The organism is Streptomyces sp. NBC_00859 (assembly GCF_045161865.1).
Lineage (GTDB): Bacteria > Actinomycetota > Actinomycetes > Streptomycetales > Streptomycetaceae > Streptomyces.
Map to the genome: position 1 here is coordinate 7,662,556 of NZ_CP108826.1, position 113,119 is coordinate 7,775,674.

Consider the following 113,119-nt stretch of genomic DNA (forward strand, 5'->3'; position numbering starts at 1 on the left):
TGTGAAGTGTCCTCGGCCGGGGGTGAGCCGGAGGCCGGACCGGAAGAGGGCGGTAGTCCCCTGGTGGAGTCCACAGCAACCCGGCAGCACGCCGGGCGCGTTCTCGGACCCTGTGCATACGTCAGTCCCGAAGAGGGCCGCAGAGGGCGTCGGTGACCGCTTGCCGGTCCACCGGGTGCCGGGCAATCCAGCTGTCGAGCAGGTGCCCGGCCTCCGCGAGGAGCAGTGTGCGGGTCGCGGGATTGGCGCGCAGAGTCCTCTCGATCAAGTCGGCCATACCCGCCGGGACTTCCTCGTCGTGACCGGGCAGGACCAGCAGGATTCGCCCCTTGAACACCGCCAGGACGTCGAGAGCAGGGCTGTCCTGCCAGATGTGTGGCGTTTCGAAAGCCAGACTCTTGAACGACGAGTCGCCGAAGGGGATGTCGCGGAGAGTCGCCGAGTAGATGCCCGGAGCGCACAGGACCAGGTGCGTAACGCGGTCACCGAACCGGCTGACCAGGTCGACTGCCGTCTGGCCGCTCATGCTGAACCCGACGAGGGTCAACGGGGTTTGCGGGGGCAGTCGGTCCTCGATCAGTGAGGCGACCTGGTCCCGGCCGGCGGTCTAGTGTCAGATCGGACCACCGTCCCGAGCTCTCACCGCTCCCGGTGAAGTCGAGGCCCAGCACCCGGTATCCGCGCGCGGCGAGAGCCTCGGCCAGGGGGAGACTCGGCTCCTTGCTGTCCGCGCTGCCTCCACCGTGCATCAGGACGGCGCACCCCTGCTCGCCCCGCTCCCCGCCCGGCGCCACCTCGAAGTAACTGAGCTGCTCTCCGTCCCAAGCGTGGGTTGACCTGCTGACTGCGGCCAGTGCTGTCATCGCGTCCTCCGAACCGAAATAAAACCAACTGCACGGAGTGACGCGCCCCGGCTCCGGCTGCCTGGCCGACACCTGAAACCCTGTCCAGGCGTGCTGCTCGTTGGGCTCACGGGCTCACGGGCTCACGGGCTCACGGGCGCGCGGAAGAAGGCTGAACGATTGGTTCCTGGCCGCGCCCGCGGTGTGTGGCCGCGCCCGGGTCAGGATGGCTGCGCGCACGCAGCGTCCTTGACCCGGTTGCGATAGGCGCGCTGTGATGCCTGCGAGCTGCAAGCGGTACTGCAGTAGAGCCCGGAGGAATTGCGGGTCTTGTCGAAGAAGCCCGAGTAGCAGTTGGTGTTCTTGCACATCTTCACGCGCATCCAGGCGCCACGTGAGTCCAGGTCGGCTGCGGCGGCAAGGAGCCCGCCGAAGGCACCGAGCACCCCGGTCTGCGAGGGCGCGAGCCGGCAGCCGTCTCCCGTGATCTTGAGGGTGAGCGGATAGCGCTCGGCGGTGCGCTGCAGATACTGCTCGGCTTCGGGGAGGATCTCCGCCCTGTTCACACAGCCGGAGTGCGTGAGGAAGATGGTGCAGAGCGCGTCCCTGAGCTCGTGCGCGGCCACGACATCGGCCTGGGTGACAGCCGCGCCGTCTTCCATGAGGCCCGCCTCGGCCAGCCATGCGGCGAGACAGGCGCTGTCACCCAGCAGCTCCACCGGCTCGCTGCCATGGGGCGTGGTGTTCACGAAACCGAGAAGCAGGTCCGAGCTGCCGCACAGGTGTGGTGGGCCCGCGTGGGGACCCTTCGATGTGTGCGTCACGTCGGCCGTGTGTTGCTGCATGCCTTTACCTCCTTGATGAGTCTACCTCACGCCTGAGGCCAACCGGAGTTGCTATTCCAAGACGTCTATAACGTTGGTCATCGATGAGTCGCCAAACGTTAGGAGTGTCAGTGCTACGGTTATCCCGCCGAGTGAGTCGATCAGCTTGGTGCCCTCTTCGTGTGCGGCTCGGCTGCTCGCCGCGCCTCCATGCAGGGTGCGCCGGCACACCAGAGACGGGGAATCATGACGCTCAATGCCTACTACACACTGGGCCGGTCGGGTCTGCGGGTCAGCCCTCTCGCACTCGGCACCATGACCTTCGGCCAGTCCGACTGGGGCGCCGATGCCTCCACCTCGGCGCAGATCTTCGACGCCTACCTCGATGCGGGCGGGAACTTCGTCGACACCGCCGACATCTACAGTGCGGGCGCCAGCGAGGAACTGGTCGGCAAGCTGATCGCTGAGCGCGGCATACGCGACCGCACCGTCCTGTCGACGAAGTTCACCCTCGGTGGACGCGAGGGCGACCCCAACGCGGGCGGCAACGGCCGCAAGGCGATGCTGCGTTCCCTGGAGGGCTCGCTGCGCCGGCTCGGGACCGACTACGTGGACCTGTACATCGTGCACGCCTGGGACGCCCTCACCCCGGCCGAAGAGGTCATGCGGGGGCTGGACGACCTGGTCTCGGCCGGGAAAGTGCGCTACGTCGCGTTCTCCGACGTTCCTGCTTGGTACGCGGCCCGTGCCCAGACACTGGCCGAGTGGCGCGGGTACGAGCCGCTGGTCGCCCTGCAGTTGGAGTACTCGCTCGCCGAACGTGGACTGGAATACGAGTTCCCCTCCCTGGCCCAGGAGTTGGGCATGGGGCTGATGACCTGGGGGCCGCTTGCCAAGGGCCTGCTGTCCGGGAAGTACTCCGCCGGCGCCTCCGCGACCGAGGATCTGCCGGAAGGGCGTATCAAGGTCGCGGCCGGCACCGCGTCTCTCGCGGACAACCGCAGCGAGCGCAACTGGCGCATCGTGTCCGAACTGGCCGAGGTGGCCCAGGAGATCGGCAGGAGCCCCGCCCAGGTCGCGCTGAACTGGGTGGCGAACCGCCCGGCCGTGGGCTCGGTGATCCTCGGCGCCAGCAAGCTGCACCAGATCCAGTCCAACCTGGGCGCGCTCGACTTCACTCTCCCCGATGACCTCCGCACTCGCCTGGACGAGGTCAGCGCGCCGCCGGCCGCCGTTCCCTACGCTTTCATGTCCTCCCTGCAGCGCCGTCTCAACGCCGAAGTCCAGGAAAAGCCCACCATGTACCGAGCCAGCGCACACTGAGGAACTGTCAACCGGCCGGCCGTGAGCCGTCCGCCGAATCGGACACCCGACCGGAGGCGGGGTGCCGCCCGGCCACGCCGGAGTGCTCCTTGGCCGCTCGCCGTACAGACAGGTCCAATGGCCTGCCACCCCCAGTCCCGGATCCGTCCCCGGCCGGACGGTCCTTGAAGTGATGAGCCCCCTGACCCCGCGGCTGGGCCGGCTGGGTGAATCGGCCGGGCACACCGTCCGACTGCGGCCCTCAGGGGTCTGGGCCCGTGCCCAGGGGGTACGGGGTCCTTTTGACGGGCCGTGTACTGCCGGTCCTCATCGCTGGTCAGAGGGAGGAACGCTATGGGTGTCTTCGGGTGGATGCGCGGCAGGACCGAGGAGAAGATGGAGGAGTCACGTGTGAAGGCGTACAACAAGGCGGTTGACCGCGGGGCCACTGAGGCAGAAGCGAATGCTGCCGGCGAGCGGGCGGCGAAGCGCCGCCGCCGTGTGCGGCGGGCCAACATGTCGTGAATATCCCTTCGGTTGCCCCCGGAGCCAGTGCGCGCGGGTGGCGAGCCGCGCCCCCGGTAGCGGTACCGGCCTGTGCGGCTGCGCTCGCCCGAGTTCGCAGCGGACGGCTATCCGTGACCGCTGCGAACTCGGGCGAGCGCAGCGGCGGTTGCTCCCACCGACCGTAGGATCGGGCCCGGCGTGGTTCGCGATGAGATGTGGGGCGCGTGCTCGGGGGCGTGGAGGGCGCGTCGCTGCTCAGCCGGAGACCGGTTGCGACGTGGCTTCGGTATGGGGTGTTTCTGCCGTGCCCATGGCGTCGAGACGCCGGGCACAGCAGAGGTGGACGGTGTCGCCGGTGGGCCAGCAGGTGCGAGGCAGGATGGCTTACGGTCGCGTTTGCGGAGATCGCCGGGCCTCTCTATCGACCGGGCGCACGAAGGGGCCGAGGAGTGGCTGTCCCTCAGCCGCTGACGTCGCGGAGACAGGCGAACGTCAGGTTCATCGTCGGAGCAGAGTCCACTGCTGCCACCACGGACGGCCTCGCCCGGCGGAACCGGTGCGGCCCGCGGCACGGGCCGGAACGCGGATCATCCCGGCGACGGGCCGCACGATCCCACCTGAGGTGCACACCTGTCGCTGAGCTCTGGCCCTGGCGGCGCTACTGGGCGCGGAGCCGATCGCATGTCCGGGCTGCCGCAACGGGGCGACCGCGTTCCCGCGCGAGACGGCACAGGTGCTCAAGGTCACGCTGAAGCGGTGACGTCCCTGCGGCAGGGCTGGGGGCGCAACCCGACCGGCAGCGGTCCGTAGTCACCACCCTCACCACGGACAGCGTGACGCCGCACGTTAGCCTTGCGGTCGTACCGGACACGGGGTGCCCCATCCAGGGGCTGAGATCACACCCGCCGAACCTGAACCAGTTAGCACTGGCGGAGGGATGTCGCTCATGTCATTGCCACCTGCTCCGAGCAGCACGTCGGCCACAGGTCCTCGATCCGTCTTCGGCGGCCGTATGCCCGCCGAGCCCGGCGATTTGCGTATCGAGGCACGCGGGATCGCGCCGGTGCCCGCGCAACATCGCTATGGCGGCCCCGGCCGGCTGTTCACCGTGTGGTTCGCACCGAATCTGACCATGACCGGGGTGTTCACCGGCACTGTCGGCATCGTGCTCGGTCTGGACTTGCCCACCGCGTTGGCGGCGGTGGTGCTGGGCACCGTCGTCGGCGCCGTCCCCACCGCGTACCTGGGAACCTGGGGCAGTCGCACCGGCGCGGGTCAGCTGCCGCTGGCCCGGCTCGCGTTCGGTCGGTCCGTCACGGTGCCTGGCCTGCTGCAGTGGCTCTCGTCGGTGGCCTGGGACGCACTCATCGGGCTGTTCGGCGGGGACGCGCTGGCCAGGCTCTGCGGCTGGCCGTTCTGGCTCGGTGTGCTGGTCATGATGCTGGGGCAGGGGTCTCTCGGCGTGCTGGGCTACGAAGCGATACACCGGCTGCAGAAGCTGATGACCTTCGTGCTCGCCGCCGCGTTCGTCGCCCTGGCCATCAGACTCCCGGACAGTGTCCACCCCGCGGCCCCCGGCGGCGCCCACGGCGCCGACCGCGCCGGCGCGTTCATGCTGACCAGCACGATCGCTCTCAGCCTCGCGCTGTCGTGGGCGCCGTACGCCAGCGACTTCAGCCGCTACCTGCCGCAGGACACCTCCCGGCCACGCATGTTCTGGTACACGCTCCTCGGCGTCACCATCTCCTTCGTGGCGGTTCAGTCGCTCGGGCTGTGGGGAGCCGCCGCCTTCACCGACCAGACCGCTCGGGGCGTCGACCGATTGCTGGGTGGCGGCGTACTCGGCGGGCTGGGACTGCTGGCCGTGGCGCTGGCTGCTCTGTGCAGCAACGCCATGAACGACTACAGCGGTTCGCTGGCTCTGCAGACCATCGGACTGCGCATCCCGCGTCCGTTCGCGGCCGCTCTCGCCGCCGCTCTGGGGTTCCCACTGGTGCTGTGGATGCACGCCGCTGACACCGCCGCACGCTTCCAGAACGTGCTGCTGTTCGTCGGCTACTGGATCCCTGGCTTCGTCGCTGTCGTCGCTGTCGACTGGTACGCGAGGGCTCGCGCCGGCGAACCGGTCGACCCGACGGCGGAGACGGGTCGCAGGCAGTCCGGCCGGTCCGCACTGGTGGCATTCTGCGCCGCGTTCGCCGCAGCGGTTCCGTTCATGAACACCGGCCTCTACACGGGGCCGGTGGCTGCGGCGCTGCACGGCGCCGACCTCGCCTACTACGCGGCCTTCCTCGCCGCGCTCGTCATCTACGCTCCCCTCAGGCTGCGTCGTCGCCCGGCAAGCCCGAGCTGAGCCGGAAGACCATGCGCTCGGCCGGCATGAGCGCGGGACCTGAGGGCCGCCCGTGGCCGACGGCGATCGGAACCGGGCATCCGTTGCCTGACGCCCGGTCAGTGCAGTGACTCGGGACGGCGGTGCCGCCGCCTGGCTGCTGGACTTGGCGTCATGTTCAACGCCGGTGACGGGCCGTGGATTTGGCGGCATCAGAACACGGCCGGGCTCCGCGCCGTGCCGCATGAGGCGCGGGTCGGGTGACAGCTGAAATGAGGACCGCCCCCCAAGAATCGCCGCCATAACGAGGAACCGTCATGACTCGTGGAACAGGTCTGCATACGCCGCGCCCCGTTGATGCCGGCCGGTGCGCTCTGCGTCGCATCGAGGCCGAATAGGCTGGTTCGGCACACGGGGGCCGACCGCAGGGAGCGCATGTGGAAGTGACGGAGCGGGAGCTGACCAGTCCGTGGGAAGGTGTTCTGTTCGCTCCCGAGACCGGCGCCGATGTCGGCGTACTGGTCCTGGCGGGATCAAGTGGACGTATCGAACGTGAGCGAGCACGCCTCCTCGCGGAGCAGGGCGTCGCTGCCCTGGCGATCCGCTGGTTCGGTGGTCCCGGACAGGCTCCCGGAATCTGCGAAATCCCCCTGGAGACCTTCATCCGCGCCGTCGATTTCCTCCGCTCGGGCGGGGCGCGCCGCATCGGCATCCTCGGTGTCTCCAAGGGGGCCGAGGCGGCGTTGCTCACCGCCGTGCGCGAACCGCGGGTGGACGTGGTGATAGCGCTGTCGCCGACCTCGCGGGTCTGGTGCAATGTCGGATCCGGCGGTGACGACGAGCGGCAGCCTTACCGGTCGTCCTGGACGTGGCGGGGACGGCCGCTGCCCTTTGTCCCCATGGATGACTCCTGGGCACCCATACCCCCGGCAAGCGGTCCGATCCCCATCCGGGGATGGTACGAACTCAGCGAGAAGACCTTCAGCCATCTGGTTCCTCCCGCTGAGATACCCGTGGAGAAGGCCCGCGCGGATCTGTTGCTCGTCGCGGGTGGCGACGACGCGATGTGGCCGTCCCTGCTCTTCGCGGAACAGCTGGCGCGACGCCGGCGTGCGGCCGGGACCACAGTGCGACTGATCGGCCGCCACGATGCCGGCCACCGACCACGTTTTCCGGGTGAGAGCCCGGCGCCGTCCTCCCCGCGCTTCCAGTACGGAGGCACACCGGAGGCCGACGCGCTCCTGGGCGCGGATGCCTGGCCACACGTTCTGGAGGTGCTCAGCAGCAGCGGCTGACGTACAGGCCTCTCACGAGTGGTGAACGCCGCGAGCACAGTCAGGCCCTGCGGTCGGTGAAGGCTGGCGTCAGCCCCTGGTGGCGGAGGTACGAGCGGTAATGGGCACTCCAGGAAGCCGGGCGGCGCGGCGTAGACCGGACGCGCGGCCGCGCCGTGATGCCGCTCGCCGGAGAGGCCACCCGATCCCACCGGCCTGACGGCCCGACCGGTTTCGTCGTCCGCCCCGACGGGTAACTCGGTTCGCGTTTCCCGCTCGTGGAGACCGCGGCAGCCTGTCCAGCTGCCTCATGGCTGTCACCGAGCCGAGGTGAACACTGGGGGAGAGGGGAGGATGCCGGGAGGGCGTGGTGGATACCCGCCCTGTGCGGCCTGGCCTGCGAGGCATGATATCGAACATGAGCAAGCCGGAGCTGAGGGAACTGCTGTCACAACTGTGGGAGAAGCACTTGCGCGCACCGTTCCCACCACACATGCGCGGTCAAGTGATCGAAGGGGAGGACATGGTGTTGCTGGACGCAGGCATCGCCGGCTGTGTGTCCTCGTCGCTGTCAGGATCACTCGAGGGAGAGCGACGCCAGATCCTCCTCAACTGCCTCGCGGATGTGGAGAATGTCCTGCCGTTGATCGATGACGGGGCCGGCGCCAAGTACTACGAACACCTGCGCCTGATGGCCATGGTCGCAGTCGAACTCGGGACCGTCGGCGCCCAGTAGCGGTGGGCAGTGCGGACGCTGGACCAGCCCACGGCTTGCTGTTCGGCGCGACTGTATGCGCGCGCGGTAGGGGGCTGGTCAGCACCGGTGACAGCGTTGGCGTCGTACGCGCGGCAGGGCCTGGCTCAGCATTCCGGCAACCACTCCCGCCAGTCCTGTGGTTGGACATGTGGCGTGAAAGGGGGCCAGCCACGCGAAGCACCGTCGGTCACGATTGCCCAGGACACGAGGAGGCCCCGCACCCGCACCGTCGGTACGGTGCGAGGCGGGGCCTCACGAGTCTCCCAGCGTCTCCGGGCGTCCCCGCGCCTATCCACGCGGACGATCAGCGCCGCCGTGCGTCGCGCGGCTGTTCTGCGGTCACGCCGCGTGCAGCGCCAGCGTGGGGGAGAGGCGGGAGGCGCGGACCGCCGGATAGAGACCGGCGACGGTCCCGATGACAAGGGTTGCTCCGAAGCCGCCCGCCACGGCCCACAGGGGGATGACCCAGGGAATGCCGCTGCTGAGCGCGTAGGCTCCCGTGGCCAGGGCGCCGAGGACGATGCCGGCTGCGCCGCCCAGTCCGGAGAGCAGGAGGGATTCGGTGACGAACTGGCCCCGTATCTGGCCGCGGGTCGCGCCGATGGAGCGGCGGAGCCCTATCTCGTAGCGCCGTTCGAGCACTGAGATGATCATGGTGTTCGCCACGCCGACTCCGCCGACGAGCAGAGCGACCGCGCCGAGTCCGAGGAGCAAGTTACTGAAAGCGCCCTCTGTGGCGGCTTTGGCCTGCAGGCCTGAGGAGGGGTCGCTGACGCTTACGTTGCGCGGCGTCTGCGGGTCGACCGCCCGTGGGATCAGCCCGTGCACTGTGTCGACCCGGCTGTCGGCGGAGCGTTCGTAGACCGATGTGGGCAGTCCGTCGAATCCGAGCCGCGCCCTGGCCACGTCCCACCCGACCAGTGCCGAGCGGGCGATCTCGGGGGCCAGCGGCAGCGCGTCGAGAATGCCCAGGACGGTGAAGTACTGATTGTCGATGTACACCTGCTGGCCGGCCGCGGTAATGCCCAGCCGTTGTGCGGCGACGTCGCCGAGTACGACCGATGGGTATTTCCCGGTGGCGCCGTTGAGCCAGCTCCCACTGCGTATCCGGGCCCGGAGCGTGACCAGCAGGTCCTCGTCGGAGCTCTGGACCGAAATGCCGCCCGTGATGGTGTCGGGGATCTTCTCCGACCGCCGGACCGTATGGGACAACTCGGCTGTGGAGCCCACGTGTTCAATACCATCGATACGGGCCACGCGCCCGGCCGCGTCCCTGGCGAGCGGGATCTTCTTCCCGGTCAGCAGATCAGTTCCGGGTGTGACGACGAGCATGTTGGTGCCGAGCTTGTCGAGCTGGTTGAGGAGCTGCTGTTTGCTGGAGGCGGAGATGCCGACCACGGAGATCATCGTGGCGATGCCGATGGCGATACCGAGGGCGGAGAGCACGACACGCATCGGGCGGCTGCGCATACCCGCCGAGCCGGTGTGCAGGATGTCCCTCGGAGTGAGCCTGGCAGGTTTGAGGGACGGGCCGCGGCGGCTCATCGGGTGTCCTGCGCCGTCTGAGCGCCCTTGGGCCGGGTCTCACGTTCTTGGTGGGTGTCGGCGACGACCAGTCCGTCGCGGAGGTTGACCTGGCGCGGCAGTATGGCGGCTATTTCGGTGTCATGGGTGATGACGGCGATGGTCGCGCCCTCCTGGTTGAGTTCGTGGATGAGCTGCATCACGGCCTCACCCGATGCGGAGTCCAGGGCCCCGGTCGGCTCGTCGGCGAGAAGGAGGTCGGGTTCGCCGACGACCGCGCGGGCGATGGCGACGCGCTGTTTCTGACCACCGGACAGCTCATGCGGTTTGTGCGTCAGGCGTTCGCCGAGACCGACACGCTCGAGCGCCCGGACCGCACGCCTGCGGCGCTCGGCACGCGGCAGCCCGGAGTAGAGCAGGCCCTCGGCCACGTTGTCCTGCGCACTGATGCCGGGCACGAGATGGAACGCCTGGAAGACGAAACCGATGTGCTGGGCCCGCAGCGCGGAGAGCCTGCGGTCGGACAGCGCGGCTGTGTCGTGGCCCGCGATGTGAACGGATCCGGCGGTGGGTAGGTCCAGGGTGCCGACAATGTGCAGCAGTGTCGATTTGCCCGACCCGGAAGGACCGACGATCGCGAGTAGCTCACCGCGCTCGACGGTCAGATCCACCCCGCCCAGTGCGGCGACTCCGCCGGGGTACTCCTTGGTGACGCCGGTCAGCTCCACCACGGGCCCGGACAGTTGGCCTGCGACGCTCATGTCCGGGGCACCCCGACCTTCGTACCGGCGCGCAGCCCCTCGCCGGAGACTTCGACGCGGCCCTGGGCGAACATGCCGAGCTTGACCTTGACCTCGCGCGCCTGACCGCCTTCCACCACTTGCACGCCGAACGACCCGTCCTCCAGGGCGAGCAGCGCTCCGACGGGAACACTCAGAACATCCCTGCGGGTCCTGCCGGTCAGTCTCACGGTGGCGGGAGACTTGTCGATGCCGCTGACCCTGGAAGGGTCGTCAAAGGTGACAGCGACACTGATCCTGGGGGTCTTGTCGTTCGGGTTGTCGCCCGTCTTCGCGGTCGTCCCGACTGATGAGACGGTGCCGGTCGTGACCGTCCCGTCGGGCAGTTCCACCTTCACCTTGCCGCCGCGTGTGACCAGTGCTGCTTCCGAGACCTTTACCTGGAGCTGCACCACACGTTCGGAACTGGTGATCGTCAGGAGCTGCTGCCCGGACACTGCCCGGTCGCCGACGGCCGCTCCCGTGCTCTGTACACGTACTGGCCCCGACGCGAACGCTATCTGCCCGGGTCCCGTCGCGCCGGTCACCTTCAGACCGTGCGCCTTCTGCCATCGACCGACAGCCTCGGCCGTTCCCTGCGTGAAGTCCTCGTCCTCAGCGATGCCGCCGCCGTACCCGAGTGCGATCAAATTCGCCTTCAGCTGCTTGACATCGGTGCCCGTTTCGCCCTTCTTCAGTGCCCGGTACATCGGTTCGGTTCCGTACATCAGACGTACGTCCTTGCCGTCGAGAGCGTAGAGACGGCCGTCACGCCTTGTCCTCGAGCCGCTGCCCGGCAGCCAGGTGAGGGTGCCCGGCGCGCCGGCGTTGACCTTCTTCCGCTGGGAGTAGCCCAGGGTGCCGTCCACGCTGGTGCTGCTGATCAGGTCGCCCTTGTCGACGGTGGCGGTGTCCGGCGGCAGAGCGCTCTGCCGATCGCCGGATTCCTGGTCGCCGTGCCCGGCCCACCCGGTGGCCGCGAAACCGCCCCCGGCCACTACCGCGAGGGCCGCGAGCGATCCGGCGATGACACGGGGCCTCATGCGGCGCACTCGTTGAGCGCCTTCATGAACTTCCCCGGGTCGGCGCCCTCGGGGACCTTGAAGCCACTGTTCGACCCGTTGGGTCCCGGCTTCGGGTCGGGCATGTCGAAGCCCTTGTCCCGCACACACTTGGCGATCTTCACCTGCTGGTCCTGGTTCTGCTGGGCGGTCCCACCGTCCCCGCCGCCACTCCCTCCGGAGGCCACACCGGAGCCGCAGCCCTCCAGCGCCTTCTGCCACTTGTCCGGTGAGACTCCTGCCGGAGCCGCGAGCGACTGCGCGTACGGGTTGCTGCCCGGCTTGAGGTCGGGGACGTCCATGCCCTTGCCCCGCAGACACGAGCGCAGCTTCTGTGCGTTGTCCATCGCCGCCGAATCGCCGCCCGAGCTGCTCGTTCCGCCGGAACTGTCCGACTTCTTCACCCCGCCGCCGTCGGAACCGGAGCAGCCGGCGGTGACCAGGGCCAGGCCGGCCATGCCGGTCGCCAGGGCCAGGGTGAACTTGTGGTTCCTCATCGTCTTCTCCCTGAGAGCTGAGAGGTGGTCTGTGACGTCAGCCTCAGCGGCGGACGAGGGAGAGGTTCACAGAACCCGCTGTTTCGTTTCCCTTACAGCTGCCACCGTGCGACTGCCACCGCCCACCGTGCCCCGCTGTAACAGCGGCGAAAGGCAGCCGTCGGGTACACAGGGAGGCATGCGTGTACTGGTGGTGGAAGATGAGGCGTTTCTGGCCGCGATGATCGCCGAGGGGCTGCGGCGCGAGGCGATCACGGCCGACGTCGCCCTGGACGGCCTCACCGGGTTGCACAAGCTGCAACTCGGTGACTACGACGTCCTCGTCCTCGACCGGGACCTGCCCGGTATGCACGGCGACGAGCTCTGCCGCCGGGTCGTCGCCGAGGGAGTGCTGACCCGGATCCTCATGCTCACGGCCTCCACCGCCGTCCCCGACCGGGTCGAGGGCCTCGGTATGGGCGCCGACGACTACCTGACCAAGCCCTTCTCGCACGACGAACTGCTCGCCCGCGTCCTCGCACTCGGCCGCCGGGCACAGCCCGCGCTGCCCCCGGTCATCGAACAGGCCGGCATCGTCCTGGACACCGCACGCCGCCAGGCCAGCCGGCACGGCCGTACGCTCGCCCTGACCCGCAAGGAGTTCGGCGTCCTGGAAACACTTCTGCGCGCCGACGGCGGAGTGGTCAGCGGTGAGGACCTCATCGAAAAGGTCTGGGACGAGCACACGGGGTACGACACGAACCCCGTACGGGTCGCACTCAGCCGGTTGCGCGCGAAGCTCGGTGAACCCCCGGCCGTGGAGACCGTGCCGGGCGCCGGATACCGGATCCCTCCGGACCGCCGCACCACAGGAGCCCCGGAAGCCGAGGAGCCGGGTGCTTCCGCCGTGCCGCAGAGGCCGGCCCGGCCGCGGGAGGGCGGCCAGTGATCCACCGGCTGATCCCCGCCACCGAGCGTGCCCGGCTCACCGCCCTGTACGGGGGACTGCTCGTCCTGGCCGGATGCATCCTGGTCGTCCTCATCTACCTGTTCGTCCAGGACGGCCTGGACAGCCGCATCGGGGATGCGTTCAGGGCCGCGCCGCCCGGCGGTCGGTCCGTGCCTTCGCCGACCGGCCCCGTGCCCGGAGACCTCATCTCCTCCGACCGTGCGGGCAAGTACGCCCGTACGCAGACCGTCGAGCTGATCACTTCTTCCACCCTCAGCCGCCTGCTCACCGTCTCCGGTATCGCCCTCGGCGTGTTCGCCGTCCTCTCGGTGTTCCTGGCCTGGTGGATGGCGGGCCGGGTGCTCCGCCCCGTCGGTGTCATCGCCGCCACGGCGCGCAAGCTCTCCGGCGACAATCTCCACCAGCGCATCGACCTGACAGGGCCGCCGGGCGAACTCAAGGACCTCGCCGACACCTTCGACCGGATGCTCGGCCGTCTGGAACACCTGGTCACCGCACAGCAGAGATTCGCCGCGAACGCCGCGCACGAGCTGCGCACCCCGCTCGCCATCCAGCGGGCAGCCGCAGAGATCGGGCTCGCCGACCCCGACCCCGAACGCGTGCAGTGGATCCGCGGCGAACTCATCCACGTCGCTGACAGGAGTGAGCACCTCATCGAGTCGCTTCTGCTGCTCGCCACCGCGCAGCAGGACCTGGAACGCCGTGATTCCGTACGTCTGGAAGAGGCCGCAGCGATCATCGCCGCTGACGTCGTCGACGAAGCCGAGCAACGGGAGATCACGGTGACCACCACGCTGGAGCCCACCACCGTCGCCGGCGACCCCGTACTGCTGAGCCTCCTGATCCGTAACCTCGTCGACAACGCCCTGCGCTACAACCACCGCGGCGGCACGGTCCGCATCGGCCTTCACGACCGCACCCTCACGATCTCCAACTCGGGCCCGCTCGTACCTGCCGACGACGCTCCACACCTCTTCGAGCCTTTCCGCCGCCTCAACGAACGCACCCACAGCGCGGGCGAAGGCGCCGGCCTCGGCCTGTCGATCGTCGCGTCCGTCGCCCACTCCCACGGGGCCGAAGCCGCAGCCGAGGCCAATCCCGACGGAGGTCTCACGGTGGCAGTGGATTTCGGCGGCACGGATCCCCTGCCGGGATGACGCGTGCCTCGCCCGCGCAGGGGCCCGCAGCCGTCCCCGGCCCACGCGACCCGGACGGGCATAGTGCAAGGACCCCTCACACCGGGGGCCGGGGCACGGGCGTGTGTTCCCCGGGCCCGGCGGCGCCGCCCAGTGGTGTGGTGAGGGCGTGGAGGTCCTCGACGTCGTCACAGGTGAGCCGGTCCAGACTGAGATGAGGGTGGAGGAACCAGACCGCGCTGACGTGGCTGATGACGGCCATACCGACCTGAGCCGCCAGTGAAGCCGCGGATCCACGGTCGCCTCGCTCGCTCAGCGGGCCCGCGAGTGCTACTCCGTTCCGCGGCGAGTCCTCAGGGCCCGTTCCCGGTTCGCGGCCCGCTGAAGGATCAAGCCGGTGACCAGTGCGAGCGGGGGCCAGTCCACGCGGCCTCGGCGGGCGACGGCGTAGGCGCGCAGTTCGACGTCCGGCGATGTGAGCGGGCAAAGCCGCACGCCGGGGAAGGTGACCGTGCCGACGGGCAGCAGTCCCACCCCGAGCCCGGCGGCGATCATGCCCTGCACCAGGTCGAGGTTGTCGGCCTGGTGTGTGACGCGCGGTGCGAAACCGGCCATCGAGGCAAGTGTGCGGATGACCGTCTCGTCCGCGGTGTTACGGGAATTGACGATCCAGTCATGCGTACGGAAGCGGGCGAAGACCTCCAGGGCCGTCGTCCCGGGAACGGCGTCGGCGCTCGCCGGTACACCCAGGCCCCACGCGGCCGTCCACAGTGCGGTGGCGAGCACCGTTGGGTCGCCGGCCGCCGGCGCCAGGTTGTAGTCGTACGTGAGCGCGAGATCGGTGTCGTCATCGGCCAGGAGCCCCAGGGCCTCGGACGGCTCGTGTTCACGGATCAGCACGTGGACCCGCGGATGACTCACTGCGAGGTGGGTGACGACGGGCAGCAGATACGAACGGACGGCAGTGGCGAATCCGGCGACACGCAAGGTGCCGCTGGGCTCCGCGCCCGGGGCCAGGTCGTGGTGCGCCACCTCCACCGCGGCGAGAATCGTAACGGCGTGTTCGGCAAGCCGACGGCCTGCCGGAGTGAGCCGGACCCGCCGGCCGTGCGGCTCGATCAGAGCGGTGCCCATCTCGGCGGCCAAGGAGGCGATCTGCTGCGAGACCGTCGACGTGGTGGTCCCCAGTACGTCGGCCACCGCGCGCATGGACCCCAGACGCGACAGTTCCACGAGCAACTGCAGTCTTCGTGTCTCCATGATTCGATTGTCCAGGATTCCCGGACGGAATGTTAATGATCGGCACGTGGACATGAACAATGAGTGGGCCCTCTACTGAGGCCATGAGCACGTTGGAACCCCGCGCGGGCCGCCCCCGCCCGCCCGCCTCCGTGACCGGGGCACTCATGGGTGTCGCTTCCATGTCCACCATCCAGCTCGGGCTGGCTCTCTCGGTGCCCATCATCGATCAGCTCGGCGCCGTGGGAACGGCAGGGCTGCGACTTGCCTGGGCCGGCGTGCTGGTGCTCGTCCTGGTTCGTCCCCGGCCCAGTGATTTCACCAGCAGGGACCTGCTGGCATGCAGCGGCCTGGGGGCGGTAAGTGCGGGAATGATGCTGTTCTTCATGCTGGCTGTGGCGCGCCTGCCGCTCGGTACCGCGAGCGCGCTGGAGTTCCTCGGACCGCTGGCGGTATCCCTGTACGGGCCGGGTGGTGGGCGCAAACGCTGGACGGCGGCTGCCGCCGCAGGCGTCGTGCTGCTGACCGAGCCGTGGCGCGGCGGCATCGACCTCGCGGGCCTGGGTTTCGCGCTGGCCGCCGCGGTCTGCTGGGCGGCGTACATCCTCATGACACAGCGTGTCGGTGACCGGGTCACCGGTCTGAACGGACTGGCCGTCTCCATGCCCGTGGCCGGGTTCCTCGGCATCCTCGTTGCCGCGCCCTCACAACTGGGCCACGCCACCTGGCCGATCCTCCTGGCCATGCTGGGGCTGGCGGCACTGAGCCCGGTGCTGCCGTTCACCCTCGAATTCCTGGCGCTGCGCCGGCTGACCGCCTCCGCCTTCGGGACTCTCATGAGCCTGGAGCCCGCCATCGCCCTGCTCGCGGGCCTGCTGGTGCTCGGCCAGACGCCCGGTCCTGTGCCGGCCACTGGCGTCGTCATCGTCGTCATGGCAGGGATGGGGGCGACCCGCACCGGTACCCGCTCGACGGAAGCGTTCAAGAGCCGTCACGAAGGGACGACTTGCCCTGAACCCTCGGCGTTCTGAACCGGTCTCCGGTACGCAGGACGCGGGCTCGGGCGCAGGGTTCGCTGCGTACGGTGGCGTGCGGCTCAGCGGGACGAGCCCGGCCGAGCAGGACCGCCCGGCGTGCGGGAGTTGGAGCGAACAGTTCACCCGCAGAGTCCACAGCGCTGAGGAAACGTGTTCCGGTGTTGTGCAGGTGGAGATCCATCGCGGGGATGTCGGGGCGGTCTGCAAGTTGGTCAGCCTGCAACTGGTCGAGGTGGAGGGCCTGGTCAAGACCGTGGTGATCGAGATGATCGATCTTCGTTCCGGGCAGCAGCTCTTGCACCATGATCACCGCGTGGCCAACTTGGGCCACTAACTCGGTAGCTGGAGCCGGGTAGCCAGCGAGCCGTAGCTTCTCTGTGACTGCAAGCGGCCCCGCCTGTATGTCCTCGACCTGGCTGTGTGGCCGCCAGGACGGACCGGTGGCCGTCGTGCCAGCGAACGTAGGCGGCACCGACCTGTCCTCCGGGGCAGGCGCCATCGAAAGCCAACCGGACATCGGCCTGCGCATGCAGGGCCTCGAGCATCCGTGTGGCATCGAGCCGCTCGGCACGCGCCCATCTCCGGGGGAAGTACTCACCGGGTCGACTACTGCGGTGCGCGTTGAATCTGTCAGGTGATCGGGGAACCTCCACCGGGTGTCTGCGCAGCTCAGTGGGCTGTCTGGTCCGTTGCATGGAGAGCAGTGTTGTGGCTTCCCCTCCGCCGCGGGGCCGGAGGGGAAGCGGATCTCACGCCGGTCGGACCAGCAGCCGCACGCCTCCATCTCAGGAAAGGCTCCGCCGGTCCACCAGCTGCCCTCGCCGTGGCAGCGCGGGCAGCCCGGCCGGGACTGGGCGGTGATCTCGATGCGGTGCCGGTCCGCGTACAGCTTCAGGTGGGCGGCCTTGGGCATGGCGGCGGCCGTCGCCGCGGTGAGCGGGACGGCAGCGGCGAGTAGTAGGACGGCGAGCTCCCAGCTACCCGTAGCGGGCGCTCCAGGGGCTTGGACTTCCCAGAAGGCTGCGCGGTCAGCGCCGGCCGCCGCCGATGCGGCGGTCGTCGGCCAGTGCGGTAAGCGGGCCGAACTCGAGGGCAAGCTGGTTCCACGTCAGAATCTCGCCACAGCGGGCCGGGAACTCCTTCGGGTTGAACTCGGGCATGGTCCAGGTGCCAGTGCCCCGGTCCCGCAGCCACAGGTCCCCGTCACCGTCGACCACAGTCGGCGGGACCGGTACGGGCTCGGCCTGATCGGTGGGCTCCCAGGTGATCCGGCCCGGGTGGGAAACTCGGCGCAGCTCGGTGGTGGCCAGCCTCGCGGCCAAGTCACGGGTGGACTCTTCGGCGTCCTTGACCGACGCGAGTCGGAATGCGTCGTCAAGTACGGGCAGGGCTGGATTCTTGCTGCGCTTTGAACTCATACGCTGACTACCTCCGGTGGGGGGCGTCACATCCGTTATGGCACCCCGTAGAGGAACACGGTATCCGAGGCGGGAGCCGCGCCGGCTACGACCACTGTCCAGGTGGAGGCGCAGGCACACCGGACGGTGGGGCTAGTGCTCTGACCGGAAACCATCACCGGGGTGTGGTCGTCGGGCGTCGCTGGGAACTCGCGTGCGGTCGTTCGTGTGTCTGCGAACATGCGTCGCTGTGGAGATCAACAACTTTGTCGTCCGCCGAGCGGTCGACGCCGATACCGTAGCGGTGGCCGAGGTGTGGCTACGTTCCTTTACGGCGGCGCTTCCGGGTGTACGCCGAGCGCACACGGACGAGCAGGTCCGGTCCTGGTTCCGAGAGGTGGTCGTGCCTGGCCAGGAGACGTGGCTGGTGAGCGCTGAGGGCTCGGTGGTCGGGGTGATGGTGTTGGACGACGACCTGGAGCAGCTCTATCTCGATCCGGCCTGGCAGGGCCGGGGCATCGGCGGCCGCCTCGTGCACCTGGCGAAGCAACGTCGTCCAGCTGGGTTCGCGCTGTGGACGTTCCAGGTCAACGAGCTGGCACGGCGCTTCTACGAGCGGCACGGCTTCGTCGCTGTTGAACGCACCGACGGTCACCGCAACGAAGAACGTGAGCCGGACATCCGGTACGTGTGGCGATCTGAGACGCAGGAGCCCTGAGGAGACTCAAGCCACCTGAGTGACCGGTCGTCCGCCCCAGCGGATGCCCTTCTCGCTGCGGATCCGGGCACGTTCGCTTCGTTGGCGGTTACTGCGCAGGAGAACTACACGGATGCTGTTCTGTGCCGTTCTCTGATCCCGTTGAGTAGTTCGGGACGGGGACCGGGGAGGTAGGCCGGTGCCAGGTAAGAATCCAGCTGGCGGTAAGCGCCGCGGCGCCGCCTGCCAGGGCGATTGCGCCGCCTGTTCCGATGCCTGCGGCCACCAACCCGAAGCAGGCCGGCCCGACGCCCTGCAGCGTCATGCCGCCGGAGCCGAGCAAACCGAAGGCATGGCCCTGACCATCCTGCGGCAGGGCCTCCAGGAACGGCCGTTGCAAGCCGAGACCATAGGCGAATCCGAAACCGCAGAGCAGCAGCAAACAGGACGAGACGCCCACTCCGGGCTCGGCGGCGAAGCCGACCAGCGGCAGTCCCATCAGCGCGATCAACGGGACCACCAGTCGCTCGCGGGTGGGCGGCCGTAGGAGTCGGCCCACCAGCAGGTCACCGACCAGCATCCCGACCGGCAGACAGCCCATCAGCACCGCGTACCAGCCGGGCGCGAAGTGGCGTCCTCCCGCGTAGGCGACGATCAGGCCCTCCGCGCCCGCCACGAACGCGGACGGTAGCCACTGGGCCAGCATCAGCCGTCGCACCGTGCGCCCGCGCAGCAGCAGGCCGGCCCCGTGCAGGCTTGCCCGGACGGCCCCGCCATCGCCCCGAGCGCTGCCGGGTGGGCCGCCGACCTCTCCCGGCTGCAGCCGGGGCAGCCGGATACGGATAGCGAGCGCGCAGCCGAGGTAGAGCGCGGCGCTCACCGCGAGCGCCCGGTGCGGGCCGAGTGCCGCCACGGCCGCACCCCCCAGCGCCAGACCGAACAATTGCGCGCCGGAGGCAGCGATGTTGTTCAGTGAACGGCCCAGTACATAGGCGTCGCCCTGCAGCCACTGCGCGACCAGCCGGCTCGATGCGCCGCTGAACACCGGTGTGGCGAGGGCGACCAGCGCCACGACACCGAGGCTCGCCGCGATCGGCATCCGCACCAGGGCGAGCAGCAGGGCGGCGGCGCACTCCAACGCGTAGCCGCCGACGATGAGCGCGCGGGGCGGCAGTCGGTCGGCCAGCGAGCCCAGCAGCAGCGAGCCGAACAACTGCAGGAGAAAGCCGATGCCGAAGGCCACCGCACTCAACAGCGCGGAGCCGGTGGACGCGAAGACCAGCACCGAGAACGTGGTGATCCGCAGCGAGTCCGCGGTGATCGCGACGGTGCGGGTCGAGAAGAGCAGCCGGAAACGCGGCTCTGCCAGCACCTCCCTGTAGGTGGCATGGTGGTTGCCCTGCACGGGTTCGGCGGTTGGGGTCATGACGAGCAGCCTCGCCGTGCGCCCACGCCGCTCACCAATGATTCGTCGCTGGACGAATCGGATCAGGCGTCCCGCGGTAGCATGGCCGGGTGCTCCGCTTCGAAGTCTCCGTCGAGGACCTGCTGCGCAGCCGCTTCGCACTGTCGCCCGCGATGGACCTCGTCCTACTGCTGCGCTCGCTCGCCGGCCAAGAGCGGCCGCTGCCACGAGCCTGGGCCGCCCGGCTCCGGCCGGTCTTTGAACGGCTGCGCCGCGAGACCGAACTGGACGCCGTCCTCGCCCTGCAGACCCCGCAAGGCGGACCGAACTTCGTCGCCCCGCCCCCGCGCGGCCTCAACCAGACCTGGGTGGACGACCTGGCCATGATCCGGGCCACACCGCTGGACGCGGCCCGCCAGGAATTCGCCACCACCGTGACCGGCCCGGTCGCCCGTGATCCCCGCGTACGCGAAGTGCTGGACTCGGCGGATGCCGTCTCCAGGATCGCCGAGGCGATGGACCAGGCGTGGCACGAGCTGCTCGCCCCGGACTGGCCGCAACTGCGCGCGATCTGTGAGCGCGATGTCGTGCACCGGGTGGGGGTGATCGGCGAACACGGCTGGGCCACGACCATCGAGAGCCTGCACCCGAGCATCGCCTGGCGCGCCGGCCGTATTGAGCTCGGCTTCTTCCCTGAAAGCGGAACGGTCCGCCTCGCCGGCGACGGGCTCCTGCTGATCCCTTCGGTCTTCGTCGGGCATATCGCCGCCCAGCTGGAAGACCCCTGGCCCAGGACCTTGGTCTACCGTGCCCGCGGCACCGCCGCCCTGTGGGACGAACAGGAGACCGTCCCCCAACCGGACGCGCTGACTGCTCTGGTCGGCCGGGCCCGAGCCCGGCTGCTGGTGGCGCTGGACGCCCCGGCCAGTACCAGCCACCTCGCCCGAAGCCTCGCCATGGCACCCGGCGCGGTAGGAGACCACCTCGCCATCCTGCGAGGCGCGGGGCTGCTCGTCCGCGCCCGGTCCGGACGGTCGGTGCTCTACCGGCGCACCCCGCTCGGCGAGGCACTGGTCGCCGGTTCGGGCTGAGGGCTCGGATCAGCACTGTTTTCTGGGGCGCCGCCAGCAGATGATTGCGCAGCCGAGGGTGAGAAAGGCCTGGTGGATGTCGGCGCGGATGTCCCAGCGGATACGCAGCCGACGCAACCAGCGTAGAAGCGCGAAGGCCGCGTGGACCATGATCAATCTCACCGATAGCCGCTGTACCGATGTACCAAGAGAACCAACCCCGTCAACTCCTGCGCCTCGGCCTTCAAGTCCTCCCGGCAAGGATGCAGGCAGCCCAGAGCTGGCGGATGGTGACGCCTCGGGTCCAGTCGCCGCCAACGAGTTAGACGGCTTCCACGCGGCACGCGCCGGGGTGCGCATCCCACGGCGGCCCTTGACGGTGACGGCATACGCGTCGGCCCCAACAAGCTGCGTGACGTCCTGGACCGAACAGCTCTCAGCTGCATCCACCAGGGCGGGAGCGAAGCCGAACAACTCACCCGGATGCAAGGCATCGTCCACTCCAAGATCAAGGTCCTCGCCACGGAGGACCGCCCGGTCTTTGACCGCGCGGTGAAATCGATGTGCGTCACCTCGTTCAACAAGTCTGCAGGGAACTGCGCATCGCCACTCTCACTGGGCCCGGTGCACCAGAGCAGGGCGAAGCCGCCGAATCCGGCCCTACGTGCGGAACCGGGGCGTCAGGGTCTTCGACGGGCGTTGTTGCGGGCCTCGGCCCTCGATGCGGCGTGTCCGACGACGAGAACGTCGTGGCGAAGGTCCTGGTTGGAGAAGACGGCGAGCTGACGGAAAAAACAGCCCAGCAGCTCGTGCTGGAAGATCTCGGCGGCATCATGGAAGTCCTCCCGCCCCTTGCCGAGCGAGATTTCATGGAGGCCGACCGTCCCGACCAGGTGGCCAAGGAGTCCGCCCAAGGAGCGCAGACGGTGTCCTATGTCGTGAGGCTGGGTAGTACTGTCCAACCTGGTTCAGGGGAAGTGGAGTTGAATTGTTCCGGACGGGCTGTGGGAGATAGCGAGGCATCTCATCCCTCCGTCGAGGGTGCGGCCGCAGGGCGGCGGGACGCAGGCCACGCCTGATGAGACATTGTTCGCGGCGATCATCTATGTGCTGGTCAGCGGGTGTTCCTGGCGGGCGCTGCCGCCGTGTTTCGGGGTGTCGAAGTCGACGGTGCACCGCTGCTTCATGATCTGGTCGAGAGCCGGCGTCTGGGGCCAGTTCCATGAAGCGGTGGTGCATCGCCTCGATGATGCCGGCCTCATCGACGTCTGCCGTGTGGTGCTCGACTCCGCGCACGTGCGGGCAAAAAAAGGGGCGCCCACACAGGCCCGAGCCCCGTGGACCGGGGCAAGCCGGGTTCCAAGATGCACATCCTGTCGGACGCGAACGGACTGCCCCTGGTCGTCGGTATCTTCGCCGCCAACGTCCACGACAGCCTCGCACTGAAGCCCGTGGTCGTTGGTCACCAAACGAGACACGACCCCCACCGCGGCCGCTACATCAAGCCCCTGCGACTGCATGCCGACAAAGCCTACGACGTGCCCCACCTGCGGAAATGGTTATGGGGCAAGCACATCGGAGTCCGCATCGCACGCAAAGGCATCGAACCCAGCGAATGGTTAGGGCGCCGAAGGTGGGTGATCGAGCGAACGATGTCATGGCTGTCCGGCTACCACTGCCTCAGCCCCCGCTACGAACGCCAACCCTCCAGCTACATGGCCTTCCTCGGCCTCGCTGCAGCCCTCTGCTGCTACAAACGACTCGTACGACTCACCACGTAGGACACCGTCAAAGGAGCGGTTTCTTTGCGAAGACGGGGCGTGGGTTCTGCCCCCGCAACGGCCTATCAACGCTCGGCCGAAAGGGAGCACGGGTCGGCCGGCCTGCGGCACAACTGTTGGGATTCTCAAGAAAGGCATTCAGTCATGGATTCAAGATACGAAATTAGAAACTATCCACCACAGCACTGGCCTCGTTCGCCAGCCCCGCGGCATCGTTTGCACCCGATTGCGATAACACTCTTCTGCATAGTGGCGTTTCTAGGCATCGTTGCGACGGGGATCTTCCTGATCGACTATCTGTTCGTGGGATCATCGGTGCAGCTGACAGCCATAAATAGGAATCAAGTCCTCGGTTCCTGGGTTGGCGACAAGGGCGAGCGCATCACATTCCATGAATCGGGAGAATTCTCATCCTCCGGCGTCGCCGTCAAGGAATTCGATGCGGATTGCCATTCCGACCCTGCCCCATTGGGTTGGAAGATATATAAATTTCCATCGACGACCTCCACTGACAAATCAATGAATAAGGGAACTGCCATTGAGCTCCGATACGCCAACTGCACAATCGATGTCATGAGCGTAAAGAACGACAGTGTTCCCAAAATTTGCATCGCGAATGACGACTCCCAATGTCAAAATGGAATTTACTTCAGGAGGACAGCGGCGGGTGGGCTGAACGCCGGCTGAGGTGATCCTCCCGACATGCCTGGCGGCTCGCTCATTGCCGTGCCTCTCACACAGCAGGTGCGAGCCCAGGTGTCGGCGCCGGCGGCGGGTCCCGCGTTGCTGCTGGTGCCGTAGGCGTCCAACCTTCTGGCGTACGGGGTGTTCCGCCGCGAAGATGTCTCTACAGGGCCCGCGCCGAGGTGAGGCGGAGCCGAGCGCTGGGCGCAACGGTTCCGATGTGTTCTTTTCTCGGTGTGGAGAGCTGGCATGGGCCAGGAGTCGAGCGACAGGCGCAGGTTCGCAGCCGTTGTCCACGTTGTCCGGGCCGGCTGCGCGGGGCTTCACAGTTCGGGTATTTGCCAGTCACCACGTGGCCGGGGCAGGCATGGTCGGAGTGGGGCCGTTCGGGTCGGCGCAGCTCGTCCCGGGGTGCCCAGAGGGGGCAGACTGAGTAGAAGCTCTCGGTTGCGGGTCCGTTTACATCGGGTGGGAAGAGGCGGGTGGGTTCATGTGGCAGACCGAGGAGTTCGGGACTTCGCATGAAGGCAGGCCGGGGGTGCTCCTGGAGGACGGAGCGAGCCGAAGCCGGTGATCTTCGATACCGGCAGCGGGCCAAGCGTGCATCAGAGCAGCGGCTGGTGGGTCTACGACGCCACACTGGGTGCGCCGCGGGCCACGGATCTGCGGGGCGCGTGCTCGGGTCGCTGGCGCGGCGCCGGCCGGTACCCGATCGACTGGGCGAGCGTGGACCGCAGATACCCCTATCGCTTTGACACCACCGGCCCGGAAGGCGACTGGGGCCAGCACATGACGAAAGTCAGGTCCCGCGCGGCCTCGTTGCCCGACGACCTTGCAGCGCTCCTCGACCATGTGGGGGAGCGCCGGTTCGCTGGGGCAGCAGATTGATCACTTCTTGGTTGGTCGCTGTGCTTGATCTGCGGCGCGGCGGCGTTCTGGAGGAGTTAACTCTCCAGAGATTCGAAGAAACTCACCAAGTCACGGGTGCCGGGTCCGGCTGGCTGGCGGCCTTCCTTGAAGTCCCGGAAGGCCCGCAGAGTCAGGGTGAGGTTGCGGCCCTGTTCTGACTCGCCGAACTGCATGCCAGCCGTGCGCTCGAACTCGGTCATGGATTCGTCCACGATGCTGAGTTGCACGTCTACCGGCCCACTCGTGGGAACAAACCGGTTGAAGTGCTCCTCGGAAAGGCACGCCGGGTACTCGGACTTCGACGCCATCCAGCTCGGCCCGATAGCCAGTACGAACTCCTCGTGTTCCCCCGCAACGCTCGCTTCGCCCTGCTTCATGTCCTGTTCCCTGGGTGGGGTGACATATAGCGCTGATGCGGACAAGGAGCACGGCGGCTGCTGGCGCTGGGCGCTCCTCGCCGTGTGGCCCCTGCTCTGAAACAGATGATGCCGTTCCGTGCCTTCGCCGGGTCGGGGCCGTTGTCCTGGGCGAACCCGGGGACTCGGGTGCGCCGGCGGAACCCAGACCCTCAGGCACGTCGAGAAGGGCGGGAGACCTCCCAGGCCGCCTCGATCATCCGGAAGACCTCCTCGACGGCGGCCGCCGGATCGGACGCCTCGCGGGCCAGTGAATAGGCGTCGATCACGAACCTCGCGATCGACCGGCAGGCCACTGTGGTCGGCGGCAGGCCTAGATCAGCGGCGATGGCCGCTGCCAGCGAATCTGCGTGGCGCAGTCGCATCGACTCCTCGTACTCCCGCAGGGCAGGCGACTTTTCGATCATGCGCCAGATCGGGGCGGCGCTGTCCGCCGTGCAGTGCTCCACCAGAGCCTGGATCTCGCGGCGCAACGCAGGGATGAGCGGCTCTTGCGGCGCCCGGCCCGTGACCGCCTGCCTGATGCGTTGCTCGAAGTCCCCGTCCTGCTCGAACACCAGGGCCTCTTTCGAGGCGAAGTGGGAGAAGAGCGTGGTGACGGCCACGTCCGCCTCAGCGGCGACGTCGCGGATGCCCACCCCGTCGTACCCGCGTTCCAGGAAGAGCCGTAGTGCGGTGTCAGCGATCTTCTGGCGGGTCGCGGCCTTCTTGCGCTCGCGGCGTCCGGGCGGCACGGTCATGTGCTGACACTATCAGCCACGAAAGAACAACCGTTTCAAAATCATAACCGTTAGTGTTATGGTCCCTCACATGAAGAGAGTGAGCTTCGCCGAATTCGGCGGTCCGGACGTCCTGCAACTCACGGACGCCGAGGAGCCCCACGCGGGCCCCGGCCAGATACGCATCGCAGTGCGGGCGGCAGGCGTGAACCCCGTCGACTGGAGGATCCGTGAAGGCCAGGTGTTGGGGGCCCATCCGATCGAGTTGCCCACCGGGGTCGGTTTGGACGCCTCCGGTGTGGTGGACGAGGTCGGCGAGGGCGTGAGGGGGATCGAAGTCGGCGACCAGGTGTTCGGCGAAGGTTCGAGCACCTATGCCGAGTTCGCCGTGCTGTCGGCCTGGGCCCGTATACCCGAGGGCCTGACGTTCGAAGAGGCGGCCGGGTACCCCTCCGTGGTGGAGACCGCGCTGCGCGTGATTCGCGAGGTCGGCGTGCAGCCCGGCCAGACGCTGCTTGCCAGCGGTGCGTCCGGGGGAGTCGGATCGGCGGTGCTGCAGATCGCCCGCGACCGCGGCATCGCAGTGATCGGTACGGCCGGGGCCGCCAACCAGGACTATCTGCGTAGCCTGGGCGCCATCGCCACGACGTACGGCGAAGGTTGGGTCGAGCGGGTACGGCAGCTCGGACCCATCGATGCGGCTCTCGATCTGGCCGGTTCGGGCGTGATCCGCGAGCTCGTCGAGCTGACGGGGGATCCGCAGAAGGTGATCTCCATCGCCGATCTCGCTGCGCCGGAGTTCGGTGTCCGGTTCTCCGGTGTGGCCGGGAGCGTGCCGGATGCGCTCGTCGAGGCCGCCGGCCTCATCTCGCGGGGGAAGCTCCGTATCCCGGTCGAGAAGTCGTACCCGCTCGCCGAGGCCGCGATGGCGCACATCGACAGTCAGGCCGGTCACACGCGCGGGCGCCGGGTGCTGCTCGTCTGAGTCCAGCCACGGAGATCACGGCCTGAGTGCGACACCATGGCCGACGCAGGCTCGGGGCAGGGCTGGGCCCGTAACGCAGAGCCGCTCTGTGAACCGGTCGCTGTTCCGGTGCGGACGGCTCTGCGGGCGGAGTCAGCCGGGCTGCCCCGCTCGTTGTGCTCACCGCTACGGGCCGGGACCGTTCTCCTGGCGCTCGCGGCATTGCGCCTGCGGAGAGCGTCGCAGAGCAGAGGCCGGGGGGAGCAGGGTCAGGCCGTTGCTCACGATGCTGCGACCTCGAGCACGAGCTTGCCTGTGGTCGTGCCCGACTCGATGAGGCGGTGGGCTTCGACTGCCTGCTCCAGCGGCAGGGTTTCGACCTGTACCCGCAGATCTCCTGTTGAGGCGGCGAGCACCGCACGGTGCAGCGCCTGGCCCGCCTCCTCGGGGAAGGCGGCGGTAAAGGCGGCCAGGTTGAAGCCGGAGACGGTCTTGTTCGTGAACCACAGTTCGTTGGCCGGAATGCCGATGTCCTCAGCGCCCGAGGCGTTACCCATCACCACCAGACGCCCCATCGGGGCCAGCCGCTCAAGGCTGGCGTGCCGGGTGGGCCCGCCCACCATGTCGACCACGACGTCGAACTCACCGGCGTCGGCGATCTCATCGCGCAGGAATACCTCGTCGTAACCGAAACGCTTCGCGGCATCGATCTTGGCCTCGCTGCCGACACTTCCGACCACACGGCCCGCGCCGAGCAGGCGAGCGACCTGGCCGAGCTGGCTGCCGACGCCACCGGCCGCGGCATGGACCAGAACGCTCTCTCCGCGCGTGATCCGGGCCACCCGGTCAAGCACCAGAAACGCGGTCGTGCTGTTGGACGGCAGCGCCGCGGCGACGCTCATGGTGATACCGAGACCGTCCAGCGGTGCGACCAGGTGCGCCGAGGTGACTACCACCTCGGCGTACCCACCACTGTCGACGATCGTCAGCGCAGCCACCGGCTGTCCGACGCTCAGGCCCTCGACGCCCTTGCCGACGGCTCGGACCCGCCCTGCAACCTCGATGCCGGGCACGAAGGGCAGCGGCACGTCCACCACGCCGCGCCGGTAGAGGACTTCGGCGAAGTTGGCGCCCGCATAAGCCACATCGATGGCGACCTGGCCCGGCCCGGGAGTGGGGGCCGGCACGGTGGCGAGGCGCAGTACCTCGGCTTCGCCGAACTCGGGGATGGTCACTGCCTTCATCGGGGTGTTGCTGTCGTTGCTCATGCCCCCATACTCCGTGCGCCGACAACCAACGGCCAGTGTCCCCTCATCCTGGGTCTGGCACCACCAGGCTGTGCGGCATCGGTTTCTCCCCACTGGGCAGGGCGACTTGGGAGACCTGAGGCCCGGACAACGCCGAACCGGTGCTGACTCTGAGGGCAGGGTTTCCGGGACGGCCGACGTGGTGGTCCGTTCCCTGGACTTCGCCGCCGATCCGTACGGGCACGCTCTGGACACCTTGCCTGCGCCGAAGGTGACTGCACTCCTTGGAACCGAGATCCTGGATACGCCCGGACGGTCCGACCGAGGCCCACGTGGTGACCAGCGCCGGCTGAAGCGCCATCGGCTCGGCGGCGATGACGGATTCTCCGGGAGTGAGCAGACGGCCCCTGTCCTCGAAGCCGCGCATGCCGCGGTTGGCCGCTTTGTCGCCGCCTGATCTCCAGTATCGAGAGGTGGCCGGAAGAGCCGGGGCCGGCGACCCGACGTCCTTCGGGGCACGGGGTGAGGAGGCGATCAACCGATCACCTCTGTATCCCTCGGGCGTTCCGGCAGAACGGCCGGCGCGAGACACCTGCGGTCAGGTCCGCCGCCGCTCGGGAGGTGTGTCCGTAGTGACGTGCTCCAGCGGAGGCGCGGTCAGCCCGCAGCTCATGCGGTGCTCGGACTCCGCACGTACAGGCGCCGGACCCGAAGGAGCCGGCCTCCGGACGGTGAGGAAGGCGATGAAGGCGCCCACGATCAGGACACCCGCGCAGATCGGCATGGCCTTGTTGAACGACCGGTCGAAGGCGGTCGCCGAGTGGTACGCCTCTGGGCCCATCCCGGTGAGGAACGGCAGAGCGGCGACCGCGATCAGGCCGGCTGCCCGAGCCGCCGCGTTGTTCACGCCGCTTGCGAGGCCCGCCCGTGCGGTCTCCACGGAGGAGAGCACCGTCGACGTCAGCGGGGCGATGAGGGTGACCAAGCCCGCGCCGAGCACCAACAGTGCGGGGAGCACATCCGTGGGATAGGAAGCATGCCTGCCGACCCTCAGCATCAGAAGCAAGCCCCCTGCGCACAGTAGGGGCCCCACGGTCAGGGGGGCCCGCGGCCCGATCCTGTCCGCGAGCTGTCCGGACCGCGCGGAGAACAGCAGCAGGAGAACCGTCGTCGGCAGCAGCGCTGTGCCGGCCGCCAACGGTGAGTAGCCCGCCACCACCTGAAGTTGCAGTGTGCCGAGGAAGAAGAAGCCGCCCAGAGCGGCGTACACGCAGAGGGTCACGATGTTGACCATGGAGAACAGGCGCGAGGAGAAGATCGACAGCGGCAGCATCGGGTCGCTTCGCCGCTTCTCCACCAGCACGAACGACACCGCGCCCGCGACGCCGAGCGCCCCGGCCCAGGGGTTCTGCGCGATGAGCGAATAGGCCAGGAGTGCCAGCGCGAACGCGCAGAGCAGGGCTCCGCCCATGTCGAACCTGCCATGGTGGCGTGGGTCCCGCGTCTCCGGTACGTGTCGCAGCGCGACCGGTACGCACAGCGCCGCGAGCGGAAGATTGATCAGGAACACCCAGCGCCAGCCTGGTCCATCGACGAGCCAGCCGCCGACGAACGGGCCGATCGCCGATCCGATACCGCCGAGGCCCGACCACATGCCGACGGCCCTGGAGCGGTCGTCGGGGTGAAAGCCGGCCTGGATGATGGCGAGGGAGCCCGGCGTCAGCAGCGCGCCGCCGATGCCCTGCAGGGCACGCGCGAAGATGAGCACTCCCGTACTGGGTGCGAGGCCGCACAGCAGCGAGCCGAACGCGAACCAGACCACCCCGATGACGAACACCCTGCGGCGTCCGTACCGGTCGCCGAGGGAGCCACCCAGGAGAATCAGTCCGGCGAGCGTGACGGTGTAGGCGTTGGTGATCCACTGCAAAGAGCTCAGCTCGGCGTGCAGGTCATCACCGATGCGCGGCAACGCGACGTTGACGACGGTGGAGTCCAGCAGCGCCATACTGGAACCGAGCACGGTCGTGAGGATGACCCAGCGGCCGCGGGCCGTGGACAGACGGATATCCATATCCGGATCATCCCCGTCCCCAGCGGGAGCGACGAGACGATCAGCACCATGTCGGCCGCCGCTCACCCCCCTCGCCCATCGTCTGCCACGACCAGCCCAGTCGGCAGGGGGTGAGGCTGGTCCCAGTTGCGGCGATGTGGACGCGGGCGCGGCCTCCAGCGCCCCATCACAGCGGGGGAACCGCATCGCCGCAGTGACCCGGTCACCGTCGATGGAGGAGCGAGATGTGAGAGCCCGTGGGCCACGCGTCGAGCACTCCCGGCCGCTTCCGCCCAGCGACGTTCGCCGAGGCGGTACCGGCGAACACCACGCGTGATCCCGATGGGTGCCCGTGAACCTCCGCCAACTTGAAGTCGCAGGTCAACATGCTGGTGTGATTGGTCCTCGGGGGCCTCATGCTGGTCGTGGGCGGAAGTCCACGGCGAAGATCATCCGTCAGCGGTCGACTTCGAGGTTCGTCAAGACGAGCAGGGCTCGCAGGAGCTGGGTGGCGCGGGCGGGGTCGGCGCGGAGCTTGGTGAGGATCCGCCAGTTCTTGAGGTGGGCGAAGCCGTGCTCGACCGGCGCGCGTCCGACGGCGAGGACGCGGTTGGCTTCCTTCTCGCCTGGGGTGAGTTTGTGTGTGCGGCTGGCGGCGTAGCCGGTGACGATCACTGGGTCGAGGATGTCGTTGTCCAGGCCGCGGAAGCCGAGGTCGGCCAGCGCTCCGAGGCCAGCGGCGCGCAGGTGGGTCAGGATGTGGTCTTGGTGGGCGGCGGTGTTGTCGTGGGTGCGGCCGGGCCGGGCGGCGGATATCCAGATCAGGCGCCGTTCTCGTCGGTCAGGGCGAGGAAGTGCAGGCCATGAGTTCGGTGCTTGCCGGAGTAGTTCCGTCGATCGGCCTTGCCGGTGCGGCGTCTGGTGCGGATGAGGGTGCCGTCGATCAGGACCACCTCCCCGCCCTGCTTGGCGACCTTCTTCAGGGCGCGGTCCAGGCGCGGCGCCTGGGTAGGAAGCCCGATCAGCTCGTCTCGCCAGCGGCGGACGGTGGACTCGGACACGCCGTTTCCGCCGGCCATGTCGGCCAGGCGCTGGTCGTGACGCAGCACGGCCAGGACGATCACCGCGATCTTCCCGGGCGGCAGGATCCGCCAGCGTGACCGTATCGTCTTCAGATGGCGGCGCAGCAGGTCGGCGAGGTGGTTGACGGTGCGCGTGGACAGTGGCAGGCGGCACTGGTAGGCAAGCGGGAAGGTGCCCTCGGGGTGCCCTTTGGTTTTCGTCACACAATGCCAACGGCCTCCTGGGCCATTGCGGTTACGGCCTTGTGTCCTCCGTACGCGTCATGCCGGAGGATGTCACAGGCGGGTGGTGAACCGGCCGTCGGGTTGTTTTCGCAGCCAGCTGCGGTCGGTGAGCCTGATCAGTTTCCCGCGCAGTGGTTCCAACTTGGATTTCACGCTGACGGCCACCCCCAGTGTCTCGCCCACTTGCCGGGCTGTGACCGGTCCGCCGGCCTGGCGCACGATGCTGAGGATGCGCTGGTAATCCGGCGGGAGCATGGCCTCCTGAATTTCCGGGCCGCGGTGCGGGACGAGCATCACCGTCCGGCCGGCCACATGGCCTGGCGCCGGGGAGACCGAAGCGCGCTCGCCTGCGATCTCTTCACTCACCCGCTCAAGGACTCTTTCGGCTTCGGAGAGTTCATCCCGCTCGGATCGCACCGCGGCCAGCTGCTTGGTCAGCTGTGCTTTGAGGTCGTCCAGCTCTGCGCGTCGCGCGGTTATCCGTTCCAGCACCTTGGAATCCAACATGCACCGGATCGTAGATAGCCATCCGGCCCCAGCAAGTAGGAATCGGTTGTACGGCCGCGCGCAGCCAAGCGGACACCTGGCAGGCTTCATCGGTGAGCAGACACGGGTCGGCGAAGGACCAGGGGGGTAACCCCACCACGGTCGGTGGTCTCAACAGCACCATCAACAGACGTGCCAGCCGGATTCTGTGGGCAGCCAGGTTCCCGAATGGTTGGACAGGTACCACAGCGCCTCAAGCCGTCGAAGGATCACTCGTGTCCCGCACCCCCCGTATGAGCCGTTCCACGTCCCGTGTTCTGTCCTCCCTCGCCTTGCTGGCTCTGGGGGCCGGTGGCATCACTGCCTGCAGCGACAACGATTCCGCCTCCAGCCCCACGGCCTCGTCGTCCGCCACCTCGTCCGCCTCCCCGGGATCCGCCAAGGCGGCCGAAACGAAGCTGCACATGGTCGACAACGGGGGGCACCGTGTGGCCTTCTACGTCACGCAGGGCAACGGCTCCACCATCGTCCTGGACTCGGGTGGCGGGGAGTACTCCACGCAGTGGAAGGACATCGTCCCCAAGCTTCACGCGGCCACCGGTGCCACCGTCATCACGTATGACCGGGCCGGTCTCGGCAAGAGCGACGTGGTGCCCGGCGCGTGGAAGGTGCAGAGCGCCGTCAGCGACCTCAAGGCGGGACTCAAGCAACTGGGCATCGCCAAGGACGTGACCTTGGTATCTCACTCCCAGGCCGGGGAGATCGCGAACTACCTCGCCCAGGACAACCCGGAGATGCTCTCCGGCGCGGTCCTGGTCGACGCCAATCTCCCGCAGTTCTTCACGGACGAGGAGATTCCCCGTCTCGTGGCCGGGACTCAGCCGGACGTCGATGCGGCGAAGAAGGACCCCGAGAAGCCGGAGAACCGCCAGCTGATCTCCACAGCAGAGGGCTTCGCCGCAGCGCACAAGGCATTCCACAAGGTGACGTGGCCGGCTTCGGTGCCGGCAACGGTCATGGTTTCGGATAAGACTCCGTTCGCCGGGTCTCCTGAAGACGCCCAGCGCTGGCGCGATGCAGCCGCCTCGTTCGCCCGGCATGCGCCGAACCGGACGCTCGTCACTGCCAAGGGCACTTCCCATGAGCTGCCGACGGACCGTCCCGACCTCGTACTCAAGGAGATCGAAGCGATGTTCGCCGCTCAACACTGATCTCTGGGACGCGATGTCCCCACCGGTCCGCAGTGGTCTCCTCTGCGAACAGGGAGCAAAGCGCCTCATGAAGCTGCTGGTCATAGTTTGGTGCTGCGGGGATTCAAGATGCGCAAACTGTGGTCGCGCCCGCATAGCTCCGGTCAAGCCCGTCGGTCGGCGAGCGGCGGCCACCTCTCGCCAGTCCTGATGGACCTGAAGTGAATCGCTGGCAGATGATCTACACGATAGACAGCCGCCCACGATCAGCATGAGTGCCCCGGAAGGCTGTCACGCCAGCCCTTTGACCAGCGGATTCAAGTTGGCTGAAGCTCCGTGATGTCCATCGGTATCACCGGACCCGGGGACGGCATCTCCAGCTCCGCCGCCCACATCAAATGCACCGCCGTCACCCAGGTCCCGAGGTTGGGTATACCTGGCCGAGCTGGCTGAACCACCGCCCTGCCTGACCGCCTGTACACATCTTCCAACGCAGCACGGAGCTGATTCGTTCCTGTGCTCCATGTGGCCTTTCCCGTGTGCGCCGCGCCTTCCCGCCCAGGTGACCGCTGCTCCATACTCCGGGATCGACAGCGGAGGCCGATCCCGGTAACTCCCCTTGGAACAAAGCCCATCCGCGCCCCGGAGGGCCCGCCCCTCTACCCGCGGACCCCCCACACAAGGAGGACCTACACGGCCCCCGACCTCATCTCCGCTACGTCATCCGGAACGTGGAAGCTGGGAGACCGGCAGGTCAACCGTCTCGGCTTCGGTGCAATGCGTCTGACGGGCAATGGGATGAGGGACATCCCCGACGGAGCCCCGATCGACACCGACCGGGCGATCAGCGTGCTGCGCCGCGCCGTCGATCTCGGTGTGAATCATGTGGACACCGCGGCGTTCTACGTGGCAGCCAACGAGCTGATCAACCGGGCGCTGGCCCCGTACCCCGACGACTTGGTCATCGTTACCAAGGTCGGCCCAGGACGTGGCCCGACGGGGGAGTGGTTGCCCCCGGCTGCGCCCGAGGAATTGCGTGACCAGGTCGAGGAGAACCTGCGCCAACTCGGCCGCGACCACCTCGACGTGGTCAATCTGCGCAGGATGGGCCAGGACTCGATCGCGGAACACTTCGGAGCCCTCGCGGAGTTGCGCGATGCCGGCCTCATCCGTCATCTCGGCATTTCCAATGTCGGACCCGAGCACCTCGACGAAGCCCAGGCCATCGCGCCGCTGATCTGCGTGCAGAACTGGTACGGCCTTGATCACAGGACCGCTGACGCCAATGGCCTGCTGGACAGATGCGGAGAGCAGGGGATCGCGTTCGTGCCTTTCTTCGCGATCGCAGGCGACCGCCAAGAGGAGAGCGCAGATGGCACGCACAACGACGAGGTCCTGGCGGTCGCGCGCGCACATGGCGTGTCACCCGCGCAGATCCGACTGGCCTGGACCCTGCACCGTGGACCGCATGTGCTGGCCATTCCGGGCACGGGAACCCCGGGCCACCTGACAGAGAACGTCGCCGCAGGCGCACTGCGGCTCTCTCAGGTCGAACTGACCCGCATCGGCGCCCTCCGCTGAGATCTACGGTCGAAGCGTGCCGGAGCTCATGTCTCGTCCACGGGCACGGCGTGGGCAGGGGTGGGAGCAACTTCGGGGGCGCGCCACTGTTCCGGGTCCGCCACCCGGGTGCGGCCCGCCAGGCGGGCTGCTCCGGCGGCCGGAAGCAGAAGCAGTGTGAACGCCATGGGTAACGCCCCGAGCCGGGAATGCCATTGCTTTTGGTCACTCCGAGGTCTGATGGCATCCCATCGGGCTCGTCGGTGGAAAAGCGCGCGCATCCGAGGACGAGAATGGCTTCGCGGCCCCGGCCCACGTTCGTCTCGACGAGGACGAAACCGGAGGACCCGTGACCCGAATCGCGCATCCTGTTGGAAAGTGAGCTCTCATGTCCGTACCGAGCCTGCTCGCCGTATTCGCCCACCCGGACGACGAGTCCCTGTCTTCGGGCGGAACGCTGGCCCGTCACGCGGCCGCAGGAGCGAGAACAGCGGTCGTCACGGTGACCTGGGCCGAAGACAGTCACCGTGCCGAGGAGTTGGCCCACGCGCTGCGCATCCTTGGTGCGGACCCACCGAGGATGCTCGGATACGCCGATGCTCGTGTCCCCCAGTCGGCCCCTGGCAGCATCCGGTTCTGTGACGCGCCGCTCGACGAGTCGGTGGGGCGTCTCGTCGCGCGCATCCGAGAGTTCCGTCCGGACGTTGTCATCACGCACGACGCGTACGGAGGTCTGACCGGACATCCGGATCACGCCCACACCCACAGAGTGACCGCACTCGCAGTCCGAGCCGCAGGATGCGACCACATGTATCCCGATGCGGGCACCCGGTGGCAGCCGAGCGCGCTGTATCTGGCCACGCATCCGCACTCTGCCGCTCGGGCGCTCGGCGGAGACCTGATCCGGGATGGCGCGGCGATGTACAGCGTCCCGGACGAGTGGATCACGACAACTGCCGATGTGCGCCCGTGGCTGGAGCAGAAGCTCGCGGCGGTGTTTGCTCACCGCTCGGAGGTGGAGCGTGGAGCCCTGCCGGGGCGGCTCGCCGTCCTTCCCCGGACCGACCAGGAGAGACTACTTGCGACTGAGTGGTACGTCCGCCACGGCCCGCTCCGCACGGGGACGGCGGAACTCCCCTTCTGGGAATGAGGGCGAAGGCACCGGGGCCCGGTGCTCTCGGCGAGGTGATTCATGGGCCGGTGAGGGCCAGTGGAACAGAGGAAGGCTGCCGACGCGCTGCGAAGCGGCGGCGCTCTCGCGACAATCACCACGGAACATGTGGCCGGTGGCAGCGAGGCGTTCTTCACCGAAGTACAGGACTGCTATGAGCGCCTCGACCCGGCGACGCCGCCGGGGCTGCGCCTTTCCACTGCCGCCGGCATTGCCCCGGACCGCGCGGAGGTGGATCGCTCCGGCCGCTTCGGGCAAGTGGCTTTCCGCCGCTATGAGCGGGATCTCGTGTACTCGGCAGCGCAGTATCTGGACGTGCTGAACACCTACTCCGGCCATCGCGCGCTGGAGCCGAAGGCGCGCGCAGATCTGTTCGACTGCATCGAGCGGCTGATCCAGGAGCGTCACGGCGGCCGGATCGCCAAGCGCTATCTGAATGACCTGCGGGTCGCGTACCGCAGCGTCCGACCCCGAAAGCCCTTCGCTTTCGCACGGTGCTTCACGCTTCGGGCCAGGGAGGTACGCCACAGCCTGCGGAAACGTTCAGGACGGCTCCGGCGCTGGGGCCCTCCCGGTCGCCCAACTGCTCCTGCACGAGGCCGGTTCCGTGTCAGGAGGAGCCTATTCCCGGTCGTGACATGATCGCAGGCGTGGAGTACTTCATACGTCCCGCCGGTTCGCCACCCGTCAACGGCTACAGCCATGCGGTCGCCTTCCACGGAGCGATGATCGCCGTCTCGGGCCAGGTCCCTGTGGACGGCGACAACCTGGTCGGCAAAGGGGACGCTGAGACCCAGGTCCGGCAGGTCTACGCGAATCTGGCCACCGCGCTGGAAGCAGCGGGCTCCAGCCTGGAGCACGTAGTCAAACTGACGGTCTACCTGACCGATCTGGACGACCTCGGCGCGTTCCGCACCGTGCGAGACGAACACCAGGACGCGGAGCGGCCGCCCGCCTGCTCCTTGGTGAGGGTCGCGGGTCTGGTCCACCCCGACTTCAGGGTCGAGATCGACGCGCTGGCAGTGACACCCGGCGCCGTGTAACGGCTGCTGTCCACGGGACGCCGGAATGCCGGGCCGGGCCGGGGTGCGCAGGAGGCGAAATGGAGGCAGCGGTGGAAACAGCCGACAGGTCACGGAGCGCGCGCCTGGCGGCTCACGGCGCCGTCGCCACCTCTCTGGCCCTGCACAGTGATCACGCCCTGCGCGACCTTGTGGACACCGCCGTACCCATCGGAACGGGCATCGGCGGGAAATCGGCACTGCTCGAGGTCGCGGGTACCCCGGTCTTCGTGAAGAGGGTGCCCCTCACCGATCCGGAGAGGCGACCGGAAAACGTCCGGTCCACCGCGAACTTGTTCGAGTTGCCGGTCTTCTGCCAGTACGGCATCGGCGGCCCCAGCTTCGGGGCCTGGAGAGAACTCGCCGTGCAGACCATGACGACGAACTGGGTTCTGGCAGGGAAACACGAAGGTTTCCCCCTCATGCACCACTGGCGGGTGCTGCCTGACTCGACGCCCCTGCCGGAGGAACTGGCCGACGTGGAAAGGGCCGTCGCATACTGGGGCGGTGGAGCGCAGGTGCGCCGCCGCATCGAGGCACTCCAGGAATCCTCGGCAAGCATCGCCCTGTTCCTGGAGTACATCCCGCGCACCCTCCACGAGTGGCTGGGCGAACAGATGGCCACCGGGGGTGAGAACGCGGACCGGGCCTGCACCATGGTGGAGCGAGAGCTGGAGGCCGGGACTTCATTCATGAACTCCCGCGGTCTGCTGCACTTCGACGCCCATTTCGAGAACATCCTGACCGACGGCAGACACCTCTACCTCGCCGACTACGGTCTTGCGCTCTCCTCCCGCTTCGATCTGTCGCGGGATGAGGTCGGCTTCTTCGACAGGCACCAGGACTATGACCGGTGCTATTCGGTCACCTACCTGGTGAATTGGCTGGTCACAGCTCTGTCCGGATACGGAAGGGATGACCGGGAGGCGCAGGTGCGCGCGTATGCCCGAGGTGAGCGCCCCACGGGAATCCCAGAGACCGCCGGGGCGATCATCGCCCGCCACGCTCCGCTTACCGCAGTGATGGCGGACTTCTTCCGCAAACTCCAGCACGAGAGCAGGGCGACTCCGTACCCGCTGGACGAGATCCGCGCGTGCATGGACCGCCGGAAGTGACGCACGGCAACCGGGTATCCCCACTCCCGCGGGCACCCGGAGATGGTGTGCCCTCAGCTCACGAACTCCTCGTCACCGTAATGGATCTCGGTTCTGTGCCGGTCCACGCCGAGCCCGGCAGCGAACTCCCTGGCCAGTCGCAGGTCGGCGAGAGGGGCGATGAGGATGAGCTGTCCGTCAGGAGTGATCGAGCCGCCTCCGAGCCTGGTACGTGCCTCGCGGCTGTTGACGAGCGCGTCGTGCAAGCGGGTCCGGCTGACGCCGGGGGCGAGGACTTCCGCCGCGTCGCTCTCCGGCGAGGTGCGCCGCAGACAGCGGAACGTGAGCACCGACTCCTGGTCGTACTGCTTGGCAATGAGGTCGGCGACATGGTGGAGCCCGCCGCGGCTGATGTTCCTGACATCGAACGCGCGTGATCGCTCGTAGGTCACCTGCTGCCGTCCGGCCGACCAGAAGACACCGTCCAGGAGGGATGAGACACCTGACGTTGCCCCATTCGAGCGGATGATCCCGTGCACTTCGTGGTCGAAGCGTGTCAGGTGCCGCGTGAGACGCGAGTCATCCGGATCCGTGATGATCGCCGTGTTGTCCGTGGCGAAGATCTCCGCCGCCGGGCAGTTGCGGGCCACCGAGTCCGACTGCGCACTCGCCGCGCCCGCAACCCCCAGCATCAGGGCGGAGACCATAACCAGGATGCGTACATGCCGCTGCATGCTTACGTTCTTCATGTCGCGCTCAACGAGCCCCGGCCAAGTCCGTTTCGCCGGCCGAGGGGGCCGCCTGCCGCACCGTCTGTCGCACTGCGCCCCCTGCCTTCAAGAGAGTGAGTCGGCCACCACCCCTGCCGCTCGCGCGATCAGCTTGTCGTCGGTGCCCGCAGTCTTCTCCGAGCGATTCGACATGACCGTCACGACCACGGGTGCGGAGCCGGGGCGCCACACCACTGCGATGTCGTTGCGGGCGCCGTAGTAGCTGCCGGTCCCGGTCTTGTCACCAACCACCCAGTCCTTGGGCACACCGGCCCTGATCAGATCAGCTCCCGTGGTGTTGGTCCGCAGCCAGTGTGTGAGCTGCGCCCGCCCGGCCTTGCCGAGAGCGTCCCCCAGAACGAAGGCGCGCAGGTCCTCGGCCATCGCCCGCGGGGTGCTCGTATCCCGCTGCTCACCCGGCACCCAGCGGTTCAGCTCGGGCTCGCGGCGCTCCATCCGCGTGACGTGGTCGCCGAGCTTCGTGAGGTCCATGCCGACCTTCCCGGGCCCACCGACCGCGTCGAAAAGGAGGTTGGCGGCGGTGTTGTCGCTGTACCGGATCGCGGCGTCACACAGAGCGCGCAGGCTCATTCCGCTCGCGACGTGTTTTCCGGTCACGGGAGAGTTGGCGATGAGATCCTTGCTGGAGTACTTCACCACCTTGTCCAGCTCACTCGTCGAGTACTTCCGCAGCACGGCGCCGACGATCAGTACCTTGGACGTTGAGGCGTAGGCGAAACGGTCGTTGTCCTTGTAGGCCACCTCGCGACCGGTGCCGGTGTCGATTGCGTAGACACCCAGGCGCGCGTCAAACCGGCCTTCCAGTTGCTTGAGTTTGCGGGCGTACGGCCTCGCGGTCAGGCTCGGCGCTGCCGATCCGGTGGTGTGGCGGGGGGCGGCGGGCTCGGTATGGGCGCATCCGGCGAGGGAGGCCAGGGCGAGCGCGGCGAGCGCACCGAATACCGTGCGGCCGGTGCGGGCGTGCTGCATGTTCAGAACCTCCGTGGAGTGGCCCCGCTCATGGGGCGTTCGGCGACAGGACGGAACCACCGCGTACCGGTGTGTGGAGGCGGGCACCAGGGCTCCGTCGCCTCCGGGCGGCCATCCGGTCCAATCCGTTGCCGTCCATAGTGTTCTTGTTCTCGCCCGTACTGTTCCATTGACCGTGCCGACCGGCTCCGGCTCAGAGGCCGAGCAGGCCCGGGTCGCTCGCCAGGGACCGGAAGCGCTCCCGTGGGCCGGTGACCAGCTTGCGCAGTTTGAGGTCGAGCAGCCCGCCGACCGACGTGAGCTCTGCCGCGAGTGTGCCGTCGGTCTTCCGGATGGTCTGTTCGATCCGGAAGGTCTTGCCATCACTCCAGACGAAGGAGCAGCTCACGTCGACCTGGTCACCTGCGACCAACTCGCGTTTGTAGCGAATGGTCGTCTCCAGGGCCACCGGGCCGATGCCCTTCTCGCGCAGATCGTTCTGCTTGATGCCCGAGTCCTGGAGGATCGCCCAGCGTGCGTGTTCCGCGTACTGCAAGTACACGCTCTGGTTGAGATGGCCCTGCGTGTCGGTTTCGTACCCGCGCACTCCGACTCGTACGGAAAATGGATCTGCCATGACTTACCTCTCGAAGGAACACGGCGCTGACAGCGTCGACGCCTCGGCTGAGCATGCTCACCCCGATTCAACCGCATCGCTCGTTTTCGGATTCCGCCGGATTCCGCCGGGCCGGCGAGTCCGCGGAGATCGCGTCTCACCGAGTCCTGCGCCGACTCCCGCCCACGGGACGAGCGGAGGTCCAACCACGCTCGGTGGTACGCGGTTTGATGTGTTCCGGAGCCCTTACGATGACGTTCATCCGATGATCGCCTCCAGGGAGTCCAGTGAAGAGCCAGCAGATCGCCCCCAGCCGTTCCGTGAAGATACCCAGGCGGCGTGCGCGTCAGTACGCGGCGGCATCCGTCACCTTGGCTGCTGCGGCAACCCTGATGGCCTGCGGCGCCTCGTCCGACGCCGCGGACTCGAAGCGGCCGGCGAGCGCGAGCCCCTCTCCCACCGGAGCGGTGACCCGTGCGCAGGCGGACAAAATCGTTGACCACTATGAAGAGGTCAACAACCGGAGCAACAAGACCCGCGACGCCAAGTTGCTCGGCACGGTGGAGGGAGGCCAGGTCTACGAGCTGAGCAAGGCGGAGTTCAAGGCGTTCCCGACATGGCCGAGCAAGAAGCGGAAGGAGTACGGCAACCCCTTCACGTACAAGCAGCGCTCCTTCGCCATGCCGGCCAACGCGGGCTGGTTCATGTTCATCGGCCACATGAACGGCTCCAAGTACCCCTCCCTGCTTGTCTTCGACAAGGTCGGCGGCGAGTGGAAGGCCGTCAGGGCGGTCCACCTGAGCGTCCCGGTCCCAGCGATCGACACGAGTCGTGGTGGCCTCGCGGCCGCGGTGTCCACCAGTGCGAAGAGCGGTGTTCTCAGCCCCGCTGAGGTGAAGAACGCGTGGGAGGACCTCTACACCAGCGGGGGGAAGCACCAGGGCAAGGAGCTGGCATCGAGTGGGTGGACCAAGGACGCTCTGAAAACGTATCGGACACGCAACGACGAGCTGGGCTCGCAGGCTCAGGTGTCCTTCTTCAGCAAGCCCGCGAAGAGCGAGAAGATCTACGCACTCCGGACGAAGGACGGCGGGGTGCTGACCGTGTCGTCGCTGGCGCACAACGAGGAGTCCATCACCAAGGCTGCTCTGCGCGGGAGTTCGTCCATGCAGATCACCCCGGGGCCGGCGGAGAAGGTATTCAACTCGACGCCACGTTCCGCCATCGTGGACGAATTCCAGGGTCAGGCTCTCGTCCACTTGACCCCGAAGGACAAGCCGAAGGTCCTCTACGCGGTGTATTCGCTGGTCGACTCGCGCTGACGGACGGCAGGTCGACCACTGTGCCACCTGGTCCGGCGAGAACCTGGGTCGGTTGCGGACCCGAGGTGATGTCGCCCGTGAGCACGATGCGATCGGCGGCGCGTACGTCGGGTTCTGCCAGCACCGCCTCCAAGGCCGGCAGGACTCCGTGGATGTCGGACAGGACGGCTACCCGGTTCAGCATGGTCACCACTCTGGGACAAGGACAGCCGAGGGCCAGGCCCCGTTCGCCGAACGCGTAGCTCGGGCGATGCGGGCTCGTCCGGCGATCCGGAAGGCGTATGTGTGCTGGATGCTGCGGCACTGTCAAGGGAATCCGCGGCGGTGCTCCGTCCCCTGATGGCCGTCGCAGCAGAGCGTTTTTGCCGAAGCAGCAACAGAACTCGCGGCGGCACCGGTGCCCGTCGCATGATCGCTACCTGAGATGTTGGCCTGCGGCCCACTTCGTACCGGGCCGGTGGCGCACTCGGCGCAAGCAGATCGATCGAAGCCCCCGGAGGACTCATGTCGCAGCCCGACCAGGTAACAGATGCCGCCCGCCTCGTTCCGTCTCCCGCAGGCAGGACCCACTTGGTGGAGCACGGCGCCGGGCCACTGGTGTTGCTGGTCCACGGCTTTCCGGAGTCCTGGTATTCCTGGCGCCGCCAGTTGCCGGTGCTCGCCGCAGCCGGGTACCGGGCGGTCGCCATTGATGTTCGTGGTTATGGGCGGTCCTCCAAGCCCGGTGAGGCGTCCGCGTACCGCATGCTCGACCTGATCGAGGACAACGTCGCCGTGGTGCGGGCGCTCGGCGAGGAGACAGCGGTGATCGTCGGGCACGACTGGGGTTCGACGATCGCCGCGCATTCCGCCCTCGTCAGGCCGGATGTCTTCCGCGCGGTCGGACTGCTCAGCGTTCCCTACGCACCGCCCGGCGGTCCTCGGCCCAGTGAGGTCTTCGCGAAGATGGGCGGGGACGAGGAGTTCTACGTCTCCTACTTCCAGGAGCCCGGCCGGGCCGAGGCCGAGATCGAACCCGACGTGCGCGGTTGGCTTGTGGGCTACTACGCCGCGCTCTCCGCCGATACGATGCCCGCACCCGGCGCCCCGGACCCACACTTCGTCACCCGCGGCGGGGGGCTGCGTGACCGGTTCCCGGCCGGCCGACTGCCCGGATGGCTCAGGGAGGACGATCTCGACGTCTACGCCGCGGAGTTCGAGCGGACGGGTATGAGCGGAGCACTCAACCGCTACCGGAACATGGACCGGGACTGGGAGGATCTCGCCGACTTCCGCGGCAAGCCGATCACTCAGCCGTCCCTCTTTCTCGGCGGGGCACTGGATGCCTCCACCACCTGGATGTCCGATGCGATCCAGGAGTACCCCTCCACCCTGCCCGGTCTGGTCTCCTCGCAGATCCTTGAGGGGTGCGGCCACTGGATCCAGCAGGAGCGCCACGAGGAGGTCAACGAGATCCTGACTGGCTGGCTTGCCTCTCTGCCCTCGTGAGGGGCCCCGAGTTGTCAGCGCCCGTTGCCGCCTTGGTCCGCGCGACCTGCACGGTCAAGAGGGCCTCCGGTGGCCGCGATGACGGGGTGTGGGGGCGAGTGCCGCATGCGATGTGCCCTCGCAAGTGCTCATATGTCAGGGGGTGACGGCCCGTGGGTCAGGTTTGTGTGTGCCGCGGTCTGCGGTGGTCCACTCCGGCCCTGCGGAGCAACAGGTCCCGTTCGGCTGTGTTGTCCGTCAGGTCTGCCGCGCGGATGTACTCCGCGCGCGCTTCCTGATCTCGCCCCAGGCGTTCCAGCAGACTACCGCGCACGCTGGGCAGCAGATGGTAGCCGGACAGCGGGGGTTCTTTCGCGAGCACGTCCACGATGGCGAGTCCGGCGGCCGGGCCTTCGGCCATCGAGACGGCGACGGCGCGGTTGAGCTCGGTCACGGGGGAGGGTGGCAGTGCCGCGTAGAGAGCGGCGATCCGGTGCCAGTCGGTTTCCTCATACGTAGGCGCCTGGGCATGGCAGGCGGCGATGGCGGCCTGCAGCGTGTACGGGCCGGGGCGGGCGTCCAGTTCGCCGGCGCGCAGCAGTGCGGCGAAGCCGCGCCGGACGAGGAGCTGGTTCCAGCGGCCTCTGTTCTGGTCGGCGAGCAGGACTGCTTCGCCGGCTGTTCCCACCCGGGCTCCGATGCGGGAGGCCTGGATCTCGAGCAGGGCCAGCAGGCCTTGTACTTCGGCTTCCTCGGGCATCAGCCCCGCCAGTACCCGTGCGAGGCGCAGCGCTTCCTCGCACAGCGCGGGGCGTACCCAGTCCTCGCCGGCGGTGGCCGAGTAGCCCTCGTTGAAGACCAGGTAGATGACCTCCAGGACGGAGGCCAGACGCTGCCCGCGCTCGGCCTCGTCGGGCACCTCGAACGGCACCGCGCGCGCCGCCAGTTTTCGTTTGGCGCGCACGATGCGCTGGGCGACGGTCGCCTCGGGGACGAGATACGCGCGGGCGATCTCGCCGGTGCTCAGCCCGCCCAGCAGCCGCAGCGTGAGCGCGGTCCTGGCTTCGGTCGCCAGGACGGGGTGGCAGGCGGTGAAGATCAGCCGCAGCAGGTCGTCGTCGATGGTGTCGGCGCTGTCGGCGCAGTCGACGGCGGTATCGGCGGTGGTGTCGGCCGGCGGGTGTGTGTCCTGCAGTTCCCGGCCGGCCTCGGCCAGCTTGCGCGCGTATGTCTCGCGGCGGCGTACGAGGTCGATCGCCCGGCGTCTGGCCGTGGTCATGAGCCAGGCGCCCGGCCTCTGCGGAACTCCTGAGGCGGGCCACTGCTCCAGCGCGGCGACCAGCGCGTCCTGGGCGATCTCCTCGGCGATGCCGATGTCCCGCACGATCCGTGCGGCCGCGGCGATGATCCGCGCCGATTCGATCCTGAATACCGCTTCGACCGCCCGGTCCGCGTCGCTCCTGGTCACGGCCACCCATCAGAGCAGCCCAGCGGCGACGCGGCAACCGGACACGGCCGTCAGTCGTCGGAGGAACCGAAGACCTGGCGGACCTCGCAGTCGAGGTCGTATTCCTCCTCGTGCAGCTGCACGAAGCGCTTTGCCCACTCGACAGCCTCGTCGAGGTCCTTGGTCTGTACCAGGCTGTACCCGCCGACGACCTCCTTGGCCTCGGTGAACGGTCCGTCCAATACGGTCGTCCTGCCCTCACTCCAGCGCACCCGCTTGGAGGAGTCGATCGGGCCGAGGCCGCCGGTGTCCAGCAGGACCCCGGCCCTGGTCATCTCCTCCATGAGCTCACCCATCCGCTCCATGAGGCCGGCACTGGGCGCGGCGGGGGCGGTCTTCTCGTCGACACGGATCAGGGAAATGAAGCGCGGCATGACGTTCTCCTCGTGATGGGGGGCGGGCCTCGTACCCGCTCTCTCATACGGACGTCGAACGGCCACAGGCGGAATCGACACACCGTGCGGGGAAACTTTCCGCTCCCCGATGGCCGCTGTCCGGGGGCCGGTCCAGGAATCCGGCCATGGAGTGGGGCGGCTGCCCCCGGCCTGCGCGCGCGGCCCTGCACGTTTGCCGCTTGCCGCCAAGACTGGTGCGCAGTGGCGGTGTTGGGGCGCCGCGGGTGGCTGGCGCTGGGGGCAGGGTGCGCGGAGGCGACTCTCTCGACGGCTTCAAATGCGTAAAGATGATCGGAAGAGCCATTGACCCATCAACTTTGAGCAAATAATGTCCGATTATCCGGCTGCGGGGCAGTGTCCCCCACCGAACGGTCCCCGTCGGCTTCACGGCCTCTCCCGCGCGGCGAGGTCAAAAGCTCCATCCCCCCAGGAAGGCTCCGCGTGCGCAGACGTTCCCTCCTCACGGCGGCCGCCGCCACGACGCTCGCGGCGGCTCCGCTCGCGGCCGGCTGCAGCCCCTCCCCGTCCCCGGCCTCCCGAGGTTCCTCGGGCGGCTCCAGGCGCGGGCATCTCACCTACGGCGTCTGGGACGTCTACCAGGTTCCCGCGATGAAACGGGCGGCGCGGGAGTTCGAGCGCACCCGTCCGGGGGTGACCGTCGATGTCCAGCTCACCCCCAACGGGACGTACTGGACCAAACTGCGCACCGCGTGCACCGGCGGCTCCGCTCCCGACGTCTTCTGGATGAACGGACCGAACTTCGGTCTCTACGCGGATGCGGGACAGCTGCTCCCGCTGGAGACCGAGGGGTCCGGTGCTGTGCTGCGCCCCGCCGACTTCCCGTCCGACCTGGTCTCCCTCTACCGCTGGAAGGGCACCCAGTACGGCGCCCCGAAGGACTTCGACACGGTCGCGCTGTGGTTCAACAAGGAGATCTTCGACCGGGCCAAGGTCGACTATCCGGACTCGTCCTGGACCTGGCAGGACCTGATCTCCAACGCCCAGCGGCTCACCGACCGCAAGCGCGGGATCTACGGCGTCGGGGCTCCGGTCCGCGCGCAGGAGAACTACTACAACTCGATACCGCAGGCCGGCGGCTGGGTCATCTCCCAGGACAAGACGCGCTCCGGCTACTCCGACGAGCACACCCGGGACGGCCTGCAGCTGTGGATCGACCTGATCCACCGCTACCAGGCATCTCCGACCCTCCAGCAGATGGCGGACACGGACCCCACCCAGATGTTCCAGTCCGGGACGCTGGCCATGACGTACGAGGCGTCCTACAACGCGGCGATGTTCTACGGCGACCCCGAACTGCGAGCCAAGATCGACGTCGCACCGATGCCCAAGGGCCGTCACCGCGCCACCGTCCTGCACGGCCTGGCGAACGTCGTCTACGCCCGCACCCCGCACCCCGAGCTGGCCAAGGAGTTCGTCCAGTTCCTCGGCGGGGAGGAGGCATCGCTGCTCCAGGGCAAGTACGGCACGGCGATCCCGGCGCGCAACGGCACCGCCGAACCGTGGGCCGACGGGATGCCCAAGTTCGACCTCCAGGTGCACCTGGACGCGCTCGACTATTCGGTGCCCTTCCCCAGCTCCGCCAACAGCGCCGCCTGGCAGCACAAGGAACAGATGTGGCTGGCCAGGGCGTGGAGCGGCGACGACAGCCTCAAGAGCGCGACCCGGTCCCTGACCGACGCGATGAACCAGCTCCTCGCGCAGGAGAGGAAGGGCCGGTCCTGATGAGCCTCGATGTGCGTGCGAAAACCGCCGTACCGGCGCAGCGCACCCGCCAGGACACCCTGGACCAGCGGGAACTGCGCCGCCGTGAGCGCCGCTTCCGCCACCGGGACAAGTGGTGGGGCTACGCGCTGATCGCACCGGCCGGGCTGGGTCTCGCAGTCTTCTATCTGTGGCCCGTCGTGCAGACGGTGTACTACAGCTTCACCGAGTGGGGCGCTTTCGGTGGGACCAGCTGGATCGGTCTCTCCAACTACCGCACCCTGGTGGGTGACCCCGAGTTCTGGCAGTCACTGGGCAACACCGGCATCTACACCGGGCTCGTGCTGCTGGGGATCCCGCTGTCGATGGTGCTGGCGGTGCTGCTCAACCTCAAGGGTCTGACCGGCACCGGCATCTACCGCACGTTGTACTTCCTGCCGGTGGTCACGATGCCCGCCGCGGTCGCGGTGGTGTGGCGCTGGCTGTACAACGGCGACGCCGGCATCCTCAACCACGCGCTGTCCGCGATCGGCATCAACGGGACCTACTGGGTTTCCGACCCGGGCACCGTCCGTATCGCGGTCGCCGTCGTCGGAGTGTGGATGACCGTCGGCTACAACATGATCCTGCTGCTGGCCGGCCTGCAGAGCATCCCGGGCGACTACTACGAGGCGGCGTCCCTCGACGGCGCGGGGCGCATCCGGCAGTTCTTCTCCGTCACTCTGCCGCTGCTGAGCCCCACGCTGTTCTTCACCACCGTGCTCTCGGTGATCCAGTCGCTGCAGGTCTTCGACCTGGTGTATCTGATCCTCGGCGCCAACACGCAGAACGCGCTGCAGAACCCGGCCTACGGCCAGGGTCAGACCGTCGTGATGCTCTTCTTCCAGAAGGCGTTCTTCGACAACCAGCGTGGCTACGGCGCGGCGATCGTCTGTGTGCTGTTCGTCCTGATCATGGCGCTGACCGCCGTCCAGTTCCGGTTGCAGAAGAGGTGGGTCCACTATGCGTGAGGCGACGCGGGGCACGCAGGGTTCCCGGCGTGCTCAGAACAGAAGCCGTCAGGGCAGGCTGTGGCCGGCCCACGTCCTGCTCGCGCTGGGCGCGGTGGTCACCGTCTTCCCGCTGGCGTGGGAGGTCCTGACCTCCTTCAAGACCTTCGGTGAGTCCGTACGGGTGCCGCCGACGATCCTGCCCGCACACTGGGACTGGTCGAACTACGGGAAGGTCTTCGACGCGATCCCTCTCGGGCGTCAGTTCGTGAACACCGCCGTGATGGCCGTGCTGCGGACCGCGGCCCAGCTGCTGCTGTGCTCGATGGCGGCATACGCCTTCGCGCGCATCCGCTTCCCCGGGCGCGGGGCCATCTTCCTCGGGTTCCTCGCCGTGCTCATGGTCCCCGGCCAGCTCTTCCTGCTGCCGCAGTACCAGATCATGCAGGACCTCGGCTGGCTGGACTCGATGCAGGCGCTGGTGGTCCCCGGGATGTTCTCGGCATTCGGCACGTTCCTGCTGCGCCAGTTCTTCATGGGACTGCCCGAGGAGCTGGAGGAGGCGGCGCGGCTGGACGGCGCCAACCCCTTCACGGTCTTCTGGCGCATCGCCCTGCCGCTGGCCCGGCCGGGGCTGCTGGCGCTGGGCGTCCTGACGTTCCTGTGGTCCTGGAACGACCTGATGTGGCCGCTGATCGTCAACACCGACCCGGCCAAGATGCCGCTGTCGGCCGGCCTGGCCTCCCTTCAGGGCGCCCACCTGACGGAGTATCCGGTGCTGATGGCCGGATCCCTGCTTGCCACGCTCCCGGTGATCGTGGTGTTCGTCGCGATGCAACGCCAGTTCATCCAGGGCATCGCCTTCTCCGGCATGAAGGGCTGAGCGCTCACACTCCTGCCACTGCCGTTCGCCTCACCCGGTGAGGCCGGGGCCGCCGCGTACCCGCCGTACGAGATCCCCGGCGGCCCCCGGCCACTGAGGGTGTTCGAAAGCGAAACCGGCCCCGAGCAGACGGCCCGGGACGACGCGGCGGCTCTTCAGCAGGAGTTCGGTGTCCGAGCGCAGCGCGAACGCGCCGATCTCCGCCATCCATCGCGTCGCGGGCAGCCCCACCGGGACACCCCACGCGGCGCGCAGCGCGCGCATGAAGGCACGCTGCGGCACAGGAACAGGCGCCGCGAGGTTCACCGGCCCGGCGAAGTCGTCCCGGTGGGCCAGGAATTCGACTGCACGGACGAAATCACGGTCGTGGATCCAGGATATGTACTGTGCGCCGCCCGCGACCGGGCCACCGAGCCCGAGCCGGGCCAGCCGCAGCAGGACATCGAAGACGCCCCCGCGGTCGGGACTCATCACCATGGCTGAGCGCAGGGCGATCTTGCGGGTGTGCGGGGTCCGGGTGCGCTCCTGCGCCCGCTCCCAGTTCCTGGCGATCTCGACGCTGTACGCCCAGTAACCCGGGACGCCGGGTTCCGTGCCGCCGAGCAGGCCGGTCGCCTCGTCGTTGGGCGCGTCGAAACGGTGAGCGTAGACGGTGGCCGTGCTCATCTGCAGCCAGACCCTGGGTGGCCGAGCGGCGGCTGCGATCGCCTCACCCACGACCTCGGCCGAGTGCACGCGGGAATCCATCATGGCCCGCAGGTTGGTCGGGGTGTAGCGGCAGCTGACGCTCCGTCCGGCCAGGTTGATCACGAGGTCGCTGCCGTCGATCACCTCGGCCCAGGGGCCCAGGGTCTCGCCGTCCCACCCCACTTCGCGCTCGCGTGCCGGCCGTCTCGTCAGGACGACGACCTCATGGCCCGCAGCGGTCAGCGCGCGGTTCAAGACGGTGCCCACCTGCCCGGTTCCCCCGGGCATCACTACCTTCACTGGTCCCCCTCAGGTTCGGGGCCAGCTTAACGCAGAAAATTGAACGTGTTTAAAAATCGGCCGGGATGGTCGGCGGGCACCCCAGCGGCATGAGTTGCGGCGAGTGATGGGGTGTCCGGCTGATGCGGGTGTTCAGCGTTGCCCGTGAGGTGTTTGCCTTTCCCGCAGTACGGCCGATGTCCGCAGGCACCAGTCCCGGTTGCCCTGCTCGAAGGCCAGGCCGCGCAGGCAGGTCAGATACGGGCCGATCCGCTCGCCGCGGCGCAGGAACTCCTCCTCGTCGGAGTCGCCGCGCATCTGCCGCAGCAGCTTGCCGAAGAGCTCGACTCTGGCCCCGGCTGCGCGCGCCCGCTCTTCGAGCTGTCCGATCACCGGGGCGGTGGCGGTGTGGTCGGCGGCCTGGACCTTGACGAGCAGGTCGTCGCGGATGAACGAGGGCTTCGAGCCGACCGCGGCGAACCTCTCCAGTTCAGCGAGACCGGCGTCGGTGACCTTGAACAGGCGCTTGTTGGGCCGGGTTTCCTGCACCACTTGCCGACCGGAGATCAGTCCGTCCTTCTCCAGTCCGGTCAGTTCGGCGTACAGCTGCTGGGGCAGTGCGTACCAGAAGTTGGCGACGCCGACGTCGAACGCCTTGGCCAGCTGGTATCCGCTGTACTCGCCGTCCAGTAGTGCCGCCAGTACGGCATGCCGCAAAGCCATCGAAGGAACCCCTTCCCTTTTTCCGTCCGCCATCGCATCATACTCAAGAAAATGACTAATCATATATTTGAGTAACAGGAGGGGTCATGGAGACCGCCGAGCGCTTCCGCGCCGCCGTGGAACAGAGCGACCTCGCAGCGCTGGAGGACCTGTTCGCAGAGGATGTCCGCCTCTACAGTCCGGTGAAGTTCACTCCCTTCGAGGGCAGGCCCATGGTGCTGGGGCTCTTCGGTGTCCTGCTGCGCACCTTCGAGGACTTCCGTTACATCGGAGACCTCGAAGGTGCGGCCGAGACCAGCGCGGGCGAAGAGGCCGCGTCGCGGATCCTCCTCTTCCGCGCCACGGTGAACGGCAGGGAGGTCCACGGCATCGACCTCCTCCAGTTCGACGAGGTGGGACGGATAAAGGAGTTCACCGTGATGGTCCGCCCGCAGTCCGCGGTGCACGCACTCGGTGAGGCGGTACTCGCCGGCCTGGTCGCCGACGGCCTCGCTCCCCGCCCCGGCGACCACTGAAGGCGGCCCGTCCACCTGCCCGTCGACAGCAACTACGCTGGTCCGAAACACCAGTTCGGAAAGGTTGAGCGATGAGACTTGCCGATGGCCCCCAGGTGGAGTGCGAGATCGGGATAAGCGCGGCACAAGAGCACGTGTGGGGCCTGGCCTCGGACATCGCCACTTCCGCCCGGCACAGCCCCGAGCTGCAGGAAGTCGAGTGGCTCGACGGGGCCAGCGGGCCGGCCGTCGGCGCGTGCTTCGCCGGCCGCAATCGCAATGCCGGCCTGGGGGAGTGGCGCACCCGCAGCCGGATCACCCGGATCGAGGAGCACCGCACCTTTCAGTGGGAGGTCGTCCATGACGATGACCGGTGCGACCACGGTCCCCTGGCCGTATGGACCTTCACACTGCAGCCGCTTCCGGACGAGAACGGCACCTGTTTGCGGCACGGTATGCGGCTGGGTGACACCCCCGGACCGCTGCAGCAGGCCGTCGCCCGCTACCCCGACAGGGAAGAGCAGATCATCGACGGCCGGCTGGCTATGCTCCGCGACGGTATCGAGGCGACGCTGGCCGGTGTGAAGGCGGACGCGGAGGGGCAAGGGCGCCGGGGGCGCTGAACACCCCGGGACGACGGTGGCCAGGAACCCCCTCGACTCGACGCGGTCGGCGAAGTCGGCCCGGTCGTTGAGGACCCAGGAGATGTGCTTGTGCTCCGAAGCAGGTGGAGGCCAGTGCGCGGGCGAGGGGGTCAGGGGCAGCCCGGCGCGTATACGCGATGCCGTCCGCATCCCGGACCTGTGGGCCGGGGTGCGGACGCGGGGGAGGTACGGGGATCGGCGGTGCTTCGCAGGACGGTTGGGCGGTGCGGACGAAGTGGGCCGCCGTACGGCCTGCTCAGGCGCCGCCGGACGCTGCTTCGCCGCGGCGGGGCAGCAGCAGTTACGTCGCCGCGGCGGTGACCAGCAGCATCACCCCGCTGATCACGAGGTTCAGATGCAGGCCGCCGAGGAATGCGGTGCGGTCGGTGATCAGGGCACCGAAGGCGGCCACTGCCAGGCAACTGCCGACCTGGCGGAAGGTGTTGAGCAGGGCGGCGGCCGTGCCGGCGCGGGCGCCGTCAATGTTCTCCAGCAGCGCCGCGGTCAGTGATGGCACCGCGAGACCGCCGCCCAGTCCGACCGGGACCAGCAGCAGAACCGGGACCCACAGGGAGGTGTGGGAGCCGGTCAGGAGCAGCAGGAGGGCGCCGGTTCCCATGAGGAGCTGGCCCACCGCCATGGGGAGACGGGCGCCGGTGCGGGCGGCGATCTTGACCCCGATCAGGTTGACGGCGGAGATCAGGGCGCACATGGGGATAAACATTGCCCCCGCACTGCTGGCCGCGCAGCTGCTGGAAGTACATGCCCAGCAGGAAGATGACTCCGTGGAGATGGCGGGCAGTGCGACGTTGACGAATGAGGCGTCGAGCGTGTCTGCCGGAGGTGGGGCCGTCGCTTGTGACGTGAGTGCGGGGTGGCCGGTCCGTGTGATCCGGAGCCTCCGGCCGGGCGCCCCCGGTTGGCGGCCGGACCATACGGCATGCCCATCGGCCGCCACCGCCGGAACGGCAACCGGACAAAGATGTCCGTTCCGATTGACTCCGCGTCCTGTCATGAGCATGGTTTCTGCGTACTCCTCGCCCCCCACCCCTGAGAGGAAGCACCCAGTGAGACGCCTGAAATCCACGGCAGCCGCGCTCGGCGCCACAACCGTTCTGATCCTGGCCTGTGGTCTCGGCAATGCCACCGCCAACGCCGCGGCGCCCGCCCGCAATCAGACCGGCGCCGCGCGGCAACAGGCCGCCGACGTCTGCACGTCCACGGCGGCGGACTCCGGCCGTACGGTCCACGGGGCGCTCTCCCGCGACCAGGTTCACCACCAGCTCTCCGCCCTGACCGGGCCCCATCGCGCGGCCCGTGGCTACCCCGCATCCGGGATAGCCGGCAAAGGCCCATTGGGGGACGGTACTTCGGGCCGCGGGCTGCTGACGGACATACACCCGGCCCAGGGCACCTCCTTCAAGGAGATCAACGGCAGTGACGGCTCCTGCGCCACCCAGTCCGTGTCCACCCAGCTGAACATCCAGGACGGCTCCACCACCATCTACACCCCCACGATGTACCCGGCCGGCGGCTCGTGCATCGAGCTGGTCACCGTATACACCTCGGCCGGCCCTTCGGTCTCGGCCTGGGACTGGTGCGACAGTGTCACCTTCGAGGCATCGGTTCCCATCGACAGTGCCTTTATGAACACCTACACGGACGGCACCTCCAGCGCGTACACCGGCCGTGTCATCAAGACCGACGCCGCCGCCAACTCCTGGACGGCGGCGCTTTACAACTACCGGACGGGCGCCTGGGACACCCTCTTCACCCAGTCCGGCCAGAACCAGTCGGGCCGCAACACCGGTTGGGACATCAACGAGCTGTACTCCCAGGTCGGCAGCTCCGGCCAGTCCTATGCCTGCGACGCCATGGCGGGGCAGACCTTCGAGTCCAGCAACATAACGGTCCGTATCAACGGAAGCTGGACCCCCGCGGCGCCGGACAACTCCGACACCACCTACGACTCCCCTGCGAGCTCCTTCTACTGCCCCGACCGCACCTACCAGATGGTCAGCGCGTACGACCACTGGAAGGCGGTCGGCTGACGGACGGCCGCACGCCGGGTCCCCTTACGAGACACCGGTTCCAGCCCGTAGGTAGTGTTCCGCTCCTCGGGCCGGACGGAATCGGTGCCGCTGGATCCGCCTTCCGCGGGGTGGGGGCATTGCCGTCAGGCCACTGCCCCGCGGTCGGAGTGCCCCGGCTGTTCGTCCGCCGCGGCCTGTTCGCGCCCTCAACGGCCAGGACCACAGCCCCTCTTCACGCCGCGCGGCAGAACTCTCCAGGCAGCATCTGTGATCAGTGCGCCTGATCGATCGTGACGGGCCCGGCGCCGGAGGTGTTCCGGCCGGGGCTGCCGACGACCAGCAGGGTGAGGAGGGCGAGCGCTGCACCGATCCACAGCACGCTGGTGGTGGCGATGCCGTCGACGGCCAGGCCGCCGAAGAGGGCACCGAGCGCGATGGACAGGTTGAAGGTGGAGACGTACAGGGACGAGGCGGCCTCGGCATCGCCGGACGCCTTGTCCAGGATCCAGGTCTGGAACGTCACCGGCACGGCCCCGTAGCCCAGGCCCCACAGCGCGAGGACCGCGGCCGCCGATCCGGTGCTGTTGTCCAGGACTGCCAGCAGTGTCATGGCCACGGTCAGGACCACAGTGATGCCCAGGACAACGGCCCGCAGCCGTCGGACGATCAGCGCCCCGGCCAGGAAATTGCCGCAGATACCGGCTACGCCGAAGGCCAGCAGCAGCACTCCGATCAGGCCGTCGTCGACGCCGTCGCCCTGCAGGACGGGCCGTACGAACGTGTAAGCCAGGAAGTGACCGGTGATCACCAGGAAGGTCATGGCGATACCGGCCCGCACACCGGCGTTGCCCTTGAAGACCCTGGGCAGGTCACCGAAGCGGATGGTCCGCTCCGCCGGGACCTTCGGCATCAGGGCGACCGTGCAGACCAGGGCAACCAGGCCAAGTGCGCCGACGGCGGCGAACGCCGTCCGCCAGCCGCTGAGATCGCCGATGAACGTACCCGCGGGCACACCCAGGACGGAGGCGGCCTGGACACCGCCGAAGACCACGGCCGTGGCGCGGGCGACATGCTTCTCCGGTACCAGCCGCAGCGCGATGCTCCCGGCGATCGACCAGAATCCGCCGACGCCGATCCCGATCAGGAACCGGGCCGTCAGCACAACGCCGAAGCCGGACGCGGAGGCCGAGACGAGATTGGCTGTGCCCACCAGGCCGATCAGCACAGCCAGCACCAGGCGCCGATCGAAGCGCGCGGTGGCCACGGTGACCACGGGAGCAAAGACGGCGGCGACCAGTCCTGGCACCGTCACCATGAGCCCCGCCGTGCCCTCGGACACATCCAGCGACGAACCGACCGGAGTGAGCAGTCCCACCGGCAGCAGCTCGGAAGTCATCAGCGAGAAGATGCCCAGGGTCACCGCCAGGACCGCGAGCCAGCCCCTGACGGGCGAGCGGGTGTCGGACACCAGTGATTCGGCGCTGGTCATGGCTCCATCAACTCTCCGTGAGAAATACGGGTACGGCACCGGTTGCCGACGGGCGGCGGCCCGTCCGGGCCGCCGCCCCGTACAGGAGTCAGTGAGGCGCACCCGTCCGGCGCCGGGTCACTTGCCGGTGGTGACGTTCATCCGGTTCCACGCGTTGGCCGTGAAGATCAGCGCGATCAGCTGCGCGAGCTCCTGCTCCCCGAAGTGCTGGGCGGCTGCCGCGTACACCTCGTCCGATACGCCCGCGGGCAGCAGGGTGACCGCCTCGGTCAGGGCAAGCGCCGCACGCTCCTCGGCGGTGAAGAGACTTGAGCCCTCCCAGGCGCCGACCTGGTGGATCCGCTCCTCGCTCTCCCCTGCCGCACGTGCATCGCGGGTGTGGTAATCGAGGCAGTACGTACAGTGGTTGATCTGCGAAGCGCGAATCTGCACCAGTTCGAGGAGCACGGAGTCAAGGCCCTCACGGGCAGCGGCGTCCAGGGCGAGGACGGCCTTGAACACTTTGGGGGCCACAGCGGAGAAGTCCATGCGGGCGGAGACCTGAGAAGTCGTCATGCCCCGACCCTAGAAGCGGAATCGGCTTCGATTATGGTGCATTTCCATGGCGAAAACATGGGTCAATCCAGGGGAGGGGCCGGAGGACCCCCAGCAGCGCGGCTCGGGCGCCGACCTCCACCTGGAACTCACCGGCGAGGGAAGTCTCCGTACGCGGCTGATGCACGCCCTGCGCGAGGCGATCCGCTCGGGCCGGCTGGCCCCCGGCACCCGGTTGCCGCCCTACCGCACCCTCGCGCACGACCTCGGCATTGCCCGCAACACCGTCTCCGGTGCGTACACAGAGCTCGTCGAGGAGGGCTGGCTGGCGGCAAGGCAGGGCTCCGGCACCCGGGTGGCACGCCGAGCCGCTCCGCTCCAGCCCGACCGTTCACGCCGCCCGCCCCGGCAGACCGGCCGCCGACCGGCCCACGACCTGCAGCCCAGTTCACCGGACGCAGCCGCCTTCCCGCGCACCGCCTGGCTCACCTCGGCCCGGCGCGCCCTGGCCGCGGCGCCCAACGACGCGTTCGGGGTGGGCGATCCGCGCGGCCGTCCGGAGCTGCGCCACGCCCTGGCCGAGTATCTGGCGCGGGCGCGCGGTGTACGTGCCCGCCCCGGACAGATCCTCATCTGCGCCGGCTTCGCCCACGGACTGCGGCTGCTGGGCGAAGTGCTGAGCGGCCGGACCGCGGTGGAGTCGTACGGGCTGGACTTCCACCGGGGGATCCTCACGGAAGCAGGGCTGCAGACCGTCCCGCTGACCGTCGACGCCCACGGAGCGCGGATCGAGGAGCTGCCCGACACCGGCGCCGGGTCCGTCCTGCTCACACCGGCGCACCAGTTCCCCACGGGCGGCCCACTGCACCCGCGGCGGCGGGCGGCGGTCATCGACTGGGCCCGCTCCACCGGCGGGCTGCTGCTGGAGGACGACTACGATGGCGAGTTCCGCTACGACCGGCAGCCGGTGGGCGCCGTCCAGGGCCTGGACCCCGAACGCGTCGTCTATCTCGGCTCGACCAGCAAGAGTCTGTCACCGGCGCTGCGGCTGGGCTGGATGGTGCTGCCCGGATGGCTCGTCGACGACGTTCTGGGGGCCAAGGGTTCCCGCGAGATGTGGTCGGGCGTGGTGGACCAGCTCACCCTCGCGGATTTCATCACCTGCGGCGCCTATGACCGCCATCTGCGACGTATGCGGCAGAACTACCGGCGCCGCAGGGATCTGCTGACGCGCATGCTCGCCGAGCGGGCCCCGCACATTCGCGTGAGCGGCATCGCGGCGGGTCTGCACGCCGTCCTCGAACTGCCCGCGCACACCGAGGACACCGCTGTGCGAGCTGCCCGCCGTCAGGGCCTGGCTCTCGAAGGACTTCGCCGCTACCGCCACCCCGACAGCACCATGCCGCCGCGCGACGGTCTGGTCCTCGGCTACGGGACACCCCCGGACCATACCTTCGCCGCGGCCCTTGAGGCGCTGTGCCCGGCGCTGCCGCAGGCGCCGTAACGCCCGGCTACCGTACGGGTCCTTGCACTGTGCCCGCCCGGGTGGCGTGGTCCGGCACCGCGTCTCGCGGCGTTGCCGGAGAGCCCAAGCAGCTCCGCTGCTTGGGCTCTCCGGCTGCTCCCACCCACGTTGAGGATCACCACCTGGAGCCACGCGCAGACTGCTCAGATTCAGTGACTCTTCGCGACCGTTCCCCAGAATTTGGGTGTTCGTGCACGGTCGCGGTGGGGCGGGAAATGGGTGAGGGGCTGGGACGGGTTCATGGATGGACCTGTTCCAGCCCCTCGCCTGGACCTGAGTCCTGCCGTTCCCGGGGGTTCGGCCGTCCCACGGACTCAGGTGGTCTGTGGGGGTGCGTGCGGGTGTGTGATGGTCCGCGTTGTCAGTAGGCGGAGTTGACGTTGTCCATCGAGCCGTATTTGTCGGCGGCGTAGTTGGCCGCGGCGACGATGTTGGCGACGGGGTCGGTGAGGCTGTCCTTGGTGCCCTTGACGTGGTAGGTGTCGAAGGTGGGCTGGATGACCTGGAGGAGTCCCTTGGAGGGGATGCCGTTCTGGGCGTTGACGTCCCAGTTGTTCTGGGCGTGGGGGTTGCCGCTGGACTCGCGCATGATGTTGCGGTGCAGGCCCTCGTAGCTGCCGGGGATGTGCTTGGCCTTCATGATGGCCAGTGATTCCTTGATCCAGCCGTCGAGGTTGTTGCCGTACTTGGTGCTCTTGACGATCTCGGCGACGGGGTCGGCGTGTATGGCGCTCGGTGCCTTCTTCGCCGTGGTGTGCTGGGCGGCCTTTTCGGCGTGGTGGGCCTGCTTGGCGACCTGGGCGGTGGTGACGGCGGCGGCCGAGACGGGCGCATTGGCGGTGGGCTCGGCGGCGTGGGCGGGGTGCGGGGCCAGGGACAGGGCGCAGGCGGCGGCGCCGGCGGCGGCGATGCCGGCCACGGAGGACTTGCGGAGACTCAGGGTGCGGCGGGTGGTGACAGTCATGGGTGTGTACCTCTCCAGTGGGGGACGTCGTGGGGAGGCCGACTGGGGGGTCGGCGACACGGGTGGGGCGCTGGGGCCGTGGTTCGTGTCGTGGGGCCGGTGTCTGGATGACGGGCGGTGTGTTCCGCCCGGTCCGGCGCTCGGCTCCCCGGTACGTCAAACACCTTGCGAGAGGGACCCGGTCGAAGGCAATTGTGTGACCTACGACGATATTTAGTTACAAACCGGACAGGCGGGATGTGAGGCCCGCAACGAGGGGGGAAAGTCCTGCCGTGGCCTACTAGGTGCCGTCCTGTGTGACGTGGCCCCTATGCCTGGGCTCACATATCACCGACTCCCGCACCCCGGATTCTCACTCCGCGTCACCCCTCGTACACAGCAGAACACTCCCGCCACCCCGCCACACAAACGGACGGAGGGACGGTGCCATGCACGGGGCGCGCCGTGGTGAGGCGGTCGTGGGCCTACCGCTGGAGGCGGTCCCGTCTGCTGTGGCGCCGCCTGCGTGCTGGTCTCACCGAGCGTTGCGACTGTTGTCGGGATACGCCGCTCGCCGGCCTTCCTCCTCCAGCCGCCGGGAGATCGCGCGGGCGGTAGCCCGCACGGCGGGCCCGTAGCCCGCGTCAGCGAAGCCTGTACTGGGCGCCACGACCGACAGGGCCGCCACCACCTCGTTCCCGTCCCGCACCGGCGCGGCGACGGTATTCAGCCGCCAGGGGTGACTCTGCCTGCCGAAAGCGTGGTCACCACGCCGTACCTCCGCGAGCATGCGGCGCAGGTCGGCAGGTGTGTGGATGTCTTCATGGCCCTTTCCGGGTTCGTAAGAGGCGATGGCCTGGTCCTGGACGGCCGACGGCGCGAAGGCGAGCAGCACCAGTCCGACGCCGGTGGACGTCAGCGGGAGGCGGCCTCCGACGCGGTACTGCACGGGGCTGGCGTCGAGTGCCGAAAGCCGTTCGACGAGTACTGCCTCGTGCTGTTCGCGTACGCCGAGCAGCACGTGCTGGCGCGTGACATGGAAGAGGTCTTCCATATAGGGCATGGCCACGGACCGTAGTCCGTGACCGCGCGGGGCCAGGGACGCGGTCTCCAGCAGTCGCAGTCCCACGACGTAGCGACCGTCGTCAAGACGCTCCAGCGCACCCACGTGGACGAGGGACCGCGCGAGCCGCAGAGCGCTGCTGCGGGGGGTGCCGCTGCGCTCCGCGAGTTCGGCGAGCGTCTGAGCGCGATGGTCGCTGTCGAACGCACTGAGCAGCGCGAACGCACGATCGATGACGGGCTGCCCCTCGGCAGGCTTCCCTCCGCGCCTTGGTGGGTCGCCGCTGTCGGGAATCCCTGTTTCATTCATTGGCATCGTGCATGCCAGCTTACGGCTCCCTTCCTACGCTCGTTCAGGTACGCATCCGCCTCGGAGGGAGCCCATATGACCCCGGCAGGTCTGATCGATGTCCACGCCCATTTCGTTACCGACAGCTATGTCGCCGCAGCTCGGTCCGCCGGGATCGAACACCCCGACGGGATGCCCGGATGGCCCGCGTGGAGCGTCGAGCGGCATCTTGATCTGATGGGGCGCTCAGGGATCGAGAAGTCCTACGTGTCCATCTCCTCGCCGGGCGTGCACTTCGGTGACGACGTCGCGGCCCGTTCCCTGGCGCGCGAGGTCAACGAATTCGGAGCCCGCGTCCGCAGCGAGTATCCGCGGCGTTTCGGCCACTTCGCGTCCCTGCCCCTGCCCGACGTCGAGGGATCGCTCACCGAAGCCGCCCACGCCATCGACGTGCTCGGTGCGGACGGGGTGACTGTGGAGACCAACCACCACGGGATCTACCTCGGCGACCCGCGGTTCGAACCGCTGTGGGAGGACCTCGATCGCCGCGGTGCCCTCGTCTTCGTCCACCCCACGTCACCGCCCCATGCCGACGAAATGTCACTGGGCCGGCCGCGGCCGATGCTGGAGTTCCTCTTCGACACCGCCCGCACAGCGAGCGACCTGCTCCTGCGCGGCGTCCTCGCCCGTCATCCGCGGATTCGCTGGGTGCTGACCCACGGTGGGGGAGCGCTGCCGCTGCTCGCCGACCGTATGGACATGTTCAGAGCAGTCGTGGGTGGCAGCCTCAGGGACGCGCCCAGCGCCGTGGAGCAGCTCGGCCGTCTCTGGTACGACATGGCCGGGACGCCCTTCCCGCGCCAGGTTCCGGCCATCGACGCCGCGTTCGGCACCGACCGGCTCCTGTACGGCAGCGACTACTGCTGGACACCTGAGGGAGTGGCGCTCGCCCAGGTCGCGTCCGTCGACTCGGCGGCGCCGCCTTCTGCCACCGACACCTGGCGGGACCTCACCACCCGTAATGCGCGACGGCTGTTCGCCGTGTGATGGCCCCGGAAGCACCGGGTGAAGGACGGGGCGCAGTGGGGCGGGTGCAGGACCCCGGCCGGTGCTCTCGCTGAATGAATCAAGCCCTGGAATGGGCAATGGGATGCAGACGAATGTGCGGTCCGCGCACAAGGGCGGACGGCGTGACTACCCACGGGAGACACATGAGCAGGTACGTCGAACCCTCTTCGGTCAGCGGACGCGTGGTGGTGCAGGACGTCACCGTGGTCGACCCGCTGAACGGAACTCGCACACCCGGCCAGGACGTGAGGGTCGAAGGGGACCGGATCATCTCCGTGACGGCGACCGGTGGCCCGGCCGCGGGCGCGCAGGTGGTGGAGGGCCGAGGACAATTCGTTGTCCCGGCATTCATGGACATGCACATGCACGCTCTGAACACCCCGGGGGACGTCGACGGAACCTATGCTCTGATGCTCGCCAACGGTGTCGTCGGTTTCCGCCAGATGTCGGGCAGCCGGGCGCTGCTGAAGTCCCGCCGCGAGGGCACGCTGCCCCGGCCGAACGGTGCGCCGGCCCTGAAAGCAACCGCTGGTGACCTGCTGACCCCGCTGAACGCCGGCACGATCGCCGGCGCGGTGCGGGCCGTGCGGGAACAACACCGGGACGGTGCCGACTTCGTCAAGGCGGGCATGACGACCCGGGAGACTTTCCTGGCTGCCCTCGAGGAGGCGAATCGGCTCGGCATCCGGCTGGGCGGCCACCTGCCGGCCGACCTCGATCCCCGGGAAGCCGCGCGCGGCGGTGCGTGGTCGATCGAGCACCTGGGTCCGGGTGTCACGGTGTTCGCCGCCGCGTCATCCCGGGAGGCCGAGGTGCGTGCCGGGAACGCAACCCGGAAGCTCCCACCGATTCCCAAGGTCAAGGTGCCCGGTGCAGACAGGCTGGTGATGAAGCTGGTCAAGCGCATGGCCGTGAACCCGGCGACCGGCACGTCCGAACTTGAAGCCCATTCCTACAACCTCGCCGACAGCTCGTACGACCAGCAGAAGGCCGAGGAACTGGCGGACTTGTTCACTGAACACACCACCTGGCAGTGCCCGACCCTGATCCGGGTCCACACCCAGCAGTTCGGCGACTCGCCCGAACACACCGAAGACCCGAGGCGCCGCTACATGGCTCCCGAGGAATTGCGCGCCTGGGACAGGTCGGCGAAGAAGTTCGCCAGGCTTCCCGACGCCACCCGCGACGCCCTGCACAGTCACTGGGCCGCGCAGTTGCGGATGACCAAGACCTTCGCAGACGCCGGAGTCCCGATGGTCGCCGGTACCGACGCGTGCGGGGCCGCAGGAATCATCCCCGGATTCTCCCTCCACGACGAGTTCGACTACCTTGCTGAGGCCGGGCTCGACCCACTGACCATCCTGCGGATGACAACGACCGAGCCGGCCCGGTTCCTGGGCGAGGAAGGGGATTTCGGCCGGGTCGCCCCCGGAATGCCCGCAGACCTGGTGCTCCTGGACGACGACCCGCTGGAGGACCACACCGCCCTGCGCAGGATCACAGGCGTGATGCGGGATGGTTCCTGGTGGTCCCGCGCCGACCTCGACGCCATCCTGGACCGCATCGCCGCCGAGCCGGGCGCCCACTGACGCACTCAGGTCAGCACGCTTCCGGCGGCGCCCTCCGGCTCTTTCCCGGCACTCGCCGGAACGGGCTCAGACTACTGGTGGGCGGGCTGTCGCGGCGCTGGGCTGCCCGCCGGCCCGGCTCCGCCCGTACGCGCGCACCCGTCGGCCGGCGAGGTACAGCAGCGAGACGGCGGCGACGGCGAGAACGACATGCCCCATCAGGTTGACGGTGCCGTCGGAGCCGGTGTCGGGGGTCTGACCGAAGCCGGTCCACACATACGTCAGGGTGGCGCCGGCGGCGAGCGCGAACACGTGCGGCAGTCCCCAACCGGGCCTCCGTGACCAGGATATCCCGAGGGCCAGAGCCGCGGCCGCAATGGCGAGCGCCGCCGCCACGCCCCACCAGCTCGGCTGCAGCACCAGCATGAAGCCGCTCGTCAGCAGGAACGCCACCGTGCTCGCGAGCAGGGGGCGGGGTGCACCGCGAGTTGCTCGGCCGGGCACCGGCCGGCGGACCCGGAACGCGACGGCTCCCAGCAGGACCACCGTCGCTGCTGTACCGGCCAGGCGTGGCCAGGGGGCCATGAAATGGCTGTCGTCGTAGCTGCCCCAGCCGGTGATGACGGCGCCGAGGGCGAAGAGCGCCACGGTCACGGACAGGCCGGCGGGGCCCAGCCAGGGCTCCCGCGCCCGGTCCGGGACCAGCGCCTCCACGAGCGCGATCGGCACCGTGATGCTCCACACGGCGTGCACGGCCAGCACCGAGAGCAGTCCGTACCCGCCGATACCCAGGACCGGCACGTGCGTCACTGAGACCATGTCGTAGTTGCCGGAGTAGTGCCCGTTGAACAGCATCTGGTCCAGGAGCCCCTCCTCCACCAGTGCGTACGCCGCGCCCAGCAGCAGGATCGAACACCAGCCCCGTCGGGCGCGCCGAACGGTTTCACGGATCAGCAGGCACCCGCCGCCGTACAGCAGCGCCTGCATGGGCAGCAGCCACAGCATGTCGACCGAGGTCGCACCGAGCAACAGCTCCCCGACCACCGGCGAAAGGAAGAACAGCCCCACGGCAGGCATCGCGTGTCTCATGCCATCCGACGCTACGAGTGGTCTGCCCGGTGACGCATCCGCCGACCGGTTGGAGTGGTGTGACGAAAGTCGGGGCCGGACAGGGTGGTGTCGGCCGACCGGCTGGAGTGGTGCGACGAAAGTTGTGGCCGGGGGCCAAGATCCGGTCGTACGAGAGCCGAGGCAATCGTCGCCGGAGTCACCGGACCGCCGCCCGGGTCAGGGAATCCGGCCTGGCGCCAGCCGGCAGTGAGCCCGCCCGCCCCGGTACGGGCCGGTGCCTGGCGGCCCGCCGCGGAGGGGCTGGGCCTGGCGGCCTGTCGCGTATGAGACGGGCCGCCAGGCTGACGGGGTGTGTCAGGTTGCCGGGGAGGGTGTCAGGAGGTCTGCGGGGATGCCGCCTTTGTCGGGCGCGTAGAAGTTTTTGATCTCGGCTTCCCAGACATCCACCCTGACCCGGTCGGTGTCGTCGGGCTCGAAGGCGTCGAAGAGGGCGTGGATGTTCGGCAGGTCGAAGCCGACGCCCCTCATCATGGCGGTGAATACCGGGCGGGTGACGGTACCACTGCCGTCCAGGTCGCCCAGGTGTGCGAAGCCGGCTGCGAACTCATCGGCTGCTGCGCTGAAGCGCTCCGGTGAGAGGACACACGCCTGGTATTCGTCGTAGGTGATCCTGCCGTCGTGGTTGGTGTCGAGTTCACGGGCCAGTGTGTTCCAGTAGCTCGTGAATCCGGCCCGCATGGCTTGCGTGCGTTTGTTGTCGGCTCCGGGCACGGCCGCGGCGACCCGGCTGCTCATCAGATGGAAGTCGTCGGATTCCAGGACGCCGTTGCCGTCGGCGTCGAACAGGGTGAACACGAGTTTGATCCGGTTGACCGCTTCGATCCGCATGGGCTCTCACCTTTCGTCCAGCACTGGAGACGGAGGGGCCGTGCGATGCAGGGCGCTCCGTACGGTGCGCGACAGCCCGGCATCGCACGGGTGGGCTGCCCGCAGTTGCGGCGGACACCCGCCCGGGGCGGAGAGCCGCTGTCTGCGTAGGGCCCGGTCGCCCGGCTGTCGCGCTGTCACTATGCGGGCTGCGGAATCCGGTGCTCCGAGGGAAGCCGGCTGTTCAGCAGAAAGAATGAATACGGTGCCGCTCCGGCATGAAATCCGCCCGGACTGCCGCCTGTCCGCCCGGCCTGGCGGCTGCCGGTCCTGTGCGCATGGACTCGTACCTGCTCCGGGTGGCTGCCGCGCAGTGCGGGAGTTGGTGAGATCCGGCGTGCACGGCGCACCGGGCACGCTGTGGCAGTACCCGTCGGGTCTCCGCACGCCCTACCGGTGTTCACGGGCCGCGGCAATGATGAGCGGACCGTGAGGGATCCAGGCGAAGCCGCGTCTGCTTGCCGGCCGGGCCGGCATGTGGTGGAAGGAGTCCACGTTGTTGCTTCTCATCTCACCGGACGGTGTCGAGGAGGCTCTCGACTGTGTGAAGGCAGCGGAGTATCTCGACATCGTCGATGTCAAGAAGCCCGACGAGGGCTCGCTCGGCGCGAACTACCCCTGGGTCATCAGGGAGATCCGTGAGGCGGTCCCGGCTGACAAGCCGGTGTCCGCCACCGTGGGAGACGTGCCGTACAAACCCGGCACGGTGGCCCAGGCGGCACTTGGTGCGGCTGTCTCAGGAGCCACATACATCAAGGTCGGTCTCTACGGGTGTACGACGCCCGGCCAGGCCGTCGAAGTGATGCGGGGGGTCGTGCGAGCGGTGAAGGAGTACCGGCCGGATGCTTTCGTCGTCGCGTCCGGTTATGCCGACGCCCACCGGATCGGCTGCGTCAACCCGCTCGCCCTGCCCGACATCGCCCTTCGCTCGGGCGCCGACGCGGCCATGCTCGACACCGCGGTCAAGGACGGGACACGGCTGTTCGACCACGTATCCCCGGAGGTCTGTGCGGAGTTCGTCGGCCGGGCTCACGAAGCCGGGCTGCTGGCCGCTCTCGCGGGCAGCGTGAAGGTGGCAGACCTTGCCGCACTCACCCGTATCGGCACGGACATCGTGGGGGTGCGCGGCGCGGTCTGCGAGGGCGGTGACCGCGACGCCGGAAGGATCCAGCCGCAGTTGGTGGCAGCCTTCCGGGCGGAGATGGACCGCCACGCCCGGGAACATACGGCTGCCGTCCCCACCGCGGGCTGACCGCCGGCATGGCGACACATCAGCCGCGCCGGGTGCCGAAACCCACTGGGGCCTCGTTCACCGTCACCGACCCGGCGACCGGCGAGGCCTTCGACGAGGCTCCCGACCAGCAGGGTGATGAGCTAGACACCGTGATCGGCCGGGCCCATGAGGCCTGGCGCGGCTGGCGGACCGACCCCGAGACCCGTACCACCGCGCTGCTCGCGGCAGGCGACGCCGTGGAGGCGGCCGGCGCGGACATGGCGGTGCTGCTCACCCGTGAACAGGGCAAACCGCTTGCCGAGTCGTACGCGGAGGTCGCCCGCACCGCGGCACGCCTGCGCTACTACGCCCAGCTGGGCGTTCCCGGGCCCCAGCCGATCACGGACGGCCGACCGGTACGAAGCGAGATCCGCTGGCGGTCGCTTGGACCCGTCGCTGCGATCGTCCCCTGGAACTTTCCCCTCCAGATCGCGTCGGCGAAGCTGGCGCCTGCGCTCGCCGCGGGCAACACGATGGTCCTCAAGCCCTCCCCGTTCACGCCCCTGGCCACACGGCTGCTGGGATCTGTCCTTTCCGCAGCTCTGCCCGAGGACGTGCTGACGGTCGTCACCGGCCATGAGAGCCTCGGTGCCCGTCTGGCATCCCATCCGGGGATCCGCCATGTGACCTTCACCGGTTCGGTTTCCACCGGGCGGGCCGTCGCGCGGGGCGCGGCGTCCTCACTTGCCCGCGTCACGCTGGAGCTGGGTGGCAACGACGCGGCCATCCTGCTTGAGGACGTGGATGTGGAGCGGATCGCGGACCGGCTGTTCTGGGCGGCGTTCCGTAACTGCGGGCAGGTCTGTATGGCGGTCAAGCGCCTCTATGCCCCGGCCCGGCTCTACGACCAGGTGGTCGAGGCACTGGCGCAGCGCGCGAAGAGCGCCGTCGTGGGGGCGGGCCTCGCACCGGGCACCGAGCTCGGGCCGGTCAGCAACGTCCCCCAGCTGGCCCGGATCGAGCGCTGCACGTCTCGCGCTCTGGCGGACGGTGCTCGTGCCGCGGCCGGTGGCCACCGGCTGGCGCGGCCGGGCTATTTCTTCGCCCCGACGATCCTGGCCGATGTCCCGCCGGCCAGTGCGGTGGTGACGCAGGAGCAGTTCGGGCCCGTCCTGCCGGTCATGGCGTACGGGAGCCTCGATGAAGCCGTCGTGGCCGCCAACGACACCGGCTTCGGGCTGGGCGGCTCGGTATGGGGGACCGACCTCGATGAGGCCGCGGCTGTGGCGGACCGGCTGGAGTGCGGGACGGCATGGGTCAACCACCACGGCGAACTGTCCCTTGCCCAGCCCTTCGCGGGCATCAAGGACAGCGGTGTCGGTGTCGCGGGCGGGCCATGGGGCCTTCAGGGGAACCTCAGACCATTTGTCGTGCACCGTCCCGAGGAGGGGAGACGATGAGGTTCGGTGCGGCGCTGCTGCGCTCCCGCGAGAGCCCGTTCACCGTCGAGGAGGTGAACCTGGAATCAGGTCCGGCCGACGGTGAGGTCCTGGTCAGGATCGCGGGGTGCGGAATGTGCCGGACCGATCTCGCCGTTCGCCGCCCGGCGGGCCGCTCACCGCTGCCGGCGGTGCTCGGCCATGAGGGTGCCGGGGTCGTGGTGGAGACGGGCGGCCCGCACACCGGTCTGAGCATCGGTGACCATGTCGTGCTGAGCTTCGACTCCTGCGGCCGCTGCCGTAACTGCCTGAATGCGGCCCCCGCCTACTGCGACTTCTTCGCCTCTCTGAACCTCTTCGCAGGGCGCGAGGAGAACAGCGGGCGGTTCACCGACGCGGCAGGCGGCGCACTGGCCCCCCGGTGGTTCGGCCAGTCCTCGTTCGCCGAGTACGCACTGGTCCCTGCCCGTAACGCCGTACGGGTCGACCCGGAGCTGCCCATCGAACTGCTGGGACCGCTGGGCTGCGGGTTCCTCACCGGCGCCGGAGCGGTCTTCAACTCGTTCGGCGCCCGGCCCGGCGAGAGCATCGCGGTCTTCGGCGCGGGAGCGGTGGGCCTGGCCGCGGTGATGGCGGCCACCTCCTGCGCGGTGGTGACCGTGGCGATCGACCGCCACCACGGGCGGCTGGCACTCGCCGAACGGTTCGGCGCGATCCCGCTGCACGCCGAGTCACCCTCCCTGCCGGCCCGTATCCGGCAACTGACCGACGGCGGCGCCCACTACGCCCTCGACACCACGGCCTGCGCCCAGCTGATCAACGACGCGCTGCGAGCCCTTCGCCCGACCGGTCACCTGGGCCTGGTGGCACGGTTGCACACCACGCTGCCCCTGCAGGCGGGGGCACTGGAAGGTGGCAGGAGAATCTCCCACATCTGTGAGGGGGACGCAGTGCCGGGACTGCTGATTCCGCGGCTGACCGGGCTGTGGCAGGCCGGGCGGTTCCCCTTCGACGAACTTGTCCGTACGTATCCGCTCGCCGACATCAACGAGGCCGAACGCGACTGCGAAGCGGGCCGCGTGGTCAAACCCGTCTTGATCCCACAAGGGAGGAGCCGATGAGCGAGGCACGCGACGCCGCACACCCGCCGGCCGCATTCCAGCCGACCGGCACCGGCCGGCCGTCACCTGACGGCGCGTCTCCGGAGACCGCCGTAGATCCGGCATGCGTGTGTGCCGCTGCAGGCGGCCCCATCTCACCCCCAGGAGGACACGTGGCCGGCACAGCGCACCGGGGCACCGGCGTGGAAGGTGTGGAGGCGGGTGTCGGACTGACCGCTCTCATGGTCGCCGCCGCACGGGCGATCGAGACCCACCGCCACGACACCCTGGCACGGGACCTCTACGCCGAGCACTTCGTGCTCGCCGCACCGGCGTCCGCCGGCTGGCCGGTCCGCATACAGCAGGTCCCGGACGGGGACGCGAACCCGCTGTGGGGACGGTTCGCACGTTACTTCGGTCTGCGCACGAGGGTCCTCGACGACTTTCTTCTGCGGTCGGTGCACACGGGAAGCGCCCGCCAAGTGGTCCTGCTCGGGGCGGGGCTGGACTCACGGGCATTCCGGCTCGGCTGGCCCGCGGGGTGTGTGGTCTTCGAGGTCGACAGGGAAAGCGTGCTGGCGTTCAAGCACACGGTCCTCGAGGGACTGTCGGCCACCCCGAAGGCAGCGCGCGTACCCGTCCCCGTCGATCTGCGTGGCGACTGGGCCACAGCGCTGGCCTGCGCAGGCTTCGATGCCGGCGCACCGAGCGTCTGGCTGGCCGAGGGGCTGCTGTTCTACCTGCCGGCTGCCGCCGAGAGGCGCCTCATGGACACGGTGGACCGGCTGAGCACGCAAGGCAGCTCTCTGGCGTTCGAGGTCAAGCTCGACAAGGACTTGCTGGAATACCGCGACAGCCCGCTGTACACCTCGACGACACAGCAGATCGGCATCGACCTGCTCAGCCTGTTCGACACAGAGCCGCGCCCGGACTCCGCGGGTGACCTGACGTGCCGGGGCTGGTCCACGTCGGTTCACACCCCCTTCGACTTCACCCGTCATCACGGGCGCGGCCCACTGCCCGAGGACAATGACGCCTTGGCCGGCAACCGATGGGTGTTCGCGGACAGGCCTCGCCCGTAACGCTGCTGCCGGGGCAGGGGCCCGATTTCGCCGGACCGGCCGGTCCGGCAGCTCCCGTGCAGGTGGGCCTGGACGGCCCGGTGATTGCACACAGCACTCCACCGGAGACCGAACCGCAGGGGGCCAACGCCCGACGCGGCGCCGGCCTCGGTACTCAACACCGGCTTGTGGAGCACGTGTTCGTTGTACTGGTTCCGCCGCCCGCGGATCCGCTGGGAGATCCGCGATGGCATCCACGAGGCCTTCCTCGCTTGGGGCCCGCGCCCTCATCTGCCGCCGACGACTGAACGTGACCCGCCGTGTTCCAGCAGCGGGCGCTGATGCAGGATCTTGAGGTCGCGATCCGGATCCGAGAGGCACCCCATCACCATCATCACGCACGAGGACCCCATCGGCCGGGGCCTCGCCAACTACATGATCCACGCTGACCTCTCGGACCGGCAGTTCGGCTGGCGCGAGCAGTTGTGGACCCGCCGGCTGGACGAGAACAGGTTCGAGGTGACCTGTTTGCCCTTCTTCACCTTAGGAATCTGCTATCTCGACGTGGTGACCATCGACAGCAACCATCTGGTGACCTCGGTGGTGCAGAAGTCCGGCCACCGGACCTTGCGCGTCGCCCTCGCAGTGGAACACCTGGACCGGGATCGGCTGCACGAACTCGTGCACGGCAAGGTCGTCGAAGCGGCTCTGCCGCACGAGTGGCTTCAGGGCACCTACCTCTCAGTGGACCTTCCACCCGGCGCTGACCCGGCAGCCCTCACGGAGGTGCTGAAAGCACCCGCCCAAACCGGAGCCCTCCACTGGGAGATCGACGCCTGACCGGGCTCGAACGTTCATTCCGGCAGGAGTTCTTAGCCCGAACAGGGGGAGTGAAGGTGGTGAAAGGCCGCGCATGTTTTCGAGCGTGCGCGCCCCGTCTGTGAGCCGTTTCCAAGATCGCGTGCTGCTACCTTCCATGCTCGTGATCAATTCCGATATTCCCGTTCCGCACGTTTCGCAGCCGCGCAACGAGCCGCGGAATCCCGCGCAGGACGACGCCCATCCGGTCCTCTTGCACCTGACGAAGACCGCCGACCGGGCCCGCTTCGAGGCACTGCTGGCCTCCGGCGCCGTGCGCGAGACGCATGACCGTATCGACGGCCAGCTGGAGGAACTGGTGCGCTGCCTGCGGCCCGGCGCCCCTCTGTCCGACGCTCAACTGGCGTCCGCCGTGGGCGAGGTGTGCGTCCCCGCGGACCGGAGCAGCTACGGCACCTGGGTCTGGTATCCGTGGTCCAGGAGGCTGGTCCACGTCCTGCCTGAGCCGGACTTCCGCCGCGTGCGCACCGACCGCAACCGCAATAAGATCAGCATCGCCGAACAGCAGCACCTCCTCGGCACCCGGATCGGTGTGATCGGCCTGTCCGTCGGCAGCAGTGCGGCGCTTACGTGCGCGATGGAAGGCGTAGGAGGATCGTTCCGCCTGGCGGATTTCGATCACCTGGGGTTGAGTAACCTCAATCGGCTGCGAGCCGGTGTCCATGACCTCGGTGTTCCCAAGACCGTGCTGTGCGCCCGGCAGATGTACGAGATCGACCCTTATCTGGATATCGAGTTGTGGAGTGAGGGCGTCACCGAGGACACCCTTGAGGGTTTTTTCGGGGATGCGCAGCATCCTCTCGATCTCCTGGTGGAGGAGTGCGATACGCCGTGGGTCAAGGCTGCGGCACGTGAACACGCCCGTTCCCGTCGTGTCCCGGTCCTGATGGACACCAACGACCGCGGGATGCTGGACGTCGAGCGTTTCGACGAAGAACCGGGCCGCGCCCTCTTCCACGGCCGTTCCGGGGAGCTCACCGCGCGGGATGTACGCGGCCTCGGCCCGGCCGCCACCATGGCGTACCTGCTCCAGGTCTGCGACGAGAGCCGGCTGAGCGCTGCGATGACCGACGCGCTGGGCCGGATCGGAGAGAGTCTCCGCAGCTGGCCGCAGCTGGCCAGTGGTGTGATGCTCGGCGGAGCGCTCGTCACCGACACCGCGCGGCGGATCCTGCTGGGCAGGCCCGTGCGCTCCGGCCGCTACTACGTCGACCTCGAAGAGCTGATCGGTACGGCCCCTTCCCGTGCCGGAGTCGGAGCCCTCACATGACCCACCTGCCCGAACTGCACGGCCACCACCTCTGGTTGCGAGAGATGCGGGCCACGGACCTCGGCCCGTTCGAACGGATCCATACCCACCGCCTGCTGACCCGGTTCCTCGGCATGGACCGCATGGATGCCCGCCAGGCCCAGGACGCCTTCGCCCAGTGCCTCGCCCAGCCGTACGCGCACCCGCGCCGCAAACACACCATGGCCGTCTGCGTACCCGGCGAAGACACCATGGTCGGCACGATGGGGCTGCTCGTCGAGGAGTACGGACGCAACGCCATGCTCACCAGCCTGGTCCTCCTGCCCGGCGCCCCTCTCAGTGGCCAGGGTCATGAGGCGGGCCGGCTTCTGATGGCCTACGGCTTCGCCCGGCTCGGTCTGCACCGCATCTGGGCCGGCCACCGTGCCGACCACCCTCGTATGAGGGACGTCATGCTCGCCGCCGGTCTGCACCCCGAGGCCACGCTGCGCCAGCTGTTCCACACCCAGGGGACCTGGCATGACGTCACCACCTACTCGACTGTGGCCCCGGAGTGGATCCCCCAGGCCAGCACCGCCGAACGACTCATCCTCGACGGTGAGATCTCTACGGCCCGCGAAACGCTGAACACAACGGGCTTCCCCGGGAGCTGATTCCTGGCCGCCGGGGGCCCGGAGGTATCGCAACCCCTCGCACACTCGGGCCCCTGGGCGCAGCCCCCACCTTATTGATCATGGATTGGGCCGATCGGGGCACACGTCCACCCAAGAGGTCGCGACGATGTGGAGGAGGCCCGGTGCTGATACGGGAGACCAGGAGTAACCCCGGCCGCCCCCGGGCGGCGGGGCCGCTGCCCCGGCCGGTTCTTGCCCTCGCGCTGGCGGGAGCCCTGCTCTGTGCCGCCGCCCTGCTTTTTGTACGCTTCGCACACTGGGCGGGGGCACATCCGCTCGCTGCCGTACTCCTCGCGTTCCTCGCCCTTCCCGTGCTCTATACCGTGTTCCGCGCCATGCCCGGAGCCCGCGAACTGCGCCGCGCCGCTCGGGCGGGGATGGCTGGGGCCGGCGGTGCGCCCACTGCTGCGGCGGCCCCGCCCGTCGAGGCCTTCGCGCCCACCGTGCCCGTCAGGGCACGCGACGGGCACACCGCGGTACTGCCCGGACCCGGCCCTGACTTCGCGGCCCTGGACCCCGACGGGTTCGAGGCGGCTGTCGCCGCACTGTGCGAGCGAGATGGCTGCCGCGATGTCGAGGTCGTCGGCGGCGCCTGTGACCTCGGCGCCGATGTCCTGGCGACCGCACCCGACGGCCGGCGCGTCGTCGTGCAGTGCAAGCAGTACGGTCCCGCACACAAGGTCGGCTCCCAGGACCTGCAGCGCTTCGGCGGTACCTGCTGGTCCGTGCACGGGGCGCAGCTCGCCCTGGTGGTGACGACCAGTCAGCTCACGGTGCCGGCCGCGGAGTACGCCGCGGAGTGCGGTATCCGCTGTGTGGACGGCGCCTGCCTCGCGGCGTGGGCGGAGGGTTCGGGGCCCGCCCCTTGGGGGCCCGCGATGGTGGACGGGGCCTGAGCCCAGAAGAATGCCTGACAGAGCGTCAAGGAGCTCTTGAACACCTGAAGAGCCCCCGGCCCAATGTCACTGGCATCCCGTGCCGGTGACCGTGATGAGGCGTCCCCGTCGCCTCGCGTTCGTAGACCTACCACCGTGGTCTCGTTCCTGATGGGGCGCCGGCCCTCCAGGGGTGCAGGTGGCGTCGAGGGTCAGATTGTGCTTCACGGTGTGCAGATCATTGCCTCGTTGCTATCTGCTCGGTGGTCCGTTGCGTCGGTCTGGGCGGCCTGGTCGAGTAACAGGGCGTATTGGCGGGAAAGTTCGAGGCGAATTCGCCGCATCTCAGCGAAGCGGCGGTTCTGGCTCAACTTCCGTGCAAGTGCGGCTCTGAGTGACGGGTTGGCGGCTGCCGGGTGGCGCGAGAAGCAGACCGAAAAATGACACACCGAACCGTCAAGCGCCTGGCTGACGCCGCCAGACCGGAACACATCCGGCTGAAGGAAGTCCTGGCCAACTGCCCTGAACTCGAAGCCCTCACCGGCCACGTCCGGTCCTTCGCCGAAATGCTCACCGAGCGCCAAGGCCACCGTCTCCCGTAATGGCTCGACGCCATCCGCAGCGACGACCTGCCCAGCCTTCGCACCCTCCCGGCCCGGCATCCTCGACGAAGCTCTGGCCATCAGCGCACCACTGCCAGATACCAGCGGCCAACACACGCACCGTAACCGGTCACGAAATCCGTGCCAGAGCCAGAGCGGCAACGTCGTCGTTTGATGGAGGCGGAGGCCCGGTCCCTCGGGCATGGCGGGATCAGCGCAGTCGCCCGCGCCGCTGGTGTCCGCGAGCGGACGGTGTCGACCGGCAGGTACGGGCCTCGTGTCCCCGTACCTGCCGAAGCAGCCGGGCCAGCACAACAGGCCGCGGAAGGCGGCCGACCTCATCCGCACGTCACGCACGAGCTGTCCTCCCCCGAGCGGCGCGCAGCCGACCCGAGAGCTCGGCGGACGACTGGCACGGGGAATCCAACGGCCGCTCAGGAACCGCGGCTCGTTCATCGCGGGTTCCGTCCTGGGCCGTCCTGGGGCTGCATCTTCTTCCGAGCCGATCTCTCGGCTCGTTTCACCAGTAGTGCCTGCGTCCTCCGACTGCACGGCCCACAGCACCCAGAATCCACAAGACGGCTCCGACAACGGCCAGGATGATTCCGATGGTCCACAGAATGCCCAGCCCGGTCACCAGACCGGCGATGAGGAGAATGACTCCTAGGATGATCACGACGAATCTCCCATCATGGATCGCCCGCTCAATAAATCAATAGTGCACCCTTTTTGTGTTTTCAGTTCTCGGAGGACTGCTGCTGCACGGAGTGGTCGACGCCGTGTTGCAGGACGTCGCAGGTGTACTGGAATTCGTCCGTCAGCCGGGCTGCTTCCGCCAGGAGAATGCCGTAGGGGCAGGACGGGTCGCTGATGCGCAGTGAGCCGGCCTGGGCGTCCTTGGCGAGCCGTTGGTAGACCTCTTGTGCGTCGCTCGCGGCCTTGCACAGTTGCTGGGCCTGGTCCTTCAGCCGGTCTTCGTCGATTTCGCCGAAGAGGCTGGTGATCCGGGCGAGGGCGGCCAGCAGGTCTCCGTAGGCGTGGTAGAAGTGCTGTTGGTCGTGACCGGTGCGCTCATCGGTGTCCTGCTCCTGGTCGAGGCTTCGGGTCATCGACGCCAGCTGGTAGGACACGCGCTCCAGAGCGTCGATCACGGCCTGGTAGCCGTCGAATGTGGTGTGGTGGCCGTGCTTGCGCCGGAACAGGTGGCGGGGGTTGTAGTAAATGCTCTCCCTCGCGGTGTTCATCGAGGACTGCGCCTGCGTGACGATGGAGCCCAGGGACGCGGCGCGTTGGCGCCACTGTGCGGTGCGTTCCTCCTCCAGCCCCTCTTCTTCCCTCAGGGCGGGGTAGATGTCGCTGATCAGGTCGCACAGCGACTGCGCAAGGGTGTGAATCCCGTATTCAGCGCTGCGGTAGCGCAGTGGCGGCAGCACGAGCAGGTTGACCAGGACACCCACTCCGCATCCGATGAAGACGAGCAGGATGATCTGGCCGAGCTGGGTGAGCGCCTGTCCCGAGCTGGACGCGGATACGTAGGTGGAGAACGCAAAAAGGGCCGCTGTGGCCACCTGGGAGCCCTGGGAGCCCAGCGGTCGCCATCGGCCGATGGTCAGGGCGACCAGCGCCACGAGGGCGAACGTCAGTAGATCGGGGCCGGCCAGCAGGCCGAGCACGGCCTGCAGTGCCACACCGGCCGAGACGGCACCGACGTAGCGGAGCGCCTGTGTCACTGACTGGTACACCGTGACCTGCATGATCAGGATCGCGGAGAAGGGGGCGAAGGCCGGGGACGTCGCGTGCATCACGTCGTAGGCGATCACCCAGGAGATGGTGGCGGCGAGGGTGCTCTTCCCGATCAGTTCCAGGGTGTGCCGCTCGTGACCGTCCGAACCCGCAGCCCGGCGCAGCCACTGCCTCACCCTGGCGGGCCGGCCCTGTGCCGCTGCCCGGGTCCTTGGCGGCGATGCCGCTGACTGTGCCATTCCCATCTCCTGATCAACGCCGTATTCCGTTCGGTTCCCCGACTACCCCGCCTCCCGCGTTCGCAGCCATATGCGAGCAACCACCCGCAAACGCCCTGTGCGGCCACCACTCAGTGGAACAGGCATGGACTCCATCAGCCCACTTTCAGTGGTCGTCGCTGCCGGCCTGGCGCAGTCGGTCGGCGTTGTGGGTGATGGTGTCGACGCGGTCGGCGAGATCGGGGTGGCGGGCCGTGAGGTGGGCGTGGGTGTCCGCGAGCGGGTTGATGAGGTTGGCGGCGTCGTTGTCGGCGAGGGCCTCGGTGAGATTCGCCTGGAGTGTGTGCGCCGGCGCGGGGAGATCGGTGAGTGCGCTGATCTGGCCGGAGAGCTGTCGCAGGTCAGCGGCGTTGTCCCGGGCCCAGGCGGTGACGGTGCGGTCGGCGGCGCGCCGATTGCGGGTGGCTTGTACGCGTTGTTCGCCGGTACTGCCGGGGGCTCCGGGGCGCACACGCAGATAGCGCCGCTCAGCAGCTTGCCGACTGGCGACGCCCAGGGGGTGGGCCAGGTCGGCCCAGCTCGTACCGGCCGCCCGCGCTGCCTCGATCAGCCCGGGTTCCCATGCGCTGAGCTGTTCGCGCAGTTCCCGCAGCATGAGCAGGGCAGACAAGGCCTCCTCCGAGCTGGCCTGGCCGTCTTGGAGGCGGAGTGGGGCCGGGGCGTTCTGGGCGGTATGCACGGCGTCGCCGATGGTGTTCAGCGCTGCTGCCGCGGCGTGGAAGGAGGCGGGTTCGCCGCCGGGGGAGGTCGTGTTCATGGACGCTCTTTCTTGATGTCACCCTTCAGGTGACGCTTCGCTTGTCATCGTCTGGATGACATGTTACAACGGTGGCACACGAAGCGCATTGGCAGTTTCTGCCAGACCTGTGGAGGTGTTTTCGCGATGTTGATGCGCACTGACCCGTTCCGCGAACTCGACCGGATCGCGCAGCAGTTGACGGGCGCGACGGGCACTTGGTCCAGGCCGTCGGCGATGCCGATGGACGCCTACCGGGAGGGTGAGGAGTACGTGATCGCCCTCGACCTGCCCGGGGTCGCGAAGGACGCGATCGATATTGATGTCGAGCGGAACATGCTCACCGTCAGGGCCGAGCGCCGGCCGGCGGTGAAGGCGGACGACGTGCAGATGGAGCTCTCCGAGCGGCAGCTGGGTGTCTTCTCCCGCCAGCTGGTGCTGGCCGACACCCTGGACACCGAGCGCATCACGGCCGACTGCGACGCAGGGGTGCTGACCCTGCGCATCCCGATCGCCGAGCGTGCCAAGCCCCGCAAGATCTCGATCGGTGAGCAGCCCGCGCACCAGGAAATCAGCGGCTGAGAGGCCGGTATCCCGGCTGTGCCGACGTCGGAGGACGGGCATCGATCCTTGGCCCCACGCCGATCCCGTCCTCCGGCATTCCGTCGGCATTCCGTTCCGCGAGCTATGTGCAGCGACCCGTCCGCCGCATCCGGCCCCCGGGGGCTACGGCATCCTCTGCGGTCGTACCTGAGCAGATCTGGGCGCAGAACAGGGCCGACAGCCTCACCCGGGGGAGCCGGGCGGGCCGACACCCATGCCAGTAACTCTTCCTGTCAGCAAAGACGCCCTTGAATGAGAAAGGCGATCACTCCGCTATGTTCCCGCTGCGTGAACCTGCCGCCGCCCGGACAGACACGACGTTTCACCAGATGCTGGAGAAAATCCGCTACGAAGGCGCGTATCCCACCCGCGAGCGTGCCGAGGACGTCACGCGCGCCGTGCTGGCCGCTCTGGGGCGTCAGCTGACCGGCGACGAGCGAGTCGACCTCGCGGCCCGTCTTCCTTTCGAGGCCGCCCTTGTCTTCACCAGCCAGGTCCCCGACAGCCAACCCCGCACCGGGTGGAACTTCGTCAAGGACCTGGCCACCCGCACAGGCGGCACGCCGGCGACGACCCGCTGGGACACCGGAGCCGTCCTCGCCACCGTCGCTCACTTGGCAGGCCCCGGCCTCATGGACCGCATCCTCGCCCAACTCCCGTCCGGATGGGCGCTGCTCTTCGGCCGCGCGGAACTCATCCAGGCCGCATGACCGCCTTGTGCGGGAGGCACAGGGCAGCTGCCGTGCCTGGATGACCGATTCCAGGCCGTCGGTGGGCACAGGCAGTCAGCGATCGCACGCCGGGCCGGTGTGCTCGTTGTGCCGGATGGCGGCGGTCAGCGCGAGGATTCGCCGAAGCACGCGGACCATCGCGCCGCCGGGGGTGCGGCACTCGACTGGTTTGGAGACCACCACCCACACGTCGTCGGTCCACAGCGCGGTGTGTCCGTGGCCAACTCGTGCATGACGTGCCGGATGAGCCTGCCCGCCTTCCGCAGCCTCTCGTTGTAACCGGGGGGCTTCGGCAGGTACGGCAACAGGTGCGTCAGATGGGCCCGTGCATGCCGGAGTCAACGGGCCCCGGAGGTGTAGCCGAGCACGGCCCGCATCATCGACAGTGTCACCAGTTCGGTATCGCTGAGCTGCGGCGTTGGCCCCTACGGGGCGAGCTGCGGCGAACCCATCAGCAGGTCGGTCCTGGCGTAGAGCGCGGTCGCGGGGGAGTCCATATCGGACGTCACCACCTGACTGTGGACTCCCTCGTCGTCGTGCGCGCAGCCAACGCCCGGAATTCGACCATCCGTTTCGGTGCGAGTCCGTTCGCGATTCAGCGGCAGGTGTGTACGCGGTGGCGCGTCGTCACGCCCAGTCCTCCGGTTCCCAGGCGAGGAGCAGGTCGAGCAGCTCCGGGTCCCCGTCGAGTCGCAGCGAGTCCACCGGAACGCGGTTGTACAGCCAGAGGACCAGATCACTGGCCGTGCCGCGAATGGAGAGGCCCGCCGCGTCCGGGTCCTCGCCGGCAGCCGGCAACCGGGTGGTCCGTGCACCGTCGCCGTCGACCGTGAGGCGCCAGGAGCGGCCCTCAATGGCGTGGATGTCGAAGGCGGTGGGCTTGTGCGGCCAGGCACTCGTCGTGAAACTGGCGATGAACAGGTTCTCCTCGACCCCGTCGAGCGCCACGTCGGCATGCAGTGCGGTCGACTCGCCCACGGTGAGGTGGACATCGTAGGTGTGCACCGCGATCTCCTGGATCTGGTGCCGGGCGACGCCACCGGCGGTGTGCGGCGTCTGCGTGTAACCCCAGCCGGTGAAACAGCCCTGGTCCGGACCGGCCTCCCGCAGGGCCGCCAACATCAGCTCGGTCGAGGCGGCCAGCCAGGCCGGCACGGCCTCGCGCTCCTGCGGCGCGACCGCGTCACCCTGGGCCGGGGTCCTGGACGTGGCGTCCGGCCCGGCGGCGACGGTGGCGGCCCAGCGGCGGCGGCCCTCGCCGATGTGCTGCACCAGGTCGAACAGCGTCCACCCGGGGCAGGTCGGCACGGGCAGATCGAGGCTGGGCGCGGCGGCTATCGCGGCGCGGAAGGCCGTTGCCCGTTCGTCGATCAGCCGCAGCAGATCGGGAAACTCCAGAGTCTTGTGCACAGCGCTAGTTCTACCAATCGATTCGTTTGCCCGACAGCGGTTTTCCCGGCCGGTACGGCGGGCAACTCCGGCCAGGGCGAGCCCACGCTCGGGCTTCCGCTGCGCCACAGCCGAGCCCCGCGTCCCAGGCGGTTGTCGCAAGTCCGGCGGTTGGCGAGCTACCGCCGGTCGAGGGCCCATTGGAGGTGGCGCCGAAGGATGCGCGGGCCCTGAGCAAGGTGTCCTTCGACCGGTTGCACGTACTGGAAGAGGGCACGCACGAGTACCAGTACGCGCGGAACACGCTCATCGCTGTCCCCGATGCGCGTCTCGCGCTTGCTGACCCGAACGCTGACCGGACTCCGCGAGGGATGCCCGCCCAGGACTGCGTTCTCGTGCCCCGTCTTCATGTGAGGCAGCGCTTCCCCCGGCGCGGTCAGCCGCTCTGCGGAACCGCCCTCGGCGATGCTGGGTGAATGGGCGCGTACAAGCATCTGCGGCGGTTCCGGACCTGGCGATCCCGCCGGTTGCCCCACCTGGGTCAGCGAAGCGTCGCGGGCCAGGTGTTCCTGCTGCAGGTGGTGGTGGCGCTCGTGCTCTTCGCCGCTACTCTGCTGGTGCTCTTCGTCCAGTCTCAGCGCCACGCAACGGACGAGGCACGGGACAGGTCGCTTGCCGTGTCCGTGGCGTTCGGGGACGCACCCGGCACCGCCGGCGCAATGCAGTCGGCCGACCCCACCCGGGTGCTGCAGCCGAGTGCGGAGAAGATGCGCAAGAGCGCAAACGTCGGCTACGTCGTGGCGTTCGACCCGAAGGGCATCCGCTGGTCGCACCCCGACCCGAGCCGCATCGGCGGCCATGTCACCGGCAACTTCGCACCGGCGCTCAGCGGCAAGCCGTACCAGCAGACGTTCGAGAGCGCACTCGGGCGAGCCGTCGACACGACGACCGCTGTCTTCGACGACAAGGGCCGGGTCGTCGGACTGATCTCCGTAGGGATCTACGTCAAGAGTGTGAACGAGATGGTCTCGCACCAGCTGCCGGCCGTTCTCACGATCGCCGGCGGGGCACTCCTGCTGGCCGCGGCCGGTTCGGCGGTCGTGAGCAGGCGGCTGCGCCGCCAGACCGGTGGACTCGCGCCGGCCGAGATGACGCGGATGTACGAGCACCATGACGCGGTCCTGCACTCGGTACGGGAAGGCGTGCTCATCATCGACGACCGCGGCGTACTCACGCTGGCCAACGACGAGGCGCGTCGCCTGCTCGACCTGCCGCATGACGCCGAGCAGCACGAGGTGACCGACCTCGGCCTGGCCCCGGACACCATGGAACTCCTGGCCTCGGGCAGGGCGGCCAGCGACGAGGTCCACTCCACCGGGGACCGGCTGCTCGCAGTCAACCTCCGTACCGTGGAACGTGGAGGGGCTCCGCCGGGCAGCGTGGTCACGCTGCGGGACACCACCGAGCTGCGCGAGCTGGCGGGCCGGGCCGAAGTGGCACGGTCACGGCTGCAACTGCTCCTCGACGCCGGCGCGCACATCGGCACCTCCCTCGACGTGGTGCGCACCGCCGAGGAACTGGCGGCCGTGGTGGTGCCACGATTCGCCGACTTCGTCACTGTGGAGCTGCTGGACCCCGTACTGCGTGGTGAGGAACCCACAGGGGCCGTCACCGGCATGCGCCGCACGGCGATCGCCGGTATCCGCACCGATCATCCTCTCCACCCGGTGGGGGAGATGCTGCATTTGCGGCCCGGCAGTCTCACGGCGGTCACTGGGTCCGGCGGCCGGGCTGTTCTCACGGCTGACCTCTCGGCCTCCGACGCATGGGTCCCGCAGGACCCGTCACGGGCCCGTGCGGTACTGGACTACGGGATCCACTCCCTGATCTCCGTTCCGCTGAAGACGCGGGCTGTGGTGCTGGGTGCGGTCAACTTCTGGCGCATGGACAAGGAGCCCTTCGAGCCCGAGGACCTGTCCTTCTCCGAGGAACTGGCGGCCCGCGCGGGTGTAGCCATCGACAACGCGCGCCGTTTCACCCGCGAGCACGACATGGCGGTCACCCTCCAGCGCAGCCTGCTGCCCGGCGTCCTCCCTTCGCACTCCGCTCTTGAGGTTGCCCATCGCTACCTCCCCGCCCAGCCGGGGGTGGGTGGGGACTGGTACGACGTCATTCCGCTGTCCGGAGCCCGGGTCGCGCTGGTGGTCGGCGATGTTGTCGGCCATGGTCTGCACGCCGCCGCCACCATGGGCCGGTTGCGCACTGCCGTGCACAACTTCTCCGCCCTCGACCTGTCCCCGGACGAACTCCTCGCCCACCTCGACGACCTCGTCGGGCGCCTCGACACGGAGGGCGACAGCGACGTCGAAGTCTCCGGCGCCACCTGCCTGTACGCCATCTACGACCCGGTCGGCGGACACTGCACCCTGGCCAGGGCCGGCCACCCGGGCCCAGCCTTGGTACACCCCGACGGCACCGTCACCTTTCCGGAGATTCCCGGGTCCCCGCCTCTCGGAATCAGAGAGGGCCTGCCGGTGGAGACCACCGACCTCGCCCTGCCCGAAGGGAGCCGGCTGGTCCTCTTCACCGATGGACTGGTCGAACGGCGCGGCCACGACATCGACGTCGGACTGGAGGCCCTGCGCACAGCACTTGAGCGCCCGGGTGATCTCAGCCCTGAGTCCACCTGCCGAGCGGTCCTCGACGCCCTGCTCTCTGCCCGGCCCACGGACGACGTGGCATTGCTCATCGCCCGCACCCACCTCCTGGACCCCGGCAGCGTCGCCGACTGGGACGTACCCGACGAACCGGATGCTGTCTCCGGGATTCGCGCGGAGGCCTCCCGCGTGGTGAACGCGTGGGGCCTGGAGGACGCCGTCTACACGGCCGAACTCATCGTCAGCGAACTGGTCACCAATGCGATCCGCTACGGGACTCAGCCGATCCGGCTCCGTCTGCTGTACGACGACAACACCCTGATCTGTGAAGTCGCCGACGGCAGCAGCACCGCTCCGCACGTACGCCGGGCCGCCACCAACGACGAGGGAGGCAGGGGCCTGTTCATCATCGCCCGGCTTGCGCACCGCTGGGGCACGCGCTACACCGCACGTGGCAAGGTCATCTGGGCCGAGCAGTCCCTCGGCTCTGGGGCACCCGACAAAGGCGTCAGCGGTGAAGCCCTGCTCGACCAGTGGACGGACGACGAATTGTGAGTCCGCGGACAGGGACAGCTGTGGTGGCTCACCGAGAGGAAGCCCTGCGCACACGTCGTGGTCACGCGCGTCCGGTCGCACCCGGCACGACCGCAAAACCAGAGCCGGCCGCCGCCGACGGACTCAGTGGCGGGATCGAACTGGCGGGTGCCTGCGCCAGAGGCTCCGGACACTGACTGCCGTGCGTGCTCTCAGCTGTGAACTCGGCGGACAGGGGCAGACCGGTCCGCACACTGACGCTGCTGCAGGCCTGCCGGACCCAGGCCTCCTCGCACATCGGGGTGCCTCGACGGTCGGAGCGGGACATCGAGCGGCCCAGCGGCCGGCCCAGTTGGGCGGTGGCCGGGCGGAGACGGTCAGGTCCGCGGAGGTGCCGGGCGGCCTCGGCCCACGTCGGGGTGCCGCTGCTCAATGCCCGCGCTTGCGCTGCTTGCGCTTGGCGCGTGCGATTGCGTACTTGCGCTCGGCTTCCTTTTCTTTCCGTTTCCTGGATTCCTTTGCCCTTTGCGACACACGTTGCTCACCTTCCAGTCGAATTGCTTCCTGGGAGGCAGTACTGTGCTGCCCCTCAGCTACTCGGGCTGCTTCACGGGCTGCAAGCCTCATAGCGCGCTTCGGGTTGGCGCGAGCCAGGCGGCGAGACTCTTCGGGCACCGCGGGATCGGCATCTGCACGCTCCAGCAGGCGTTGTCCGTGGCACAGCAGGAACTGGTACAGCTCGGCATCGGTGGGCTCATGACCGAACAGATGCCGGGTCGCGCGCAGCTCGCCGGCTTCGGCGATCTCAAGGATGCCGACCCAGAACGGTGCTTCAAAGCAGAGGGTAAATGTTACGGAACTAAGCGCTGTCTTCTCCAGGGCAGGCCAAAACGCCGGCCTGACGAGGCCGGATTCCGACACACTGGACATCCCTGGAGAGGGGCGGATACAGACTGCCGTCCGACGACAGTGCCCAGGCTACCGACCGGACCGCGATTTGTGTGATCGATCGGGCTATCACCAATCCTCTGCCACACACCTGACCAGCACCGACGCGGTCAGTGTCGGCTCACGCCCCGTTCTCGCGTGGGTTCTTGTTGTGACGGGCATCCTGGCCGCCGGGACGCAAGGAGGAGAGACGGGTGCGCAGCTTCGAGGCTGGGCAGCCGGCTGCAAGCCGTGATGTGCACCGTGGCGCCCGGCCTCGTCAGCGCCGTCGACCGAGGCCGCGCGCTCCAGGGTGTGTTAAACAGGTAGTAATCAGAGGGGCATTTTGCAGCAGCTCAAGCTCGGAATCATGTCGCAAGTCCGCAAAGAGAACGAACGCCGTCTGCCGATCCACCCAGCGCACTTCGAACGCATCGACGTCGATCTTCAGCCCAGCATCTTTCTGCAGACCGGTTACGGAGAGCACTTCGGTGTTTCGGACCGTCAGCTCGCCCCGTGGGTCGCTGGTTTCCGCTCACGCGAGGAGCTCATCGCGGAGTGCGACGTCATCCTGCTGGCCAAACCGCTGCACGAGGATCTGGCGGAGCTGCGGGACGGACAGGTGCTGTGGGGGTGGCCGCACTGCGTGCAGGACGAGAGGGTCACGCAGGCCGCCATCGACCGCAGGCTCACGGTGATCGCCTTCGAGGCGATGCACCACTGGACCCGAGAAGGTGGTTTCAGCCTGCACGTCTTCCACAAGAACAACGAATTGGCCGGGTACTCGTCGGTGCTGCATGCCATGCAGCTGACCGGCGCGACCGGTGACTACGGGCGTCGGCGGCGGGCGGCAGTGATCGGCTTCGGCGCCACCGCCCGCGGCGCGGTAACCGCGCTCAGCGCGCTGGGAGTTCATGATGTGGATGTGCTGACTGCCCGCGGGACCACCGCGGTCAGCTCACCGATCCACTCGGCACGGATCGTGCGTTTCGACCATGACGCGGCCGACGAAACCCCCGACCCGCGGCGCAGCATCGCGCTCACTGAGGACGGCCCGGAGCCGCTGGCCGAGTTCCTCGCCGGGCACGACATCATCGTCAACTGCGTGCTCCAGGACACTGCTGCACCGCTGATGTTCCTGATAGAGGAGGACCTGCCGAAGCTCGCGCCCGGCACCCTCGTCATCGACGTCTCCTGCGACGAGGGCATGGGGTTCGCCTGGGCTCGGCCTACCACCTTCAACGAGCCGATGTTCACGGTCGGCGACCACATCCACTACTACGCCGTGGACCACAGCCCCTCCTACCTGTGGGATGCGGCCACCTGGGAGAACAGCGAGGCGCTGATCCCGTTCCTGCGGCCGATCATCGAGGGGCCGGCCGGCTGGGACGGCGACAGCACGATTCACCGAGCGATCGAGATCCGCGGCGGCATCGTCCAAAACCCCGCGGTTCTCGCCTTCCAGCACCGCGCCGAGCAATACCCGCACGCCTTGCTCTGAACCGACGCCACTTGGTCGGTGGCGTACCCTCACCGGGCCCGCCACCGACCGGACGCCCCAGCCTCCTGTCAGACGTGGCTCTGATTCGTGAAACTCACAGGAGTGGCGTGTTGTGTGGTGTCGGCGGTAGTACGGGTAGGTGACGGCACCGAGCAGCGGTCGGTCCCCAGACAACCAAGGGGAGGCAGAGGACTCCGGCGATGGTGCTGGCGAGGGCGGTCATGCCGGAATTCGGGAATGGCCCACCACAGGGTGAACGGAGTCCACATCGTCCTGGCGAGCAGGTCGAAGCCCTGGTCGCCAGGACGCTCGGCCAGGCGACACCGACGGGTGACTCGCGCTGGTCGGAACGTTCGATGGCCGGGGCGGAGGGCATGTCGAACGATCTGGAGACCGGCGCCCGCTCGTCCAGGCGACCCTTCTTCGCGTACTCCTCGTGCAGGACTTCCAACGAGGGGCCTCGATAGAGCAACCGGTTCAGCTTTCCAGCCCTTTCAGGGTCCGAGAGAACACCGCGCATCCGGTACTTCGTCGCGCGAGCAAAATGATACGGCCGGGTGGCTCAAACCGTTGCGAATCAGCGGGACTTGATGTCGCGGAGTCGGGCGTCGGGTTCGGAGCCCGGCTACTTCGCCGGTTCGACGATGAACGCCGTGAGGCCTGGCGTTGAGTTGAAAGAAATGCGGCAGGTCCTGGCATCGGACTCCATCTATGCGACTTCCTCGTCTGGATCCGCAGCCGTCAGCCCACCGAGTGATCTCAACTAAGAACACCCCCTAGTAAGACATGAAGATCAGTCAGGGCAAGCACACGCCCAAAGCCCTTCTCCGCCTCGCCCGACACCGGGCCGACGTCTTGTCCGCCATGCTCCGCGACGGCGCCTCCTGCGAACCCCAACCGGCCCCATCCCCTTGACCAATGCCATCGGGGCCCAGGAGGAGCGGATCTCTCTTCTGATGGTCAGGGTTGGGTGGTCGGTGTGGCGCCGGGTTGGATGGCGGGGTCGGCCCGGTGTGGGGGTGTGGTCAGGCGTGGGTGGGTGGGGGTGTGTTGTTGAGCATGGGGAGGGTGTTGAGGTGTGTGGTGGGGAGATCGAATGCGTGGGTGAGGGTGTGCAGGTGGGGCGCGAGTTGGTTGGTTGCGGTGTTGATGGTGTCGGGCAGTGCCCAGACGTGTTGGGGGGTGAGGTGGTTATCGGCGAGGAGGTCGCCCGTGTGTTGGGTGAGTTGGCGGAGGAGGAAGAGACGGCAGAGTTGTTGGAGGAGATTGCGGGTTGTGGGGTGTTGGGCGTTTTTGATGGTGTTGAGGAAGGCGTCAGCGGCGTTGAGGGTGGCGTGTGCGGCGACCATTTGGAGGGCGGCGTCGGAGGCGGTGTTCCAGCGTGCGAGTGGATTGCCTGTGGGGCCTTGGCGTAGTGCCGTTCTGGCGCGGTTGCGCCAGAGTTGTTCGGTCTGGGCGAGTAGTTCGCGTAGGAATATGAGGTCTGTGAGGGGGCGTTCGGCGGGGGGTGTGTGGTTGCTTCTTGGGGGGTGGGTGGTGGGGTGGAAGAGGATCTCGCCGGCTGCTTTGAGCCAGATGACGAGGTTGTCGCCTTCGGCGGTGATGGTGCCTTCGGTGTTTTGGGGGAAGTCGGCGAGTCCGTTGGCGGAGAAGAGTGCTTGGGCGCCGCATCGTTCGCGGCATTCGGTTGTGATGGTGCGTGCCTGCCAGGTGTTCCAGGCTTTCATGATGGCGGTCTGTCGTTCGGCTTCTTCGCGTTGTGCGGGGTGGTGGGTGCACCACTGATTGACTGTTTCGCGGTGGGCGAAGGTCATGGCGTACACGGTGGCGAGTGAGGTGAGGAGCCGGCCGTGGTGGCTGCGGTGTGCTTGCAGGGGGATTCGTTCGCCGGGTCTGGGTCCGCTGATGTGGCGGTGCTGTGCGTAGCGTACGGCGATGGCGAGGGCAGCGCGGGAGGCGCCGATGGCAGCGGCGCTCATGCATAGTTTTCCTGTGGTGACGCGGCTGATGGAGTGGAGGAACCGTTTGCGTTTGTTGCCGAGGGTGCTGTTGAGGCGGCCTTGGGTGTCGAGGTGTCCGTGTTCGGCTTCCAGGAGTGCTGAGCGGTCGAGGCGGACGTGGTCGAAGGCAGTGAGGCAGTGGTCCACGGGGGCATCCGGGCGCAGGGGCAGTGGGTGGATGCGGATGCCGGGGAGCGTGCCGTTTTCGTCGCTGAGTGGCGTGAGGAAGAGGAAGACTCCCTCGTCGTTGTTGTCGATGAGGAGCCGGGCGGCTACGAGTGCGCTTTTGGGACCGCCGAGGGGGCTGGTGTTCGGCATGAATTTGCGGGCGCCGTCGGTGGGTGTGTGCAGTACGAAGGTGTCGCTGTCGCGGTCGTACTCGGCGGTGGTTTCCAGTGCGCCGGCGTCGTTGCCGTGTTCCAGCTCGGTGCAGAGGAACGTTCCTGTGCGGCGCATCGACGTGAAGTCCGACAGGTCGCGCCGCCCGGTGTCCTCGTGGTCGAGGAGGCTGCCGAGGAAGAGGTTGTAGTGGATGCCCGCGACGGTGCACAGGCCTCCTCCGCCGTCGACGATCGCGGCCCACTCGTGGAGGGAGGCGAGCAGTCGCGGGTCGCGGGCCAGGGCGCGGGGGTCGGGGACGAGGGTGTTGATCTCGCGCAGCCGTTCGTAGGCGAGAGAGGCGCGCTCGGCGGGGGTGAGGCCGTCGCGGTGGCGGTAGGAGGGGGCGGAGACGAGCGTGTGCCAGGGTGCGTGCACCCGTTCGCGGTCGTTGCCGTCGAAGAGCAGGTGGCGCAGTTCGCCGGCGGCGGCGGAGTCGGTGGGGGTCTGGGCCGGCGTGCGGGGGGTGGGGTGCTCCACCACGTCGGGAGGGAGTGCCGTCCCGAGAGGCTGAGGTTCGAGGAGAGTGCTGGAGACGGCCGGAACGTTGTGCCAAGTGACCAAGGACATGCTTTTCCCCCGGAGTTGTCACGGAACCTCTGCCCGATTGGGCCCGAGACGCAAGATACGTACCAACCGGTTTTGTTTTCAAGGTGCTGAACGCCCCGGAATCCGGGCGCCGCAAGGGGAATCCGGGGTTCAGCAGGGTGAGTGCCGAGGCCGGCGGGGCCGTTGTGTGCGGGTGAGGCATTGAAAAACCGTCTGACTGGTTTTATTCTCGTACGGTTCGCAGGGGTGGGGGCCGCCTCCGTGCGGGCGTCACGGACAGTCTCTGATCCGGCGGGCGCGGCCTGCGGGTGCTGGGTGTGAGGGTGGCGGCCGCTGGGGTCCGTGACCCGCGGCCCTTGGGTTTTCGGACGGGTTCGGGGCGAAGCACGGAGGTGGCGGTGGCCAGGCAGGAACGAGCTGTGCGGACGCGTGAGGCGATCCTGGTCGCGGCGGGCGAGGTGTTCGACGAGGTGGGCTACGAGTCCGCGGCGATCTCTGAGATCCTCGGTCGTGCCGGGGTCACCAAGGGGGCCCTGTACTTCCATTTCGCTTCCAAGAAGGAACTCGCGCAGGCGGTCCTCGCGGGCCAGGTGAGTGCGGTTCCAGAGGTTCCCGAGCGTGAACTGGCCTTGCAGCAGGGCCTGGACGAGTCGCTGGTGATCGCGCACATGCTCAGCAAGGGTGACGCGATGGTGCGGGGCAGTGTGCGTCTCACAGTGGACCAGGGGTCGCGTCTGGACGGGCTCGACCGGCAGGTGCCCATGAGTGCCTGGGGTGAGCGCAACATCGCTGTGCTGACCCGGGCCAAGGAGAACGGTGAACTTCTGCCGCAGGTCGACGTCGAGGCCTCCGCGTGGCTGTTCGTGGGGTGTTTCACCGGAGTACAGATGCTGTCCAAGATCATGACAAATCATGCGGATCTGGTGGCGGGCGTGACGAACATGCAGCGCCATCTCATGGCCGGGATCGCGGTGCCGGGGGTGCTGATGCGTCTGGACATTTCACCGGGCCGGGCCGAGCGCGTGTACGAGGAGGCACTCGCGGCCCGCGACAGGTCTCAGGCCGCGCCCGGCACGGGCGGCTGACCCACCCACCCGCTCCACCCTGCCCGGCCGGTCGCCCGATCCGGCCCGATCCGGCTGGGCGGGCCGGCCGCAGGGGGCGGGCGGGGGAGTGGGCGGAGTGGGCGGGGAATTTTCAGGATCGGCGCGGATCGGGACCAGCACGGGTGTGCTCGGCACAGGTGTGCTCAGCACGGGTACGACGCACGGACTCAAGTCGATTTCGACCCTGGGGTGGGAATGATGGACGTTACTGCTTGCCCGTACGTACTGGATGTCACGGGCAGTGATCTCGCGGGTGAAGCCGAGATGCTGCGTACCCGGGGCCCGGTGAAGGTGTTACTGCCCGGTGGTGTGAGTGCGTGGGCAGTGGTGCGCCAGGACCAGGTCGAGCGGCTGCTGCTCGACGCGAGGGTGTCCAGGGATGCGAGCAGTCACTGGCCGGCGCTGCGGGAGGGCCGTATCACCGATGCGTGGCCGCTGTATCCGTGGGTGGCGAACGAGAACATGCTCTTCGCGTACGGGGACCGGCATGCGCGGTTGCGGCGTCTGGTGGCGGGTGCTTTCACGGCGCGCAGGTCGCAGGCGATGCGTCCGCGCGTTGAGGAGATCACGTCTGAACTCCTCGACGGGCTTCTCGCGCTGCCCGGCGGTACGGCTGTCGATCTGCGTGCGTGCTTCGCCGAACTGCTCCCCATGCGTGTGATCTGTGAGCTGTTCGGGATACCGCAGGGCGCCGCAACCAGGACTCTGTGCACCGCGCTGCACACCGTGTTCAGCACTACGGTGGCGGCCGGGGAGATGGAGAAGGCGCGGGTGGAGGCCTTCGACCTGCTGGCCGCGCATGTGGCGGCCAAACGTGCCGCGCCCGGTGACGACCTGACCTCTTCGCTGATCCTGGCGCGGGACGAGGGGGACCAGCTGACCGAGTCCGAACTCCTGGGCACCCTGTACCTGATGGTCGCCGGAGGTCAGGACACCACGGCCACACTGATCACCAATGCGCTGGGTGCGCTCCTGACCAACCCGGGCCAGCTGGCCCATGTCCGTGCGGGCCGGGCCGGCTGGGACGACGTGGTGGCGGAGACGATGCGGATGCACACGCCCGGCGCCTACTCGCCGCTGCGCTTCGCGGTCCAGGACATCGACCTGGACGGTGTCCGTATCGAGCAGGGCGACCCGATCCTCGTCTCGTTCGCCGGGGGAGGGCTGGACCCGCAGAGATACGGCAGGGATGCGGCCGGGTTCGACCTGCTGCGTACCGACCGCGGCACCCTGGGATACGGGCACGGAGTGCACCGGTGCATGGGGGTCCCGCTGTCCAGTGTGGAGGCGACCACCGCTCTGAGCGCTGTCTTCGAGCGTTTCCCCCGGATGAGCCTCGCGTGCGCGCCCGGTGAACTGGAGCCTCTGCCCACGTTCCTGATAAACGGCTACCGCGCACTGCCCGTCCTGCTCGGTGACCCGGCGAACTGACAGCGCGGCGCCACGCGGCCGACTGCGGGTTCCCGTGCCCGGCATGTGCTCCGCGCCCCGCGAGGGGGCGCGGAGCACATGCACACCGGGGGGCCTCCACTGCGTCTGCACCGTTTTTCGAGCGGGCGGGCGGACCGTGGGCCGGTGACCCGATGAAGGAGGCCGCGTGAGCAGTCCGGTTGGCGCCGACGGTGTGATCCGTGTGGAGCGCGGGGAGGCTGGTGAAGAGGAACTCGCTGCCATCGTCGCACTGTTGTCATTGCTCGCGCGGGGCCGCCAGGCGCACGGGCTCCGTCCCGGGCGCCCTGTGGGGCGGGGCTGGCGGCCCGAGGAGGAGGGGCCCTACCGGGCTCCGCACAGCTGGCGCTGAGCGGGCGCGGGCCGGGTTGCTCACGGACCCTGGGCCACGGCCGGGTATTTCTGCATCTGACATCTACAAACCGCTCGTGCGGTTTGTTAGGCTGCGCGGGTGGTCGGGGCGCACGCACCGCATCCGCGGCGACGAGAGGAAGGGGCCGTCATGACGACGTATCCCTCATCGGTCGGCGTGGAGCCGGTGCCGACGCACACACAGGTGGGCGAGCTGCGTGCCCTGCGCGAGCGTGCCCTGCGCGGGCCCAGCGGGAAAGCGACCGAGGCCCAGCACGCCAAGGGCAAGCTGACGGCCCGCGAGCGCATCGCACTGCTCCTGGACGAGGGGTCGTTCAGCGAGGTCGGACAGCTGCGCCTGCACCGCGCGCAGGGTTTCGGTCTGGAGGCCAGGAAGCACTACACCGACGGTGTCGTCACCGGGTGGGGCACGGTGGGGGGCCGTACGGTCTTCGTCTACGCCCACGACTTCCGGATCTTCGGCGGTGCTCTGGGTGAGGCGCACGCCGAGAAGATCCACAAGATCATGGACATGGCAGTGGCGGCGGGCGCGCCGCTGGTGTCGCTCAACGACGGTGCGGGCGCCCGGATTCAGGAGGGCGTCACCGCGCTGGCCGGGTACGGCGGTATCTTCCGGCGCAACACCGCGGCGTCCGGCGTCATCCCGCAGATCTCGGTGATGCTCGGCCCCTGCGCGGGCGGCGCAGCCTACAGCCCGGCGCTCACGGACTTCGTGTTCATGGTCCGCGGGACGTCGCAGATGTTCATCACGGGCCCCGGTGTGGTGAAGGCGGTGACGGGCGAGGAGATCACGCACAACGCTCTGGGCGGCGCCGATGTCCACGCCGAGACCAGCGGTGTCTGTCACTTCGCTTACGACGACGAGCAGAGCTGTCTGGCCGAAGTGCGGTACCTGCTCTCGCTGCTGCCGCAGAACAACCGCGAGGCGCCGCCGGCCGTCGCCGCCGGTGACCCGGCCGGGCGGCGGACCGCGGCGCTGCTGGACCTGGTCCCTCTGGAAGGCAGCCGCCCCTACGACATGACCAAGGTCATCGAGGAGATCGTCGACGACGGGGAGTTCCTCGAGGTGCACGAGCACTGGGCGTGCAACATCGTGTGCGCCCTGGCCCGCATCGACGGGCAGGTCGTGGGCATCGTCGCAAGCCAGCCCCAGGTCCTGGCCGGAGTGCTCGACATCGAGGCGAGCGAGAAGGCGGCCCGCTTCATCCAGATGTGCGACGCCTTCAACATCGCGCTGGTGACCCTCCTCGACGTACCGGGCTTCCTGCCGGGCGTCGGACAGGAACACGGCGGCATCATCCGCCACGGCGCGAAGCTGCTGTACGCGTACTGCAATGCCACCGTGCCGCGGGTCTCGCTCGTCCTCAGGAAGGCCTACGGCGGCGCATACATCGTCATGGAGTCGCAGTCGATCGGTGCGGACCTGACTTACGCCTGGCCGGGCAACGAGATCGCGGTGATGGGCGCCGAGGGCGCCGCCAATGTCATCTTCCGCAAGCAGATCGCCGGGGCGAACGATCCCGAGGTCATGCGCGCCCGCCTGGTCAAGGAGTACAGGGCCGAGCTGATGCACCCCTACTACGCCGCCGAACGCGGCCTCATCGACGACGTGATCGACCCCGCCGACACCCGGGCGGTACTGGCCAGTGCCCTTGCCGCGCTGCGCACCAAGCACGCCGCTCTGCCATCGCGCAAACACGGGAACCCGCCCCAGTGACCCACGAACACGGCACGTGGGGGAGCGCGCCGTGGTGAGCCCCAGGAGAGACACACATGGTCCAGCAGGAACGTGCCCGGCGCACCCGGACGTCGCTGATCCACGCCGCGGCCGAAGTGTTCGCGCAGGAGGGGTACGCGCCTGCCTCGCTCACCACCATCAGCAGACGGGCGGGCGTCAGCAACGGCGCACTGCACTTCCACTTCGCCAACAAGCAGATGCTCGCCCAGGCCGTCGAGGACGAGGCCGTCGCCTCACTCGCCCGGATCATCAGCGACGTGCAGCCCGCCGGGGGCTGCGTACTGCAGGCGCTGGTCGACGCGACGTACGCCCTGATGAGCCGGCTCGCCGACGACATCGTGGTCAGAGCCGGGTTCGGTCTCGGCTCCGACCGGGCCCGCACCGGCGGCTGCGGCCCACGCCAGGACTGGGAGCGCTGGGTGGGGGAGATGCTGCGCCTGGCCGAGCAGGAGGGGCGGCTGGCCGAAGGCGTGTCGGGGCACAGCGCGACGCACGCGGTCGTGGCGACCACGGTGGGCCTCGAAGTACTCGGGGGAGACGACCCCCAGTGGCTCACCCGCCGCAGGATCGCCGGGATCTGGGAGCTGTTGCTGCCGCACCTGAGTCCTGAGATCCGCACGTGAGCGTACCGGCACGTCCGGAAATCATGCGCACGCGGCACCGGCGAAAAGACCGTACGCGAGCTTTCCGGCGGCGCTTCTGGCGCGACCGCGCCGAGGAGAACGCCGCCGGGCCGTAGCCGCCACCCCGCCCCAAGTGCCCCTGCCTGCACGGCTCCAGGCCGCACCGGGCTGCCCGGGTACGTCATGACCTGTAAAAAAAACAGCCTGGACGGTTTGATATTGACAAACCGTCCGGGCTGTTTTTAACTTCGGTGAGTGCCGGGAAGTGCCTCTTTGCGAGGTCTCGGGCTGCAGATGACTCATGCGTGACGAGGGGGAAACGACATGGACATCGAAGTACTGGGCGCGTTGGCTGTCACCGAGGGCGGGATCTCGGTCACCCCGACGGCCCCCAAGGCACGGCAGGTACTGGCTCTTCTGGCCCTGCACGCCGATCGCGTCGTGCAGGTGGCCTCGCTGATCGAGGAACTGTGGGGGGAGGAGCCGCCGCGCAGCGCCCGCACCACGCTGCAGACGTATGTGCTGCAGCTGCGCGACCTGATCGCCTCGGCCCTGGAACACGACTCCCGGACGGCCCCGCCCCGCACGGCCAAGGACGTCCTGGTCACCGCTCCCGGCGGATACATGCTGAACACCTCGGGCGGCACCATCGACGTCCGCGAGTTCGAACGGCTCGCCGGGCGCGGCTACCGTGCGATGGACGCCGGTGACTTCCCGCGCGCGGCACGGGAGTTGCGCGACGCGCTGGAGCTGTGGACCGGCTCCGCGCTCGCCGACGTCACCACCGGCCCCCAACTGGACATGGAGAGCCGGCGCCTGGAGGAGACACGGCTGTGCGCGCTCGACCAGCGCATCGAGGCCGACCTGCGTCTGGGGCGCCACCGCGAACTCCTCAGCGAGCTGACAGTCCTGGTTCGCAGATACCGCACGCACGAGAACCTGCATGCCCAGTTCATGCTCGCACTGCACCGTTCCGGCCGGCGCAGCGAAGCACTCGACGTCTACCAGCGGCTGCGCACATCCCTCGTACGTGAGCTGGGACTTGAGCCGTCCGCGGGGCTGCGCCGGCTGCAGCGCTCGATCCTGATGGCGGGCCCCGAGCAGACGCGCGAGGCGGCCGCCTCCGGCGAGCGGCTGAGCCGGGTCGGCTGAACGCCCCGCGGCGGCAACGGCCGACGTACCCAGGGAGGGACGTATGCAGGACAGGTCGCAGCGCACCCGGCGCAGGCTCCTGGAGGAGGGGGCGAAGCTGCTCACCAGGAGCGGGTACGCGCATGCCACGCTCGGGCAGATCGCCGCCGCGGCGGGCATGACCAAAGGCGCACTGTACTTCCACTTCACGTCGAAGGAGGGCCTGGCCGACGCGGTGCGCGAGCAGGGCCGCGCACTCCTCGAGGGGTTTTTGCGCGAGCGGCGGGACGCGGGCGAGGCGCCCGTGCAGATCCTCATCGACCTGACCCACTGGCTGGTGTGGGCCCGCCGCGAGGACACCGTCGTGCGGGCTGCCTTCCGGCTGTCGGACGAGGGCCCCGACGGGCGGCCCGACATCACCGGCCTGCGCGGGGCCTGGCTCGCCGAGGCCGTGAGCCTGCTCGGTGAGGCCGAGGCGGCCGGGGAGCTGAGCGAGGCCGCCCGCGGTGACGGCGTCCGCACCCTGCTCGTGGCGATGCTCTACGGCCTCGCAACACCCGGAGCCGACGGCCGCTCACCAGCCGAACTGCGGCGCGGAACAACCGAGTTGTGGCAGCTGCTGCTGGCGGTTCTGGTCCCTGCCGGGCGGGCCGGCCACTACCGTACCGCGCCGTCGGGCACCCGGTGCGAACCCGCGCACGCCGCGTGAGCCCGCATCCCGCCCCCGCCTTCCCGGAGCCCCCATGTTCCTCGACAGTCCGCTGCAGCCCGCCACGACGGCAGCGTCGGACGCCGGCGCCGGCCTCCTGGCCGCACTCCTGCGCATGCTGGCCGACGTCACCCGCACGACGCCGGGCCCCGCGGACGCCGGCCGGCCGTTCCCGGTGATGGGCCTGGACTCACTGCTCGGTGTCGAGTACGTGGCCACGGTCAATGCCCGCTTCGGCACCGACATCAAGGGCGCTGCCGTCCTGGACCATCCCACCCCCCTCGCCTTCGCCCGGCACGTCGCAGCAGAGCTCCGGCAGGCGCAGCCATCGCCCCCGGCTCCCCTCGTCCCGCCGCCCCCGTCCCCCCTCACGCCCCTCGCGGACGTCCTGCGTGAGGAACTGGCCCGTGTCCTGGAGTGCGACCCATGGGACCTGGGGACCGGGACCCCGCTCGCGCGGCTGGGCGTCGACTGCCTGCTGGGCGCGGAGTTCATGGCGGCCGTCAACCGCATCTACGGTCTGCGGGAGCGCGCCGCAGTGCTCCACGACCATCCGAGCCTCACCGCGCTGGCCGCGCACATCGCCTTGCTCCTGCCCGGTGAACCGCAGGCACCGGCGGCGCCCCCGCACCGCGCACCGACGTCACTCACCGGCCCTCTCGGCGCGGTGTGCGAGTGAGAAGGCCACAGCCGACGGGGTGGCGCCCCTGCTGCCGCTCCACGGCTGAGCCGGGGCCGGGCCGACCCGGGATCCGGGCCCGGTTCAGGGCCGGGCGCCGCGGGCGGGGCCCGGCTGCCCGGACATGACCTGGGTGTGCGGCGCCGTGAGCGCCTCAATACGGCGCACCAACCCCTCCTGCTCACGCCCGAGTTCAGTGACCCGGTGGCGCAGCCGGCCGAGTTCGGCCGCCAGGGTGGGGGAGGGCGCCGCGGACAGGCCGGGGCGGTGGTCGAGGATCGCTTCCAGACGCCCGCGCAGTGCCGGGCCCGGCTCGATACCCAGAGCACCAACGAGACACCGGCGCGCCCGCTCGTACACCCCGAGCGCCTCAGCCTGCCGGCCGCTGCGGTACAGGGCCACCATCAGCAGGTCGTAGAAGCGCTCCCGCAGCGGGTGGTCGGCCGTCAGGCGCTCCAGTTCGCCGATGCTCTCGCCGTGCCGCTCGCAGCGAAGGTTCGCCTCGTGCAGGGCCTCCAGCGCGGCGAGCCGCATCTCCTCGAGGCGGCCGGCCTCGGCCTCACAGATCGGCCCGGTGCGGCAGCCCTGCAGTGCGGGCCCACGCCACAACTCCAGTGCCGAACACAGGAGTCCGGCTGCCTTCGCCGGGTCCGTGGCGAGTGCGGCCCGGCCCTCGCAGGAGCGGCGGGTGAAGTGCTGGACGTCGGTGCCGGCCCCGCCCAGGCTGAGGAGATATCCGGCCGGCAGGGTCCTGATCCACTCGTGGCCCTCGCCGCCCGGCGCCGGCAGCAGTCGGCGCAGCCGGGCCACATGGGCCTGCAGCGCGTTCGCCGCGTTCGCGGGCGGCGCACCGTCCCACAGCTCTGCGGTGAGCCGGGCCACATCGAGCAGCACCCCGGCGTGCGTCACGAACGCGGCGAGCAGAGCGCGCTGTTTGGACCCGGGCGGAGTGATGTCCTGGCCGCCGGCGCTGTGGTGGACAGTGACCGGGCCCAGGAGGCGGAATTCGAGGGGCCCGCTCGCTGGTGCCGCCCGGCCGGTGGGGGCCGCCGCGGGAGTGCGCGCCGGCCCGTGATGCGAGGTGGCGAGGACGCCCATCGTGTGCCCCTTCCGTCGTGGTCCCGTTCGGGCCGGGGGATTTACGGAGAATCAGGCCGCTGTCCTGGAGTCCCGGCAGGGCAGGCCGCCCCATGTGGCCTCACGCTGTTTCTGCCGCGAGCCCCTGGGACGGTATCGGCCACCCGGCGCTCGCGCGCGGGCGCGCGAGCGGGCCTCCACCGGTCGTAGGGGCATTCTCCAGACAGCCCTACGGTCTCCGACTCCCTTTCGTGGAGGGCCACTTGAACGCCGGTCGAGAGATCGGGGCGCATGGTGCGGCCGGGGCTAGCGTGCCTGGCGCCGACGGCATCCGGCCACCGGGGCGGCCGGAGGGACAGTGCCGGCACAGCCGGCCACACAGCCGGGCAACGTCATCGTCCTTGGGGAGGACACCATGCGAATACAGGTTCTGGGCCCGCTGAGCGCAGAGGTCAACGCAGTATCGATCGTGCCGACCGCGGGTAAACCCAGGCAGCTCCTGGCCCTGCTCGCCTTCTACCCGGGCCGCGTCATGCCCGTTGCCACACTCATGGAGGAGATCTGGGGCAGCAGCTCACCGCAGAGCGCGATGACCACGCTGCAGACGTACATCCTGCAGCTGCGCCGGCGCCTGGGCACCGCGATGGGACCCGACGTGCCCGGCGCCGCCAAGGAGGTACTGGCCACCCGGCACGGCGGCTATCTGCTGCAGATCGCGCCGGACGCTGTCGACGTGCACCGCTACGAACAGCTGGTGGCGGCGGGCCGGCGCGCGTTCGGCGAGGGCGAGGACGAGCGGGCCGCACAGTATTTCCGTGACGCGCTCGGCCTGTGGCAGGGCCCCGCCCTCGTCGACGTACGCCTGGGCCCGGTCCTGGAGATCGAGGTGATGCGCCTGGAGGAGAGCCGCCTGGCCACCGTCGAACGCTGCATTGACGCCGACCTGCGCTGCGGCCGGCACACCGAGGTCATCGTCGAGCTGACCGACCTGATCGCCCGTCACCCGCAGCACGAGGGACTGCACTCGCAGGCGATGGTGGCCCTGTACCGCTCAGGACGCCAGGCCACCGCGCTCGATGTCTACCGCAGGCTGCGCATGCGGCTCGTGCAGGAGCTCGGCGTGGAGCCGTCACCGCAGTTGCAGCGCCTGCACCAGGCCATGCTCGCCGTCGACCCCGCACTGGATGTGGCCGGCGGGCCGCGCGGCCTGTCCACGTTCGACCTGTACGCGGCCTGAGCGCGAGCGCCGTTCGAGCGGCCCCTGCCAGGCTGCGGTCGGCCAGGACCCAGCCAGGCCGGCCCAGCCCGGCCGGACTGGACCCAGGGAGAAACCGCGCGAGAGGACCGCCCATGACCGACGAACGGCCCCTACGGCTCCACTGCTTCGCGCACGCAGGAGCGGGGGTCTCCGCCTTCTACGGCTGGAGCCCCCGCCTCGGCGCGGGCGTCGAGACCGTCGCGCACCTGCTGCCCGGCCGCGAACGGCGGCGCCGCGAGGCCCGCCTCACGCGCCCCGCGGACCTGCTCACCGACCTCCTGGGCCGCTTCACCGCCCAGGACCGCGGCGTACCGTACGTGCTCTACGGGCACAGCCTCGGCGCGCTGGTCGCCTATACCCTCACCCGCGCCCTGCACGAGGCAGGCCTTGCGGGGCCCTCGCTGCTGGTGGTCGGCGCCTGCCCGCCACCCGACGCGGCGTCCGACCTGTCGGACGCCTGCCGGGCCCGCGACGAGGACCTGCTGCACCTGCTCGACGAGGTCGGGGCACTGCCCCGCGGCGCCGGACCCGACGGGCTGTGGCACCGGGCCGTGCTGCCGGTGCTGCGCGACGACCTGGTCCTCGCCCACGGCCTGCGCGCCGCCGCCCGCGAGCCGTCCCCCGCGGGCCTCCTCGACGTCCCGGTGCTGGCCGTGGCCGGGGCCGACGACCCGCTCGCCCCGCCCCGGGCGATGGCGCAGTGGAAGCACTGGACCAGCGGCCGCTTCACCGCCCGTACCGTGCCTGGCGACCACTTCTTCGTCCGCGGCAGCGAACTGCCGCGCCTGGTGGGACGCGCCGCCCGCGTCGTCCGCCGCCTGACGCCGGACCCGGCGCGGGTGAGCAGCTGATGCGACGCGTCGCCATCACCGGGATCGGGGTGGTCGCCCCCGGCGGGATCGGCACCAAAGCGTTCTGGTCGATGCTGACCGAGGGCCGCACCGCCACCCGCCGTATCACCCGCTTCGACGCCGGCTCGTTCCGCTCACAGGTCGCAGCCGAGGCCGACTTCGACCCGGCCCAGCACGGATTCGACGCCGACCAGGCGCACCGCCTGGACCGCGTCGCCCAGTTCGCCCTGGCCGCCGCCCGCGAAGCGGTCGCCGACAGCGGACTCGACCTCGCGGCCCGCGGCGAGCGCACCGGGGTGACCCTGGGCACCGCCGTCGGCTGCAGCAGCGGACTCGACGAGGTCTACGCCCACGTCAGCGAGGGCGGCAGCCGCTGGCTCCTGGACCCCGCGCGGGCCCCCGAGCGCCTGGGCGACTACCTCGTGCCGAGCTCCGTCGCCGCCGAAGTGGCCCGCGACACCGGTGCGCTGGGCCCCGTCACCGTCGTGTCCACCGGCTGCACCTCCGGTCTCGACTCGCTGGGGCACGCGGCGGAACTCATCCGCGAGGGCAGCGCCGATGTGATGGTGGCCGGTGCGTCGGAGGCGCCGATCACCCCGATCACGCTCGCTTCCTTCGACGCGATCCGCGCCACCTCGTCCCGCAACGACGAGCCGCAGAGTGCCTCACGCCCCTTCGACCGCACCCGCAACGGCTTCGTGCTGGGCGAGGGCAGCGCCGTCCTCGTCCTGGAGGAACGGGGGCACGCCGAACGCAGAGGCGCCCACGTCTACGCCGAGATCGCGGGCTTCGCCGGCCGCTCCAACGCCTACCACATGACCGGGCTGCGCCTGGACGGCCGGGAGATGGCAGAGGCCATCCGTGTCGCCCTCGACGAGGCCCGCATCGACGCCACCGCGGTCGACTACGTCAACGCCCACGGCTCCGGCACCAAACAGAACGACAAGCACGAGACGGCCGCCTTCAAGACGAGCCTGGGCGAGCACGCCCGCCGGGTACCGGTCAGCTCCATCAAGTCGATGATCGGGCACTCCCTGGGCGCGATCGGCTCCCTGGAGATCGCAGCCTGCGCCCTGGCCATCGAACACGGTGTCGTACCGCCCACCGCCAACCTGCACGACCCCGACCCGGACTGCGACCTCGACTACGTCCCGCTCGTCGCCCGCGAACAGCGCACCGACACGGTACTCAGCGTGGGCAGCGGCTTCGGCGGCTTCCAGAGCGCGATGATCCTGAGCGGCGCACGGAAGGCAGCGGCATGAGCGCACCGGCCCCCGAGCACAGCCCACTGCCGGACACCCACGGCGCGCGTGCCGCGGTCACCGGGATCGGAGTCGTGGCCCCCGGCGGCGTCGGCACCGAAACCTGGTGGTCGGCGATGCTGCGTGCACAGCGCGCCATCGCACCCGTCACCCGCTTCGATGCCACCGGCTACCCGGCCGGCCTCGCGGGCGAGGTCACCGGCTTCGACGACGCCCAGCACGTGCCGGACAAGCTGCTGCCCCAGACGGACCGGGTGACCCGCCTCGCCCTCGCCGCCGCCGCCGAGGCCCTCGCCACCGCCGGCCTCGACCCGGCAGCCCTGCCCGACTACACCGTGGGCGTCGTCACGGCAGGCGGCGCGGGCGGCTTCGAGTTCGGGCAGCGCGAACTGCAGGCCCTGTGGAGCAAGGGCAGCCGGCACGTCGGTGCCTACCAGTCGTTCGCCTGGTTCTACGCCGCGAACTCCGGCCAGATCTCCATCCGGCACGGACTGCGCGGACCCAGTGGCGTCGTCGTCTCCGAGCAGGCAGGCGGCCTCGACGCGGTGGCCCAGGCCAGGCGCCAGCTGCGCAAGGGCGGCCACGCCGTACTCACCGGCGGTTTCGATGCCACCGTGTGCCCCTGGGGCTTCACCGCACACCTGGCAGCCGGCGGCATGACCACCAGCCGCGACCCGCACCACGCCTACCTGCCGTTCTCCGCCGACGCCTGCGGACACGTCGTGGGGGAGGGCGGCGCCCTGCTGGTCATGGAGGACGGCAACGCCGCACAAGCCCGCGGCGCCCGCATCCTCGCCACCGTCGAGGGCTGCGCAGCCACCTTCGACCCCGCACCGGGACACGGCGCACCCCGCCTCGTCGACGCGGTGCGCCTCGCGCTCGCCGACGCCGGCCTCGCCCCGGCCGACGTGGACGTGGTATTCGCCGACGCCGCGGGCACACGGGACGCCGACCGTGCCGAAGCGGCCGCCCTCACCGAACTGTTCGGCCCGTACGCGATACCCGTCACCGCACCCAAGACGCTCACCGGGCGCCTGGGCGCGGGCGGATCGGCACTCGATCTGGCGGCGGCGCTGCTCGCCCTGCGCGACCAGGTGATCCCACCGACAGCCCCGACCGGACCGCTCGCCGACGACTGCCCCGTGGACCTGGTGACCGGAACAGCACGCCCGGCCGCACTGCGGCACGCGCTGGTCCTGGCCCGCGGGCGCGGCGGGTTCAACACGGCAGTCGTCGTGCGCGGGACACCCCGCTCACCGTGACGCGTCCGGGAACAAACCGAGAACCGCCCCGAGCAGGACCCATTCCGACGACGGATCCAACGACGGATCCAACGACGGATCCAACGACGGATCCAATGACGCATCCAACGACGAGGAGAGGTCACACCGTGGAACGACTTGAGCTGACAAAGCTGGCAGCCCTGCTCCGCGAGGCCGCCGGCGACGGCGAGGGAGTGCCCCTGGACGAGGAGGCCCTGGACACCCTCTTCCTGAACCTGGGCTACGACTCGCTGGCCCTGCTCCAGGTCACCGGTGTCCTCGAGCGAGACCTGGCAGTCACCCTCGACGAGGAGGCCCTCGACGAGGCACAGACCCCGCGCCAGTACCTCGACATGGTCAACGGCGCCCTCGCGGCCAGGGCCGCGGCCTGAGATGCCGAACGGGCGGCTCACCGAGGTCGGCGACGGCGTCCTCGCCTACGTACAGCCCGATGGCGGCTGGTGCCTGAACAACGCCGGGCTGCTTCTCGGCGGCGGCGAAAGCGCCCTCGTGGACACCGTCGCAACCCAGGCGCGGGCCCTGGACCTTCGCGGCCAGGTGCTGCGCGCCGCGTCGCGCCCGCCCCGGCTGCTCATCAACACGCACTTCCACGGCGACCACACCTTCGGCAACTTCGTCTTCCCCGAGGCCGTCGTGGTCGGCCACGAACAGGCCCGCACCGAGGCCGGCGCGGCCGGGCTGCACCTGGCGAGCCTGTGGCCCGACGTGTGCTGGGGCGAACTCGAGGTCGTCGTCCCGCAGGTCACCTACCACGAGCGGATGACCCTGCACGTGGGGCCGGTGCGCGCCGAGCTGCTGCACGTGGGACCCGCCCACACCCTGGGCGACACCGTGGTGTGGCTGGCCGGGCAACGGGTCCTGTTCGCGGGTGACGTGGTGATGTCCGGTGTCACGCCCTTCTGCCCGATGGGCTCCGTGAGCGGCTCACTGCGCGCGCTCGACACCCTGCGCGCACTGCACCCGCTCACGGTCGTCCCCGGCCACGGCCCGGTCGGCGGCCCCGAGCTCCTCGACGCCGACGCGGGCTACTTCCGCCATCTGCAACGGCTGGCCCGCGAAGGCCTGGCCGCCGCACTGACCCCCCTGCAGCTCGCCCGCGAGGCGGGCCCCGGCCCATACGCCCACCTCCTCGACTCCGAGCGCCTGGTGCCCAACCTGCACCGGGCCTACGCCGAGGAGCAGGGTGTGCCGCCCGGCGCCCCACTGGACATTCCGGCCCTCTTCCGTGAGATGGCGCAACACCACGGCGGCCTGCCGCTCTGCCGCGCCTGAAGCCGTCGAACCCGCCGGCGTCTCACAGGGGGCCCGCCCCCTGCGCCGACCCGTCCTCGGGCAGGCCGTCCCGGCTCACCACACGGTGCCGGACATGCCATGCGCCGCACCGGCCCACCAGCTCGTCCCGCATGACGAACACCCGGGACACCACCGGCGTACCCCCGCGCGGCGTCGCGTACACGAGGGCGTAGGCACAGGTGCGCAGCGTCCCGTCGGGGCGCACATCGACGTCGAGCATGCCGATCCAGTGCCTCAGTTGTGTGCCGTCGCGCTCCTGGCGCTCCCGGTTGCCCCGCACACTCGCGGCCAGCGCCGCCCGGCCGCACACCGGCGCGTCGAGCGCCGGGAGGACGAAGACCGCCCCGTTGGTGAACGTGGCCGCCCACCGCTCACTGTCGTGCCGGTCGAAGAGCTGCATCTGGTGCGCGTAGAACTGCTGGATCTCCGCGTACAGGGCGGCGAACCGCATCGCGTGCGCGGCGGGCCGGACCGGTTCGGTGTGGTCGACGCTCAACGTGTGTCCCTCTCCTGGGCAGTGGCGCTCAAGCCGTTCACTTCACTGAGCGTTTTCCAAGCTGGTTTTGCTGACCGCGAGTTGGACAGTCCTGCGCAACGAAGAAGCTCCTGGTAGACGGGTTCTCGACCAAGATCACCCGTGTCCGCCAGGAGCTTCGCGTGCTTGTTTACCCGTCCTCGATCGACCTGTCCAGCCGCACCCTGCGGTTTCTGACCGGACAACTCACAGCCAGGCGGCAGGAGATTGGAACGCGATGGCGGCGCCTCTCCGCCGCACGTCAGGCTCTGCTCGCCCTGGCCCACCTGCGGTGCGGTGACACCTACGCCCAGCTCGCCGCCGGATTCGGCATCGGGATCGCCACCGTTTACCGCTACATACGTGAAGCCGTCGACACTCTGTCCACCCTCGCCCCGTCCCTGGCCGAAGCGATGAGAACGATCCGGACGAAGGCGTTCGTCATCCTCGACGGCACCCTGCTGCCGATCAACCGCATTGCCGCCGACACCCCGTACTACTCCGGGAAACACAAACGCCACGGCATGAACGTCCAGGTCCTCACCGACCCGTTCGGACGACTGCTCTGGGCCTCGCCGGCTCTGCCCGGCTCGACCCACGACCTGACCGCCGCGCGCCAGCACGGGATCATCGAGGCCCTCGCTGATGCGGGACTCAAATGCTGGGCGGACAAGGCGTATCAAGGTGCTGGCGGATCCGTCCGGGTACCGTTTCGGGGCCGTCGGCTCAGGCAGTGGAGGCGACGGCACAACACCACCCACGCCAAGATCCGATGCGTCGGCGAGCGGGCCATGGCGACCCTCAAGGGCTGGCGCCTCCTGCGAAAGCTCCGCTGCAGCACCAACCGAATCAGCAACGTCGTGAAAGCCGTCCTTGTCCTTCACCACGCATCAGCGTGAGGTTGGAAAAGGCTCACTGTCTGCGGCGGCGATCGAGTGTTCTTCGAAGATTCCTCAAGCGCCCCGACGGACGCTGAAAGCCGTTCGGCGGCAATCGCCGCCGCCAGTGGAAAGAAAAGGGGGGAGGCGACATGGTGCGCGAATTCCCGCACAGCGGCCTTCCGGTGGACGGTCTGCTGCGCCGCGCGGCACAGCGCCACCCCCAGGGCGCCGCCGTGCGCACGGCGACCCGCACCCTGCGCTTCGCCGAACTCGACGCGTACGCCGACCGGATCGCCGGGTGGCTTGGCGCAACGGGGCACACCCGGCCCGCCGCCCGGGTCGGCGTCGCGAACATCCTTCACCCGGATTTCGCCGCCGCTTACCACGGGGTCATACGGGCCGGCGCCACCGCAGTCCTGATCAACCCCCTCACCACCCCGCAAGGCCTCCGGCACGTACTGGCCACCGCCCAGGTCGAGATCGCGCTCGTGCCGTCGGCCACCGCCTTCCAGATCAACACGATCCGCCGTGAACTGCCCTCGCTGCGTGCCGTCGTCGTCACCGGCGCACCCGACAGCGCCCTGCCCGAGGGTGCGGTGCCGCTGCGCGCGGCCCTGGACGGGGCTCCCCCCTGGCCCGGCGGCCCGGCGCCGGACCCGGACGGCGTCGCGTGCGTGCAGTTCACGACGGGCACCACCGGCACCCCCAAGGGCGTCCTGCTCAGCCACCGCAACCTCGTCGCCAACGCCTGGCAGACCGCCCTCGCACACGGCCTGAGCGCCGACTCCATCACTCTCAACCACCTGCCGCTCTACCACGTCATGCACCTCAACTCGGCCCTGTACGCGGGCGCCTGCCAGGTGCTGTGCCAGGACCCCGATCCCGTGGCGTCCCTGACGGCCGCCACCCGGGCACGGGCCACGCACTACTACGGGCTGCCCGCGCGTCTGCACGCCCTCGCCGCGGACGAGCGCCTGGCCCGGGGCGTCCCGCCGGGGCTGCGTCTGAGCGCCGTACTGTCCGGCGGAACCGCGCTCAGGCCCCAGGCAGCCCGCACCCTGGAACAAAGGCTCGGCGTCCCCGTCATCCAGGGCTACGGCATGGCCGAACTCTCCCCGCTGACACACTGCCAGCGGCCCGCCCACTACCGCTCGGGCACCGTCGGCACGGTCGTCGCGGGCACCGAGTGCCGCCTCGTCGACCTCACGACAGGGCGCCCCCTGGGGCCCGGGTCCACCGGCGAAATCCAGGTACGCGGACCGCAGCTGATGGCCGGATACCTCGGCGAGGGGCCCACCCCGACCGACGCGGACGGCTGGTTCGCCACCGGCGACGTGGGCTGCGCCGACCACGAGGGAAACCTGCGCCTGGTGGACCGGCTCACCGACGTCTTCACGTACGACAACGAGATCGTCTCACCCAGCCACGTCGAGCAGATCCTCGCCGACGACCCGCGCGTCGCCGACTGCGTCGTGGCCGACTGGCCCGACCCGCAGCACGGCGCCTTGGTCTGGGCCGGCATAGTGCTGCGCTCCGGCACAGGAACCGGCCCCCAGCACACCCCGGCCGGTGCTGCCCGCATCCCCGGCGCCACCGGCGTCCTCGACGCGATCGCCGGGCGCGCCAACGAACGCCTGGGCCCCTTCGAGCGGATCCGCTTCACCGAGGCCCTCGACCGGGTGCCCCGCACCCGCATCGGCAAGACCGAACGCCAGGCAGTGCGGCAGGAACTCAAGGCACGGGCCGCGCAGCCGTGCGGCACACCGGACTCCACCGGCCTGCGGCCCCACCCCACCACCCCGGGAGAGCGACGATGGTGAACTCCGCCCAGCTTGCCGCACGGCCCCAGGTACTGATCGCGGGCGCCGGGCCCGCCGGCCTGACCGCCGCCCACGAGCTGGCCCGCCGCGGCCTGCGGGTGCGCCTGGTCGACGCGGCACCAGCGCCCGCCCGCACCAGCCGCGCCGTGGCGACGCACCCGCGCACCCTGGAGACCTACGACCAGATGGGCATCGTCGACGCCATGCTCGCGCGCGGCCGCAAGAACCGCGCCTTCACCATGTACGCCGAAGGACGCCGCCTGGTGCGCCTTGAGGCCGACTACACGTCGATGCCGACCGCCTACCCGTTCACCCTCGTCATCGCGCAGACCGAGACCGAGGCCGTGCTGCGTGCTGCCCTGGCCCGCCTCGGGGTCGACATCGAGTGGGGTGTGCGGCTGACCGGTCTCACCCAGCACCACGACCGGGTGTGCGTCACCCTCCAGGACGCCGACGGGGCCGCACAGAGCGTCGACACTTCATGGCTGGTGGGCTGCGACGGCGGCCACAGCATGGTGCGCACACTGCTCGGCCTCGAACTCGCCGGGACCAGCAGTGAAACCTGGATGCTCGCCGACGTGCCCGTCACCATGGACCTGCCGCCCGACACCATCTACTGGGCCCACACCCGCGCAGGGGCCCTGATGATGGTGCCCTACGCCCGCGAGGGCCACTGGCGGCTGCTCGACACAGTGCCCCCGCACGACGCACAGCAGGCCGGCCGCGCCGAGGAGCACCTCGGGGCGAAGCTCTCCAGAGGCCTGGGCCGTGACGTCACCGTCGGCCCCAGCGAGTGGACCTCCGTGTTCACCTTCCAGCAGCGCATGGTCGCACGCATGCAGGACCGCCGCGTCTTCGTCGCCGGTGACGCCGCGCACGTGCACAGCCCCGCCTCCGGGCAGGGCATGAACACCGGCATCCAGGAGGCGTACAACCTCGCCTGGAAGCTTGCCCTGGTCGAACAGGGCCATACGGGAGCGCAGTTGCTCGACACCTACAGCCAGGAACGGGTCCCGATCGGCGCCGCGCTCCTCGACTCCACCCGCACCGCCACCACCCTGGTCCAGCTGCGCAACCTCCTCGCCGGGGCCGTACTGCCCCTCGTCTTCGGCGTCGTGCGCAGAGCCGGCCCACTGCGCCGAGCCATCCAGCGCAAGGTCCTCGGCGGCATGTCGGGGCTACGCATCGGCTACCGCACCTCCCCACTGAGCACGACCGCCGCCCCCGACGGCCCCGGCCCGGGTCCCGGCGAGCGGGTCAGGGCGGTGCACCTGGACGCCACGGATCCCGCCGCCCGCCGGGCCTTCACCGCCGAACTGCGCGACGTGCGGTGGACGCTGCTGCTCTGCGCGGGCGCCACCGGCGGTGTACCCGCGAATGCGGCCGTCACGGCGGCCGCCCAGTACGGCCCATGGCTGTCGGTCCGCACTCTGGGTGGCCGGGACGACGGCGCCGACGGGCCCGCGCCGCACACCGACCCCGGCGCCGCCCTGGCCACCGCGCTCGGGCTGCGGCCCGGCGCCTGGCTCCTCGTGCGCCCCGACGGCTACGTCGCCGCCCGCGGCCCCCGGCTCACCCACGACGTCTTGCGCCGGGCACTCGCCCCGGCCGGGCCATCCACCCCGCTCGCCGGCGCGCCGCACCCCGAACAGAACCCGCCCGGCACCGGCGTCCGGACCCCCGCCCCGGCCGCCGCCACGGCCCCGACGAAGGAGCACTGACCATGTCCGAAACCCACCCCGTCGCCCTGGTGACCGGAGGCACGAGCGGCATCGGCCTGGAAGTGGCCCGCACGCTCGGCCGGGCAGGGCACCGCGTCTTTCTCTGCGCCCGCCACGAACTCCAGGTCAAGCAGACTGTCGAGGACCTGCGGCAGGAAGGCCTGGACGCCGCCGGGCAGGCCGCCGACGTGCGCTCGCGCGACGACGTCACCGCCCTGGTGCGCGCCGTCGTCGACACGTACGGGCCGCTCACCGTCCTGGTCAACAATGCCGGGCGCAGCGGCGGCGGTGTCACCGCCGACCTCACCGACGACCTCTGGTACGACGTCATCGACACCAACCTCAACAGTGTGTTCCTCGTGACACGCGAAGCACTCAGGAACGGCGGACTGGACGGCGCCGCACACGGGCGGATCATCAACATCGCCTCCACCGCGGGCAAGCAGGGCGTCCTGCTCGGCGCCCCCTACAGTGCCTCCAAGCACGGTGTCGTCGGCTTCACGAAGGCGCTGGGCCGTGAGCTCGCGCCGAGCGGAGTCACCGTCAACGCGGTCTGCCCCGGCTACGTCGAGACGCCGATGGCCCAGCGTGTCCGCGCGGGCTACGCGGCCGCCTGGGAGACCACCGAGGACACCGTCCGCACACGGTTCGAGGCGAAGATCCCGCTCGGCCGCTACTCGACCCCCCAGGAAGTCGCCGCCCTCGTCGGGTACCTGGCGTCGGGGCCTGCCGCCTCCATCACCGCGCAGGCCCTCAACGTCTGCGGCGGCCTGGGCAACTTCTGACCTCCCGGCCTGTGTGAACGACTGAAGAAAGAGGTATGTGTGGTGTCAGACGAGCGAATCCACCGTACGCGGCACTGTGTCGACATCGACGCCCCGCCGGGCGTCGTCTACGGGCTGATCGCGGACGCCGTGCGCTGGCCGCTGTTCTTCCCGCCGAACGTCCACGTGGAGCGCCTGGAGTTCGACGGCCGCAACGAGCGGCTGCGGATGTGGGCGACCGCTGGCGCAGAGGTGCGTTCCTGGATCTCCGAGCGGATTCAGGACCCGCAGCAGCGCCGCATCACGTTCCGCCAGACCCGGCCGCACGCACCGGTCCAGACGATGGACGGCACCTGGGCCGTCGAGGAACGCCCCGGCAACACCAGCCGGCTGACCCTGCTGCACGCCTTCACCGTGGCCGCCGACCGCCACGACGACGTGCTGTGGGTGGAACGCGCCTGTGACACCAACTCCGGTGCCGAGCTGGCCAATCTCCAGCATCTCGCCGAACGCTGGACACGTCTGGACGAACTCGTGCTGTCCTTCGAGGACTCGGTACGCGTCAACGGCCCGGCCGAACTGGTCTACGACTTCCTCTACCGCGCGGGCGACTGGCCCGGACTCCTCCCGCACGTCTCGCGGCTCGACCTGAGCGAGACCACCCCGGGCGTCCAGGTCATGTCCATGGACACCGTGACCGGCGACGGCAGCACGCACACCACCGAGTCGGTCCGGGTCTGCTTCCCCCACGCAGGACGCATCGTCTACAAACAGACCGCCACGCCCGCACTGATGGAGGCGCACGCCGGCGAATGGTCCGTGGTGCCTGACGCGACAGGAGTGACGGTCCTCTCGCAGCACAGCGTCGTCCTGCGCGAGGAGGCCATCGAGCGGATCCTGGGTCCCGGCGCCGACCTGAAATCGGCCCGCCGCCACATCCGCGAGGCACTCGGCCGCAACTCCACCGCCACACTCCAACGCGCGGCACAGCACGCCGAGTCGGCGATCCACAGGCTGTGACCCGCGCCCAGGGACAGTGTCAAGGGTCCTCAGGCGGCCCCGGGCCGTTTCCCGACCCGCGCTCCACCGGGCCCCGACCGGGCGCCCGCAGGGTCGACGCACGGGCCCGGCACACCAGATTCCCGTACCCGACGCCCCGTAGAGCAGGGAGGCGAACGCCACCGCCATGACCACCACCGCCGAGACCCCCGGGCGCCCCAGCGCCACCCGCGGCCGCGCCGAGGCGGACGCCCTGATCCGCGCACAGCGGCTGGAGGCGCGGCTCGGCGACCCCTACGACCCCGCCAACCCGCACGGCCTCAGCGCCCTGTTCGCCGCCGACGCCCGGTGCACCCCGCCCGCCGAGACCGAGGCCCTGCTCACCGAGGAGGGTCTCGGCGCCGAGTTCGTACCCGCCCCCCTCGGCGGCCGCCTCACCCGCGCCGACCTCCTCGCGCGCGCCCTGCGCCCCGTCTTCCGGCGGGATGTGGCGCTCGGCTTCGGCCACGGGATCATCTCGCTGTTCGCCGCGGGCGCCGTGTGGGCACAGGGCGACGCACGTCAGCGCCGGGAGCTGGCCGGCCTGCTGCTCGACGGCGGCCGGGCCACGATCCTGCACCACGAACTCGCCCACGCCAACGCCATCCTGCGCCACGAGTTCACCGCCCGCTCGGCACCGGGCGGGTACCGGGTCGGCGGCCGCAAGGACGTCATCATCAACGCACGCCGGGCCGGCCTGCAGGTCCTCTACGCCCGCACCGAGCCGGCCCGCGGACCCCGCAGCCACTCCGTGCTGCTCCTGGACCCAGCCCGCCAGGACACGGCGCACCTGCGCCACCTGCCCCGAGTGCAGATGTCCGGGATGCGTGGGGCACTCTTCTCCGGCCTGGAGTTCACCGACTGCCCCGTGCCCGCACACGCCCTGGTCGGCCGCCCCGGCGACGGCGTCGGGCTCGCCCTGCGCGCCTTCCAGGTGAACCGGAGCCTGATCTGCGGGGTCGTCACCGCGGCCGCCGGCACCGTACTGCACTCCGCGGTGCGTGCCGCGGCCCAGGGCCGCGCCACACACGTCGCCAAACGCTGGCACAAGCCCCTCACCGGGGTCTTCGCCGACCTCCTCGCCTGCGACGCCATGGCCACGGTGGTGCTGCGCGCCCTGAGCCTGCTGCCCGCGAGCGCCCACGTCCTGGCCGCCGCCGTCAAATACGTGGTCCCGGACCTGCTGCGGGAGAACCTGGAGGAGCTCGCCACCGTCCTGGGCGCACGCGGTCACGACCACGCGAACCCCGAGTACGGGGCGCTCCACAAGCTCATGCGCGACCTGCCCGTCGCCGGCCTCGGCCACGCGGGCAGCGCCTCCTGTCAGGCCGTTCTGGTGCCGCAACTGCGCGGCCTCGCCGAGCGGTCCTGGTTCGCCGAGCCGGAACCCCCGCCGCAGCTCTTCGCCGCCGGGGCCGAACTCCCCGACCTGGACTACGGGCTGCTCGCCATCGCGGGCGGCGGTGACTTCATGGCCGCCTATCTCGTCGCGGGCGCGGACCGTCTCCAGGCGCTGCGCGGCCCCGGCACACACCTCGCCGCGCTCTCCGCGCTCGCCGAGACGTTCGCCACCGAACTGCGCGCCCTGCGTGAACAGTGCCGCCGTATCCCCGCCGGCGCGCCGGCGCTCAACGACCCGGCCGTCGTCCGCCTCAGCGACCGCTACGCCCGAGTCGCCGGCGCCGCCGCCGTCCTTGGAATCTGGGAGAGCCAGGACGGCACCGACCCGTTCCTCAGCGACCCCGCATGGGCCGTGCTCGCCCTCACCAGAACCGGTGAACGCCTCGGCATCCCGGTGCCCCAACTGCCCGACGGCGTCCAGGACACGGTCCTGGACGAACTGCTGCGCCGGCACCGGGAGGGCCGCAGCTATGACCTCGACGCGCTCGCGTACGCACCGTGACCCGCCAACGGGGGTACCGCAACGCGCGCCAGGAAGGCGAGGTCATGACGACCACCGCACTTCCCGGCGCCGGGCGCATCAGCACGCCGCTCCACGCCGCGGGCCCGCACGCACCCTGGCAGCGGGTACGCGAAGCCATGGACCGCCACGGCAACGCCGTCGTTCACACCACCTGGGGCGAGTGGCTGGCAGCTGCCGTCTGCGACCCCGCACTGCGCTCACTGCTCGGCCGCGACTGGCAGCGCTACCGGCGCACCCAGGACCCCACGATCCGCTACCGGTTCCTCGCCTCACGGCTCGCCACCAAATACACGGCGGCCGCAGCCCTGCGCACCGAACCGGCCGAACTCGACCTCGCGTACAAGATCGGCGGACGCCCCTACCTGCGCGGCCTCGACCAGATCGACGTGAGCCTGACCCACACCGACGACGTGATCGCCGTCGGCATCAGCCGCAACGGACGGATCGGCGTCGACGTCGAACCCGCCGGCCGGCCCATGTCGTACGACCTGCTGCAGAGCCACGTCCTGACCTCCGCCGAGAACACCCGGCTCCAACGGCTCCCCGAGCGGGAGCGCGCTGCACGGCTGCTGCGCCTGTGGACCTTGAAAGAGGCCTACACGAAGGCGCTCGGCCAGGGACTCAGGCTGGACTTCACGGAGTTCGGCTTCACGGCCGACGGCAGCGAACTGCTTGCCCCGGACGGCCGGCCCGCCGCCCACAGCGAGTGGGCGTTCGCCACCCACCACATCCTGGGGCGCTACGTGCTGAGCGCCGCCTGCCACGACGCGGGCCTGGCCACCTCACGCGACACCGCGGCGCGCACCATGCTCGACGAGGGCTTCCTGGGCGCGGTCACCGAACTACTCGACTGACCATGACATCCCTGCCCTCGAGCCCTCGTCGAGACCCGCTGGAGCAACCGGGCATGCCGCGGCACACCCGGTTAGCGTACGAGAGCGCTCACCTCCCTCCCGGCCCGCCGCCGGACCCCTGTGCCGCACGACCGCCGGACCACCACCGTGTCAGCCCCGTATCAGGGCCGCGTGGGCACACCGCGCACACTCGTTCCGCACGCGTCGAGAGAGGGGAGGCAGGGGGTTCTCCACCCGCAGGCACGCCACGGCCACCCAGGCCGCGGGCCTGCGCGAACCCCGTACGACGATGACCACCGACCACTCCTCGCACCCCACGCCCGCAGAGGCCGCCCCCGGCGGACCGCTGACCGTCGTCGTGGACCTCGCACGCCAGGGCTCGGCCGCACCGCCCGCCCTGGAACTGCGCGGCTCCCTCGACCCGCACCGTATCGAGGCCGCCCTGGACCGACTGGACCGGCTGACCGCCCGCCCCGGCCGGAACCGGCACCCGCGGCTGCGGCGTGCCGGGCCCGGACACCACACCCTGCGCCTGACGCCCCCCGGAGGCGGGCACACCGGCCATGACCCCTTCCCCACCGGGCTCCTCGCGGACCTGCTGACCGTCGAACCCACCGGCCCCGGGCCCGTGACACGCATCGAACCGACCGGGCTGCAACGCGAGCTGCTCACTGACGCCGACGCACATCCCGGCACCGAGGGCGCCTGCGAGCAGCTCGCACTCACCTGGCGCGGCCCGCTCGACCCGGGACGCTTCACCACCGCCTGGCAGTCGGTCGCCGCGCACGAGAGCGTGCTGCGGGCCGCCTTCGAGGACGGCCCGCAGCCGTGGATCGTGTGCCACGACCACACCGGGCCCGAGATACTCCGCTTCCCGCACGGCAGCGTGCACTGGTCCGCGCTGACCGAGGCCGACCGGCGCCGCGGCCTCGACCCGCGCAGAGGGGGGCCGCTGCGCGTCACCGTCCTGGACGGCCCCGACGGCGGCCCGGAAACAGCGCTGTCGGCCCTGGTACTGCTCAGCTTCCACCCCGCCCTGCTCGACGACTGGAGCGTGCGCCTCCTGCTGCACGAGTTCTACCGTGCCTATCTGGCGGACGGCACACTGTCCGGCGGCGAACGGCGGCCCGATCTCCGCGACTACGCGCGCTGGCTCGCCGCCCAGGACCCGGCTCCGGCAAAGGAGTTCTGGCAGGCGGCGCCCCCGGGGCCCGCGACGGAACCCGCGCCCGGCGCAGGCCCGCACGAGAGTACCGGCCAGGTCCGCGCCCGCCTCACCCCCGGCCAGAGCGAGCGGCTCCGCGCCTGGGCCGCCGGCCGCGGCTGCCCGGAGAGCAGCGCACTGCACGCCGTGTGGGCGCTGGCCCTGTACCGGGCCAGCGCCCGGTCCGGCCCCTCCTCGATCCGCTTCAGCACTACCGTGTCCGGCCGCGGCGTCCTCCTCGACGGCATCGAACGGCTCCCGTCGGCGCTGCGCAACCCGCTACCGGTGACCGCCGCCGTCGACCCGGCCGCGCCCCTCACCGCACTCCTGGCCGGCCTGCGCGACCAGGCACTGGACCTGGCGGCCTACGAATGGGTTCCGCAGGGCCGCATCCGGTCCTGGACCCGGCCGGGGGCCGCGGGCCCGCCGTCGCGCAACCCCGCCCGCACCGGCACCCTCGTCGTCTTCGAGTACCGGCCGCACCCGCCCGCGGACCTGACACCGGGCCTGGCGGCGATGGGCATCCGGGTCAGCGCGCCCGAGACGCTCGGCGTCCGCACGGCGTTCCCCCTCACGCTCGTCGCCCACCGCGACGACGCAGGAGGCATCGTGCTCACCGCCTCCTGCGCCGGGACCCCGCTCGCCGACGCCCAGGACCTCCTCACGTACACCGCCGCAGCGCTGCGTGAACTCCCGCACACAGCCACCCCGTCCACGACCGTCGGCGACCTCATCGGACTGCCCCCCGCACCGGGCCGCACACCACCCGGCGCCCCCCGCGGGCCCGGCCCCGCCCACCGCTCCCCGCCGGCCCAGCTGCGCCCCGCCGCACGGCCCGGCGTGGGCACCGTCTGTCTCGTCCGGGCACCGGGCACACCGCTCTCCTCCCTCACCCGGGTCGCATACGCCTACGAAGGACCCGAAGCCGTCGTCCTGCTGCGCCCGCCACCGGCAGGACAGCCCGCACTGCGCACGCTCACCGGCATCGAAGGACCCGTCGTGCTCGGCGCGTTCTGCGGCGGAGGGCAGACGGCGTACGAGATCGCACAGGCCCTGGCGGCCACCGGCGGCCGCCCGCCCGCAGTGGTCATCACCGCAACCGCGTCCCCGGCCGCGGCCTTCGCCCGGATCCTTCAAGCGGTGGCCCGCCGCACCCGGTGACCGCCCCCGCCAACAGCCCCACCTCACACCTCAGGAGAGTCATGA

109 protein-coding genes, 3 pseudogenes and 1 riboswitch (1 of these 113 cut by a window edge) are annotated in these 113,119 nt (G+C 69.3%); of the genes and pseudogenes, 68 read left to right on the plus strand and 44 right to left on the minus strand.

Features of this window, described 5'->3' with window-relative positions:
- Positions 1-121: 121 nt before the first annotated feature.
- Positions 122-526: an alpha/beta fold hydrolase gene (locus OG584_RS33750; RefSeq protein ID WP_405783526.1), complete on the minus strand. Its 405-nt coding sequence runs from the start codon at positions 524-526 to the stop codon at positions 122-124.
- Positions 527-1,063: 537 nt separating this feature from the next.
- A complete protein-coding gene (locus tag OG584_RS33755; RefSeq protein WP_405783527.1) occupies positions 1,064-1,687 on the minus strand; it encodes a CGNR zinc finger domain-containing protein in 624 nt (207 codons plus the stop codon).
- Between the two features lie 225 nt (positions 1,688-1,912).
- Here OG584_RS33755 and OG584_RS33760 point away from each other — a divergent pair, with 225 nt between their 5' ends.
- The 5 genes from OG584_RS33760 (at position 1,913) to OG584_RS33780 (ending at position 7,817) form a co-directional block, all read left to right on the plus strand.
- Entirely contained in the window at positions 1,913-2,989 is a 1,077-nt protein-coding gene (locus OG584_RS33760; RefSeq protein WP_405783528.1) for an aldo/keto reductase, read from the plus strand.
- Positions 2,990-3,322: 333 nt separating this feature from the next.
- Entirely contained in the window at positions 3,323-3,493 is a 171-nt protein-coding gene (locus OG584_RS33765) for a hypothetical protein (protein WP_405783529.1), read from the plus strand.
- Between the two features lie 842 nt (positions 3,494-4,335).
- Positions 4,336-4,430, plus strand: a riboswitch (TPP riboswitch).
- Between the two features lie 57 nt (positions 4,431-4,487).
- A complete protein-coding gene (locus OG584_RS33770; RefSeq protein ID WP_405783530.1) occupies positions 4,488-5,828 on the plus strand; it encodes a purine-cytosine permease family protein in 1,341 nt (446 codons plus the stop codon).
- A 416-nt stretch (positions 5,829-6,244) separates the two neighbouring features.
- The gene (locus tag OG584_RS33775; RefSeq protein WP_405783531.1) at positions 6,245-7,102 is read left to right on the plus strand and encodes an acyl-CoA thioester hydrolase/BAAT C-terminal domain-containing protein; all 858 of its coding nucleotides are present in this window, start codon (positions 6,245-6,247) and stop codon (positions 7,100-7,102) included.
- A gap of 397 nt (positions 7,103-7,499) precedes the next feature.
- Positions 7,500-7,817, plus strand: coding sequence for a hypothetical protein (locus tag OG584_RS33780; RefSeq protein ID WP_405783532.1), 318 nt, complete (start codon positions 7,500-7,502; stop codon positions 7,815-7,817).
- Between the two features lie 360 nt (positions 7,818-8,177).
- Here OG584_RS33780 and OG584_RS33785 read toward each other — a convergent pair whose 3' ends face one another.
- Genes OG584_RS33785 through OG584_RS33800 form a run of 4 tightly spaced genes read right to left on the minus strand, consistent with a single transcriptional unit; the run spans position 8,178 to position 11,699 of the window.
- Entirely contained in the window at positions 8,178-9,383 is a 1,206-nt protein-coding gene (locus tag OG584_RS33785) for an ABC transporter permease (protein WP_405783534.1), read from the minus strand.
- On the minus strand, positions 9,380-10,123 hold the full coding sequence (locus OG584_RS33790) for an ABC transporter ATP-binding protein (RefSeq protein ID WP_405783535.1): 744 nt from the start codon (positions 10,121-10,123) through the stop codon (positions 9,380-9,382). Before OG584_RS33790 ends, OG584_RS33785 begins: the two co-directional genes overlap by 4 nt.
- Positions 10,120-11,184: a peptidoglycan-binding protein gene (locus OG584_RS33795; RefSeq protein WP_405783536.1), complete on the minus strand. Its 1,065-nt coding sequence runs from the start codon at positions 11,182-11,184 to the stop codon at positions 10,120-10,122. The genes OG584_RS33790 and OG584_RS33795 overlap by 4 nt, the downstream gene beginning before the upstream one ends.
- Positions 11,181-11,699, minus strand: a complete 519-nt coding sequence (locus OG584_RS33800) for a hypothetical protein (protein WP_405783537.1) — start codon at positions 11,697-11,699, stop codon at positions 11,181-11,183. The genes OG584_RS33795 and OG584_RS33800 overlap by 4 nt, the downstream gene beginning before the upstream one ends.
- 178 nt (positions 11,700-11,877) lie before the next feature.
- Here OG584_RS33800 and OG584_RS33805 point away from each other — a divergent pair, with 178 nt between their 5' ends.
- On the plus strand, positions 11,878-12,627 hold the full coding sequence (locus OG584_RS33805) for a response regulator transcription factor (protein ID WP_405783539.1): 750 nt from the start codon (positions 11,878-11,880) through the stop codon (positions 12,625-12,627).
- Entirely contained in the window at positions 12,624-13,805 is a 1,182-nt protein-coding gene (locus OG584_RS33810) for an ATP-binding protein (protein ID WP_405783540.1), read from the plus strand. Before OG584_RS33805 ends, OG584_RS33810 begins: the two co-directional genes overlap by 4 nt.
- A gap of 76 nt (positions 13,806-13,881) precedes the next feature.
- On the opposite strand, the gene OG584_RS33815 is transcribed toward OG584_RS33810, so the two are convergent.
- Both OG584_RS33815 and OG584_RS33820 read right to left on the minus strand, forming a co-directional pair.
- Positions 13,882-14,046 (minus strand): hypothetical protein, encoded by a 165-nt coding sequence (locus OG584_RS33815; RefSeq protein WP_405783541.1) that lies wholly within the window; start codon positions 14,044-14,046, stop codon positions 13,882-13,884.
- 68 nt (positions 14,047-14,114) lie between these two features.
- On the minus strand, positions 14,115-15,044 hold the full coding sequence (locus tag OG584_RS33820; protein ID WP_405783542.1) for a LysR family transcriptional regulator: 930 nt from the start codon (positions 15,042-15,044) through the stop codon (positions 14,115-14,117).
- Positions 15,045-15,127: 83 nt separating this feature from the next.
- On the opposite strand from OG584_RS33820, the gene OG584_RS33825 reads away from it, so the two are divergent.
- The gene (locus OG584_RS33825) at positions 15,128-16,054 is read left to right on the plus strand and encodes an EamA family transporter (RefSeq protein ID WP_405783543.1); all 927 of its coding nucleotides are present in this window, start codon (positions 15,128-15,130) and stop codon (positions 16,052-16,054) included.
- 175 nt (positions 16,055-16,229) lie between these two features.
- Entirely contained in the window at positions 16,230-16,394 is a 165-nt protein-coding gene (locus OG584_RS33830) for a hypothetical protein (protein ID WP_405783545.1), read from the plus strand.
- Between the two features lie 694 nt (positions 16,395-17,088).
- Here OG584_RS33830 and OG584_RS33835 read toward each other — a convergent pair.
- The gene (locus OG584_RS33835; RefSeq protein WP_405783546.1) at positions 17,089-17,478 is read right to left on the minus strand and encodes a hypothetical protein; all 390 of its coding nucleotides are present in this window, start codon (positions 17,476-17,478) and stop codon (positions 17,089-17,091) included.
- Positions 17,479-17,707: 229 nt separating this feature from the next.
- Here OG584_RS33835 and OG584_RS33840 point away from each other — a divergent pair, with 229 nt between their 5' ends.
- Positions 17,708-18,175 carry a GNAT family N-acetyltransferase gene (locus OG584_RS33840; protein WP_405783548.1) on the plus strand — a complete coding sequence of 156 codons (468 nt, stop codon included), beginning with the start codon at positions 17,708-17,710 and terminating at the stop codon, positions 18,173-18,175.
- 88 nt (positions 18,176-18,263) lie between these two features.
- Here the strand turns inward: OG584_RS33840 and OG584_RS33845 are convergent, their stop codons facing one another.
- A complete protein-coding gene (locus OG584_RS33845; RefSeq protein ID WP_405783549.1) occupies positions 18,264-19,580 on the minus strand; it encodes an MFS transporter in 1,317 nt (438 codons plus the stop codon).
- A gap of 89 nt (positions 19,581-19,669) precedes the next feature.
- Here OG584_RS33845 and OG584_RS33850 point away from each other — a divergent pair, with 89 nt between their 5' ends.
- Positions 19,670-20,650, plus strand: a complete 981-nt coding sequence (locus tag OG584_RS33850) for an ArsR/SmtB family transcription factor (RefSeq protein WP_405783550.1) — start codon at positions 19,670-19,672, stop codon at positions 20,648-20,650.
- 9 nt (positions 20,651-20,659) lie between these two features.
- Here OG584_RS33850 and OG584_RS33855 read toward each other — a convergent pair.
- Positions 20,660-20,776: pseudogene (locus OG584_RS33855) on the minus strand (IS5/IS1182 family transposase); the annotation flags it as partial.
- 533 nt (positions 20,777-21,309) lie between these two features.
- The gene (locus tag OG584_RS33860; RefSeq protein ID WP_405783551.1) at positions 21,310-21,543 is read right to left on the minus strand and encodes a hypothetical protein; all 234 of its coding nucleotides are present in this window, start codon (positions 21,541-21,543) and stop codon (positions 21,310-21,312) included.
- A gap of 73 nt (positions 21,544-21,616) precedes the next feature.
- Between OG584_RS33860 and OG584_RS33865 the strand changes: the two genes are divergently transcribed.
- The 3 genes from OG584_RS33865 (at position 21,617) to OG584_RS33875 (ending at position 23,982) form a co-directional block, all read left to right on the plus strand.
- Positions 21,617-22,410 (plus strand): IS5 family transposase gene (locus OG584_RS33865; RefSeq protein WP_405784426.1). Its coding sequence is split into 2 segments (ribosomal slippage): positions 21,617-21,947 and positions 21,947-22,410, totalling 795 coding nucleotides; the frame shifts between segments, so codons are not numbered across the junction.
- A 249-nt stretch (positions 22,411-22,659) separates the two neighbouring features.
- Positions 22,660-23,097 carry a hypothetical protein gene (locus OG584_RS33870; protein ID WP_405783552.1) on the plus strand — a complete coding sequence of 146 codons (438 nt, stop codon included), beginning with the start codon at positions 22,660-22,662 and terminating at the stop codon, positions 23,095-23,097.
- A 597-nt stretch (positions 23,098-23,694) separates the two neighbouring features.
- Complete coding sequence (locus OG584_RS33875) at positions 23,695-23,982, plus strand: hypothetical protein (protein ID WP_405783553.1); 288 nt, start codon at positions 23,695-23,697, stop codon at positions 23,980-23,982.
- Positions 23,983-24,038: 56 nt separating this feature from the next.
- Here the strand turns inward: OG584_RS33875 and OG584_RS33880 are convergent, their stop codons facing one another.
- Both OG584_RS33880 and OG584_RS33885 read right to left on the minus strand, forming a co-directional pair.
- Positions 24,039-24,380 (minus strand): hypothetical protein, encoded by a 342-nt coding sequence (locus OG584_RS33880; protein WP_405783554.1) that lies wholly within the window; start codon positions 24,378-24,380, stop codon positions 24,039-24,041.
- 191 nt (positions 24,381-24,571) lie between these two features.
- Positions 24,572-25,159 carry a TetR/AcrR family transcriptional regulator gene (locus tag OG584_RS33885; RefSeq protein WP_405783555.1) on the minus strand — a complete coding sequence of 196 codons (588 nt, stop codon included), beginning with the start codon at positions 25,157-25,159 and terminating at the stop codon, positions 24,572-24,574.
- 70 nt (positions 25,160-25,229) lie between these two features.
- Between OG584_RS33885 and OG584_RS33890 the strand changes: the two genes are divergently transcribed.
- A complete protein-coding gene (locus OG584_RS33890) occupies positions 25,230-26,123 on the plus strand; it encodes an NADP-dependent oxidoreductase (RefSeq protein ID WP_405783557.1) in 894 nt (297 codons plus the stop codon).
- Between the two features lie 260 nt (positions 26,124-26,383).
- Here OG584_RS33890 and OG584_RS33895 read toward each other — a convergent pair whose 3' ends face one another.
- The 5 genes from OG584_RS33895 to OG584_RS33915 form a co-directional block, all read right to left on the minus strand.
- Complete coding sequence (locus tag OG584_RS33895; RefSeq protein WP_405783559.1) at positions 26,384-27,370, minus strand: zinc-binding alcohol dehydrogenase family protein; 987 nt, start codon at positions 27,368-27,370, stop codon at positions 26,384-26,386.
- A gap of 577 nt (positions 27,371-27,947) precedes the next feature.
- A complete protein-coding gene (locus tag OG584_RS33900) occupies positions 27,948-29,420 on the minus strand; it encodes an MFS transporter (protein WP_405783561.1) in 1,473 nt (490 codons plus the stop codon).
- A gap of 435 nt (positions 29,421-29,855) precedes the next feature.
- Entirely contained in the window at positions 29,856-30,224 is a 369-nt protein-coding gene (locus OG584_RS33905; RefSeq protein ID WP_405784428.1) for a transposase family protein, read from the minus strand.
- Positions 30,221-30,685: a hypothetical protein gene (locus tag OG584_RS33910; protein WP_405784444.1), complete on the minus strand. Its 465-nt coding sequence runs from the start codon at positions 30,683-30,685 to the stop codon at positions 30,221-30,223. Before OG584_RS33910 ends, OG584_RS33905 begins: the two co-directional genes overlap by 4 nt.
- A gap of 72 nt (positions 30,686-30,757) precedes the next feature.
- Positions 30,758-31,213, minus strand: coding sequence for a hypothetical protein (locus OG584_RS33915; protein ID WP_405783563.1), 456 nt, complete (start codon positions 31,211-31,213; stop codon positions 30,758-30,760).
- Between the two features lie 254 nt (positions 31,214-31,467).
- On the opposite strand from OG584_RS33915, the gene OG584_RS33920 reads away from it, so the two are divergent.
- Both OG584_RS33920 and OG584_RS33925 read left to right on the plus strand, forming a co-directional pair.
- Positions 31,468-32,403 (plus strand): alpha/beta fold hydrolase, encoded by a 936-nt coding sequence (locus OG584_RS33920; protein ID WP_405783565.1) that lies wholly within the window; start codon positions 31,468-31,470, stop codon positions 32,401-32,403.
- A 687-nt stretch (positions 32,404-33,090) separates the two neighbouring features.
- The gene (locus OG584_RS33925) at positions 33,091-33,963 is read left to right on the plus strand and encodes an oxidoreductase (RefSeq protein ID WP_405784429.1); all 873 of its coding nucleotides are present in this window, start codon (positions 33,091-33,093) and stop codon (positions 33,961-33,963) included.
- 26 nt (positions 33,964-33,989) lie between these two features.
- On the opposite strand, the gene OG584_RS33930 is transcribed toward OG584_RS33925, so the two are convergent.
- Positions 33,990-34,130, minus strand: a complete 141-nt coding sequence (locus tag OG584_RS33930) for a hypothetical protein (RefSeq protein WP_405783567.1) — start codon at positions 34,128-34,130, stop codon at positions 33,990-33,992.
- A 200-nt stretch (positions 34,131-34,330) separates the two neighbouring features.
- Here OG584_RS33930 and OG584_RS33935 point away from each other — a divergent pair, with 200 nt between their 5' ends.
- From OG584_RS33935 to OG584_RS33950, 4 genes are all read left to right on the plus strand, one after another.
- The gene (locus OG584_RS33935) at positions 34,331-35,092 is read left to right on the plus strand and encodes a PIG-L deacetylase family protein (protein WP_405783569.1); all 762 of its coding nucleotides are present in this window, start codon (positions 34,331-34,333) and stop codon (positions 35,090-35,092) included.
- A 60-nt stretch (positions 35,093-35,152) separates the two neighbouring features.
- Complete coding sequence (locus tag OG584_RS33940) at positions 35,153-35,755, plus strand: hypothetical protein (RefSeq protein WP_405783571.1); 603 nt, start codon at positions 35,153-35,155, stop codon at positions 35,753-35,755.
- 8 nt (positions 35,756-35,763) lie between these two features.
- Positions 35,764-36,156, plus strand: a complete 393-nt coding sequence (locus OG584_RS33945; RefSeq protein WP_405783572.1) for a RidA family protein — start codon at positions 35,764-35,766, stop codon at positions 36,154-36,156.
- 71 nt (positions 36,157-36,227) lie between these two features.
- Entirely contained in the window at positions 36,228-37,289 is a 1,062-nt protein-coding gene (locus tag OG584_RS33950; RefSeq protein WP_405783573.1) for a protein kinase family protein, read from the plus strand.
- Between the two features lie 53 nt (positions 37,290-37,342).
- Here the strand turns inward: OG584_RS33950 and OG584_RS33955 are convergent, their stop codons facing one another.
- The 3 genes from OG584_RS33955 to OG584_RS33965 all read right to left on the minus strand — a co-directional run bounded on the left by OG584_RS33955 (position 37,343) and on the right by OG584_RS33965 (position 39,644).
- Positions 37,343-38,017, minus strand: a complete 675-nt coding sequence (locus OG584_RS33955; RefSeq protein ID WP_405783575.1) for a hypothetical protein — start codon at positions 38,015-38,017, stop codon at positions 37,343-37,345.
- Between the two features lie 87 nt (positions 38,018-38,104).
- Positions 38,105-39,028 (minus strand): class A beta-lactamase, encoded by a 924-nt coding sequence (gene bla, locus OG584_RS33960; RefSeq protein WP_405783577.1) that lies wholly within the window; start codon positions 39,026-39,028, stop codon positions 38,105-38,107.
- A 193-nt stretch (positions 39,029-39,221) separates the two neighbouring features.
- Complete coding sequence (locus OG584_RS33965; protein WP_405783579.1) at positions 39,222-39,644, minus strand: acyl-CoA thioesterase; 423 nt, start codon at positions 39,642-39,644, stop codon at positions 39,222-39,224.
- A gap of 266 nt (positions 39,645-39,910) precedes the next feature.
- On the opposite strand from OG584_RS33965, the gene OG584_RS33970 reads away from it, so the two are divergent.
- Positions 39,911-40,945, plus strand: coding sequence for a hypothetical protein (locus tag OG584_RS33970; protein ID WP_405783581.1), 1,035 nt, complete (start codon positions 39,911-39,913; stop codon positions 40,943-40,945).
- Between the two features lie 37 nt (positions 40,946-40,982).
- Here the strand turns inward: OG584_RS33970 and OG584_RS33975 are convergent.
- Positions 40,983-41,129 (minus strand): annotated as a pseudogene (locus OG584_RS33975) (metallophosphoesterase family protein); the annotation flags it as partial.
- 320 nt (positions 41,130-41,449) lie between these two features.
- On the opposite strand from OG584_RS33975, the gene OG584_RS33980 reads away from it, so the two are divergent.
- Complete coding sequence (locus OG584_RS33980; RefSeq protein ID WP_405783582.1) at positions 41,450-42,433, plus strand: alpha/beta fold hydrolase; 984 nt, start codon at positions 41,450-41,452, stop codon at positions 42,431-42,433.
- A 157-nt stretch (positions 42,434-42,590) separates the two neighbouring features.
- On the opposite strand, the gene OG584_RS33985 is transcribed toward OG584_RS33980, so the two are convergent.
- Positions 42,591-43,886 (minus strand): RNA polymerase sigma factor, encoded by a 1,296-nt coding sequence (locus OG584_RS33985; RefSeq protein WP_405783584.1) that lies wholly within the window; start codon positions 43,884-43,886, stop codon positions 42,591-42,593.
- Between the two features lie 44 nt (positions 43,887-43,930).
- Positions 43,931-44,293 carry a YciI family protein gene (locus tag OG584_RS33990; RefSeq protein ID WP_405783585.1) on the minus strand — a complete coding sequence of 121 codons (363 nt, stop codon included), beginning with the start codon at positions 44,291-44,293 and terminating at the stop codon, positions 43,931-43,933.
- A gap of 462 nt (positions 44,294-44,755) precedes the next feature.
- Here OG584_RS33990 and OG584_RS33995 point away from each other — a divergent pair, with 462 nt between their 5' ends.
- Genes OG584_RS33995 through OG584_RS34005 form a run of 3 tightly spaced genes read left to right on the plus strand, consistent with a single transcriptional unit; the run spans position 44,756 to position 47,908 of the window.
- A complete protein-coding gene (locus OG584_RS33995; protein ID WP_405783587.1) occupies positions 44,756-46,057 on the plus strand; it encodes an ABC transporter substrate-binding protein in 1,302 nt (433 codons plus the stop codon).
- Positions 46,057-47,046, plus strand: a complete 990-nt coding sequence (locus tag OG584_RS34000) for a carbohydrate ABC transporter permease (protein ID WP_405783588.1) — start codon at positions 46,057-46,059, stop codon at positions 47,044-47,046. Before OG584_RS33995 ends, OG584_RS34000 begins: the two co-directional genes overlap by 1 nt.
- Positions 47,039-47,908, plus strand: coding sequence for a carbohydrate ABC transporter permease (locus tag OG584_RS34005; RefSeq protein WP_405783590.1), 870 nt, complete (start codon positions 47,039-47,041; stop codon positions 47,906-47,908). The genes OG584_RS34000 and OG584_RS34005 overlap by 8 nt, the downstream gene beginning before the upstream one ends.
- 30 nt (positions 47,909-47,938) lie before the next feature.
- Here OG584_RS34005 and OG584_RS34010 read toward each other — a convergent pair whose 3' ends face one another.
- Positions 47,939-48,895: a DUF1731 domain-containing protein gene (locus OG584_RS34010; RefSeq protein ID WP_405783592.1), complete on the minus strand. Its 957-nt coding sequence runs from the start codon at positions 48,893-48,895 to the stop codon at positions 47,939-47,941.
- A gap of 132 nt (positions 48,896-49,027) precedes the next feature.
- The gene (locus OG584_RS34015) at positions 49,028-49,597 is read right to left on the minus strand and encodes a PadR family transcriptional regulator (protein WP_405783593.1); all 570 of its coding nucleotides are present in this window, start codon (positions 49,595-49,597) and stop codon (positions 49,028-49,030) included.
- Positions 49,598-49,683: 86 nt separating this feature from the next.
- Here OG584_RS34015 and OG584_RS34020 point away from each other — a divergent pair, with 86 nt between their 5' ends.
- Both OG584_RS34020 and OG584_RS34025 read left to right on the plus strand, forming a co-directional pair.
- Positions 49,684-50,112 carry a nuclear transport factor 2 family protein gene (locus OG584_RS34020; protein WP_405783595.1) on the plus strand — a complete coding sequence of 143 codons (429 nt, stop codon included), beginning with the start codon at positions 49,684-49,686 and terminating at the stop codon, positions 50,110-50,112.
- 71 nt (positions 50,113-50,183) lie between these two features.
- Positions 50,184-50,714 (plus strand): SRPBCC family protein, encoded by a 531-nt coding sequence (locus OG584_RS34025; RefSeq protein WP_405783597.1) that lies wholly within the window; start codon positions 50,184-50,186, stop codon positions 50,712-50,714.
- A gap of 322 nt (positions 50,715-51,036) precedes the next feature.
- Here OG584_RS34025 and OG584_RS34030 read toward each other — a convergent pair whose 3' ends face one another.
- Positions 51,037-51,447, minus strand: coding sequence for an MFS transporter (locus tag OG584_RS34030; protein ID WP_405783598.1), 411 nt, complete (start codon positions 51,445-51,447; stop codon positions 51,037-51,039).
- Positions 51,448-51,802: 355 nt separating this feature from the next.
- Here OG584_RS34030 and OG584_RS34035 point away from each other — a divergent pair, with 355 nt between their 5' ends.
- Positions 51,803-52,786: a hypothetical protein gene (locus OG584_RS34035; RefSeq protein ID WP_405783599.1), complete on the plus strand. Its 984-nt coding sequence runs from the start codon at positions 51,803-51,805 to the stop codon at positions 52,784-52,786.
- A gap of 253 nt (positions 52,787-53,039) precedes the next feature.
- On the opposite strand, the gene OG584_RS34040 is transcribed toward OG584_RS34035, so the two are convergent.
- Both OG584_RS34040 and OG584_RS34045 read right to left on the minus strand, forming a co-directional pair.
- Positions 53,040-54,257, minus strand: coding sequence for an MFS transporter (locus OG584_RS34040; RefSeq protein WP_405783601.1), 1,218 nt, complete (start codon positions 54,255-54,257; stop codon positions 53,040-53,042).
- 117 nt (positions 54,258-54,374) lie between these two features.
- The gene (locus OG584_RS34045) at positions 54,375-54,785 is read right to left on the minus strand and encodes a carboxymuconolactone decarboxylase family protein (RefSeq protein WP_405784431.1); all 411 of its coding nucleotides are present in this window, start codon (positions 54,783-54,785) and stop codon (positions 54,375-54,377) included.
- 73 nt (positions 54,786-54,858) lie between these two features.
- Here OG584_RS34045 and OG584_RS34050 point away from each other — a divergent pair, with 73 nt between their 5' ends.
- Positions 54,859-56,295 (plus strand): PLP-dependent aminotransferase family protein, encoded by a 1,437-nt coding sequence (locus OG584_RS34050; RefSeq protein WP_405783602.1) that lies wholly within the window; start codon positions 54,859-54,861, stop codon positions 56,293-56,295.
- A 382-nt stretch (positions 56,296-56,677) separates the two neighbouring features.
- Here OG584_RS34050 and OG584_RS34055 read toward each other — a convergent pair whose 3' ends face one another.
- Together OG584_RS34055 and OG584_RS34060 are read right to left on the minus strand one after the other, a co-directional pair.
- Positions 56,678-57,280, minus strand: a complete 603-nt coding sequence (locus OG584_RS34055; RefSeq protein WP_405783604.1) for a transglycosylase SLT domain-containing protein — start codon at positions 57,278-57,280, stop codon at positions 56,678-56,680.
- Positions 57,281-57,794: 514 nt separating this feature from the next.
- Positions 57,795-58,631, minus strand: a complete 837-nt coding sequence (locus tag OG584_RS34060; RefSeq protein WP_405783606.1) for an IclR family transcriptional regulator — start codon at positions 58,629-58,631, stop codon at positions 57,795-57,797.
- Between the two features lie 75 nt (positions 58,632-58,706).
- Between OG584_RS34060 and OG584_RS34065 the strand changes: the two genes are divergently transcribed.
- Both OG584_RS34065 and OG584_RS34070 read left to right on the plus strand, forming a co-directional pair.
- Positions 58,707-59,657: an amidohydrolase family protein gene (locus OG584_RS34065; protein WP_405783608.1), complete on the plus strand. Its 951-nt coding sequence runs from the start codon at positions 58,707-58,709 to the stop codon at positions 59,655-59,657.
- Positions 59,658-59,821: 164 nt separating this feature from the next.
- Complete coding sequence (locus OG584_RS34070; RefSeq protein ID WP_405783610.1) at positions 59,822-61,267, plus strand: amidohydrolase family protein; 1,446 nt, start codon at positions 59,822-59,824, stop codon at positions 61,265-61,267.
- Between the two features lie 66 nt (positions 61,268-61,333).
- Here the strand turns inward: OG584_RS34070 and OG584_RS34075 are convergent, their stop codons facing one another.
- Together OG584_RS34075 and OG584_RS34080 are read right to left on the minus strand one after the other, a co-directional pair.
- The gene (locus OG584_RS34075; RefSeq protein WP_405783611.1) at positions 61,334-62,335 is read right to left on the minus strand and encodes a DUF998 domain-containing protein; all 1,002 of its coding nucleotides are present in this window, start codon (positions 62,333-62,335) and stop codon (positions 61,334-61,336) included.
- 336 nt (positions 62,336-62,671) lie between these two features.
- Positions 62,672-63,205, minus strand: a complete 534-nt coding sequence (locus tag OG584_RS34080; protein ID WP_405783613.1) for an EF-hand domain-containing protein — start codon at positions 63,203-63,205, stop codon at positions 62,672-62,674.
- Positions 63,206-63,719: 514 nt separating this feature from the next.
- Between OG584_RS34080 and OG584_RS34085 the strand changes: the two genes are divergently transcribed.
- From OG584_RS34085 to OG584_RS34120, 8 genes are all read left to right on the plus strand, one after another.
- Complete coding sequence (locus OG584_RS34085; protein WP_405783614.1) at positions 63,720-64,496, plus strand: (5-formylfuran-3-yl)methyl phosphate synthase; 777 nt, start codon at positions 63,720-63,722, stop codon at positions 64,494-64,496.
- A gap of 8 nt (positions 64,497-64,504) precedes the next feature.
- The gene (locus OG584_RS34090) at positions 64,505-65,917 is read left to right on the plus strand and encodes an aldehyde dehydrogenase family protein (protein ID WP_405783616.1); all 1,413 of its coding nucleotides are present in this window, start codon (positions 64,505-64,507) and stop codon (positions 65,915-65,917) included.
- Positions 65,914-67,017, plus strand: coding sequence for an NAD(P)-dependent alcohol dehydrogenase (locus OG584_RS34095; RefSeq protein ID WP_405783617.1), 1,104 nt, complete (start codon positions 65,914-65,916; stop codon positions 67,015-67,017). The genes OG584_RS34090 and OG584_RS34095 overlap by 4 nt, the downstream gene beginning before the upstream one ends.
- Positions 67,018-67,169: 152 nt before the next feature.
- Complete coding sequence (locus OG584_RS34100) at positions 67,170-68,078, plus strand: class I SAM-dependent methyltransferase (RefSeq protein WP_405783619.1); 909 nt, start codon at positions 67,170-67,172, stop codon at positions 68,076-68,078.
- 330 nt (positions 68,079-68,408) lie between these two features.
- Positions 68,409-68,897 carry a DUF4265 domain-containing protein gene (locus OG584_RS34105; RefSeq protein WP_405783620.1) on the plus strand — a complete coding sequence of 163 codons (489 nt, stop codon included), beginning with the start codon at positions 68,409-68,411 and terminating at the stop codon, positions 68,895-68,897.
- 142 nt (positions 68,898-69,039) lie between these two features.
- Positions 69,040-70,206: a ThiF family adenylyltransferase gene (locus tag OG584_RS34110; RefSeq protein ID WP_405783622.1), complete on the plus strand. Its 1,167-nt coding sequence runs from the start codon at positions 69,040-69,042 to the stop codon at positions 70,204-70,206.
- Complete coding sequence (locus OG584_RS34115) at positions 70,203-70,838, plus strand: GNAT family N-acetyltransferase (protein ID WP_405783624.1); 636 nt, start codon at positions 70,203-70,205, stop codon at positions 70,836-70,838. Before OG584_RS34110 ends, OG584_RS34115 begins: the two co-directional genes overlap by 4 nt.
- A gap of 143 nt (positions 70,839-70,981) precedes the next feature.
- Positions 70,982-71,755, plus strand: a complete 774-nt coding sequence (locus OG584_RS34120) for a restriction endonuclease (protein ID WP_405783625.1) — start codon at positions 70,982-70,984, stop codon at positions 71,753-71,755.
- A gap of 203 nt (positions 71,756-71,958) precedes the next feature.
- On the opposite strand, the gene OG584_RS34125 is transcribed toward OG584_RS34120, so the two are convergent.
- The 4 genes from OG584_RS34125 to OG584_RS34140 form a co-directional block, all read right to left on the minus strand.
- Entirely contained in the window at positions 71,959-72,417 is a 459-nt protein-coding gene (locus tag OG584_RS34125) for a hypothetical protein (protein ID WP_405783626.1), read from the minus strand.
- Between the two features lie 439 nt (positions 72,418-72,856).
- Positions 72,857-73,012 carry a DUF6131 family protein gene (locus OG584_RS34130; protein ID WP_405783628.1) on the minus strand — a complete coding sequence of 52 codons (156 nt, stop codon included), beginning with the start codon at positions 73,010-73,012 and terminating at the stop codon, positions 72,857-72,859.
- A 61-nt stretch (positions 73,013-73,073) separates the two neighbouring features.
- Complete coding sequence (locus tag OG584_RS34135) at positions 73,074-74,318, minus strand: FUSC family protein (protein WP_405783630.1); 1,245 nt, start codon at positions 74,316-74,318, stop codon at positions 73,074-73,076.
- Positions 74,319-74,463: 145 nt separating this feature from the next.
- Positions 74,464-75,114 carry a type III effector protein gene (locus OG584_RS34140; protein ID WP_405783632.1) on the minus strand — a complete coding sequence of 217 codons (651 nt, stop codon included), beginning with the start codon at positions 75,112-75,114 and terminating at the stop codon, positions 74,464-74,466.
- Between the two features lie 126 nt (positions 75,115-75,240).
- Between OG584_RS34140 and OG584_RS34145 the strand changes: the two genes are divergently transcribed.
- Both OG584_RS34145 and OG584_RS34150 read left to right on the plus strand, forming a co-directional pair.
- Complete coding sequence (locus tag OG584_RS34145) at positions 75,241-75,675, plus strand: Hsp20/alpha crystallin family protein (protein WP_405783634.1); 435 nt, start codon at positions 75,241-75,243, stop codon at positions 75,673-75,675.
- 296 nt (positions 75,676-75,971) lie between these two features.
- On the plus strand, positions 75,972-76,406 hold the full coding sequence (locus OG584_RS34150) for a DUF2267 domain-containing protein (RefSeq protein WP_405783636.1): 435 nt from the start codon (positions 75,972-75,974) through the stop codon (positions 76,404-76,406).
- Positions 76,407-77,054: 648 nt separating this feature from the next.
- Here the strand turns inward: OG584_RS34150 and OG584_RS34155 are convergent.
- On the minus strand, positions 77,055-77,837 hold the full coding sequence (locus OG584_RS34155; protein WP_405783638.1) for a maleylpyruvate isomerase family mycothiol-dependent enzyme: 783 nt from the start codon (positions 77,835-77,837) through the stop codon (positions 77,055-77,057).
- A 155-nt stretch (positions 77,838-77,992) separates the two neighbouring features.
- On the opposite strand from OG584_RS34155, the pseudogene OG584_RS34160 reads away from it, so the two are divergent.
- Both OG584_RS34160 and OG584_RS34165 read left to right on the plus strand, forming a co-directional pair.
- Positions 77,993-78,127: pseudogene (locus OG584_RS34160) on the plus strand (RNA polymerase sigma factor SigF); the annotation flags it as partial.
- A 165-nt stretch (positions 78,128-78,292) separates the two neighbouring features.
- Positions 78,293-81,028 carry a SpoIIE family protein phosphatase gene (locus tag OG584_RS34165; protein ID WP_405783639.1) on the plus strand — a complete coding sequence of 912 codons (2,736 nt, stop codon included), beginning with the start codon at positions 78,293-78,295 and terminating at the stop codon, positions 81,026-81,028.
- Positions 81,029-81,436: 408 nt separating this feature from the next.
- On the opposite strand, the gene OG584_RS34170 is transcribed toward OG584_RS34165, so the two are convergent.
- Positions 81,437-81,928 carry a YjdF family protein gene (locus OG584_RS34170; RefSeq protein WP_405783641.1) on the minus strand — a complete coding sequence of 164 codons (492 nt, stop codon included), beginning with the start codon at positions 81,926-81,928 and terminating at the stop codon, positions 81,437-81,439.
- 352 nt (positions 81,929-82,280) lie between these two features.
- Here OG584_RS34170 and OG584_RS34175 point away from each other — a divergent pair, with 352 nt between their 5' ends.
- A complete protein-coding gene (locus OG584_RS34175; protein WP_405783643.1) occupies positions 82,281-83,435 on the plus strand; it encodes a N(5)-(carboxyethyl)ornithine synthase in 1,155 nt (384 codons plus the stop codon).
- 1,025 nt (positions 83,436-84,460) lie between these two features.
- On the opposite strand, the gene OG584_RS34180 is transcribed toward OG584_RS34175, so the two are convergent.
- Positions 84,461-86,383 carry an acyl-CoA dehydrogenase gene (locus OG584_RS34180; protein WP_405783645.1) on the minus strand — a complete coding sequence of 641 codons (1,923 nt, stop codon included), beginning with the start codon at positions 86,381-86,383 and terminating at the stop codon, positions 84,461-84,463.
- Positions 86,384-86,760: 377 nt separating this feature from the next.
- Here OG584_RS34180 and OG584_RS34185 point away from each other — a divergent pair, with 377 nt between their 5' ends.
- From OG584_RS34185 to OG584_RS34220, 8 genes are all read left to right on the plus strand, one after another.
- Complete coding sequence (locus OG584_RS34185; RefSeq protein WP_405783647.1) at positions 86,761-87,447, plus strand: ScbR family autoregulator-binding transcription factor; 687 nt, start codon at positions 86,761-86,763, stop codon at positions 87,445-87,447.
- Between the two features lie 219 nt (positions 87,448-87,666).
- Complete coding sequence (locus OG584_RS34190; RefSeq protein WP_405783649.1) at positions 87,667-88,899, plus strand: cytochrome P450; 1,233 nt, start codon at positions 87,667-87,669, stop codon at positions 88,897-88,899.
- Between the two features lie 166 nt (positions 88,900-89,065).
- A complete protein-coding gene (locus OG584_RS34195) occupies positions 89,066-89,269 on the plus strand; it encodes an acyl-CoA carboxylase subunit epsilon (RefSeq protein ID WP_405783651.1) in 204 nt (67 codons plus the stop codon).
- Between the two features lie 150 nt (positions 89,270-89,419).
- Positions 89,420-91,006: an acyl-CoA carboxylase subunit beta gene (locus OG584_RS34200; protein WP_405783653.1), complete on the plus strand. Its 1,587-nt coding sequence runs from the start codon at positions 89,420-89,422 to the stop codon at positions 91,004-91,006.
- A 56-nt stretch (positions 91,007-91,062) separates the two neighbouring features.
- Positions 91,063-91,650 (plus strand): ScbR family autoregulator-binding transcription factor, encoded by a 588-nt coding sequence (locus OG584_RS34205; RefSeq protein WP_405783654.1) that lies wholly within the window; start codon positions 91,063-91,065, stop codon positions 91,648-91,650.
- Between the two features lie 324 nt (positions 91,651-91,974).
- Positions 91,975-92,802, plus strand: a complete 828-nt coding sequence (locus tag OG584_RS34210; RefSeq protein ID WP_405783656.1) for a BTAD domain-containing putative transcriptional regulator — start codon at positions 91,975-91,977, stop codon at positions 92,800-92,802.
- A 43-nt stretch (positions 92,803-92,845) separates the two neighbouring features.
- On the plus strand, positions 92,846-93,490 hold the full coding sequence (locus OG584_RS34215; RefSeq protein ID WP_405783657.1) for a ScbR family autoregulator-binding transcription factor: 645 nt from the start codon (positions 92,846-92,848) through the stop codon (positions 93,488-93,490).
- Between the two features lie 34 nt (positions 93,491-93,524).
- Positions 93,525-94,169, plus strand: coding sequence for a phosphopantetheine-binding protein (locus OG584_RS34220; protein WP_405783658.1), 645 nt, complete (start codon positions 93,525-93,527; stop codon positions 94,167-94,169).
- Positions 94,170-94,253: 84 nt separating this feature from the next.
- Here OG584_RS34220 and OG584_RS34225 read toward each other — a convergent pair whose 3' ends face one another.
- Complete coding sequence (locus OG584_RS34225; protein ID WP_405783660.1) at positions 94,254-95,267, minus strand: BTAD domain-containing putative transcriptional regulator; 1,014 nt, start codon at positions 95,265-95,267, stop codon at positions 94,254-94,256.
- Positions 95,268-95,661: 394 nt separating this feature from the next.
- Here OG584_RS34225 and OG584_RS34230 point away from each other — a divergent pair, with 394 nt between their 5' ends.
- The 6 genes from OG584_RS34230 (at position 95,662) to OG584_RS34255 (ending at position 101,172) form a co-directional block, all read left to right on the plus strand.
- Positions 95,662-96,483 (plus strand): BTAD domain-containing putative transcriptional regulator, encoded by an 822-nt coding sequence (locus OG584_RS34230; RefSeq protein WP_405783662.1) that lies wholly within the window; start codon positions 95,662-95,664, stop codon positions 96,481-96,483.
- Between the two features lie 113 nt (positions 96,484-96,596).
- On the plus strand, positions 96,597-97,355 hold the full coding sequence (locus OG584_RS34235) for a thioesterase II family protein (protein ID WP_405783663.1): 759 nt from the start codon (positions 96,597-96,599) through the stop codon (positions 97,353-97,355).
- Complete coding sequence (locus OG584_RS34240) at positions 97,355-98,617, plus strand: beta-ketoacyl-[acyl-carrier-protein] synthase family protein (protein ID WP_405783664.1); 1,263 nt, start codon at positions 97,355-97,357, stop codon at positions 98,615-98,617. Before OG584_RS34235 ends, OG584_RS34240 begins: the two co-directional genes overlap by 1 nt.
- Positions 98,614-99,879: a beta-ketoacyl synthase N-terminal-like domain-containing protein gene (locus OG584_RS34245; RefSeq protein WP_405783666.1), complete on the plus strand. Its 1,266-nt coding sequence runs from the start codon at positions 98,614-98,616 to the stop codon at positions 99,877-99,879. Before OG584_RS34240 ends, OG584_RS34245 begins: the two co-directional genes overlap by 4 nt.
- Positions 99,880-100,007: 128 nt before the next feature.
- Positions 100,008-100,271, plus strand: coding sequence for an acyl carrier protein (locus tag OG584_RS34250; protein WP_405783668.1), 264 nt, complete (start codon positions 100,008-100,010; stop codon positions 100,269-100,271).
- A 1-nt stretch (position 100,272) separates the two neighbouring features.
- Positions 100,273-101,172 (plus strand): MBL fold metallo-hydrolase, encoded by a 900-nt coding sequence (locus OG584_RS34255; protein ID WP_405783670.1) that lies wholly within the window; start codon positions 100,273-100,275, stop codon positions 101,170-101,172.
- A 22-nt stretch (positions 101,173-101,194) separates the two neighbouring features.
- Here the strand turns inward: OG584_RS34255 and OG584_RS34260 are convergent, their stop codons facing one another.
- A complete protein-coding gene (locus tag OG584_RS34260) occupies positions 101,195-101,689 on the minus strand; it encodes a nuclear transport factor 2 family protein (protein ID WP_405783672.1) in 495 nt (164 codons plus the stop codon).
- Between the two features lie 161 nt (positions 101,690-101,850).
- On the opposite strand from OG584_RS34260, the gene OG584_RS34265 reads away from it, so the two are divergent.
- The 9 genes from OG584_RS34265 to metK all read left to right on the plus strand — a co-directional run.
- Positions 101,851-102,606, plus strand: coding sequence for a transposase family protein (locus OG584_RS34265; protein WP_405779056.1), 756 nt, complete (start codon positions 101,851-101,853; stop codon positions 102,604-102,606).
- 131 nt (positions 102,607-102,737) lie between these two features.
- Positions 102,738-104,408, plus strand: coding sequence for a class I adenylate-forming enzyme family protein (locus OG584_RS34270; RefSeq protein ID WP_405783674.1), 1,671 nt, complete (start codon positions 102,738-102,740; stop codon positions 104,406-104,408).
- Positions 104,402-106,129 carry an FAD-dependent oxidoreductase gene (locus tag OG584_RS34275; protein WP_405783676.1) on the plus strand — a complete coding sequence of 576 codons (1,728 nt, stop codon included), beginning with the start codon at positions 104,402-104,404 and terminating at the stop codon, positions 106,127-106,129. Before OG584_RS34270 ends, OG584_RS34275 begins: the two co-directional genes overlap by 7 nt.
- 2 nt (positions 106,130-106,131) lie before the next feature.
- Complete coding sequence (locus tag OG584_RS34280; RefSeq protein ID WP_405783677.1) at positions 106,132-106,914, plus strand: SDR family NAD(P)-dependent oxidoreductase; 783 nt, start codon at positions 106,132-106,134, stop codon at positions 106,912-106,914.
- A 42-nt stretch (positions 106,915-106,956) separates the two neighbouring features.
- On the plus strand, positions 106,957-107,913 hold the full coding sequence (locus OG584_RS34285) for an aromatase/cyclase (RefSeq protein WP_405783679.1): 957 nt from the start codon (positions 106,957-106,959) through the stop codon (positions 107,911-107,913).
- Between the two features lie 166 nt (positions 107,914-108,079).
- On the plus strand, positions 108,080-109,834 hold the full coding sequence (locus OG584_RS34290; RefSeq protein WP_405783680.1) for an acyl-CoA dehydrogenase: 1,755 nt from the start codon (positions 108,080-108,082) through the stop codon (positions 109,832-109,834).
- A gap of 44 nt (positions 109,835-109,878) precedes the next feature.
- Positions 109,879-110,709 carry a 4'-phosphopantetheinyl transferase family protein gene (locus OG584_RS34295; protein ID WP_405783682.1) on the plus strand — a complete coding sequence of 277 codons (831 nt, stop codon included), beginning with the start codon at positions 109,879-109,881 and terminating at the stop codon, positions 110,707-110,709.
- 289 nt (positions 110,710-110,998) lie between these two features.
- Positions 110,999-113,074: a condensation domain-containing protein gene (locus OG584_RS34300; protein WP_405783684.1), complete on the plus strand. Its 2,076-nt coding sequence runs from the start codon at positions 110,999-111,001 to the stop codon at positions 113,072-113,074.
- Between the two features lie 41 nt (positions 113,075-113,115).
- Positions 113,116-113,119: the 5' end (the start) of a methionine adenosyltransferase gene (metK, locus tag OG584_RS34305; RefSeq protein WP_405783686.1), read on the plus strand. 1,208 nt of this gene lie beyond the right edge of the window; 4 of the gene's 1,212 nt are visible here — the first part of the coding sequence; the start codon lies at positions 113,116-113,118; its stop codon lies off the right edge, out of view.

Excerpts from the sequence above, each read along its gene's own strand:
- OG584_RS33750 (WP_405783526.1), bottom strand. The coding sequence starts at position 526 with ATGAGCGGCCAGACGGCAGTCGACCTGGTCAGCCGGTTCGGTGACCGC.
- OG584_RS33755 (WP_405783527.1), bottom strand. The coding sequence starts at position 1,687 with ATGCAGCAACACACGGCCGACGTGACGCACACATCGAAGGGTCCCCAC.
- OG584_RS33760 (WP_405783528.1), top strand. The coding sequence starts at position 1,913 with ATGACGCTCAATGCCTACTACACACTGGGCCGGTCGGGTCTGCGGGTC.
- OG584_RS33765 (WP_405783529.1), top strand. The coding sequence starts at position 3,323 with ATGGGTGTCTTCGGGTGGATGCGCGGCAGGACCGAGGAGAAGATGGAG.
- OG584_RS33770 (WP_405783530.1), top strand. The coding sequence starts at position 4,488 with ATGCCCGCCGAGCCCGGCGATTTGCGTATCGAGGCACGCGGGATCGCG.
- OG584_RS33780 (WP_405783532.1), top strand. The coding sequence starts at position 7,500 with ATGAGCAAGCCGGAGCTGAGGGAACTGCTGTCACAACTGTGGGAGAAG.
- OG584_RS33785 (WP_405783534.1), bottom strand. The coding sequence starts at position 9,383 with ATGAGCCGCCGCGGCCCGTCCCTCAAACCTGCCAGGCTCACTCCGAGG.
- OG584_RS33790 (WP_405783535.1), bottom strand. The coding sequence starts at position 10,123 with ATGAGCGTCGCAGGCCAACTGTCCGGGCCCGTGGTGGAGCTGACCGGC.
- OG584_RS33795 (WP_405783536.1), bottom strand. The coding sequence starts at position 11,184 with ATGAGGCCCCGTGTCATCGCCGGATCGCTCGCGGCCCTCGCGGTAGTG.
- OG584_RS33800 (WP_405783537.1), bottom strand. The coding sequence starts at position 11,699 with ATGAGGAACCACAAGTTCACCCTGGCCCTGGCGACCGGCATGGCCGGC.
- OG584_RS33805 (WP_405783539.1), top strand. The coding sequence starts at position 11,878 with ATGCGTGTACTGGTGGTGGAAGATGAGGCGTTTCTGGCCGCGATGATC.
- OG584_RS33815 (WP_405783541.1), bottom strand. The coding sequence starts at position 14,046 with ATGGCCGTCATCAGCCACGTCAGCGCGGTCTGGTTCCTCCACCCTCAT.
- OG584_RS33820 (WP_405783542.1), bottom strand. The coding sequence starts at position 15,044 with ATGGAGACACGAAGACTGCAGTTGCTCGTGGAACTGTCGCGTCTGGGG.
- OG584_RS33825 (WP_405783543.1), top strand. The coding sequence starts at position 15,128 with ATGAGCACGTTGGAACCCCGCGCGGGCCGCCCCCGCCCGCCCGCCTCC.
- OG584_RS33835 (WP_405783546.1), bottom strand. The coding sequence starts at position 17,478 with ATGAGTTCAAAGCGCAGCAAGAATCCAGCCCTGCCCGTACTTGACGAC.
- OG584_RS33845 (WP_405783549.1), bottom strand. The coding sequence starts at position 19,580 with ATGACCCCAACCGCCGAACCCGTGCAGGGCAACCACCATGCCACCTAC.
- OG584_RS33880 (WP_405783554.1), bottom strand. The coding sequence starts at position 24,380 with ATGAAGCAGGGCGAAGCGAGCGTTGCGGGGGAACACGAGGAGTTCGTA.
- OG584_RS33885 (WP_405783555.1), bottom strand. The coding sequence starts at position 25,159 with ATGACCGTGCCGCCCGGACGCCGCGAGCGCAAGAAGGCCGCGACCCGC.
- OG584_RS33890 (WP_405783557.1), top strand. The coding sequence starts at position 25,230 with ATGAAGAGAGTGAGCTTCGCCGAATTCGGCGGTCCGGACGTCCTGCAA.
- OG584_RS33895 (WP_405783559.1), bottom strand. The coding sequence starts at position 27,370 with ATGAGCAACGACAGCAACACCCCGATGAAGGCAGTGACCATCCCCGAG.
- OG584_RS33900 (WP_405783561.1), bottom strand. The coding sequence starts at position 29,420 with ATGGATATCCGTCTGTCCACGGCCCGCGGCCGCTGGGTCATCCTCACG.
- OG584_RS33915 (WP_405783563.1), bottom strand. The coding sequence starts at position 31,213 with ATGTTGGATTCCAAGGTGCTGGAACGGATAACCGCGCGACGCGCAGAG.
- OG584_RS33930 (WP_405783567.1), bottom strand. The coding sequence starts at position 34,130 with ATGGCGTTCACACTGCTTCTGCTTCCGGCCGCCGGAGCAGCCCGCCTG.
- OG584_RS33935 (WP_405783569.1), top strand. The coding sequence starts at position 34,331 with ATGTCCGTACCGAGCCTGCTCGCCGTATTCGCCCACCCGGACGACGAG.
- OG584_RS33955 (WP_405783575.1), bottom strand. The coding sequence starts at position 38,017 with ATGAAGAACGTAAGCATGCAGCGGCATGTACGCATCCTGGTTATGGTC.
- bla (WP_405783577.1), bottom strand. The coding sequence starts at position 39,028 with ATGCAGCACGCCCGCACCGGCCGCACGGTATTCGGTGCGCTCGCCGCG.
- OG584_RS33965 (WP_405783579.1), bottom strand. The coding sequence starts at position 39,644 with ATGGCAGATCCATTTTCCGTACGAGTCGGAGTGCGCGGGTACGAAACC.
- OG584_RS33980 (WP_405783582.1), top strand. The coding sequence starts at position 41,450 with ATGTCGCAGCCCGACCAGGTAACAGATGCCGCCCGCCTCGTTCCGTCT.
- OG584_RS33990 (WP_405783585.1), bottom strand. The coding sequence starts at position 44,293 with ATGCCGCGCTTCATTTCCCTGATCCGTGTCGACGAGAAGACCGCCCCC.
- OG584_RS34000 (WP_405783588.1), top strand. The coding sequence starts at position 46,057 with ATGAGCCTCGATGTGCGTGCGAAAACCGCCGTACCGGCGCAGCGCACC.
- OG584_RS34005 (WP_405783590.1), top strand. The coding sequence starts at position 47,039 with ATGCGTGAGGCGACGCGGGGCACGCAGGGTTCCCGGCGTGCTCAGAAC.
- OG584_RS34015 (WP_405783593.1), bottom strand. The coding sequence starts at position 49,597 with ATGGCTTTGCGGCATGCCGTACTGGCGGCACTACTGGACGGCGAGTAC.
- OG584_RS34020 (WP_405783595.1), top strand. The coding sequence starts at position 49,684 with ATGGAGACCGCCGAGCGCTTCCGCGCCGCCGTGGAACAGAGCGACCTC.
- OG584_RS34025 (WP_405783597.1), top strand. The coding sequence starts at position 50,184 with ATGAGACTTGCCGATGGCCCCCAGGTGGAGTGCGAGATCGGGATAAGC.
- OG584_RS34030 (WP_405783598.1), bottom strand. The coding sequence starts at position 51,447 with ATGTGCGCCCTGATCTCCGCCGTCAACCTGATCGGGGTCAAGATCGCC.
- OG584_RS34040 (WP_405783601.1), bottom strand. The coding sequence starts at position 54,257 with ATGACCAGCGCCGAATCACTGGTGTCCGACACCCGCTCGCCCGTCAGG.
- OG584_RS34045 (WP_405784431.1), bottom strand. The coding sequence starts at position 54,785 with ATGGACTTCTCCGCTGTGGCCCCCAAAGTGTTCAAGGCCGTCCTCGCC.
- OG584_RS34050 (WP_405783602.1), top strand. The coding sequence starts at position 54,859 with ATGGCGAAAACATGGGTCAATCCAGGGGAGGGGCCGGAGGACCCCCAG.
- OG584_RS34055 (WP_405783604.1), bottom strand. The coding sequence starts at position 57,280 with ATGACTGTCACCACCCGCCGCACCCTGAGTCTCCGCAAGTCCTCCGTG.
- OG584_RS34060 (WP_405783606.1), bottom strand. The coding sequence starts at position 58,631 with ATGAATGAAACAGGGATTCCCGACAGCGGCGACCCACCAAGGCGCGGA.
- OG584_RS34065 (WP_405783608.1), top strand. The coding sequence starts at position 58,707 with ATGACCCCGGCAGGTCTGATCGATGTCCACGCCCATTTCGTTACCGAC.
- OG584_RS34070 (WP_405783610.1), top strand. The coding sequence starts at position 59,822 with ATGAGCAGGTACGTCGAACCCTCTTCGGTCAGCGGACGCGTGGTGGTG.
- OG584_RS34075 (WP_405783611.1), bottom strand. The coding sequence starts at position 62,335 with ATGAGACACGCGATGCCTGCCGTGGGGCTGTTCTTCCTTTCGCCGGTG.
- OG584_RS34080 (WP_405783613.1), bottom strand. The coding sequence starts at position 63,205 with ATGCGGATCGAAGCGGTCAACCGGATCAAACTCGTGTTCACCCTGTTC.
- OG584_RS34085 (WP_405783614.1), top strand. The coding sequence starts at position 63,720 with ATGTGGTGGAAGGAGTCCACGTTGTTGCTTCTCATCTCACCGGACGGT.
- OG584_RS34090 (WP_405783616.1), top strand. The coding sequence starts at position 64,505 with ATGGCGACACATCAGCCGCGCCGGGTGCCGAAACCCACTGGGGCCTCG.
- OG584_RS34095 (WP_405783617.1), top strand. The coding sequence starts at position 65,914 with ATGAGGTTCGGTGCGGCGCTGCTGCGCTCCCGCGAGAGCCCGTTCACC.
- OG584_RS34115 (WP_405783624.1), top strand. The coding sequence starts at position 70,203 with ATGACCCACCTGCCCGAACTGCACGGCCACCACCTCTGGTTGCGAGAG.
- OG584_RS34125 (WP_405783626.1), bottom strand. The coding sequence starts at position 72,417 with ATGGCCAGAGCTTCGTCGAGGATGCCGGGCCGGGAGGGTGCGAAGGCT.
- OG584_RS34135 (WP_405783630.1), bottom strand. The coding sequence starts at position 74,318 with ATGGCACAGTCAGCGGCATCGCCGCCAAGGACCCGGGCAGCGGCACAG.
- OG584_RS34140 (WP_405783632.1), bottom strand. The coding sequence starts at position 75,114 with ATGAACACGACCTCCCCCGGCGGCGAACCCGCCTCCTTCCACGCCGCG.
- OG584_RS34145 (WP_405783634.1), top strand. The coding sequence starts at position 75,241 with ATGTTGATGCGCACTGACCCGTTCCGCGAACTCGACCGGATCGCGCAG.
- OG584_RS34150 (WP_405783636.1), top strand. The coding sequence starts at position 75,972 with ATGTTCCCGCTGCGTGAACCTGCCGCCGCCCGGACAGACACGACGTTT.
- OG584_RS34165 (WP_405783639.1), top strand. The coding sequence starts at position 78,293 with ATGGGCGCGTACAAGCATCTGCGGCGGTTCCGGACCTGGCGATCCCGC.
- OG584_RS34180 (WP_405783645.1), bottom strand. The coding sequence starts at position 86,383 with ATGTCCTTGGTCACTTGGCACAACGTTCCGGCCGTCTCCAGCACTCTC.
- OG584_RS34190 (WP_405783649.1), top strand. The coding sequence starts at position 87,667 with ATGGACGTTACTGCTTGCCCGTACGTACTGGATGTCACGGGCAGTGAT.
- OG584_RS34200 (WP_405783653.1), top strand. The coding sequence starts at position 89,420 with ATGACGACGTATCCCTCATCGGTCGGCGTGGAGCCGGTGCCGACGCAC.
- OG584_RS34205 (WP_405783654.1), top strand. The coding sequence starts at position 91,063 with ATGGTCCAGCAGGAACGTGCCCGGCGCACCCGGACGTCGCTGATCCAC.
- OG584_RS34210 (WP_405783656.1), top strand. The coding sequence starts at position 91,975 with ATGGACATCGAAGTACTGGGCGCGTTGGCTGTCACCGAGGGCGGGATC.
- OG584_RS34215 (WP_405783657.1), top strand. The coding sequence starts at position 92,846 with ATGCAGGACAGGTCGCAGCGCACCCGGCGCAGGCTCCTGGAGGAGGGG.
- OG584_RS34220 (WP_405783658.1), top strand. The coding sequence starts at position 93,525 with ATGTTCCTCGACAGTCCGCTGCAGCCCGCCACGACGGCAGCGTCGGAC.
- OG584_RS34225 (WP_405783660.1), bottom strand. The coding sequence starts at position 95,267 with ATGGGCGTCCTCGCCACCTCGCATCACGGGCCGGCGCGCACTCCCGCG.
- OG584_RS34230 (WP_405783662.1), top strand. The coding sequence starts at position 95,662 with ATGCGAATACAGGTTCTGGGCCCGCTGAGCGCAGAGGTCAACGCAGTA.
- OG584_RS34235 (WP_405783663.1), top strand. The coding sequence starts at position 96,597 with ATGACCGACGAACGGCCCCTACGGCTCCACTGCTTCGCGCACGCAGGA.
- OG584_RS34240 (WP_405783664.1), top strand. The coding sequence starts at position 97,355 with ATGCGACGCGTCGCCATCACCGGGATCGGGGTGGTCGCCCCCGGCGGG.
- OG584_RS34245 (WP_405783666.1), top strand. The coding sequence starts at position 98,614 with ATGAGCGCACCGGCCCCCGAGCACAGCCCACTGCCGGACACCCACGGC.
- OG584_RS34255 (WP_405783670.1), top strand. The coding sequence starts at position 100,273 with ATGCCGAACGGGCGGCTCACCGAGGTCGGCGACGGCGTCCTCGCCTAC.
- OG584_RS34270 (WP_405783674.1), top strand. The coding sequence starts at position 102,738 with ATGGTGCGCGAATTCCCGCACAGCGGCCTTCCGGTGGACGGTCTGCTG.
- OG584_RS34275 (WP_405783676.1), top strand. The coding sequence starts at position 104,402 with ATGGTGAACTCCGCCCAGCTTGCCGCACGGCCCCAGGTACTGATCGCG.
- OG584_RS34280 (WP_405783677.1), top strand. The coding sequence starts at position 106,132 with ATGTCCGAAACCCACCCCGTCGCCCTGGTGACCGGAGGCACGAGCGGC.
- OG584_RS34290 (WP_405783680.1), top strand. The coding sequence starts at position 108,080 with ATGACCACCACCGCCGAGACCCCCGGGCGCCCCAGCGCCACCCGCGGC.
- OG584_RS34295 (WP_405783682.1), top strand. The coding sequence starts at position 109,879 with ATGACGACCACCGCACTTCCCGGCGCCGGGCGCATCAGCACGCCGCTC.
- OG584_RS34300 (WP_405783684.1), top strand. The coding sequence starts at position 110,999 with ATGACCACCGACCACTCCTCGCACCCCACGCCCGCAGAGGCCGCCCCC.